The 113,524-nt window shown below is 70.4% G+C and carries 99 protein-coding genes, 2 tRNA genes, 1 other RNA gene, 1 pseudogene and 1 riboswitch (1 of these 104 cut by a window edge); of the genes and pseudogenes, 62 read left to right on the forward strand and 41 right to left on the reverse strand.

Going from position 1 to position 113,524, the window contains the following annotated elements:
• Positions 1-167 precede the first annotated feature (167 nt).
• A tRNA-Ala gene (locus ME121_RS11855) sits at positions 168-243 on the reverse strand.
• A gap of 123 nt (positions 244-366) precedes the next feature.
• Here ME121_RS11855 and ME121_RS11860 point away from each other — a divergent pair.
• Together ME121_RS11860 and ME121_RS11865 are read left to right on the forward strand one after the other, a co-directional pair.
• Positions 367-669: a YggT family protein gene (locus tag ME121_RS11860; RefSeq protein WP_010684838.1), complete on the forward strand. Its 303-nt coding sequence runs from the start codon at positions 367-369 to the stop codon at positions 667-669.
• Positions 670-681: 12 nt separating this feature from the next.
• Positions 682-1,725, forward strand: coding sequence for a MaoC family dehydratase (locus tag ME121_RS11865; protein WP_012321384.1), 1,044 nt, complete (start codon positions 682-684; stop codon positions 1,723-1,725).
• A gap of 53 nt (positions 1,726-1,778) precedes the next feature.
• On the opposite strand, the gene ME121_RS11870 is transcribed toward ME121_RS11865, so the two are convergent.
• The 3 genes from ME121_RS11870 to ME121_RS11880 form a co-directional block, all read right to left on the reverse strand.
• On the reverse strand, positions 1,779-2,411 hold the full coding sequence (locus ME121_RS11870; RefSeq protein WP_012321385.1) for an outer membrane protein: 633 nt from the start codon (positions 2,409-2,411) through the stop codon (positions 1,779-1,781).
• 134 nt (positions 2,412-2,545) lie between these two features.
• A complete protein-coding gene (locus tag ME121_RS11875; protein WP_012321386.1) occupies positions 2,546-3,094 on the reverse strand; it encodes a formaldehyde-activating enzyme in 549 nt (182 codons plus the stop codon).
• A 104-nt stretch (positions 3,095-3,198) separates the two neighbouring features.
• The gene (locus ME121_RS11880; protein WP_059408894.1) at positions 3,199-3,570 is read right to left on the reverse strand and encodes a winged helix-turn-helix transcriptional regulator; all 372 of its coding nucleotides are present in this window, start codon (positions 3,568-3,570) and stop codon (positions 3,199-3,201) included.
• An 88-nt stretch (positions 3,571-3,658) separates the two neighbouring features.
• Between ME121_RS11880 and ME121_RS11885 the strand changes: the two genes are divergently transcribed.
• Positions 3,659-4,273, forward strand: a complete 615-nt coding sequence (locus ME121_RS11885; protein ID WP_059408895.1) for an FMN-dependent NADH-azoreductase — start codon at positions 3,659-3,661, stop codon at positions 4,271-4,273.
• Positions 4,274-4,337: 64 nt separating this feature from the next.
• On the opposite strand, the gene ME121_RS11890 is transcribed toward ME121_RS11885, so the two are convergent.
• A complete protein-coding gene (locus ME121_RS11890) occupies positions 4,338-4,901 on the reverse strand; it encodes a L,D-transpeptidase (protein ID WP_012321389.1) in 564 nt (187 codons plus the stop codon).
• Positions 4,902-5,151: 250 nt separating this feature from the next.
• Here ME121_RS11890 and ME121_RS11895 point away from each other — a divergent pair, with 250 nt between their 5' ends.
• The 9 genes from ME121_RS11895 (at position 5,152) to crcB (ending at position 16,704) form a co-directional block, all read left to right on the forward strand.
• A complete protein-coding gene (locus ME121_RS11895; RefSeq protein ID WP_059408896.1) occupies positions 5,152-5,565 on the forward strand; it encodes a hypothetical protein in 414 nt (137 codons plus the stop codon).
• Positions 5,566-5,721: 156 nt separating this feature from the next.
• The gene (locus ME121_RS11900) at positions 5,722-7,002 is read left to right on the forward strand and encodes an efflux RND transporter periplasmic adaptor subunit (protein WP_024828774.1); all 1,281 of its coding nucleotides are present in this window, start codon (positions 5,722-5,724) and stop codon (positions 7,000-7,002) included.
• 18 nt (positions 7,003-7,020) lie between these two features.
• Positions 7,021-10,179, forward strand: a complete 3,159-nt coding sequence (locus tag ME121_RS11905; RefSeq protein WP_012321392.1) for a multidrug efflux RND transporter permease subunit — start codon at positions 7,021-7,023, stop codon at positions 10,177-10,179.
• A gap of 344 nt (positions 10,180-10,523) precedes the next feature.
• Entirely contained in the window at positions 10,524-12,140 is a 1,617-nt protein-coding gene (locus ME121_RS11910; RefSeq protein WP_012321393.1) for an ABC transporter substrate-binding protein, read from the forward strand.
• Positions 12,141-12,149: 9 nt separating this feature from the next.
• Positions 12,150-13,130, forward strand: a complete 981-nt coding sequence (locus tag ME121_RS11915) for an ABC transporter permease (protein WP_024828772.1) — start codon at positions 12,150-12,152, stop codon at positions 13,128-13,130.
• Between the two features lie 10 nt (positions 13,131-13,140).
• Positions 13,141-14,112, forward strand: a complete 972-nt coding sequence (locus ME121_RS11920) for an ABC transporter permease (RefSeq protein ID WP_029358723.1) — start codon at positions 13,141-13,143, stop codon at positions 14,110-14,112.
• A complete protein-coding gene (locus ME121_RS11925; protein WP_059408897.1) occupies positions 14,109-15,089 on the forward strand; it encodes an ABC transporter ATP-binding protein in 981 nt (326 codons plus the stop codon). Before ME121_RS11920 ends, ME121_RS11925 begins: the two co-directional genes overlap by 4 nt.
• Positions 15,086-16,066 (forward strand): ABC transporter ATP-binding protein, encoded by a 981-nt coding sequence (locus ME121_RS11930; protein ID WP_012321397.1) that lies wholly within the window; start codon positions 15,086-15,088, stop codon positions 16,064-16,066. Before ME121_RS11925 ends, ME121_RS11930 begins: the two co-directional genes overlap by 4 nt.
• Before the next feature lie 65 nt (positions 16,067-16,131).
• Positions 16,132-16,193, forward strand: a riboswitch (Fluoride riboswitch).
• A 79-nt stretch (positions 16,194-16,272) separates the two neighbouring features.
• On the forward strand, positions 16,273-16,704 hold the full coding sequence (gene crcB, locus ME121_RS11935) for a fluoride efflux transporter CrcB (protein ID WP_012321398.1): 432 nt from the start codon (positions 16,273-16,275) through the stop codon (positions 16,702-16,704).
• A 69-nt stretch (positions 16,705-16,773) separates the two neighbouring features.
• Here the strand turns inward: crcB and ME121_RS11940 are convergent, their stop codons facing one another.
• Complete coding sequence (locus ME121_RS11940; RefSeq protein ID WP_012321399.1) at positions 16,774-17,217, reverse strand: MEKHLA domain-containing protein; 444 nt, start codon at positions 17,215-17,217, stop codon at positions 16,774-16,776.
• A gap of 6 nt (positions 17,218-17,223) precedes the next feature.
• The gene (locus tag ME121_RS11945; RefSeq protein ID WP_089231046.1) at positions 17,224-18,384 is read right to left on the reverse strand and encodes an SMP-30/gluconolactonase/LRE family protein; all 1,161 of its coding nucleotides are present in this window, start codon (positions 18,382-18,384) and stop codon (positions 17,224-17,226) included.
• A 297-nt stretch (positions 18,385-18,681) separates the two neighbouring features.
• On the opposite strand from ME121_RS11945, the gene ME121_RS11950 reads away from it, so the two are divergent.
• Positions 18,682-19,404: a nucleotide-binding protein gene (locus ME121_RS11950; protein ID WP_012321401.1), complete on the forward strand. Its 723-nt coding sequence runs from the start codon at positions 18,682-18,684 to the stop codon at positions 19,402-19,404.
• Positions 19,405-19,423: 19 nt separating this feature from the next.
• Here the strand turns inward: ME121_RS11950 and ME121_RS11955 are convergent, their stop codons facing one another.
• Positions 19,424-20,809, reverse strand: a complete 1,386-nt coding sequence (locus ME121_RS11955; RefSeq protein WP_058606267.1) for a M20/M25/M40 family metallo-hydrolase — start codon at positions 20,807-20,809, stop codon at positions 19,424-19,426.
• A gap of 293 nt (positions 20,810-21,102) precedes the next feature.
• On the opposite strand from ME121_RS11955, the gene ME121_RS11960 reads away from it, so the two are divergent.
• From ME121_RS11960 to ME121_RS33575, 5 genes are all read left to right on the forward strand, one after another.
• Entirely contained in the window at positions 21,103-21,627 is a 525-nt protein-coding gene (locus ME121_RS11960; RefSeq protein WP_024828767.1) for a (2Fe-2S)-binding protein, read from the forward strand.
• Positions 21,624-22,631 carry an FAD binding domain-containing protein gene (locus ME121_RS11965; protein ID WP_012321404.1) on the forward strand — a complete coding sequence of 336 codons (1,008 nt, stop codon included), beginning with the start codon at positions 21,624-21,626 and terminating at the stop codon, positions 22,629-22,631. The genes ME121_RS11960 and ME121_RS11965 overlap by 4 nt, the downstream gene beginning before the upstream one ends.
• 8 nt (positions 22,632-22,639) lie before the next feature.
• A complete protein-coding gene (locus tag ME121_RS11970) occupies positions 22,640-24,907 on the forward strand; it encodes a xanthine dehydrogenase family protein molybdopterin-binding subunit (RefSeq protein ID WP_012321405.1) in 2,268 nt (755 codons plus the stop codon).
• A gap of 135 nt (positions 24,908-25,042) precedes the next feature.
• Entirely contained in the window at positions 25,043-25,480 is a 438-nt protein-coding gene (locus tag ME121_RS11975; RefSeq protein WP_059408899.1) for an EamA family transporter, read from the forward strand.
• Positions 25,481-25,555: 75 nt separating this feature from the next.
• The gene (locus tag ME121_RS33575) at positions 25,556-25,723 is read left to right on the forward strand and encodes a hypothetical protein (RefSeq protein WP_012321407.1); all 168 of its coding nucleotides are present in this window, start codon (positions 25,556-25,558) and stop codon (positions 25,721-25,723) included.
• 25 nt (positions 25,724-25,748) lie between these two features.
• Here the strand turns inward: ME121_RS33575 and ME121_RS11980 are convergent, their stop codons facing one another.
• From ME121_RS11980 to ME121_RS11990, 3 genes are all read right to left on the reverse strand, one after another.
• Complete coding sequence (locus tag ME121_RS11980; RefSeq protein WP_043074613.1) at positions 25,749-26,429, reverse strand: glutathione S-transferase family protein; 681 nt, start codon at positions 26,427-26,429, stop codon at positions 25,749-25,751.
• A gap of 73 nt (positions 26,430-26,502) precedes the next feature.
• Positions 26,503-27,987, reverse strand: a complete 1,485-nt coding sequence (locus ME121_RS11985) for a M48 family metalloprotease (protein WP_059408900.1) — start codon at positions 27,985-27,987, stop codon at positions 26,503-26,505.
• A 5-nt stretch (positions 27,988-27,992) separates the two neighbouring features.
• Positions 27,993-28,817 (reverse strand): thermonuclease family protein, encoded by an 825-nt coding sequence (locus ME121_RS11990; RefSeq protein ID WP_089231049.1) that lies wholly within the window; start codon positions 28,815-28,817, stop codon positions 27,993-27,995.
• Between the two features lie 595 nt (positions 28,818-29,412).
• Here ME121_RS11990 and ME121_RS11995 point away from each other — a divergent pair.
• The 4 genes from ME121_RS11995 (at position 29,413) to ME121_RS12010 (ending at position 34,100) form a co-directional block, all read left to right on the forward strand.
• Positions 29,413-29,820 (forward strand): helix-turn-helix domain-containing protein, encoded by a 408-nt coding sequence (locus ME121_RS11995; RefSeq protein ID WP_012321411.1) that lies wholly within the window; start codon positions 29,413-29,415, stop codon positions 29,818-29,820.
• Positions 29,821-29,996: 176 nt separating this feature from the next.
• The gene (gene metK, locus ME121_RS12000) at positions 29,997-31,175 is read left to right on the forward strand and encodes a methionine adenosyltransferase (RefSeq protein WP_012321412.1); all 1,179 of its coding nucleotides are present in this window, start codon (positions 29,997-29,999) and stop codon (positions 31,173-31,175) included.
• 300 nt (positions 31,176-31,475) lie between these two features.
• Positions 31,476-32,213, forward strand: coding sequence for a tRNA (guanine(46)-N(7))-methyltransferase TrmB (gene trmB / locus ME121_RS12005; protein ID WP_024828763.1), 738 nt, complete (start codon positions 31,476-31,478; stop codon positions 32,211-32,213).
• Positions 32,214-32,384: 171 nt separating this feature from the next.
• Positions 32,385-34,100, forward strand: a complete 1,716-nt coding sequence (locus tag ME121_RS12010; RefSeq protein ID WP_059408902.1) for an HWE histidine kinase domain-containing protein — start codon at positions 32,385-32,387, stop codon at positions 34,098-34,100.
• A 25-nt stretch (positions 34,101-34,125) separates the two neighbouring features.
• Here ME121_RS12010 and ME121_RS12015 read toward each other — a convergent pair whose 3' ends face one another.
• Positions 34,126-34,974 carry a hypothetical protein gene (locus tag ME121_RS12015; RefSeq protein WP_024828762.1) on the reverse strand — a complete coding sequence of 283 codons (849 nt, stop codon included), beginning with the start codon at positions 34,972-34,974 and terminating at the stop codon, positions 34,126-34,128.
• Between the two features lie 309 nt (positions 34,975-35,283).
• On the opposite strand from ME121_RS12015, the gene ME121_RS12020 reads away from it, so the two are divergent.
• The 4 genes from ME121_RS12020 to ME121_RS12035 all read left to right on the forward strand — a co-directional run bounded on the left by ME121_RS12020 (position 35,284) and on the right by ME121_RS12035 (position 38,899).
• Positions 35,284-35,883, forward strand: a complete 600-nt coding sequence (locus tag ME121_RS12020; RefSeq protein ID WP_012321416.1) for a superoxide dismutase — start codon at positions 35,284-35,286, stop codon at positions 35,881-35,883.
• 200 nt (positions 35,884-36,083) lie between these two features.
• Positions 36,084-37,610, forward strand: a complete 1,527-nt coding sequence (gene murJ, locus ME121_RS12025; protein WP_012321417.1) for a murein biosynthesis integral membrane protein MurJ — start codon at positions 36,084-36,086, stop codon at positions 37,608-37,610.
• Between the two features lie 71 nt (positions 37,611-37,681).
• Positions 37,682-38,359: a haloacid dehalogenase type II gene (locus ME121_RS12030; protein ID WP_053621375.1), complete on the forward strand. Its 678-nt coding sequence runs from the start codon at positions 37,682-37,684 to the stop codon at positions 38,357-38,359.
• A 180-nt stretch (positions 38,360-38,539) separates the two neighbouring features.
• On the forward strand, positions 38,540-38,899 hold the full coding sequence (locus ME121_RS12035; protein WP_046154864.1) for a hypothetical protein: 360 nt from the start codon (positions 38,540-38,542) through the stop codon (positions 38,897-38,899).
• A gap of 54 nt (positions 38,900-38,953) precedes the next feature.
• On the opposite strand, the gene ME121_RS12040 is transcribed toward ME121_RS12035, so the two are convergent.
• The 3 genes from ME121_RS12040 to tlpA form a co-directional block, all read right to left on the reverse strand.
• Positions 38,954-40,711, reverse strand: coding sequence for a carbamoyltransferase family protein (locus ME121_RS12040; protein WP_029358702.1), 1,758 nt, complete (start codon positions 40,709-40,711; stop codon positions 38,954-38,956).
• Between the two features lie 71 nt (positions 40,712-40,782).
• Positions 40,783-41,985 carry a Na+/H+ antiporter NhaA gene (gene nhaA, locus ME121_RS12045; protein ID WP_059408903.1) on the reverse strand — a complete coding sequence of 401 codons (1,203 nt, stop codon included), beginning with the start codon at positions 41,983-41,985 and terminating at the stop codon, positions 40,783-40,785.
• 65 nt (positions 41,986-42,050) lie between these two features.
• Entirely contained in the window at positions 42,051-42,692 is a 642-nt protein-coding gene (gene tlpA, locus ME121_RS12050) for a thiol:disulfide interchange protein TlpA (protein ID WP_012321422.1), read from the reverse strand.
• Positions 42,693-42,734: 42 nt separating this feature from the next.
• Between tlpA and argH the strand changes: the two genes are divergently transcribed.
• The 4 genes from argH (at position 42,735) to ME121_RS12070 (ending at position 45,797) form a co-directional block, all read left to right on the forward strand.
• Positions 42,735-44,114, forward strand: a complete 1,380-nt coding sequence (gene argH / locus ME121_RS12055; RefSeq protein ID WP_012321423.1) for an argininosuccinate lyase — start codon at positions 42,735-42,737, stop codon at positions 44,112-44,114.
• Positions 44,115-44,252: 138 nt separating this feature from the next.
• Complete coding sequence (locus ME121_RS12060) at positions 44,253-44,447, forward strand: P-loop nucleotide/nucleoside kinase family protein (RefSeq protein WP_029358698.1); 195 nt, start codon at positions 44,253-44,255, stop codon at positions 44,445-44,447.
• 234 nt (positions 44,448-44,681) lie between these two features.
• On the forward strand, positions 44,682-44,963 hold the full coding sequence (locus ME121_RS12065) for a hypothetical protein (RefSeq protein WP_024828759.1): 282 nt from the start codon (positions 44,682-44,684) through the stop codon (positions 44,961-44,963).
• A 108-nt stretch (positions 44,964-45,071) separates the two neighbouring features.
• A complete protein-coding gene (locus ME121_RS12070) occupies positions 45,072-45,797 on the forward strand; it encodes a hypothetical protein (RefSeq protein ID WP_053621371.1) in 726 nt (241 codons plus the stop codon).
• 8 nt (positions 45,798-45,805) lie between these two features.
• Here ME121_RS12070 and ME121_RS12075 read toward each other — a convergent pair whose 3' ends face one another.
• Positions 45,806-46,093 carry a hypothetical protein gene (locus ME121_RS12075; RefSeq protein WP_029358695.1) on the reverse strand — a complete coding sequence of 96 codons (288 nt, stop codon included), beginning with the start codon at positions 46,091-46,093 and terminating at the stop codon, positions 45,806-45,808.
• A 408-nt stretch (positions 46,094-46,501) separates the two neighbouring features.
• A complete protein-coding gene (locus ME121_RS12080; RefSeq protein WP_024828757.1) occupies positions 46,502-47,179 on the reverse strand; it encodes an HAD family hydrolase in 678 nt (225 codons plus the stop codon).
• A 187-nt stretch (positions 47,180-47,366) separates the two neighbouring features.
• Here ME121_RS12080 and ME121_RS12085 point away from each other — a divergent pair, with 187 nt between their 5' ends.
• Positions 47,367-47,687 carry a hypothetical protein gene (locus tag ME121_RS12085; RefSeq protein WP_012321429.1) on the forward strand — a complete coding sequence of 107 codons (321 nt, stop codon included), beginning with the start codon at positions 47,367-47,369 and terminating at the stop codon, positions 47,685-47,687.
• Positions 47,688-47,700: 13 nt separating this feature from the next.
• Here the strand turns inward: ME121_RS12085 and ME121_RS12090 are convergent, their stop codons facing one another.
• Positions 47,701-48,195: a PAS domain-containing protein gene (locus tag ME121_RS12090; RefSeq protein WP_012321430.1), complete on the reverse strand. Its 495-nt coding sequence runs from the start codon at positions 48,193-48,195 to the stop codon at positions 47,701-47,703.
• Positions 48,196-48,383: 188 nt separating this feature from the next.
• On the opposite strand from ME121_RS12090, the gene msrA reads away from it, so the two are divergent.
• On the forward strand, positions 48,384-49,040 hold the full coding sequence (gene msrA, locus ME121_RS12095) for a peptide-methionine (S)-S-oxide reductase MsrA (RefSeq protein WP_024828755.1): 657 nt from the start codon (positions 48,384-48,386) through the stop codon (positions 49,038-49,040).
• Positions 49,041-49,043: 3 nt separating this feature from the next.
• Here msrA and ME121_RS33580 read toward each other — a convergent pair whose 3' ends face one another.
• Complete coding sequence (locus ME121_RS33580) at positions 49,044-49,211, reverse strand: hypothetical protein (RefSeq protein ID WP_164891351.1); 168 nt, start codon at positions 49,209-49,211, stop codon at positions 49,044-49,046.
• Positions 49,212-49,220: 9 nt separating this feature from the next.
• A complete protein-coding gene (locus ME121_RS12100; protein ID WP_059408904.1) occupies positions 49,221-50,747 on the reverse strand; it encodes an FAD-dependent monooxygenase in 1,527 nt (508 codons plus the stop codon).
• A gap of 55 nt (positions 50,748-50,802) precedes the next feature.
• Between ME121_RS12100 and ME121_RS12105 the strand changes: the two genes are divergently transcribed.
• Positions 50,803-51,456, forward strand: a complete 654-nt coding sequence (locus ME121_RS12105) for a TetR/AcrR family transcriptional regulator (protein ID WP_029358692.1) — start codon at positions 50,803-50,805, stop codon at positions 51,454-51,456.
• A 24-nt stretch (positions 51,457-51,480) separates the two neighbouring features.
• Here the strand turns inward: ME121_RS12105 and mepA are convergent, their stop codons facing one another.
• Entirely contained in the window at positions 51,481-52,401 is a 921-nt protein-coding gene (gene mepA / locus ME121_RS12110; protein WP_012321435.1) for a penicillin-insensitive murein endopeptidase, read from the reverse strand.
• Positions 52,402-52,521: 120 nt separating this feature from the next.
• Here mepA and ME121_RS12115 point away from each other — a divergent pair, with 120 nt between their 5' ends.
• Positions 52,522-52,950, forward strand: coding sequence for a PRC-barrel domain-containing protein (locus ME121_RS12115; RefSeq protein ID WP_012321436.1), 429 nt, complete (start codon positions 52,522-52,524; stop codon positions 52,948-52,950).
• A gap of 33 nt (positions 52,951-52,983) precedes the next feature.
• Here ME121_RS12115 and ME121_RS12120 read toward each other — a convergent pair whose 3' ends face one another.
• The 4 genes from ME121_RS12120 to fumC all read right to left on the reverse strand — a co-directional run bounded on the left by ME121_RS12120 (position 52,984) and on the right by fumC (position 55,722).
• Positions 52,984-53,610 carry a ParB-like protein gene (locus ME121_RS12120; RefSeq protein ID WP_012321437.1) on the reverse strand — a complete coding sequence of 209 codons (627 nt, stop codon included), beginning with the start codon at positions 53,608-53,610 and terminating at the stop codon, positions 52,984-52,986.
• 81 nt (positions 53,611-53,691) lie between these two features.
• Positions 53,692-53,916: a ribbon-helix-helix domain-containing protein gene (locus ME121_RS12125; protein ID WP_012321438.1), complete on the reverse strand. Its 225-nt coding sequence runs from the start codon at positions 53,914-53,916 to the stop codon at positions 53,692-53,694.
• A gap of 130 nt (positions 53,917-54,046) precedes the next feature.
• The gene (locus ME121_RS12130; protein ID WP_012321439.1) at positions 54,047-54,250 is read right to left on the reverse strand and encodes a DUF4169 family protein; all 204 of its coding nucleotides are present in this window, start codon (positions 54,248-54,250) and stop codon (positions 54,047-54,049) included.
• A 62-nt stretch (positions 54,251-54,312) separates the two neighbouring features.
• Positions 54,313-55,722 (reverse strand): class II fumarate hydratase, encoded by a 1,410-nt coding sequence (gene fumC / locus ME121_RS12135; protein ID WP_012321440.1) that lies wholly within the window; start codon positions 55,720-55,722, stop codon positions 54,313-54,315.
• A gap of 133 nt (positions 55,723-55,855) precedes the next feature.
• Between fumC and ME121_RS12140 the strand changes: the two genes are divergently transcribed.
• Positions 55,856-57,244 carry a cytochrome P450 gene (locus ME121_RS12140; RefSeq protein ID WP_059408905.1) on the forward strand — a complete coding sequence of 463 codons (1,389 nt, stop codon included), beginning with the start codon at positions 55,856-55,858 and terminating at the stop codon, positions 57,242-57,244.
• 435 nt (positions 57,245-57,679) lie between these two features.
• Here the strand turns inward: ME121_RS12140 and ME121_RS12145 are convergent, their stop codons facing one another.
• Both ME121_RS12145 and ssrA read right to left on the reverse strand, forming a co-directional pair.
• Positions 57,680-58,306 carry an SspB family protein gene (locus ME121_RS12145; protein WP_012321442.1) on the reverse strand — a complete coding sequence of 209 codons (627 nt, stop codon included), beginning with the start codon at positions 58,304-58,306 and terminating at the stop codon, positions 57,680-57,682.
• A 65-nt stretch (positions 58,307-58,371) separates the two neighbouring features.
• Positions 58,372-58,753, reverse strand: a transfer-messenger RNA (tmRNA) gene (ssrA, locus tag ME121_RS12150).
• Between ssrA and ME121_RS12155 the strand changes: the two genes are divergently transcribed.
• The 7 genes from ME121_RS12155 (at position 58,745) to ME121_RS12185 (ending at position 65,767) form a co-directional block, all read left to right on the forward strand.
• Positions 58,745-59,602: a CPBP family intramembrane glutamic endopeptidase gene (locus ME121_RS12155; RefSeq protein WP_059408906.1), complete on the forward strand. Its 858-nt coding sequence runs from the start codon at positions 58,745-58,747 to the stop codon at positions 59,600-59,602. The two genes, ssrA and ME121_RS12155, sit on opposite strands and share 9 nt — an antisense overlap.
• 119 nt (positions 59,603-59,721) lie before the next feature.
• A complete protein-coding gene (locus ME121_RS12160; protein WP_059408907.1) occupies positions 59,722-60,516 on the forward strand; it encodes a thymidylate synthase in 795 nt (264 codons plus the stop codon).
• Positions 60,513-61,013: a dihydrofolate reductase gene (locus ME121_RS12165; protein ID WP_012321445.1), complete on the forward strand. Its 501-nt coding sequence runs from the start codon at positions 60,513-60,515 to the stop codon at positions 61,011-61,013. Before ME121_RS12160 ends, ME121_RS12165 begins: the two co-directional genes overlap by 4 nt.
• A gap of 282 nt (positions 61,014-61,295) precedes the next feature.
• Positions 61,296-62,480 carry an FtsH protease activity modulator HflK gene (gene hflK, locus ME121_RS12170; RefSeq protein ID WP_059408908.1) on the forward strand — a complete coding sequence of 395 codons (1,185 nt, stop codon included), beginning with the start codon at positions 61,296-61,298 and terminating at the stop codon, positions 62,478-62,480.
• Positions 62,477-63,454 carry a protease modulator HflC gene (gene hflC / locus ME121_RS12175; RefSeq protein ID WP_012321447.1) on the forward strand — a complete coding sequence of 326 codons (978 nt, stop codon included), beginning with the start codon at positions 62,477-62,479 and terminating at the stop codon, positions 63,452-63,454. Before hflK ends, hflC begins: the two co-directional genes overlap by 4 nt.
• A 113-nt stretch (positions 63,455-63,567) precedes the next feature.
• On the forward strand, positions 63,568-65,118 hold the full coding sequence (locus ME121_RS12180) for a DegQ family serine endoprotease (protein WP_012321448.1): 1,551 nt from the start codon (positions 63,568-63,570) through the stop codon (positions 65,116-65,118).
• Positions 65,119-65,260: 142 nt separating this feature from the next.
• Complete coding sequence (locus ME121_RS12185; RefSeq protein WP_012321449.1) at positions 65,261-65,767, forward strand: coiled-coil domain-containing protein; 507 nt, start codon at positions 65,261-65,263, stop codon at positions 65,765-65,767.
• Positions 65,768-65,770: 3 nt separating this feature from the next.
• Here ME121_RS12185 and serB read toward each other — a convergent pair whose 3' ends face one another.
• Positions 65,771-66,664 (reverse strand): phosphoserine phosphatase SerB, encoded by an 894-nt coding sequence (gene serB / locus ME121_RS12190; protein WP_059408909.1) that lies wholly within the window; start codon positions 66,662-66,664, stop codon positions 65,771-65,773.
• A 14-nt stretch (positions 66,665-66,678) separates the two neighbouring features.
• Between serB and miaA the strand changes: the two genes are divergently transcribed.
• Positions 66,679-67,605, forward strand: a complete 927-nt coding sequence (miaA, locus tag ME121_RS12195; protein ID WP_059408910.1) for a tRNA (adenosine(37)-N6)-dimethylallyltransferase MiaA — start codon at positions 66,679-66,681, stop codon at positions 67,603-67,605.
• A gap of 133 nt (positions 67,606-67,738) precedes the next feature.
• Here miaA and ME121_RS12200 read toward each other — a convergent pair whose 3' ends face one another.
• Complete coding sequence (locus ME121_RS12200) at positions 67,739-68,608, reverse strand: NAD(P)-dependent oxidoreductase (RefSeq protein ID WP_024828742.1); 870 nt, start codon at positions 68,606-68,608, stop codon at positions 67,739-67,741.
• A 286-nt stretch (positions 68,609-68,894) separates the two neighbouring features.
• Between ME121_RS12200 and ME121_RS12205 the strand changes: the two genes are divergently transcribed.
• The 5 genes and pseudogenes from ME121_RS12205 (at position 68,895) to ME121_RS12225 (ending at position 75,653) form a co-directional block, all read left to right on the forward strand.
• Positions 68,895-70,955 (forward strand): carbon starvation CstA family protein, encoded by a 2,061-nt coding sequence (locus ME121_RS12205; protein ID WP_012321453.1) that lies wholly within the window; start codon positions 68,895-68,897, stop codon positions 70,953-70,955.
• Positions 70,956-70,963: 8 nt separating this feature from the next.
• Positions 70,964-71,185: a YbdD/YjiX family protein gene (locus ME121_RS12210; RefSeq protein ID WP_012321454.1), complete on the forward strand. Its 222-nt coding sequence runs from the start codon at positions 70,964-70,966 to the stop codon at positions 71,183-71,185.
• Positions 71,186-71,338: 153 nt separating this feature from the next.
• Positions 71,339-71,539, forward strand: a complete 201-nt coding sequence (locus ME121_RS12215; RefSeq protein WP_012321455.1) for a DUF3606 domain-containing protein — start codon at positions 71,339-71,341, stop codon at positions 71,537-71,539.
• Between the two features lie 117 nt (positions 71,540-71,656).
• Complete coding sequence (locus ME121_RS12220; protein ID WP_012321456.1) at positions 71,657-72,091, forward strand: tellurite resistance TerB family protein; 435 nt, start codon at positions 71,657-71,659, stop codon at positions 72,089-72,091.
• 288 nt (positions 72,092-72,379) lie between these two features.
• Positions 72,380-75,653 (forward strand): annotated as a pseudogene (locus tag ME121_RS12225) (efflux RND transporter permease subunit).
• A 58-nt stretch (positions 75,654-75,711) separates the two neighbouring features.
• On the opposite strand, the gene cynS reads toward ME121_RS12225, so the two are convergent.
• Positions 75,712-76,200 (reverse strand): cyanase, encoded by a 489-nt coding sequence (gene cynS / locus ME121_RS12230; RefSeq protein ID WP_029358676.1) that lies wholly within the window; start codon positions 76,198-76,200, stop codon positions 75,712-75,714.
• Positions 76,201-76,506: 306 nt separating this feature from the next.
• On the opposite strand from cynS, the gene ME121_RS12235 reads away from it, so the two are divergent.
• From ME121_RS12235 to ME121_RS12255, 5 genes are all read left to right on the forward strand, one after another.
• Entirely contained in the window at positions 76,507-78,399 is a 1,893-nt protein-coding gene (locus ME121_RS12235; RefSeq protein ID WP_083374407.1) for a sigma 54-interacting transcriptional regulator, read from the forward strand.
• 86 nt (positions 78,400-78,485) lie between these two features.
• Positions 78,486-79,766, forward strand: coding sequence for an EAL domain-containing protein (locus ME121_RS12240; RefSeq protein ID WP_012321460.1), 1,281 nt, complete (start codon positions 78,486-78,488; stop codon positions 79,764-79,766).
• A 178-nt stretch (positions 79,767-79,944) separates the two neighbouring features.
• A complete protein-coding gene (gene tsaE, locus ME121_RS12245; protein WP_059408911.1) occupies positions 79,945-81,507 on the forward strand; it encodes a tRNA (adenosine(37)-N6)-threonylcarbamoyltransferase complex ATPase subunit type 1 TsaE in 1,563 nt (520 codons plus the stop codon).
• Between the two features lie 19 nt (positions 81,508-81,526).
• Positions 81,527-82,279 carry a nucleotidyltransferase family protein gene (locus ME121_RS12250; protein ID WP_012321462.1) on the forward strand — a complete coding sequence of 251 codons (753 nt, stop codon included), beginning with the start codon at positions 81,527-81,529 and terminating at the stop codon, positions 82,277-82,279.
• Between the two features lie 126 nt (positions 82,280-82,405).
• Positions 82,406-82,482 (forward strand) — tRNA-Arg (locus ME121_RS12255).
• A gap of 326 nt (positions 82,483-82,808) precedes the next feature.
• Here the strand turns inward: ME121_RS12255 and ME121_RS33585 are convergent.
• From ME121_RS33585 to ME121_RS12290, 8 genes are all read right to left on the reverse strand, one after another.
• On the reverse strand, positions 82,809-83,903 hold the full coding sequence (locus ME121_RS33585; RefSeq protein ID WP_206406841.1) for a glycosyltransferase family 2 protein: 1,095 nt from the start codon (positions 83,901-83,903) through the stop codon (positions 82,809-82,811).
• Positions 83,904-84,341: 438 nt separating this feature from the next.
• Positions 84,342-85,286 carry a glycoside hydrolase family 16 protein gene (locus tag ME121_RS12260; protein WP_059408912.1) on the reverse strand — a complete coding sequence of 315 codons (945 nt, stop codon included), beginning with the start codon at positions 85,284-85,286 and terminating at the stop codon, positions 84,342-84,344.
• 133 nt (positions 85,287-85,419) lie between these two features.
• Positions 85,420-88,050, reverse strand: a complete 2,631-nt coding sequence (locus ME121_RS12265) for an FAD-dependent oxidoreductase (protein WP_012321465.1) — start codon at positions 88,048-88,050, stop codon at positions 85,420-85,422.
• Positions 88,051-88,401: 351 nt separating this feature from the next.
• Complete coding sequence (locus ME121_RS12270; RefSeq protein ID WP_029360253.1) at positions 88,402-89,514, reverse strand: glycosyltransferase; 1,113 nt, start codon at positions 89,512-89,514, stop codon at positions 88,402-88,404.
• Positions 89,515-89,585: 71 nt separating this feature from the next.
• Entirely contained in the window at positions 89,586-91,250 is a 1,665-nt protein-coding gene (locus ME121_RS12275) for a Wzz/FepE/Etk N-terminal domain-containing protein (RefSeq protein WP_012321467.1), read from the reverse strand.
• A gap of 1 nt (position 91,251) precedes the next feature.
• A complete protein-coding gene (locus ME121_RS12280; RefSeq protein WP_059408913.1) occupies positions 91,252-93,270 on the reverse strand; it encodes a glycosyltransferase in 2,019 nt (672 codons plus the stop codon).
• Between the two features lie 270 nt (positions 93,271-93,540).
• Positions 93,541-94,848: a glycosyltransferase gene (locus tag ME121_RS12285; protein ID WP_059408914.1), complete on the reverse strand. Its 1,308-nt coding sequence runs from the start codon at positions 94,846-94,848 to the stop codon at positions 93,541-93,543.
• Positions 94,845-95,609 (reverse strand): HAD family hydrolase, encoded by a 765-nt coding sequence (locus ME121_RS12290; RefSeq protein ID WP_029360248.1) that lies wholly within the window; start codon positions 95,607-95,609, stop codon positions 94,845-94,847. The genes ME121_RS12285 and ME121_RS12290 overlap by 4 nt, the downstream gene beginning before the upstream one ends.
• A gap of 666 nt (positions 95,610-96,275) precedes the next feature.
• On the opposite strand from ME121_RS12290, the gene ME121_RS12295 reads away from it, so the two are divergent.
• The 6 genes from ME121_RS12295 to ME121_RS12320 all read left to right on the forward strand — a co-directional run bounded on the left by ME121_RS12295 (position 96,276) and on the right by ME121_RS12320 (position 105,346).
• On the forward strand, positions 96,276-97,298 hold the full coding sequence (locus tag ME121_RS12295) for a glycosyltransferase family 2 protein (RefSeq protein WP_179240040.1): 1,023 nt from the start codon (positions 96,276-96,278) through the stop codon (positions 97,296-97,298).
• 181 nt (positions 97,299-97,479) lie between these two features.
• On the forward strand, positions 97,480-98,541 hold the full coding sequence (locus ME121_RS12300) for a glycosyltransferase family 4 protein (protein WP_029360247.1): 1,062 nt from the start codon (positions 97,480-97,482) through the stop codon (positions 98,539-98,541).
• Between the two features lie 243 nt (positions 98,542-98,784).
• Positions 98,785-100,200, forward strand: coding sequence for a lipopolysaccharide biosynthesis protein (locus ME121_RS12305; RefSeq protein ID WP_012321473.1), 1,416 nt, complete (start codon positions 98,785-98,787; stop codon positions 100,198-100,200).
• 279 nt (positions 100,201-100,479) lie between these two features.
• On the forward strand, positions 100,480-101,838 hold the full coding sequence (locus tag ME121_RS12310; RefSeq protein WP_012321474.1) for a polysaccharide biosynthesis/export family protein: 1,359 nt from the start codon (positions 100,480-100,482) through the stop codon (positions 101,836-101,838).
• 150 nt (positions 101,839-101,988) lie between these two features.
• The gene (locus ME121_RS12315; RefSeq protein ID WP_012321475.1) at positions 101,989-103,476 is read left to right on the forward strand and encodes a hypothetical protein; all 1,488 of its coding nucleotides are present in this window, start codon (positions 101,989-101,991) and stop codon (positions 103,474-103,476) included.
• Between the two features lie 526 nt (positions 103,477-104,002).
• Entirely contained in the window at positions 104,003-105,346 is a 1,344-nt protein-coding gene (locus tag ME121_RS12320) for an FAD-dependent oxidoreductase (RefSeq protein ID WP_059408915.1), read from the forward strand.
• A gap of 125 nt (positions 105,347-105,471) precedes the next feature.
• Here the strand turns inward: ME121_RS12320 and ME121_RS12325 are convergent, their stop codons facing one another.
• Entirely contained in the window at positions 105,472-106,617 is a 1,146-nt protein-coding gene (locus ME121_RS12325) for a glycosyltransferase (protein WP_024828730.1), read from the reverse strand.
• A gap of 1,183 nt (positions 106,618-107,800) precedes the next feature.
• On the opposite strand from ME121_RS12325, the gene ME121_RS12330 reads away from it, so the two are divergent.
• The 3 genes from ME121_RS12330 (at position 107,801) to ME121_RS12340 (ending at position 111,080) form a co-directional block, all read left to right on the forward strand.
• Positions 107,801-108,559 (forward strand): sugar transferase, encoded by a 759-nt coding sequence (locus ME121_RS12330; protein ID WP_012321478.1) that lies wholly within the window; start codon positions 107,801-107,803, stop codon positions 108,557-108,559.
• 351 nt (positions 108,560-108,910) lie between these two features.
• Positions 108,911-109,135 carry a hypothetical protein gene (locus tag ME121_RS12335; protein WP_012321479.1) on the forward strand — a complete coding sequence of 75 codons (225 nt, stop codon included), beginning with the start codon at positions 108,911-108,913 and terminating at the stop codon, positions 109,133-109,135.
• Positions 109,136-110,567: 1,432 nt separating this feature from the next.
• Positions 110,568-111,080, forward strand: coding sequence for a hypothetical protein (locus ME121_RS12340; protein ID WP_012321480.1), 513 nt, complete (start codon positions 110,568-110,570; stop codon positions 111,078-111,080).
• A gap of 274 nt (positions 111,081-111,354) precedes the next feature.
• Here the strand turns inward: ME121_RS12340 and ME121_RS12345 are convergent, their stop codons facing one another.
• Together ME121_RS12345 and ME121_RS12350 are read right to left on the reverse strand one after the other, a co-directional pair.
• Positions 111,355-111,882, reverse strand: a complete 528-nt coding sequence (locus ME121_RS12345; protein ID WP_043343165.1) for a hypothetical protein — start codon at positions 111,880-111,882, stop codon at positions 111,355-111,357.
• Between the two features lie 845 nt (positions 111,883-112,727).
• On the reverse strand, positions 112,728-113,524 hold part of the coding region annotated (locus ME121_RS12350) for an acyltransferase family protein (RefSeq protein ID WP_491892834.1) (this coding region is incomplete at its 5' end). 294 nt of the annotated region lie beyond the right edge of the window; 797 of 1,091 annotated nt are visible.

Here is a 113,524-nt window from a genome sequence, read left to right on the forward strand (position 1 = left end):
GATCCGGGCGTGGCGGCGGGCGCGGTCACGGGCCGGAAGCGGCTCGGAATTCGAGATCGGGTGGGTGGCGCGGGGCGCGGGAAGATCTCCGCCGACCGCCGCTAAGTCCCGGCCGCGACAGCGGTATCGCCGCGGCGCCGGGGTGCTGACTTGTCACCAGGAAAGCCTGGTGGAGCTGAGGGGATTCGAACCCCTGACCTCCGCAGTGCGATTGCGGCGCTCTCCCATCTGAGCTACAGCCCCGTCGAGGCGCCGGCCTTGTAGGCGCGGGCGGCTCGGCCTGTCAATTCCCTGTTTCAACGTCGCCCGCCGCGCGCCGCTCCGGCGCCCGGGTGCGGGCGCCCCGAAGGACACGCGCGGACCCGCATGAACGCCCTGATCTGGCTCTTCGACACGGTCGTCCAGCTTTTCATCTACGTCCTCATCGCGAGCGCGGTTCTCAGCTGGCTGGTGGCGTTCAACGTGGTGAACGTGCGCAACCCGATCGTCGCGCAGATCGGCGAGGTGCTCTACCGGCTGACCGAGCCGGTGCTGCGGCCGATCCGCAACCTGCTGCCCAATCTCGGCGGCGTCGACATCTCGCCGATCATCCTGATCCTGCTGCTGCTGTTCATCAGCCGCCTGCTGCACGAGTACGCCGTGCCCGCCACCTACGTTTACGCGCAGTAGGACTGCCCGCCCGTGAAGACGAATCCCGGCCGCTTCTTCGAGGATTTCCGCCTCGGCGAGACCATCCGCCACGCCACCCCGCGCACCGTGACGGTGGGCGACGTGGCGCTCTACACCGGCCTCTACGGTCCGCGCTTCGCCGTGCAGTCGTCGGACGCCTTCGCCCGGGCCATCGGCTACCCGAAGAGCCCGCTCGACGACCTGCTCACCTTCCACATGGTGTTCGGCAAGACCGTCCCGGACGTCTCCCTCAACGCGCTGGCCAATCTCGGCTACGCAGAGGGCGGGTTCCGGCGGCCGGTCTATCCGGGCGAGACGCTCTCCACGGTGTCGGAGGTGATCGGCCTCAAGGAGAGCTCGAACCGGCAGACCGGCGTGGTCTATGTCCGCTCGGTGGGGTCCGACGAGCGCGGCGAGACCGTGCTGAGCTATTGCCGCTGGGTGCTCGTGCGCAAGCGCGACCCCGAGGCGGCGATCGCCGAGGAGCACGTGCCGAGCCTCGCCAAGGTGGTCGACCCGCAGGACCTCGCGGGCGCCCTGCCGAAGCTCTCGGCCGCCGCCTACGACACCGACCTCGCCGGCAGCCCGCACCGCTTCGCGGATTACGCGGTGGGTGAGAAGATCGACCACGTCGACGGCATGACCGTCGAGGAGGCCGAGCACCAGATCGCCACGCGCCTGTTCCAGAACACCGCCAAGGTGCATTTCGACGGGCTCGCCGCCAAGGACACCCGCTTCGGCCGGCGCCTGATCTACGGCGGCCACGTGATCTCGCTGGCGCGGGCGCTGAGCTTCAACGGGCTCGGCAACGCCTTCGCCCTCGCGGGCATCAACGCCGGCCGCCACGTGGCGCCGCTGTTTTCCGGCGACACGGTCTATGCCTGGAGCGAGGTGCTGGCGACCGCCGATGTCGGCCGCGACGATGTCGGGCTCCTGCGCCTGCGCACGGTCGCCACCAAGAACCAACCCTGCGGTGCCTTCCCGGACCGCGCCGGCGACGGCTACGACCCGGCGGTGATCCTCGACCTCGACTACTGGGCGTTCGTGCCGAAGTAGGCGGCCGCGGCGCCTCGGTCGCCGCGCCGCAAGGCGGGACCGGCGGGGGCGCCTCAGCGGATCCCGCCGCCGACCACGCCCGCCTCGACCGCCAGCGAGAGGCGGTCCGTGACCGCCCACTCGACGCCCACGCCGGCGACCGGCCGCACCGCGATGTCCTGGCGCGTGAACGGCAGCGACCCCGGGGTCGGCCCGACGCGCAGCGTCTGGTGCAGGGCCAGGGCGCCGGTCTTGGCGTAGACCAGGACGTCCGGCGCGACGAGGGTGCCGACCTTCACCTCCAGCGATCCGGCGAAGTCGTTGGAATAGGCGAGCCGCCCGTAGCCCGGCGTGAGGTTGCCGCCGAGGCCGGCCAGGTAATCGAACCCGCCGCTGATGCCGTAGAGGATCGGGCCCTCCTGCCACATCCGGCCGCCCTCGAACCCGACGGTCGGTCCCGAATAGCTGCCGAAATGCCGGGACGTGCTGACCGCGTAGCCGGTCGAGAGGCGGGCGTAAGAGCCGGTCCAGCGGCCGTACGCGTCCTCGGGCATCTGCGGCCACGCGAAGGAGGGCAGCGGCGCGAAGCCGATGGACGGCCAGAACAGCGCCTGGGCGGCGGCGGGGCCTGCCGGGAGCCAGCAGGCCCCGAGCACGAGGCCGGCCGCGAGGCGGCGGAACGGACGGGAATCGGCGCGTCTGCTCATGCCGCCATCCTACCCGAAGGCGTCGGGTCGCGACAGGCTTGGCCGTGCCCTCCCGCGGAATCGTGCGCGTCCCGCCCGCCCGTCGCCGGCCGGGGCCGCGGCGGCGGGCGGGCGATCGCCGCGGGGCCGGGCGCTCAGATTTTTCCGTCGAGGCCCATCTGGTAGTACTTGTGGGTGATCTTGTCCTGGTTCTCGAGGAGCCAGTCGATCGAGGGCTCGTTGGTCATGGCCTTGCGGATGGCCTCGGTCATGCCCCTGCGCTGGATGTCGAACAGGGCCTTGTGGTCGACGTGCTGGGCCTCGATGACGCCGGGGCTGAGCCAGACCGAGCAGATGATGCCGAGGTCGTTGGCCTTGTGCTTGGGGATGTAGCCGGCGCGCACGGCATCCAGGACGCCGTTGGCGATGGCGAACTGGACGGTGCCCATCAGGATCGAGGTGTACTTGCTCTCGGTGACGCTGACCTTGGACACGCACAGGGTGACCGGGCGGACCATGATGTCGGTGTTGAGCAGGGCGAAGACGCGGCTGTGCCCGACGACCTGATCGCCGGTGAGCGTGGCCAGGGCGGTGCCGACCGGCCCGTCGAGCTCGCCGATGATGACCTCGGGCTCGGAGGCGGTGTTGGGCGGTCCGCCCGCCACCAGGGCCTCCCCGGCCCGCAGGATGATGCGCTCGTTCATGCTGTCCCTCGTCAAGGTCGGGCGATCCCGCTCTGCCCGACGGCGCGGCACCTAACACCGGCCCGCCGGGCCTGTCGACGCGGGCGCGGCTCCCGCCCGACGCCTCACGCGCCGTCGCGCGCCTCGCGGCGGAGCTGCGCCGCGTCGATGTGGTCGGGGTGCCGGAAGGCCCGGGTGCCCAGCACCCGAACCGGCCCCGCCAGCGCGTGGCCGAGTTCCGTCAGCGCGTCGTCGACCCGCGGCGGGATCGCGGGCGTCACGGTCCGGGTCACCAGCCCGTCGCGCTCCCGGTTCCGCAAGGTCAGTGTCGATCTCCGCTGGGAGATGGTGCCGATGCCCCGCCTCAGTTCGTCGAAGCGCTGCGCGCGCAGGAGCATGATGACGGGCAGGCTCCACGTGGCGCCGATACGCGACTGGACGCGCGAGACCTTCTCGGATTCGGGCCCGTGCCCGGCACCCGGCTCAGTCACATCCATGTAACCTCGGTATCAACCCTGTGCGTTCTTGCGCGGTCGACGCGCGGCCGTATCCTGATCCGGTCACAAAGAGGAACCGGGTTACGCTATGAAACTCCTCCATCTCGACGCCAGCATCCTGGGCACCGGCTCGGTCTCGCGGGAGCTGTCCGCGCTGATCGTCCGGCGCCTCGCCGGGGATGCGCCGGACGCCGTGACCTACCGGGATCTCGTCGCCGAGAATCCGCCGCACCTGACGGTCGCGACCCTGCCGGGTGCCCACCCGGTCTCGGCCATGGCCGGCCCCCTCGACGCGGCCGGACAGGCCGTCCGGGACGCCAGCGACCGGATGCTGTCGGAGTTCGTCGCCGCCGACACGGTCGTCATCGGCGTGCCGATGTACAATTTCACGATCCCGTCGCAGCTCAAGGCCTGGATCGACCGCCTGCTCGTGCCGGGCACGACCTTCCGCTACGGCGCCGCCGGGCCGGAGGGGCTGATGGGCGGCAAGCGCGTGATCCTGGCCCTCGCCCGCGGCGGCTTCTACGGGCCGGGCCCGGCCTCCGTCCCGGCGGAGCATGCCGAGCACTACCTGCGCACGGTGTTCGGCTTCATGGGCATCGTGCCCGAGCTGGTGCTGGCCGAGGGGCTGGCGGCCGGCGAGCACAACAAGGCGCAGGCCCTGGCCTCGGCGCGCGACGCGGTCGGGCAGCTCGCCGCCTGAGGCCGAGCGACCGGCCGCGGGGCGGCCGGCGGGGCGGCGGCGGCCGACGCCGCCGCCCGCCCGATCAGTCGCGCACGACGACCTTGGTACCGACGCGAACCCGGTCGTAGAGGTCGACCACGTCCTTGTTGGTCATGCGGATGCAGCCGGAGGAGACCGCCGCGCCCATCGTCTCGGGCTCGTTCGACCCGTGGATGCGGTAGAGCGAGGAGCCGAGATAGAGGGCGCGGGCGCCCAGCGGGTTGTCCTGGCCGCCGGCCATGTAGCGCGGCAGGTCGGGGCGGCGGGCCAGCATCTGCTGCGGCGGGCGCCAGTCCGGCCATTCCTTCTTCATGGTGACGGTCTTGGTGCCGGACCACGAGAAGCCCTGCCGCCCGACGCCCACGCCGTAGCGGACCGCCGCGCCGCCGCCGAGCACGTAGTAGAGCCGGCGCTGGCGGGTCGAGACCACGATGGTGCCGGGCTTCTCCTTGCCGGTCCACGCCACCGTCTCGCGCGGGATCGCCTGGCTGCGGAAGATGTTGAGGAAGTCCGCGATCGGACCCCTGTCCAGCGGGTTGGCGGCCGCCGCCGGGGCGCTCCCGAGCAGCAGGCCCGCGAGCCCGAGTAGCGCGATCCGTCTCGACATCGTCTTCCGTCCTCCGTTCGTCGCGGCGCGGGTTCTCGCGGACCTTTGCAGACCTCGGCAGACATGGCCCGGGCCCGCGCGAGAACCCTGCGCGCATCGGGCGAGCCGGCCCGGACTTCACGGCAAGGTTGAGGCCGGGTCGCCGGCATGGACACTTCCGGGCGTAGATGTGTGCTGCGCGCAACACTGGGCGGGTGGCGCGACGCCGTGGGTGATTGCGCGCGGCGACAGCCATGCTTATCTCAGATCCGTGATCCGATCCGCCGCCCTTCTGGCCCGCCGCGTCGCGGACCTGCCGGACCGCCTCGCCAGGGGCCTCGCCGCGCTGGCGCTGCTCGTCCTCGCGACGGCCACGCTGGCGGCTGTGCCCGCGCGGGCCGAGACCGCACGGGCGGAGGGCCCGGCCTGCGCCGTCGCGAGCCCGCGCCTGACGGTCCTGTCCGGCGCGCCGGACGCGCAGCCCGAGGCCAAGCGGTCGGTCTTCGGCCGCACCGATCTCTGCGCCGCCGACAGCGAGATCCTCACCGAACTGGGGCTGCCGCGCCCGCCGGTCGACGCGCCGCGCCCGCGTCACACTGTCTCCGCATCGTTCGATTACAGGTCCGACAGCGTGCCGGCCTCCGCGCCGGACGGTTCGCCGCACCGGCCTCCACGCCGGGCCTGACGCGCGCCCCGGTCTCGCGGCCGGCATGAAGGCGCGCCCGTCCTGATCTTCGTCTGACCGGCCCCGTGACCGGTCCCGGGATCTGACTCGACGATGCGCGGGCCCATGCTCCGCGCCAGCCTCAGCAGACGCATGCTTTCAGGAGCGTCGGTAATCGTGACCCGCACTTTGTCCGCCAGAATCCCGTCGTCGTTCCGCGCCTCGGCCCGCGCGACCGCCCTCCTGCCCGCGGCCCTGCTCCTGCTGGGCGTCGCCGCCTGCAACCCGAAGCAGGTCGCCGCGCCGACCCCGCCGGTGCCGGAAGTCGGGTTCGTCAAGGTGGAGCCCCAGGCGATCCCCTACCTGCGCGACCTGCCGGGCCGCGTCGCGCCGATGCGCATCGCCGAGGTCCGCTCCCGGGTCTCCGGGCTCGTGGTCAAGCGGCTCTTCGAGCAGGGCAGCCAGGTCAAGGAGGGCGACATCCTCTACAAGATCGACCCGGCGCCCTACGAGGTCGAGCTCGCCAGCGCCGAGGCGGCCCTCGCCCGCCAGGAGGCCGCCCTGGTGCTCGCCCGCCAGCAGGCGGACCGGCTCGAGCAGCTGCTCTCCCGCGCCACCGCGAGCCAGGCGCAGTACGACGCCGCCTTCGCGGCCAAGAAGCAGGCGGAGGCCGAGGTGGCCGGCGCCAAGGCGACCCGCGACCGGGCGCAGCTCAACCTCGGCTGGACCGACGTGCGCGCGCCGATCACCGGCCGCATCGGCCGGGCGCTGCTCACCGAGGGTACCCTGATCGAGCCGGGCTCCACCGGCGCGCTCGCCACGATCCAGCAGCTCGACCCGATCTACGTCGACATCACCCAGTCGGTTGGCGAACTGAACCGCCTGCGCCGGGACCTCGCCAGCGGCGAGCTGGCGCGGCTCGAGGACAACACCGCCAACGTCCACCTGATCATGGACGACGGCTCGCTCTACCCGCTGGCCGGTCGGCTGCTGTTCTCGGACGTCACCGCCGATCCGAGCACCGGCCAGGTGACCCTGCGGGTCCAGTTCCCGAACCCGCACGACGAGCTGTTCCCCGGCATGTACGTGCGGGCGCGGATCAAGCAGGGCATCGATTCCGACGCGATCGCGGTGCCGCAGCAGGCGATCCAGCGCACCGACGACGGCCGCGCCGAGGTCTGGATCGTGCGCGCCGACGAGACCGTGATGCGCCAGCCCGTCGAGGTCGGGCCGGTGGTCGGGCAGAACTGGCTGATCCGTTCGGGCCTCAAGGCCGGCGAGCGCGTCATCATCGACGGCTTCCAGAAGATCACCGTCGGCGCCAAGGTGAAGCCCCTCGACCAGACCCCGGTCCACGGCGAGACCGGACCGAAGCACGACACCGACGAGGCCCCCGACGTGCCGGGCGACAAGGCGGAGGTCGCCCCGCGGGCCGCCGCCGTCCAGCAGCGCCGCTGAGTCCGGGAGAGCCCGATCATGGCACGCTTCTTCATCGACCGCCCGGTCTTCGCCTGGGTGGTGGCGCTGTTCATCTGCCTGGGCGGCGCCCTCGCGATCCCGAACCTGCCGGTGGCGCAGTACCCGGTGATCGCGCCCCCCTCCATCGCCCTGTCCACGGCCTATCCGGGGGCCTCGGTGGAGAGCCTCTACATCGGCACGACCCGGCTCATCGAGGATGAGCTCAACGGCGCCGCCAACATCATGAGCTTCGAGTCGACCACCGACTCGTTCGGCTCGGTCAACATCACCGCCACCTTCCAGCCGGGCACCGACCCGTCGCTCGCCTCGGTCGAGGTGCAGAACCGGCTGAAGCGCGTCGAGGCGCGCCTGCCCGCGGAAGTGCGCCAGCAGGGCATCCTGGTGGAGGAGGCCTCGGCCGCGACCCTCAACATCATCACCCTCGTCTCCACCGACGGGTCGATGGACGAGGTCGGCCTCGGCGACTTCCTGATCCGCAACGTCATCAACGAGATCCGGCGCATCCCCGGGGTCGGGCGCGCGACGCTCTACTCCACCGAGCGGTCGCTGCGCGTCTGGGTCGATCCCGACAAGCTGCGCGGCCTCTCGCTCAGCGCCTCGGACGTCACCGACGCGATCCGCAACCAGAACGTCCAGGTCGCCTCCGGCTCGGTCGGCGCGCAGCCGAGCCCGACCCGGCAGGCGCTCACCGTGCCGATCATCGTGAAGGGCCAGCTCGGCACGATCGAGGAGTTCGGCGCCATCGTGCTGCGGGCCAATCCCGACGGCTCGAACGTGCGCCTGCGCGACGTCGCCCGGATCGAGCTCGGCGGTGACGCCTACCAGTTCTCGACCCGCCTCAACGGCGGCCCCGCCGCCGGCATCTCGGTGACGCTCGCCCCCGACGGCAACGCGCTCGAGACCGCCAAGGCGATCCGCGCCAAGATGGTGGAGCTGTCCCAGTTCTTCCCGCCGGACCTGAAGTGGGACATCCCCTACGACATCACCCCGGCGGTGGAGGCCTCCATCGAGAAGGTGCTGCACACGCTCGTCGAGGCGGTGGTGCTGGTCTTCCTCGTGATGTTCCTGTTCCTGCAGAACATCCGCTACACCCTGATCCCCACCATCGTGGTGCCGATCGCCCTCATGGGCACCGTCACGGTGATGTGGATCTCGGGCTTCTCGGTGAACGTGCTCACCATGTTCGGCATGGTGCTGGCCATCGGCATCCTGGTCGACGACGCCATCGTGGTGGTCGAGAACGTCGAGCGGATCATGAACGAGGAGGGGCTGCCACCCAAGGAGGCCACCAAGAAGGCCATGGGGCAGATCACCGGCGCGATCATCGGCATCACCCTGGTGCTGGTGGCGGTGTTCATCCCGATGGCGTTCTTCCCCGGCTCGGTGGGCATCATCTACCGGCAGTTCTCGATCGCGATGGTGACCTCCATCGCCTTCTCGGCGCTGCTCGCCCTGTCGCTGACGCCGGCGCTCTGCGCGACCTTCCTGAAGCCGATCGAGAAGGGCCACGGCCACGCCAAGGGCGGCGTGTTCGGGATGTTCAACCGGTTCGTCGACCGGGAGACCGCCCGCTACGGCCGCGGCACCGCGGCGTTCATCCGGAAGTCCGGTCGGGTGATGCTGGTCTACGTCGCGCTCGTGGCGGGGACCGCTTACGCCTTCGTCAACCTGCCGGAGGGCTTCCTGCCGGTGGAGGACCAGGGCTTCTTCACGGTCGACGTCCAGACGCCCCCGGGCGCCTCCTACAACCGCACCCAGGAGGCGGTGCGCAAGGTCGAGGAGCACCTGCTGGCGCAGCCCGGCGTCGCCACCGTGACGATGCTGAACGGCTTCTCGTTCTCCGGCCAGGCCCCGAGCACCAGCCAGGCCTTCGTGACCCTCAAGCCCTGGTCCGAGCGCGACGCCAAGAACTCGGCCGCCGCCCTCGTGGCCGGCACCAACGCGGCGCTCGCCAGCTACCGCGACGCCACGGTGGACGCCCAGGAGCCGCCGCCGGTCGACAACCTCGGCAACGCGGCGGGCTTCTCGTTCCGCCTCCAGGACCGGGCCAACCGCGGCTACGCGGCCCTGCTGTCAGCCCAGGAGCAGTTGCTGAAGCTCGCGCAGCAGAGCCCGATCCTCCAGAAGGTGAAGATCGAGGGCCTGCCGCCGACCCCGCAGGCGGAGCTGGTCATCGACCGCGAGAAGGCGGCGGCGCTCGGCGTGAAGTTCGAGGACATCAACAACACGATCCAGCTCAACCTCGGCTCGGTCTACCCGAACGACTTCCCCAACCGCGGCAAGATGCAGCGCGTCTACGTCCAGGCCGAGCAGCTCCAGCGCATGAACGCGGCGGACATCCTCAACTACGCGGTGAAGAACGCCACCAACACGATGGTGCCGATGTCGTCCTTCGCGGAGCTGAAATGGAGCATGGGGCCGAGCCAGATCGTCGGCTTCAACGGCTACCAGTCGGTGCGCTTCACCGGCGAGCCGAACCCCGGCTACACGTCGGGCGACGCGATCGCCGAGATGGAGCGGCTGATGCTGCAGCTGCCCAAGGGCTTCGGCTACGCCTGGACGGGCCAGTCCTACCAGGAGAAGCAGGCGGGCAGCCAGGCGAGCCTGCTGCTCGCCCTGTCGGTGCTGATCGTGTTCCTGTGCCTCGCCGCGCTCTACGAGAGCTGGGCGATCCCGGTCTCGGTGATGCTGGTGATCCCGCTCGGCGTCATCGGCGCGGTGGCGGCCGTGTACCTGCGCGGCATGCCCAACGACGTGTACTTCAAGATCGGGCTGATCACGATCATCGGCCTCTCGGCCAAGAACGCGATCCTGATCGTGGAGTTCGCCCGCGACCTCTGGAAGCCCGGCACCTCCGTGGTGCGGGCGGCGATCGAGGCCGCGACGCTCCGGTTCCGGCCGATCGTGATGACTTCGCTCGCCTTCATCTTCGGCGTGGTGCCGCTGGCCATCGCCACCGGCGCCGCCTCGAAGAGCCAGCAGGCGATCGGCACCGGCGTGATGGGCGGCATGATCACCGCGACCGTGCTGGCGGTGTTCTTCGTGCCGGTGTTCTTCGTCGTCGTCATGCGCCTGTTCCGGCGCAAGGCGGTAGCGGAGGGCGAGCGGGCCGAGGCGGAGACGCGGCACGAGCCGGCGCGCGTGGCGGCCGAGTAGGCCGGCCTCGGCCGCGCGCTCTGGCGTCCGGTCGACGTCTTCGTTGGGTGCCGGCCGCTCCGTCATCACGGGCGGAGCGAAGTGACCCAGGGTCGCACGACGCCGCGAGGCGTGGCGCCGCCCTGGCTCGCCTCGCTGCGCTCGCAAAGACGGGGCGCGTCACAGCCATCGATCGGACATGGCGATGAAGCGGGGAAAACGCGCTTTGCAAGGCGACTCATGTCGCGCAGCCGCGACAGGCTCGGCCATCGTCTTGTATACAGCTGGTCCGAAGCTTGCTGTCGCCGCGGTGGACACCGCCGGGGCTGCCGGCCGGTGGCGCATTCACGGTCTCGGAGATCCGCTTGTCCCGTTCAGCCCTGAAGATTCTCGCCCGCGGCGTGTCCGCGGTCGCGGTCGCGACGTTCGCGTTCGCCGCGCTGCCCGCGCAGGCCGCCAACGTCTTCCGCTTCGCCTTCCAGGGTGACCTGAAATCCCTCGATCCCTACTCCCTCAAGGAGAGCTTCACGGAAGGAATGCAGGAGGCGGCCTACGAGCCCCTCGTCACCCTCGACAAGAACCTGAAATTCGCGCCCGCCCTCGCGGAATCCTGGGAGACGCCCGAGCCGACCCGCTGGCGCTTCCACCTGCGCAAGAACGTCAAGTTCCACGACGGCTCGCCGTTCACCGCCGACGACGTGATCTTCTCCGCCCAGCGCGTCCGCGCGCCGGGCTCGAACTTCACGACCAACGTGCCCGCCGACGCCGAGTTCGTGAAGGTCGACGACTACACCGTCGACATGGTGCTGAAGAAGCCGAACCCCATCGCCATCGCCCAGTTCCCGACCTGGGTGATCATGTCGAAGGCGTGGTCCGAGAAGAACGGCGTCGTCCAGCCGACGCCGCCCAGCGCCACCAGCCCGAGCTACGCGACGCTCCACGAGAACGGCACCGGCCCGTTCGTGATCGCCGAGCACCAGCCCGGCGTGAAGACCGTCTTCAAGAAGTTCGACGGCTACTGGGGCAAGGTCGAGTCGAACCTCGACGAGGCGGTGCTGACCACCATCGCCAACCCGGCGACCCGCGTCGCGGCGCTGCTCTCCGGCGAGGTCGACTGGATCGACCCCGTGCCGCTGCAGGACCAGCAGCGGGTCAATGCCAGCGGCACCGCCACCGTGATGGCCGGGCCTGAGTTGCGCACGATCTTCCTCGGCATGGATCAGGACCGGGACGAGCTGAAGGATTCGAGCGTCAAGGGCAAGAACCCGTTCAAGGACATCAAGGTCCGCGAGGCCTTCTACCTCGCCATCGACGAGGACACGATCGCCAAGCGCGTGATGCGCGGGCAGGCGGTGCCCTCCGCGCTGATGATCGCCCCGGCCCTCTACGACCGCGGCGCCGAGTTCAAGCGCCCGGCCACCGACCTGAAGAAGGCCAAGGAGCTGATGGCCCAGGCGGGCTACCCGGACGGGTTCTCGCTCACCATGGACTGCCCCAACGACCGCTACGTCAACGACGAGGCGATCTGCCAGGCGGTGGTCTCAATGCTGGCGCGTATCAACGTCAAGGTGAACCTGAACGCCCAGCCGAAGGCCAAGTACTTCGCCAAGGTTCTGGCGCCGAACTACGACACCTCGTTCTACCTGCTCGGCTGGACCCCGTCCTCGCTCGACAGCCACAACATCCTCTACGAGATCGTCGGCTGCCGGAAGCCCGGCGACAAGTCGGGCCGCGGCGGCTGGAACCTCGCGGGCTACTGCGATCCGAAGATCGACGAGATCGCCGACAAGGTCGAGGGCGAGACCGACAAGACCAAGCGCGACGCCCTGATCAAGGAGGGCTTCGACGTCCTCAACGCCGACTGGGGTTACATCCCGCTGCACCAGCAGGCTCTCGCCTGGGGCGTCTCCAAGAAGGTCCACCTGACCCAGCGCGCCGACAACCTGCTCCTGCTCTACTGGGTGTCGAAGGACCCGCAGTAGGAGCGCGGCGTGCTCGCCTTCCTGCTGCGCCGGGTGATCCAGGCGGCCGCGGTCCTCGCGGTCGTCGGGCTCATCGCCTTCGCGATGTTCCGGTTCGCGGGCGATCCCGTGAACCAGATCGTCGGCCCCGACACCACCGTGGCCGAGCGGGCCCAGATCCGGACGGATCTGGGCCTCGACGATCCGGTGCTGGTCCAGTTCGTCCGCTATGCCGGCAACGTGGTGCGGGGCCAGTTCGGCATCTCGTACCAGTTCCGGCAGCCGGTCTCGCAGCTCTTGGCCGAGCGCATGCCGGCGACGCTGGAGCTCGCCTTCTGCGCCACGGTCTTCGCCCTGGTGGTGGGGATCCTGATGGGCGTGTACTGCGCGCTCTTCCGCGAGTCCTGGCTCGCCGGGCTGTTCCAGGCGGTCTCGCTGATCGGGATCAGCCTGCCGACCTTCCTGATCGGCATCCTCCTGATCTACCTGTTCTCGGTGACGCTCGGCTGGCTGCCCTCCTACGGGCGGGGCGACACGGTCCGGCTCGGCTGGTGGACCACCGGCTTCCTCACCGCCTCCGGGCTCAAGGCGCTGATCCTGCCCTCGGTGACGCTCGGCCTGTTCCAGATGACGCTGATCATGCGGCTCGTGCGCGCCGAGATGCTGGAGGTCCTGCGCACCGACTACATCCGCTTCGCCCGGGCGCGGGGGCTCACCACCCGGGCCGTCCACCTGCGGCACGCCCTGAAGAACACCCTGGTGCCGGTGATCACCATCGCGGGCCTCCAGCTCGGCTCGGTGATCGCCTTCTCGATCATCACCGAGACGGTGTTCCAGTGGCCCGGCATGGGCCTGCTCTTCGTCCAGGCCGTGCAGAACGTCGATATCCCGATCATGTCCGCGTACCTGCTGCTCGTCGCGCTGATCTTCGTGACCATCAATCTCGTGGTCGACATCCTCTACACGGTGGTGGACCCGCGCCTGCGGCTGCCCGCCGGGCGGACGGCGTGAGGAGCGACCGATGAGCGGACGTGACATCGACGCGGGCGACGCCCCGCCGGTCCCACTGCCGGAGGCGAAGCCCTCCCGCCTCGCGCGCTGGCGCGATTCCGACCTGCTGGCGAACTTTCTGCGCTCGAAAACCGCTGTGGCGGCGCTGGTCGCCACCGTGCTGATGGTCGGGCTCGCCTTCGCGTCGCCGTGGATCGCGCCGCAGAACCCCTACGACCCGGCCCAGCTCGACCTGATCAACTCCAACCTGCCGCCGATCTGGCAGGCGGACGGGCAGGCGCCCTACTATCTCGGCACCGACGACCAGGGCCGGGACGTGCTCTCGGCGGTGCTGTACGGCCTGCGCCTGTCGCTGATCGTCGGCGTGCTCGGGGTGGTCACCTCCGGCATCCTCGGCATCGCGCTCGGCCTGATCGCCGGCTACGCGGGCGGGTTCCTCGACACGCTGATCATGCGGGTTGCCGACGTGCAGCTCACCTTCCCGGCGATCCTGATCGCCCTGGTGGTGGACGGCGTCGCCAAGGCCAGTTTCGGCAGCGCGCTGGATGTCGGGCCGCTGATCGGGCTGATCGTGGTCTCGATCGGCCTGTCCTTCTGGGTGCAGTACGCCCGGACCGTGCGCTCCTCCGTGATGGTCGAGAAGGGCAAGGACTACGTCCAGGCGGCGCGGCTGATCGGCCTGTCGCCGCCGGTGATCATGGTCCGCCACGTCCTGCCGAACGTCACCGGCCCGGTCTTCGTGATCGCGACGATCAACCTCGCGCTCGCGATCATCACCGAGGCGACCCTGTCGTTCCTCGGCACCGGCCTGCCCGAGACCATGCCGTCGCTGGGTACCCTGATCCGCACCGGCAACCGGTTCCTGTTCTCCGGCGAGTGGTGGATCGTCGCCTTCCCGGGGCTGGCGCTCGCCGGGCTCGTCATCGCCATCAACCTCCTGGGGGATTGGCTGCGCGACGCGCTCAATCCGAAGCTGCAATGAGCGACACCGTCCTCTCCGTGCGCGACCTGACGGTCGCCTTCGACACCCGCCGCGGGCCGCTCACCGCCATCGACCGGGTCTCGTTCGACATCGGCCGCGGCGAGATCCTGGGCGTCGTCGGCGAATCCGGGGCCGGCAAGTCGGTGACCGGCTCGGCGGTGATCGGGCTCATCGACCGGCCCGGCCGGATCGCCGGCGGCGAGATCCGCCTGCGCGGCGAGCGCATCGACAACCTCTCCCCGGAGGCGATGCGGCGCGTGCGGGGCCGGCGCATCGGCATGATCTTCCAGGATCCGCTGACCTCGCTCGACCCGCTGTTCCGGGTGGGCGACCAGATCGTCGAGACCCTGCGCACCCACACCGACCTGTCGGCGAAGGCGGCCCGCACCCGCGCCATCGACCTGCTGGCCGAGGTCGGCATCCCGGCGCCCGAGCGGCGCATCGACGGCTACCCGCACGAATTCTCCGGCGGCATGCGCCAGCGGGTGGTGATCGCGCTCGCCCTCGCCGCCGAGCCGGAGCTGATCATCGCCGACGAGCCGACCACGGCGCTCGACGTCTCGGTCCAGGCCCAGATCATCACCCTGCTCAAGCGTCTCTGCCGCGAGCACGGCACCGCGGTGATGCTGGTGACACACGACATGGGCGTGATCGCCGAGGCCGCCGACCGGGTGGCGGTGATGTATGCCGGGCGGGTGGCCGAGATCGGCCCGGTCGCCTCGGTGATCGCCGAGCCGCACCACCCCTACGCGGTCGGCCTGATGGGAGCGATCCCGACCCTGTCGCAGGAGGCCGACCGGCTGAGCCAGATCCCCGGCTCGATGCCGCGGCTCACCGCCATCCCGAAGGGCTGCGCCTTCAACCCGCGCTGCCCGAAGGTCTTTGCCCGCTGCCGCGTCGAGCGGCCGGAGCCGATCCCGGTCGACGCGAGCCGGGTCGCCTGTCACCTGTACGATGCAGCGGAGCGTGCGGCGTGAGCGCCTACGTCGAAGTCACCGACCTGCGCCGCCGGTTCGACGTCTCGAAGCCCTGGCTCAACCGGGTGATCGAGCGCGAGCCCCGGAAATTCCTCACGGCGGTCGACCGCGTCGGCTTCGCGATCGAGAAGGGCGAGACCTTCGCGATCGTCGGCGAATCCGGTTCCGGCAAGTCGACGGTGGCCCGCATGGTGGTCGGCCTGCTGCCGCCGAGTGCGGGCGAGGTGACGATCACTGGCGTCTCGATGACCGACCCGCGCCAGGCCGCGGCCCGGCGGCGCCTGCGCGCGCGCATCCAGATGATCTTCCAGGACCCCTACGCGTCCATGAACCCGCGCTGGCGGGTGGGGAAGATCATCGCCGAGCCGATCCGGGCCTTCAACCTGATCCACGGCGAGGGGGCGATCCGCGCCCGGGTGAGCGAACTGTTGGGCCTCGTCGGGCTCCACGCCGACGACGCGCGGAAATACCCGCACGAATTCTCCGGCGGCCAGCGCCAGCGGGTGGCGATCGCCCGGGCGCTGGCGAGCCAGGCCGAGTTCCTGGTGGGCGACGAGCCGACCTCCGCGCTCGACGTCTCGGTCCAGGCGCAGATCCTCAACCTGATGCGCGACCTGCAGGACCGGCTCGGGCTGACCTACCTGTTCATCTCCCACAACCTCGCCGTGGTCCGCCACATGGCGACCCGGGTGGGGGTGATGTATCTCGGCCGCCTCGTGGAGGTCGCGTCCGCCAAGGACCTGTTCGCGACGCCCCGCCACCCCTACACGCGGATGCTCCTCGACGCGGTGCCCGACCTCGCCCATGTCGGCCGCGCCCGGGTGCCGGTCTCGGGCGAGATCCCGAACCCGATCGACCCGCCGCCCGGCTGCACCTTCCACCCGCGCTGTCCGCTGGCCAACGACCGCTGCCGGACCGAGGTGCCGGCGCTCCTCGACGGCGTCGCCTGCCACGCCGTGCAGGAGGGGCGCGCCTGAGGGACCGGCACTGAGCGGCCGCCCGCGGCCTGCCGTTGCGCTCGGCCCGGGCAGGCGCTATGGCCCGTCCCGATGGGGATGGAGTTCCCCGAAACCGCCCGTCAGGGCTGATGACTCCTACCGCGAAACCGGCGGTGGGAGTGCGTCTTGCAAGCACCCGCCGCGACGGCGGGTTTCTCATGCCCGCCCGACGAACTGGAGCGCGCATGTCCTTCACCACCTGCATCCTGGTCATGATCGGCGGAGCCCTCGGCACGCTGGCCCGCTACGTCGTCTCGGTGCTGTCGCTGCCCATCAGCCGCGACCTGCCCTGGGGCACGATCCTCATCAACGTGACCGGCTCGTTCATCATCGGCCTGTTCGGCACGCTGACCCTGGCGCAGGGGCGATTCCCGGTCTCCGAGAACGTGCGCCTGTTCGTGATGATCGGGCTCTGCGGCGGCTACACGACCTTCTCGTCGTTCAGCCTCCAGACCCTCGACCTCATGCGGAACGGCGCGGTGGTCCGCGCCATGGTGAACGTGTGCGCCTCGGTGGTGCTCTGCGTCCTCGCGGTCGCGCTGGGCCACGTCGTGGCGGCCCACTGGAACGGCGGCGCCGTGCAGATCGCCCAGGTGAGCATCGAGGAGGACGGCTGACCGGACGGCCACCCGCAACGGCGGGCATGGGCCGCCGCGGGGCTCACGGGCCCCGGCGCGGCCCGGCCCTCACGCGTCGCGCCACTGCGCGAAGGTCGCGGCCTGGCCCACCGTCGCGCCGTCGCGGTCGAGCTGCCAGACCACCGCCTGGTCGATCCAGAAGCGCCGTCCGTCCTTGGCGATCCGCAGGCCGCGATAGCCGCGGCTGAAGCCGTCCCGGGTGACCGCGTCGAGGAGCCGCTGCCGCTCGGCCCGCTCGGGAGCCTCGGCCGAGAGCCGCGAGGGCAGGCCGACGAGTTCGTCCCACGCGTAGCCGAAGCAGGCCTGCGCGGTCCGGTTGGCGTAGACGAAGCGCGGATCCGCGCCGCCGTCATGGGCGAGCACCGCGAAGGGGGCCTCCGCGTAGAGCCAGTCCGCGTCGGCTCCCGCCGGCACCAGGGACTCGCCGAGTCGCCGCGCGTAGCTGCCGGTGAGCAGGGCGAAGAAGTCCGGGTCGTGCGAGAGGTCCGTCATGATCCGCTACAGGACTGGGTCCGCGTCGATGCGCATGCGCAGGATCGCGTAGGGCGGCTGCTGCAGGTCCCGGCCGCGGTTGAATTCCGGCCGCCGGTTGACCTGGGCCGCCGAGATATAGAGCCAACGGTCCGGGGTGATCCAGAAGGTGTCGGCCCAGACCAGCCGGTCGTCGGCGGCCAGCACCTCCACGGTGCCGTCCGGCAGGCGCCGGCCGACCGCGTTGTGCTCCTGCAGGCTGAGATAGACCCGGTCCTCGGAATCGGTCGTCAGTCCCCCGGTCATGCCCTTCTCGCCGAGATCCCGGACCGCGGCGGCCACGGCCGCGTCCGGGACGTCCGGGTCGCGCAGGGCCGCGGTCTCGACCGCGTAGAGCCGCCGGCTCATCAGCGGCGCGTAGTAGAGGCGGCCGCCGTCCGGGCTGATCGCGATGCCGTTGGCGCCGCCCTTCGGGCTCTTCTCGGGCGCGTCGCCCTTCCGCTCCATCACGGGGCGGCGCTCCACGAACTTGACCAGGCCCTCCTCGGATCGCGTGCTGGCATGGTCCGCGAGGCGCCGCACCACCCGCCCGCTGTCGAGGTCGACCGCCAGGATCGCGCCCGCGCCGGTCTGGCCCTGGTCGGTGACGTAGGCCAGCGCGCGGCCGTCGCGCACGTCGACCCGCAGGTCGTTCAGGGAGGAATCCGGAACCACGCCCGCGTCGAGGGGGATCGTCCGGCGGATGCTGTTCCGGCCGATATCGATCGCCAGGATCTTCGCGCCGCCCGGCACCGGCCGGCCCTTGCCCTCCGGCAGACCGGCATCGAGCACCCAGAGGGTGTCGTGGCGGTCGAAGACGCCGTTGGGGACGTGGAACAGCGACGCCTGCGGCGCCCCCGGATCCGGGCGGTTGGTCGCCGCGTCCGGGTAGGGCTTCACCGACCCGTCGGGCAGCACCTCGCCGAGGGTGATCGGCTCGGCGCCGGTGAAGCGCGGCATCATCACGAAGATCCGGCCGCCCCGGGCGATGGCGAGCCCCGTGGGGGTCGAGGGCGCGTCCGCCGCGACGGCGAGCTCCAGCGTCCCCACCGGCCGGCTCGTCGGGGGCGACGGCGCCGCGGCGCGCGCCGCGGGGGCGGCGAGGGCCGCGAGACCCGTTCCGAGCAGGCGGCGGCGATTGAGGCGCATGGGGATCCTGTCGCGGAGCTTGTCGGGGCGAGGGCCTTGGCGCGCCGCTCAACCCGTGGGGGTGCCGGCCCAACGCGCGGGCCCGGTGCCCGATCCCCCGACGCCGCATCTGGACGGAAGCCCGGCGCAGACCCGCGCGCCCGGCGATCGGGAGCCGCCTGCGGGCGGTCCACAGGTGCCGGGGCGCGACGCTGGCCCCGGCCCGCGGCGGCACGCTAAGCACGGTCGGGCCGGGCGTTCGATTCGGCGCCGCGCGGGCCGCGGCCCGGGCAGGCGATGTGGAGAGGTGGGACACGCATGGATCCCGAAGGATCCGAACCGGCGCCGGAGACCGCGCCCCGGCCCGCCGCCGGGCCGCTGCGGGTCCTCGCCCTGGCCGTGCAGAAGGGTGGAACGGGCAAGACCACCCTGGCGGCCTCCCTGGCCGTCGCCGCCGCGGAGGCGGGCGAGCAGGTGACGGCGCTCGATCTCGACCCGCAGGGCTCGCTGGCCGGATGGGGAGCCCTGCGCAAGAATGACGGCAGGAGCGGGAGCGACGCCGTCGCGGTCGACCGGGTCCAGCCCTGGGAGATGGGCCAGCTCTCGGAGATCCTCGGCATCCTCGCCGAGCAGGGCACGACGCTCGCCGTCCTCGACACCGCCGGCAGCGCCTCCGGCCTCGCGCCCGCGCTGAAGGACGCCGATTTCGTCCTGATGCCGGTCCGCCCCTCGCGGCTCGACATCGTGGCCGCCCGGCCGACGCTCCAGGCGCTCGTCGGCCTCGGCCTGCGGGAGCGGCTGGCCCTGGTGCTGAACCAGTGCCCGCCGCCGCCCTCGCCGCGCACCAGCGCCTACGCGGCGCAGCTCCGCGCCCTGGGCGTCCTGGCCGAGCCCGGGATCATCCACCGGGTCGACCACCAGGACGCCCTGGCGACCGGGCTCGGCGTCACGGAATTCGCCCCCGGCAGCCAGGCCGCCGAGGAGGTCCGGGCGCTCTGGGCCTGGATCGACGGGAAGATGCGGGCGGCGCCCGCCCGCTGAGATCGGCCCTCCGCCGGGCTCAGCCCTGGCCCAGGGCCGCGAGGATCCGCGCCCAGGAGCGCGTGCCCTTGTGGAAGCTCGTCAGGTCGTACTTCTCGTTGGGCGAGTGGATCCGGTCGTCGTCGAGCCCGAAGCCGATCAGCAGGGTGTCGCGCCCCAGGATCCGCTTGAAGTCGCCGACGATCGGGATCGAGCCGCCCGCGCCGACGGTGACCGCGGGCACCCCCCACTCGTCCTGCAGCGCCGCCTTGGCGGCCCCGAGCTGCGGCATGTCGAAGGGCAGGCTGATCGCCCGCGAGCCCTTGTAGGTGATGACCTCGACCTGGCAGTCCGCCGGCACCCGCGCGCGCACGAAGGCCTCGAAGCTCTCGGCGAGCCGCTTCGGGTCCTGGTCGTCCACGAGGCGGAACGAGACCTTGGCGGAGGCGGTGGAGGCGATCACCGTCTTGGTGCCCTCGCCGGTATAGCCGCCGACGATGCCGTTGGCGTCGCAGGAGGGGCGCGACTGCACCAGTTCGATCGGCATCCGGCCGCGCTCTCCCGCGGGCTCCTTGAGGCCGATCGGCCCGAGCAGCGTCTCCGGCGTCAGGCCGAGGCCGCGCCACTGCTCCAGGACCTCGGGCGGGCGCTCGTGCACGCCCTCGTAGAAGCCCGGGATCGTCACCCGCCCGTCCGCGTCGTGCAGGTCGGCGATGATCTTCGACAGAACGTGGATCGGGTTGCGCGCCGCGCCGCCGAAGAAGCCCGAATGCAGGTCGCGGTCGGCGCAGGTGACCTTCACCTCGAAATAGGCGAGCCCGCGCAGCGACGAGGTGATGGCCGGGGTCTTCCGGTCCCACATGCCGGTGTCGCAGACGAGGACCACGTCGCAGCCGAGTCTCTCGCGGTTGGCCGCGACCCACTCGGGAAGTCCCTGCGAGCCGCTCTCCTCGGCGCCCTCGATCAATATCGTGACGCCGCAGGGCAGCTCGCCGGTCATGGCGATGGTGGCCCGGCAGGCCTCCACGAAGGTCATCACCTGACCCTTGTCGTCGGAGGCGCCGCGCCCGACGATCGTCTTGCCGCCCCGGCCGTCCTCGGCGATGCGCGGCTCGAAAGGCGGCGTCGTCCAGAGATCGAGCGGGTCGACGGGCTGCACGTCGTAATGGCCGTAGAACAGGACGTGGGGCGCCCCGGGCTTCGGCTTGTGCGCCAGCACGACCGGATGGAGCGAGGTCTCCTCCACGGAGGTCTCGAAGCCGAGCGCGGTCAGGTCCTGGGCGAGCCAGGCGGCGGCCTCGCGGCACGGGCCGGCATAGGCGGGATCGGTGGAGATCGACGGGATCCGCAGGAAGGCGAACAGCCGCTCCAGGGCGTTCTCCAGGTCCGTGTCGATGTCGTTGAGGATCGCGTCGAGCGCGGCCATCGGGGGGCTCCGGGGTACGGCGTGGACTCTGCGAGAACTCTGCGGGAATTCCGCGCGCACGAGGGTTAGCCGAGGCGGGGCCACGGCGGCAACGTCGGACGGTGCGGCGGACGGACTTCTGGCCGCCGGCGCGCCGCCATCGCTCACGGGTTGAGAGCGCGCGCCGGAACAGGCGCAGATTGGAATGGTTATCGACCGAAAGCTCAGGCCGACGCCCGCCCGTCTCTCCCGGCTGCCGCTTCGGCCGATCCGTTCCCGCCCGGCTCCGGCCGGCCCAGCCCGTGGACGACATCATGCGACTCGAGACCCAGCCGCCGGTGTCGGCGGACACGCCGATCGGCATCACGCTGACGATCAACGGGCAGCGGCGCGAACTCCGGGTCGCGCCGTGGACCACCCTCCTCGACCTGCTGCGCGAGCGGCTCGACCTCACCGGCACCAAGAAGGGCTGCGACCACGGCCAGTGCGGCGCCTGCACGGTGCTGGTGAACGGCACCCGGGTGAATTCCTGCCTGACGCTGGCGGTGATGAAGGACGGCGCCGAGATCACGACGGTCGAGGGTCTCGCCGCCCTCGGCGACCGGGCGGGCAGCAACGCCCTTCACCCGATCCAGGAGGCGTTCATCGAGCACGACGCCTTCCAGTGCGGCTACTGCACCCCGGGCCAGCTCTGCTCGTCGGTCGGCCTGATGAACGAGGGCCACGCCCGCACAAGGGACGAGATCCGCGAGGCGATGAGCGGCAACATCTGCCGCTGCGGCGCCTACACCAACATCGTCGACGCCATCGAGGACGTCATGCAGGGAGGCGCCCGATGAACCGCTTCGACTACGTCCGCGCCGGCACGGTGGCGGAGGCGGTGCAGGCCTTCGGGGCGGGCGCGCGCTTCATCGCCGGCGGCACCAACCTGATCGACCTGATGAAGTACGAGGTCGAGAAGCCGGGCCGGCTGATCGACATCACCCAGCTGCCCCTCGACCGGATCGAGGCGCACGGGGACGGTCTCCGGATCGGGGCGCTCGTGACCAACGCCAAGGTGGCGTACGACGATCAGGTCGCGGCCCGCTACCCGCTCCTGCGCAACGCCATCCTGGCCGGCGCCTCGGCGCAGCTGCGCAACGCCGCCTCCACGGGCGGCAACCTGCTTCAGCGGACCCGCTGCTACTATTTCTACGACGTGGCCACGCCCTGCAACAAGCGCGCGCCGGGCTCCGGCTGCCCGGCGATCGGCGGGATGAACCGCATCCACGCGATCTTCGGGACGAGCGAGCACTGCATCGCCACCCACCCCTCCGACATGTGCATCGCGCTGGCCGCCCTGGAGGCCACCGTGCGGGTGAGCGGGCCGCAGGGCGACCGGTCGATCCCGTTCTCCGAGTTCCACCGCCTGCCGGGGGACTCTCCTGAGACGGACACGAACCTCGCCCCCGGCGAGATCATCGTGTCGGTCGACCTGCCGGAGAGCCGCTTCCCGCAGCACTACACCTACCTGAAGCTGCGCGACCGGCTGTCCTACGCCTTCGCGCTGGTCTCGGTGGCGGCGGCCCTGGAGCTCGACGGCGACCGGGTGAAGACCGCCCGGCTGGCGCTCGGCGGCGTCGCCCACAAGCCCTGGCGCAACCGCGAGGCCGAGGCCCTGCTGGAGGGCAAGCCCGCGACCCGCGAGAGCTTCCAGGCCGCGGCCGACCTGATCGTCGCGGAGGCCAAGCCCCAGTCGGAGAACGGCTTCAAGATCGATCTCGCCCGGCGGGCCATCGTGCGCGGCCTCGAGCAGGCCGCCGCCGGCACGCCCCAGTCGCTCAGCGACAAGCGCATCCAGTAGGTCCCGCCATGACCCACACCTCCAGCCCCCAGACCTTCAGCTCCACCGGCCGCGACACCTTCGTCGGCAGCCCGCGCAGCCGCATCGACGGGCCCGCCAAGGTCACCGGCCTCGCCAAGTACGCGGGCGAGTTCGCCGCGCCCGACCTCGCCTACGGCTTCGTGGTGTCGAGTTCGATCGCCAAGGGCCGGATCACCGGCATCGACTCCGCCGAGGCCGAGGCGGTGCCGGGCGTCCTCACGGTGCTCACCCACGAGAACCGGCCGCGCACCGCGTGGCGGGACAAGAACTTCCAGGACCAGGTGGCGCCCCCCGGCTCGCCGTTCCGCGCCCTCTACGACGACCTGATCGTGTTCAGCGGTCAGCCGGTCGCCCTGGTGGTGGCGGAGGATTTCGAGACGGCGCGCTACGCCGCGTCCCTCGTCCGCGTGAGCTACGCGATGGAGGAGCCCGGGACCGACCTGGAGGCCCTGCGCGGCACCGCCTACGACCCGCCCTACAAGCGCACGGGCATCAAGCCGCCGCCGGAGCCCTGGGGCGACGCCGACACGGCGTTCGGCAGCGCGCCGGTCCGCGTGCAGGGCGCCTACAGCCTCGCCGACGAGCACCACAACCCGATGGAGCCGCACGCCTCCACCGTGGTGGTCGAGCAGGACGGCACCTACACGGTCTACGACAAGATCCAGGGCGTCTCGAACAGCCACCAGTACCTCACCAACGTCTTCGGCCTGAAGCCCGATCAGGTGCGGGTGCTCAACCCCTATCTCGGCGGCGGCTTCGGCTCGGGCCTGCGCCCGCAGTACCAGCTGTTCCTGGCGATGCTGGCCGCCCAGGAGCTGAAGCGCTCCGTGCGCGTGACCCTGACCCGCGACCAGTTGTGGAGCTTCACCTACCGGTCCGAGGCGCTGCAGACGATCGCGCTCGGTGCCGCGCCGGACGGGACGCTGACGGCCCTCCGCCACGACGCGGTCCAGGGCACCTCGCAGTACGAGGATTACCAGGAGGTCGTCGTCAACTGGTCGGGTGTCCTCTACCGGTGCGACAACGTCGCCCTCGGCTACCGGCTGGTGAAGCTCGACACGCCGACGCCCGGCGACATGCGCGCGCCCGGCGCGGTGACCGGCGTCTTCGCGATCGAGACCGCGATGGACGAACTCGCCTACGCGACCGGGCTCGACCCGATCGACCTGCGGCTGAAGAACTACGCCGAGTCCGACGCCACCGCCGAGGGCAAGCCGTTCGGCTCGAAGGAGCTGAAGAGCTGCTTCCGGCAGGGCGCCGAGCGGTTCGGCTGGGCGAGGCGCAGCCCCGAGCCCCGCTCCATGCGCGACGGCCGGGAACTCGTCGGCTGGGGGGTGGCCACCGGCATCTGGGAATCGATGATGATGCAGTCGAGCGCCATCGCGACCCTGACGCCGGACGGCCGCCTGACGGTCGGCAACTCCACCGGCGACATCGGCACCGGCACCTACACGATCCTGACGCAGATCGCGGCCGACACGCTCGGCCTGCCGATGGACGCGGTGACGACCAAGCTCGGCGACACCCGCCTGCCGGAGGCCCCGGTCGCCGGCGGCTCGTGGACCGCCGCCTCCTCGGGCACCGCCGTGATGAAGGCCTGCCGCAACGTCGGCGCGCAGGTGTTCAAGCTCGCCCGCGCCATGGAGAACTCGCCGCTCGCCAACGTCGACTTCGACCGGGCCGTGTTCGCGGACGGCCGCATCGCGGTCGCGGGCGACCCGGGCCGCAGCGTCGCGCTGGTGGATGTCCTGCAGGCGGCCGGCGTCGACAAGGTCGAGGCCGTCGAGGAGGCCGGGCCCGACAAGGACTTCAATCAGAAATACGAAGCCTACACCCACTCGGCGATCTTCGCCGAGGTGAAGGTCGACGAGGAGCTGGGCCAGGTCCGGGTCACCCGCATCGTCTCGGCGATCGCGGCCGGCAAGGTGCTGAACCCGAAGACGGCGCGCAGCCAGATCCTCGGCGGCGTGGTGATGGGGATCGGCTCGGCGCTCGAGGAGGAGTCGATGCTCGACCACCGCATCGGCCGGTTCATGAACCACAATCTCGGCGAGTACCACGTGCCCGTCCACGCCGACATCTACGACATCGACGTGATCTTCGTGGAGGAGGAGGACAAGGCGAACCCGCTGGGCGTGAAGGGGCTCGGCGAGATCGGCATCGTCGGCACCGCGGCGGCGATCGCCAACGCGGTCTTCCACGCCACCGGCAGGCGGGTGCGCGACCTGCCGATCACCGTCGACAAGCTCCTGTGAGCGGCGAATGTTTCACAGGAAACATTGACGGTTCGGCAAGGAGTCGGACGCGGGCGCTCCGCCGCGCTGAATCGCTCCGCGCGCGAGGACGGTGATGCGCCCGCGCGCTGCCCTGAGAACCGACACGGGATCGCGGTGAGCCCCCTGCTGGAATCCTGGCGCTTCTGGGCGCTCGCCGCCGCCGGCTTCGCGGCGCTGACCGCGATCCTCGCCAAGGTCGGGGTCGCGGGCGTGCCGTCGGACGTCGCGACCTTCGTGCGCACCGCGGTCATCCTGGCCTTCGCGGGCGCGATCGTGGTCGTCTCCGGGCAGGCGGGCGGCCTCGCGCAGGTCACCGGCCGGAGCCTCGCCTTCCTCATCCTGTCGGGGCTCGCCACCGGGGCGTCGTGGCTCTGCTACTTCCGCGCCCTGTCGCTGGGCGACGCCGCCCGCGTCGCGCCGCTCGACAAGCTCAGCGTCGTGCTGGTGGCGATCCTCGGCGCCACCCTGCTCGGCGAGACCCTCAGCCTCGCCGCCTGGGCCGGGGTCGCGCTGATCGCGGCGGGCGCGGCCCTCGTCGCCTCCGGACTGTGAGATCATGCGCGCTGGCGCACCGATCCCTTAACGCGATGCGCGCATCCTGCGGTTGCCTCGCGAAAGGGGACCGTCATGGAATGGGTTTATCGCGGCTTCGAGACCTCGCTTCTCGGTCTCGCCCTCTGTCTCGGGCTCGGCGCCTGCCTGACACTCGGCACCGGGCTCGGCACCGGACATGCACCGGCCGGAACGCTCTCCGTCACCCTGCCGATGCTCACGGTGACCGCCCCCGCGCCCTGAGGCGCGGGACCGGTCCGCGGCGGTGTCAGGCGGCGCCCTGCACGGCGCGGAACATGAAGCTCCGCGCCTCGGCGTCCATCTCCGCCTTGAAGGCGTGGCGGCCCTTCAGCGCCTCGGCGGCCTGGGCGGCCGGCCGCGCGTTGAGCGCGTCGAGGTGGCGCTTGACGTTGGGCAGGTCCTCGAAGGCGCCCTCGCCGAGGATGAAGGGCACCATCCGGGCCCAGCCCCAGACCGCCATGTCGACGATCGTGTAGGTGTCGCCCAGCACGTAGGTGCGGTTGGCGAGGCGCTGGTCGAGGATGCCCCAGTGCCGGCGCGCCTCGAAGGTGTAGCGCTCGGTGGCGTAGGCACCCCCGTCCTGCGCGAAGTGGCGGAAATGCACGCACTGGCCGGAGAACGGCCCGATGCCGGTCGCCACGAACATCAGCCAGGACAGCATCTCGCCGCGGACGGGCTCGCCCTCCGGCAGGAACCGGCCGGTCTTGCCCGCCAGGTACATCAGGATCGCGTTCGAATCGAACACGGTCACGTCGCCGTCGACGATCGCCGGCACCTTCCCGTTCGGATTGACGGCCGTGTAGGCCGGATCGAACTGCTCGCCCTTGCGGGTATCGACCGGCACCGGCTCGTAGGGCAGCCCCATCTCCTCGAGGCAGAGGGCGACCTTCATGGGGTTGGGGCTGAGATTGTAGAAGAATCGAATCACCGCGCTCTCCCTGAACGACGCGGGCAGGATGTCCGGGCCCCGCGCCGGCACAAGGCGCGGGCGCGCAGGGCGGCTATTCCACGACGATCTTGTAGCCGCGTCCCGGCACCAGCGCGGCGCCCCGCTCCAGCCCGTTGAGGACGAGGAACCGGTCGAGCGACCGGTCGGGCACCGCCATGCGGCGGGCGAGGTCCTCGGCGCTGGGCGAGGCGGCCTGGACCACCTGCAGCCGCAGGGGGCGCAGGACCGCCTCGTCGGGCGCGACCGCGACCAGGGTCGCGGTCCAGCGGCGGAAGGCCGGGTCGGGGTCGGTGGCGCCCTTGGCGGCCATGATCATCCGGTAGGTCGAGTCCCCGATCCGGATGGCCGCGAGGCGGAAGGTCCACTCCTTCCCCCGCGACAGCGCGAAGGCCGCCGGGTGGCCGGCGACGTCCCGGGTCTCGAAGCCGGCCGGGTCGAAGGCGTCGTTCCAGCTCGCCTTGAGCACCGCCTCCAGGGGCTGGCCGTCCTTCGCCTCGATCTGATCGAACAGCAGGCGCCGGCCGCCGTCCTGGGTGGTGCCGAGCACTGCCGAGCGGGTGTTCTCCAGGGTGAAGCCCTCCGGCACCTCGAAGGCGATGCCGAGGCCGGGATGGATGAAGCGGTGCCCGCGCACCGCGCCGTCGCGCGGGTTGTCGCCGTAGGCGAGCCCGTCCACCGCCGCGAGGTAGGCGGCGCGGTCGTCGGTGCCGATGCCCGGCGCGCCGATGCGGCGGGCCGCCCGGGTGACCTGATTGATGCGCTCGGCCGTGCCCGGGTGGGTCGCCAGCATGTCGGGCGCGCCGGCGCTGCCGGACTTCAGCCCCGTCGAGCGGTTGAGCGCGGCGAGGAAGCGCCCGGCCGCGAACGGATCGTAGCCGGCCTTGGCGAGGGTGCGCACGCCGGTGGCGTCGGCCTCCAGCTCCTGCTCGCGGGAGAACCGGGCGAGCGCGAAGCGCGACTGGCTCTGCAGCTGCGCGCCGGTATCGGGGTCGTTCAGCACGTCGGCCACGACGCGGCTGACGAGCGCCGAGCGCAGCTCGAGCTCGCTGCGGGCGGTGGCGTGGTTGAGGGTCACGTGGGCCATCTCGTGCGCCAGCACGGCCGCCACCTCGGAGGTGTCGCTCGCCAGGGCCACGAGGCCGCGGGTGACGTAGAGCCGCCCGTTCGGCAGCGCGAAGGCGTTGACCACCGGCGAGTCGAGGAGCGTCACCGTGTAGGCCTGGTCGGGCCGGTCGCTCGCCTTCACGAGACGGTCGGTCACCTCGGTCAGCATCCGCGTGACGTTGGGGGCCCGGGCCTCGCCCCCGAAGGAGGCCACGAGCTTGAGGTGGTCGGCATCCGCGGCGCGCTCGCGGCCGGTGGTGCGCGGCGCCTCCGCGGGCACCCGCACCACGGCCGGCCGCACGGTCGCCTCGGTCTGGTCGGCGACGCAGGCGCCGAGCAGCAGGGCGAGGCCGCCCAGAGCCGCCGCGCCGAGGGAGCGCCGGCCCGCCGCGCGGGTCCGCCCCGCGATGATGTGCCCCGTGATCCCGCCCATCGCGATCAGCGCCGCAATCCCCGTTCCCCGTCCGAATCGGCCTCCGGCCGGTCCGTCTCCCCGAGCGTCTCGAGCCCGTCGAGGGCGACCTCCAGGGTCGGGCCGCGCCGGACCTCCAGGAGGCCGCGCACCCGCACGCGCCGGCCTTCGAGCGAGGCCGCACTCAAACCACGGGCGCGCATCATTCGCCAAGTGCGTTTCGATACCGTCACCGTGAGGCCGTCCGTGCCGCGGGCCGCGAAATCGAGATAGGTGCGCGCGCCGCGCTCGCCGACGTGGCGGATCCGGCCCTCCGCGACGACGAAGCGCCCGGCCCGCGCCCGGAGCGCCGGACCGTCCCGCGCCGCCGGGAGCGCGACGCTCCAGAGACCGAGTCCGCGCGCCCGGGCGGCCGCCTCCACGAGGCGCAGGCCGGGCCGGCAGAGCGAATCGGCCTCGTTCGCGTCCGCGTAGGCGAGCCCGGCCGCGATGAGGCCGCCCGCGAAGTCCGCGTCGTCCTCCGCGGCCAGGAGATCGGCCCGCACGCGATCCCACCGGTCGGGCTGCCCGCGGGGAACCACCGTGACGCGGGCGCCCCGCCGGGCCTCGAGCCAGGCCAGCGCCGCGGCTTCGGCCTCCGGCGCGTCCGGCCAGCGCAGCGAGTCCAACACCGCGCGGAGGCCCGAGACCAGGCGGATCTCGCCCCGGGGCCCGATCCCGGCCACGACCTCGTCGCGCGCCGGCCCGGTCGCGCAGTCGGACGGGCCGGCCCCCGGCGCGGCGCGTGCCGGACGAATCGGCACCGCGGCGAGCGACGCCGCCATCAGGGCCGCCAGCGAGGCTGCCAGCATGACCGCCGCGCTCCCGCGCATCGATTCCCCCGAGATCGCAGGCCCCGACACCGCGCCTCTCCACCGGGCGCGGTTGGCCTCGGCCGGCGAGAATGCTATGGAGCGCGCGGTCGTCTCCGTAGCTCAGCTGGACAGAGCACAGGTTTCCTAGAAGCTTCAATTGGGCGTCGCGCCGGGAAACCGCGCGGCGGATCCGCTCAAAGTCGGGGAAAGCTTCCGGCATCGACGCGCCGCCGTCCGATGCTCTGCCGATCCCGAGCCAAGCCCGCGCGGCGCCCCGGCGTTCTGCGGGAAGGTGTAGAGACTAGACGGGCGGCACCTAACGGTCGGATGCAATCCGGCCCACGGTGAAGGGATAGTCCAGGCCACGAACGCGGACCTTCGGGACGCGGCGGCGAAAGCCGAAGTGGTATGAAACCTGGGGTCGCAGGTTCGAGCCCTGCCGGGGACACCAAGTTGTCTCATCTCGCAGATCTCGCGGTTGCAGAGCCGTGAGCAAATCGTCCACCACGTCGGGCGCCTGCCGGTGACAAGTACCGAGGGCCGCGCTAAGCTTTGCCGCCAGGATTCATGGCGGGGGGTGGACGAGCACTTCATGGCGGGCCAGAAGACCGATCAGCGCGACGTCTATGTCGGGCAACGCATCGCCGAGCAGCGCCGGAAGGCATCGCTCACACAGCGCCGCGTCGCGCAGAGCTTCGGTATGTCTGCAGCTCAGCTCCAGAAATACGAGAAGGGTACCAACCGGATCAGCGCCGTCCATCTCGATATCTTCTCGCGGATGACCGGCGTGCCGATGGATTACTTCTTCAAAGGAATGCCCCGGAACGATGACTTCATCGCGCCGGGCTTCAGCGAGCGCGAGCAGTCCACCCTGTCGGAAGCCGGGTTGAAGGGGTTGGCGGAAGTCGTGGGCCGCCACATCACCGAGAACTTCTCCGAGGAGGCGCGCCGCGACGTGGCCGACGCGATCCGGGCGCTCGAGAGCAAGCTCGGCGGCTGAGCCGGCGGCGATCCCCGCGGGCCGGTTCGATCGTTCTTCCGGTCGCTTCGTCCGTTATAGCGGATCCGTTCGTTCCTCCATCTTGACCGCCTCCCGGTCGGGTGCGAGAACCCCGGCCCCATGAAGGGTCAAACGCCGCGATCGCGACGGCGTACCTCTGCAGCCGAGGCCGTCCGATGCCGCGTTCCAACTACCTGTTCACCAGCGAGTCCGTGTCCGAGGGACACCCCGACAAGGTCTGCGACAGGATCTCGGACACCGTGGTCGACGCCTACCTCGCGGCGATGCCGGAGGCGCGGCTCGGCGTCGAGACGCTCGCCACGACCAACCGCATCGTCATCGCCGGCGAGGTGCGCGGACCCGATTCGGTGACCTTCAAGGACCTCGAGGCCCTGACCCGCGAGGCCGTGAAGGACATCGGCTACGAGCAGTCGGGCTTCCACTGGAAGAACAACGACGTCGCGATCCACCTGCACGCCCAGTCGGCCGACATCGCCCAGGGCGTGGACGCGGCCGGCAACAAGGACGAGGGCGCGGGCGACCAGGGCATCATGTTCGGCTACGCCGCCGACGAGACGCCCGAGCTGATGCCGGCGCCGATCTTCTACGCCCACAAGATCCTCAAGGACCTCGCCGACGCCCGCAAGGCGAGGCAGGGCGACGCCGCCAAGCTCGGCCCCGACGCCAAGAGCCAGGTCACGGTCCGCTACGAGAACGGCCGCCCGGTCGAGGTCACCCAGATCGTCCTGTCGACCCAGCACCTCGACGAGTCCCTCGACTCCGCGGACGTGCGCGCCATCGTCGAGCCCTACATCCTGAAGGCGCTGCCGCAGGGCTGGGTCAACGAGGGCACGGTCTGGCACGTGAACCCGACCGGCAAGTTCGTGATCGGCGGCCCGGACGGCGATGCCGGCCTCACCGGCCGCAAGATCATCGTCGACACCTACGGCGGCGCGGCCCCGCACGGCGGCGGCGCGTTCTCCGGCAAGGACCCGACGAAGGTCGACCGCTCGGCGGCCTACGCGGCGCGCTACCTCGCCAAGAACGTGGTGGCCGCGGGCCTCGCCAGCCGCGCCACGATCCAGCTCGCCTACGCGATCGGCGTCTCGAAGCCGCTCTCGATCTACGTGGACCTGCACGGCACCGGCACGGTCGACGAGGCCAAGCTCGAGGCCGTGCTGATGGACGCCATGGACCTGTCGCCCCGCGGCATCCGTACGGCGCTCAGCCTGAACAAGCCGATCTACGCGCGCACCTCGGCCTACGGCCATTTCGGCCGCGCCCCCGAGGCCGACGGCGGCTTCTCGTGGGAGCGCACCGACCTCGCCGGCAAGCTGAAGTCGGCGCTGGCCTGAGGGCGGCCTCCGCGCGGCCCCGGGCCGAGGCGCGGGCCGGAGATCGGCGGCGCGCCGGGGCGACGTGAACGCGGGGCGGGCGGTGCGCTGAGCGCCGCCCGGTTCCGTTCCGGAAACCAGCGGCGCCCGCGATCCGGCATCCGGCGCTGGGCGCCGCGGCGCGTCCGACGCGATGGCGCCCGCGCGCGGGTGCCGCGCGTGCGCATCAGGTCGTGGCACGTCGGGCGCGGCGTCCCGCCGACGCTCCGCGTGGCCCGCCGGGACGCGGGCCGCGTCGCATCTCCGAGGTAGACTGAGCCGGTGGACACCGACACCCCTGGACGCCCCGAGCACCCGGCCGAGGAGCCGGAGCGCGCCTTCTTCGGGCGGCGCAAGGGCAAGCGCCTGCGCGGCCAGCAGGAGCGCCGGCTCGCCGAATTGCTGCCGGCCCTGCGGGTCGACCTGCCGCCGGGCGAGGCGATCCTCGATCCGCGCGCGCTGTTCCCGGCCATGCCGGCGCCGCCCGAGGCGCTCTGGCTGGAGATCGGCTTCGGCGGCGGCGAGCACCTCGCCGCCCAGGCGGCCGCGCGGCCGGATATCGGCATCATCGGTGCCGAGCCCTTCGTCAACGGCGTGGTCAAGCTGCTGGCGGCCGTCGAGGCGCAGGGGCTGCGCAACGTCCGCATCCGCGACGAGGACGTGACCGCCCTGCTGGCGCGCCTGCCGGATGCCTGCCTCGACCGGGTCTACCTGCTCTATCCCGATCCCTGGCCCAAGCGGCGGCAGCGCAAGCGCCGGTTCGTCTCCGACGCCTCCCTCGCCGAGATCGGCCGGGTCCTGAAGGACGGGGGCCTGTTCCGCTTCGCCAGCGACATCGACGACTATGCCGGCTGGACGCTGGTCCGGGCCGCGCGGTGCCCGGTCCTCGCCTGGACGGCGCGGGACGCGCGGGACTGGACGCGGCCTTTCCCGGGCTGGCCCGGCACGCGCTACGAGGCCAAGGCGCTGGAAGCGGGCCGCCGGCCCACCTACCTGGAATTCGTCCGCCGCCCCCGGTGACGGCCCGCGCGGGCGGGTCGCGCGGGTGCCCGGTCGCCGCAGGCGGAGCGGAACGCCTTGCCACGGTCACGCTCGGGCGCCATCCTCAGGGCCCGCCGCGGTCCCGGATCGTGGCGGGAGGGGGCCATCTCCGGCGGGAGCGTGCCACGGCACGTTCGAGGATTCTTCCGAGTGAATGAGAGGGTGGGGCAGGACCCAGCGGCGGAGGACCCGTTTCGCGCCGGCTTCGACGAGGCCGCGATCGGCCTCGCCGTGCTGTCGGCGGACGGGGCGGGGATCGTCGCCGCCAACCGCGCCCTGCACGATCTCGTCGGCTGGCCGCCGGGCACGCTGTCCGGGCGCGCGGCCGCCGAACTCCTGAACGAGGGGCCCGACGGCCTCCGGGACGGTCTCCAGGTCTGGCGCCGGGCGGACGGGGCACCCCTCGACGTGCGGGTCCGGCGCGCGGGCCGGACCCTGGTGGTCGAGGCGGTCGACGTGGACGCGGCGGCCCATTCCGAGGCGAACCGCGAGGCCCTGGCGGCCGCCGGGCTCGGGGAATGGCGCTGGGACCGCGCGACCGGCCTCCTCACCCTGTCGCGCCGCGCCGCCCGCATCCTCGGGCGGCCGCCGGGCCGGTCCGTCTCGTGGGAGGAATTGAAGACGGGCCTGTCGCAGGCGGAACTCGCGCGCCTGCGCGCGCTGATCGCCGAGGCGGACGGGACCGACGAGCCCTATCAGTTCGACACGGCCACCACGGTGGCCGGGCGGACCGTGATCCTGCGGGTCCGGGGGCAGGCCGTGCCGGGCCCCGACGGCACGCCGGCCGGTATGGTCGGCATCCTCCAGGACATCACCACGCGGGTCGAGGCCCGGGACGAGATCCTGTCCCGCGACCAGCGCCTGCGGGTCGCCACCACGGTCGCCCGGCTCGGCATCTTCGAGTGGCACATGCTCGAGGACCAGGCGATCTGGGAGAACGAGCACATGTACGAGATCTTCGGGCACGCGCCCGAGGACGGCACGATCGGCAAGAACGAGTTCCTCAACGACATCCTCCACCCCGACGACCGCCCCGCCGTCCGCCGGGCGATCTCCCAGGCGCTGCGGGAGGACGGGGATCTGCACATCAGCGGCCGGATCCGCCGCAAGTCCGACGGCGTGTGGCGCACGATCGACATGGCCGGCCGGTTCGAGCGCGACGCCCCCGGCCGCCTGCCCCGCCGCCTGATCGGCGTCGTCGCGGACGTGACCGACCGCCGGGTCGCGGAGGAGCGCCAGAGCCTGCTGATCCGCGAGCTCCACCACCGGGTGAAGAACACGCTGGCCACGGTCCAGGCCATCGTGGGCTCCACCGCGCGGACGGCGTCGAGCATCGAGAGCTTCTACGAGGCGTTCGTCGGGCGCATCAAATCCCTGGCGCACACGCACTCGGTCCTCACCGAGGACACGTGGCAGACGGCGTCGCTGGCCAACCTCCTGCGCAACGAGCTGAAGCCCTACGCGGAGGTGGTGCCGGACGGCGGCGCCGAGGGCCGCATCAGCCTCGACGGGCCGGCGATCGACCTGCCGTCCGAGATCGCGGTGCCGATCGGCATGGCGATCCACGAACTCACCACCAACGCGGCGAAGTACGGGGCCCTGTCGAACCGCACCGGCCGGGTGGCGGTGGAATGGTCCCTGGAGCCCGGGGGGCCGGCCGGGATCCTGCGGTTCTCATGGCGCGAGACCGGCGGCCCTCCGGTCGCGCCGCCGAGCCGCCAGGGCTTCGGCTCGCGCCTGCTGCAGCGCGTCCTGATCACCCAGGTCCAGGCCGAGGTGACCACCGACTACGCCCCCGGGGGCTTCTCCCTGACTATGCGGGCCCCGATCCCGCCGCGCAACGACAGCCTCAACCCCCTGGTGTGAGGCCGCGGCCGCCCTCAGGGCGGGTTCAGGCCGCGCCGCGGGTCCCGGACTCGCCGCCGCCGTCCACGAAGGCCTTCAGCTCGTCGAGGGACGCGAAGGTGAAGCGGCCCTGCGGCGTCTCTGCCTCGATCGAGCCGTCCTCGAACATCACGTAGGTGTTGCCGCCCGAGGCGTAGCGCCCCACCACGGTGCGCGGGGCGGCCTGCGGGGCCGGCTCGGGCTCGGGGGGCGTGTCGAGGCTCGGGCGCAGGGCCGGCGGCTCCTCCGCGGCGGCCTTCCCGGGCTCCTCCAGCGGGGGCGGAGGCGGCTCGGGGGCGGCGAACAGGTCGTCCTCGGGCGTGATCGCGCGCTCGGTCGGCGCGTCCGGCTCGGGCCGGCGATCCGCCTCCGGAACGCGGACGGGCGGGGCTACGGGCGCCGGCTCGGCCGGGGCCGGCTTCGGGGACTCGACCGCGCCGAGTTCCGGGAAGGGGGCGCGGGCCTCGTCCGGGCGGAGTTCCAGGCTCGGCTCGATCCGGGGCCGCTCGGGATCGAAGGACGGCTCGACCACCGAGGGCACGATGAAGGCGGGCGCCGCCGGCAGGACCGGCGGCAGCCGGGTCCGGGCCTCGTCGACGGGGGCCGGGGCCGGCGCCGCGGCGGGGACCGGCCGCTCGCCGGCCGCCGGGGCGCGCCCGAACGCCCGCTCCACCCGCCGGAAACCGAGCGCCACGACGCCGAGGCCGAGCAGCACCGCGCCCGACGAGGCCGCGACCGAGCCCGCGATCACCATCGCGAGTCCGCTCTCCAGACGCACGTACGGGAAGCCCTGGATCACGGCGGCGCAGCCCCCGATGATCATGGCGGCGGCGAGCGCGAACAGCGCAGCGATCATGTTACTCTCTGACACGGGCCGGCTGACGGCCGGCGCTCAAGGCGTGCCGCACAGTAAGGCCTAGCCGTCATATTGCAAAACTCGGGGCCGAGATGTTCGGGAAACCGGAATAGTCCGGATCTGCGCCGGCTATGCCCGGACCGGCCGACCCGCGGATCCGCGCCCGGATCAGCGGGGCGGCGGAACTTCCCGCGCCGCCGTGGCGGAACGGCGTTGCCGTCCCGCGGCCACCGACTTACCTAGCGGGCTCTCGACTCGGGAGCCCCCGCCGGGGACGAGGCCGCCCCCTGCTAAGCGGAGATAGACGCGATGACCTTCACCCTGCCGGAACTGCCCTACGCCTACGACGCGCTGGGGCCGTACATGTCGAAGGAGACCCTCGAGTTCCACCACGACAAGCACCACAAGGCCTATGTCGACACGGGCAACAAGCTGCTTGAGGGCACGGATCTCCAGGGCAAGAGCGTCGAGGAGATCGTCAAGGCCGCCTACAACACGAATCAGCCGCTCTTCAACAACGCCGGCCAGCACTACAACCACATCCACTTCTGGCAGTGGATGAAGCCGAACGGCGGCGGCGCGATCCCCGGCGCCCTCGCCAAGAAGATCGACGAGGATCTCGGCGGCGCCGAGAAGTTCAAGGCGGACTTCATCCAGGCGGGCGTCGGCCAGTTCGGCTCGGGCTGGGCGTGGCTCGCCGTCAAGGACGGCAAGCTCGCGATCATGAAGACCCCGAACGGCGAGAACCCGCTGGTCCACGGCGCTCAGCCGATCCTCGGCGTCGACGTGTGGGAGCACTCCTACTACATCGACTACCGGAACCGCCGGCCCGACTACCTGAAGGCGTTCATCGAGAACCTCGTGAACTGGGAGCACGTGGAGAAGATGTACGCCGAGGCGACCCGCTGAGGCGTATCGCCGGTGCCGCGGTCCCTGTGTCCGCGGCACCCTTGAGGTGGCGCACGAAACCGGCTCTTGATGCGCCCGACGCCGGATGACCCGGTGCGGAAGGGTCCGGCCATTTCCTTTCGATCGACACGCGCGACGCTTCGACCGTGCTCCCGCCCGCCCCCGCCGAGGGGCGAGGGGCTGGGCGAGCGCCCCGCCCGATGATCCGCTCCATCCTGTCCGTCGGCGGCTGGACCCTGGTCTCGCGCGTCACCGGCTTCGCCCGCGACGTGGTGATGGCCGCCGTCATGGGCGCCGGGCCCCTGGCCGACGCCTTCGTGGTCGCCTTCCGGCTCCCGAACCATTTCCGCGCGATCTTCGGCGAGGGCGCGTTCAACACCGCCTTCGTGCCGGCCTATGCCGGGCTCGCGGAGGCCGGCGAGCCCGGGGCGGCGCACCGCTTCGCCGACCGGGTCTTCACCCTGATGCTGATCGTGCAGCTCGTGCTGCTCAACCTCGCCCTGCCGGCCATGCCCTGGGTGGTCCACGCCCTGGCGCCGGGCTTCGCGGAGGATGGCGAGCGCTTCCAGCTCGCCGTGGCGCTGACCCGCATCACCTTCCCGTACCTGCTGTTCATGACGCTGGTGACGCTGCTGTCGGGCATCCTGAACGCCCACCGGCACTTCGCCGTGGCGGCGGGCGCCCCGGTCCTGCTCAACCTCGCCATGCTGGCGGCCTTGAGCGTGAGTTTCCTGTTCCCGAACGCGGCCTACGCCGCCGCCTGGGGCGTCGCGGTCTCGGGCGTGCTCCAGTTCGGCCTGCTGTGGTGGGGCTGCCGCCGGGTCCGCGTGATGCCGGACCTCGCGGTGCCGCGCCTCGATCCCGCGCTCAAGCGCTTCTTCGTCGTGCTCGGGCCGGCGGTGGTCGGCTCGGCCGGCTTCCAGATCGCGGCCTTCGCCGACACGATCATCGCGAGCTGGCTGCCGACCGGGGCGGTCTCGGCGCTCTACTACGCCGACCGGCTCTACCAGCTGCCCTTCGGGGTCATCGCCATCGCGGCCGGCACGGTGCTGCTGCCGGAGATGAGCCGCCGGATCGCGGCCGGCGACGTGGCGGGCGCCCACGCGGCGCAGAACCGGGCCGCGGGCTTCTCCCTGGCCCTCTCGGCGCCGTTCACCGTCGCGTTCCTGACCATCCCGGGCCTGATCATGGCGGCGCTGTTCCAGCGCGGCGCCTTCAGCGCCGAGGACACGGCGCGGGCGGCCTCGGTGCTGGCGGCCTACGGCTTCGCCCTGCCGGCGGTCGTGCTGGTGCGCAGCGCCGTGGCGAGCTTCTACGCCCGCCAGGACACCAAGACGCCGCTCTGGGCCTCGCTGACCGCGATCGGCGTCAACGTCGCCCTGAAGCTGTGGCTCACCGGCCCCTACGGCGTGACCGGCCTCGCGCTCGCCACCGCGGTCGCCCAATGGGTGAACCTGCTGCTGCTGCTCGTCCTGGCCAAGCGCCGGGACTGGACGGCGCCGGGGCGCGCGCTCGGCCTCACCGTCGCCGGGGTGGCGCTGGCCTGCCTCGGGCTGGCGGCGGTCGCCGTCTACGGCCAGGGGCTCGTCCAGGCGCTGGTGCCGGCCCTCCCGCACGGGCGCGACCTCGTCGTCCTGGCGGTGCTGGGACTCGCCGGTGCCCTGGTCTACGGCGGCCTGCTGGCGGGCCTGCTGCACCTGTTCGGCCTGCGCCTGCGCCGGGCCTGAATGACCCGGCCGGACTCGCCGCCGCGCGGGTCCGGCCCCAGATCGGGCGAGAGCACCCAGTGAGGAACGCCATGACCGACGCAGCAAAACCCCTCGCGGGCGTGAAGGCCGCGGTGTTCGACGCCTACGGCACGCTGTTCGACGTGAATGCCGCGGTCCAGCGCTACGCCGAGGCGGTGGGGCCGGACGCCGCCCACCTCTCCGAGGTCTGGCGCAACAAGCAGCTCGAGTACAGCTGGACCCTGTCGCTGATGGGCCAGTACGCCGCCTTCTGGGACCTCACCGTGCGGGCCCTCGACTATGCCCTGGCGATCCACCCGAACGTCGATCCCGGCCTGCGCGAGCGGCTCCTCGACGCCTACCGCGACCTCGAGGCCTACCCGGAGGTCCCGGGCGTGCTGGCGGCCCTGCGCAAGCGCGGCATCCGCACCGCCGTCCTCACCAACGGCAACGCCGCCATGGTCGACCGGGCGGTCGCCTCGGCCGGGCTCGCCGACCACCTCGACGCGGTCCTCTCGGTGGACGACGCGCAGGTGTTCAAGACCCATCCCGACGCCTACCGGATCGCCCTGACCCGGCTGGCGGTGGGGCAGGGCGACGTGCTGTTCTGCTCGTCGAACCGCTGGGACGTGGCGGGGGCAGGGGCCTTCGGCTTCCGGACCGCCTGGGTCAACCGCAAGGGGCTGCCCGACGAGTATGCCGACCTCGCGCCGACGGTCGTGGTCGAGTCCCTCGACGGGCTGCTCTGACGGGCTGTCCGCTGAGCGTCCCCGATCCGAGACGCGGCCGGCGTCGGGACGTCGCCACGGCAGCGTCCCGCCTCAGGCTGGAGCGACCGCGGGCCGCCTTATCCGGCACACAATTCAATTGGCCCACTTCGCGGATTCTTAATCCTCCCGGTGTTGGATCATCCTCAACACGAACGGGAGATGTTTCGCGTGTCCTTGAACGGTTCCTTCACGACGATCCGCGCTGGGGCCGCAGCCCTCGCGGCGACCCTGGTGCTCGGGGCGGTCGCCCCGGCCGCCGCCCGCGACCAGACCGGTGCCATCGTCGGCGGCCTCGCGGCCGGCGTCGTCGGCGGCATGGTCGGCAGCGCCCTCGTCAACGGCGCGAACCCGCCGCCCCCGCCGCCGCCGCCGGAGTATCGCCCGCGCCGCGTCGTGGTCGAGGAGCCCGAGACGATCGTGGTGCGCGAGCGCCGCGGCCCGATCTGCCACTACGAGCGCCGCAAGGAGTGGCTCGGCGACGGCGAGTTCACCTACCGCCGCGTCGAGGTCTGCGAGTAAGTCGCTACCGCGGGTATCGAATCGGCGCCGCGTCCCCCGGGGGCGCGGCGCGTCTCATTTCACGACCAGCCAATCCTCGACCACGAGGGCGTCGAGGCCGGTGGTGTAGAACATCAGGATCGCGTCCTCCGCGCCGTGGAGGATCGGCTTGCCCATCACGTTGAAGCTCGTGTTGAGCAGGATCGGCACGCCGGTGATCTCCGCGAAGGCGCCGATCAGGGCCGCGTAGGCCGGATTCCGCTCCGCCGTGACGCTCTGGAGCCGGCCGGTGCCGTCCGCGTGGACCACCGCCGGGACGCGGCCGCGGACCGCCGCGCGCCAGACCAGGGTGCGCTCCATGTAGGGGCTGTCGGCGTAATCCTCGAACCAGTCCGGCCCGGCCTCCGCCAGGATCGACGGCGCGAACGGCCGGAACGCCTCCCGGTACTTCACCTTGGCGTTGAGCGCGTCCTTGGCGCCCTCCGGCCGCGGATCGGCCAGGATCGACCGGTTGCCGAGCGCCCGGGGCCCGAACTCCGCGCGGCCCTGCACCCAGCCGACGAGGCCGCCCTCGGCCAGGATCCGCGCCGCCGCGCGCGTCGCCTCCGCGTGGCCGACGCGCTTGGCCCGCGGCTCCTGCTCGGCGAGCCGCTCCATCGCGCCGGTCGGGACCCGGGAGCCCAGATAGGGGGAGAGCGGGCGCTGCGCCGGCGGCGGCCCGGCCCAGTCCGGATGGTCCTCCGCGTAGGCGAGCCACGCCGCGCCGACCGCGTTGCCGTCGTCCGCCGGGGCCGAGGGCACGTGCAGCCGGGTGAAGCCGGACCGGCCGAGCACCCGGCCGTTGTAGGAGGAGTTGAGCCCGCAGCCGCCCGCGATCACGAGGTTCTCGGACGGCGCCAGCGCGCGGGCCTCCGCCACCAGCGCGTCCATCAGCGTCGCGAACAGGTCCTGGCCGCAGCGGGCGAGGTCGGCCCACCCCGCCTCCAGGGCATCCGCGGGGCGGCGGGCGCGGATCTCCGCGGCGACCGCCCGGATCGTCTCCGCGTCGGCGTAGCGCAGGCGGTGGCCCTCGACCGTGCAGAGCCGGCCGAGCAGGGCGGCGAGGTCCGGGTCGGGACGGCCGTAGGGGGCGAGCCCCATGATCTTCCACTCCTCGCCCTTCACCTGGTCGAAGCCGGCGAGGTCGGTGATCAGCCCGTACAGGAAGCCCAGCGAGCCGCGCCCGCGGTGACGGCGCAGCTCCGTGATCCGGCCGCCCTCCAGGCGGTAGATCGCGGCCGCGCCGGTCTCGCCCATGCCGTCGACCACCAGGGCGGTGGCCGTCTCGAACGGGCTGCCCCACAGGCCGTAGGCGGCGTGGCACAGGTGGTGCGGGTAGCGCCGCTGCCCGGCGACGGTCGCCCGGGGCGCCGCGCCGGCGATCCGCGCCTCCTGGTTCAGGGCCAGCAGGGTGCCGTGGCCGGCCCGCTCCTGCGCGCCGTGGAGGTCGGCGATGAACACCCGCTCGGCCTGCTCGGGCACGTAGGAGCGGTTGAGCGCCGTGGTGTGGGCCGAGAGCGCCATGAGGTCGAAGGCCCCGGCGCCGGCCTGGCCTCGCAGGAAGTCGGTGAATTGCGGGCCCCAGGTGGAGGCGACGACGAGCTCGGAGCCCGGCGGGACGTGCGCCTTCAGCAACGCCGCCATCACGGCCGGGGGGTCCGGCTCGCAGTTCGGCGCGCGCTTGTACTGCAGGGCGCGCTCCGCCGCCTCGGCGAAGAGCAGGGTGCCGTCGGGCCCGACCAGGGCGACGGCCGGGTCGTGGAAGGTGGTGGCGAGGCCGAGATAGAAGCGCATGTCGACGCGGCCTAGCGCATTTTCGCGCCGGACGGAGCCCGGCACGTGTGAGAGGTGCCGACAGCCGCCCGCTAGTGCGGGGTGGCGCGGCGCTTCGTGACGAGAAGGATCGCCGCGCCGGCGAGTCCCGACAGGGCCGAGCCCGCGAGCACGCCGAGCTTCACGGCGGTCTCGTGCTGCGGGTCCGGGAAGGCGAGGCCGCCGATGAACAGGCTCATGGTGAAGCCGATGCCGCACAGCACCGCGACCCCGTAGACCTGGCCCCAGCCGGCCCCGGCCGGGCGCTTGGCCCATCCCAGCGCCACCGCCAGCCGCAGGCTCGCGAACACGCCGGCCTGCTTGCCCAGGAACAGGCCCGCCGCGATGCCGAGCGTCACCGGCTGGAGCAGGGCCTCGGGGGTGAGGCCGGAGAGGTCCACGCCCGCATTGGCGAAGCCGAAGACCGGCACCACCCCGTAGGTGATCCAGGGCGCGAGGGCGTGCTCCAGCCGGTGCAGGGGCGAGTGCGCGTCCTCCGGCCGGCCCGGGCTGACCCGGATCGGGACGGTGAGCGCGAGCAGCACGCCCGCGATCGTCGCGTGGATTCCGGAGCGCAGCACGAGGACCCAGAGCACGAGGCCGAGGAGCCCGTAGGCCGGAAGCCACCCGATCCCCGCCCGGTTGAGGCCGTAGAGGCCGGCCAGCACCAGGGCGGCGAGCCCCAGCGCGGCGAGGTCGAGGCCGGAGCTGTAGAACAGCGCGATCACCACGACGGCGCCGAGGTCGTCGACGATGGCGACCGCGCTGAGGAAGATCTTGAGGGAGACCGGCACCCGCGACCCGAGGAGCGCCAGGACACCCAGCGCGAAGGCGATGTCGGTGGCCGCGGGAATAGCCCAGCCCCGCAGGGTGCCGGCGCCGAGGTTGGCGAGCGCGTAGAACGCGGCCGGAACCGCCATGCCGCCGAGCGCCGCGAAGCCGGGCAGGACCCGGTCGGGCCAGGTGCGCAGCCGCCCGTCCAGCGCCTCGCGCTTGATCTCCAGCCCGACCAGCAGGAAGAAGCCGGCCATCAGGCCGTCGTTGATCCAGTGCTGGACGCTCAACGGGCCGAGTTCGGCGTGGAGGGCGTGCGCGTAGGTCCCGGCCAGCGGGCCGTTGGCGACCACCAGCGCCAGGGCCGCCGCCGCCATCAGGATCAGCCCGCCCGCCGCCTCGCCGGCGAGCAGCGTGCGGATGATCGAGAGGGGGCGCGGGCCGCGCCGCGGCGGGGGGCTGTGGGGGGTGGGCGACGTCATCGCGGCAGGCCTTGCCGCGCATCGCGGGGACGCGCAAGGGACCGGCCGAAGTCCCGCTCGAAGCCCTACGACGTCCGTCCCAGGGCCGCGCGGATCAGCGCCAGCCCGTCCGGGCTCGACCACGCGGCCGGCCCCTTCATCACCCCGATCGTGCAGCCCTGCGCGTCGACCAGCATCGTGGTCGGCAGGCCGGGCGACTGCGTGTCGCGCTGGAGGATCGGCAGCACGCGGCCGCCGGGATCGGCGTAGTAGGCGAGGTCGTGGATGCCCGCCTGCTTCAGCCATTCCGGCGGCTTCTCGAGGTTGCGCGTGTCGACGTTGATGGCGACGACCTGGAAGTCGGGTCCGCCGAGCTGCGCCTGGAGCCGGTCGAGGGCGGGCATCTCGGCCTTGCAGGGCGCGCACCACGTCGCCCAGAGATTGACGAGGAGCAGCCGGCCCTTGAGGTCGGCGAGGCCGGTCTCGGCGCCGTCCGGGCCCTTGAACCGGATTTCGGGGGCGGGCCGGGCCTGGGGCAGCGCCTGCATGGCGGCGACCTCGCCCTTGGACGCCGCATCGACCCGGGCCAAAGCCGGCTTGGCGGCGGCGCAGGGCTGGAGGGCGCCGCCCGTGTTGCCGGGCAGGAGACCGCTCCCGTATAGGGCGAGCCCGAGGACGGCGAGCGCGGCGACGCCCGCGCCGGCCAGGATGGGTGTGCGGCCGGGCATCAGCTTTGCCTGCCGGGGCGTTCAGGGCGCGGAAGGATCGACATGAGCAACCGGATGTGGGGCGGCCGCTTCGCGAGCGGCCCGGCGGAGATCATGGAGGAGATCAACGCCTCCATCGGATTCGACAAGCGCCTCGCGCCCCAGGACATCCGCGGCTCGCTGGCGCATGTGGCGATGCTGGGCAAAGCCGGCATCCTGCCGGCGGAGGATGTGGCCGCAATCGAGGCCGGGCTCAAGTCCGTGCGCGACGAGATCGAGGCCGGGACCTTCGCGTTCAAGCGCGAGCTCGAGGACATTCACATGTCGGTGGAGAGCCGGCTGACCGAGATCGTCGGCCCGGCCGCCGGCCGCCTGCACACGGCGCGCTCGCGCAACGACCAGGTCGCCACCGACATGAAGCTCTGGGTGCGCGACACCCTCGATTCCCTCGACCAGCAGGCCGCCGACCTGCAGCGGGCACTCGCCGACAAGGCGCTGAAGCATGCCGACACGGTGATGCCGGGCTTCACCCATCTGCAATCGGCCCAGCCGGTGACCTTCGGCCACCATTGCCTCGCCTATGTCGAGATGCTGGCCCGCGACCGCGGCCGGTTCCGCGACGCCCGGGCGCGGCTCAACGAATCGCCGCTCGGCGCCGCGGCGCTGGCCGGCACCTCCTTCCCGATCGACCGGCACGCCACCGCAGCGGCCCTCGGCTTCGACCGGCCGACCGCCAACTCGCTCGATTCGGTCGCCGACCGCGACTTCGCCCTGGAGGCGCTGGCGGCGGCCTCGATCTGCGCCGTGCACCTGTCGCGCTTCGCCGAGGAGCTGGTGGTCTGGACCTCGGCCCAGTTCAACTTCGTGCGGCTGTCCGACGGGTTCACCACCGGCTCGTCGATCATGCCGCAGAAGCGCAATCCCGACGCCGCCGAGCTGGTGCGGGCCAAGAGCGGCCGGATCATCGGCGCGCTCACCGGCCTGCTCATCGTCATGAAGGGCCTGCCGCTCGCCTATTCGAAGGACATGCAGGAGGACAAGGAGGGCACGTTCGACGCCCTCCAGGCCCTGTCCCTGTGCCTCGCCGCCATGACCGGCATGGTGAAGGACCTCGAGCCCAACGCCGAGGTGCTCGCCCGGGCCGCCGGCTCCGGCTACGCCACCGCCACCGACCTCGCCGACTGGCTGGTGCGCGAGCTCGGCCTGCCGTTCCGGCAGGCGCACCACGTCACCGGTCGCCTCGTCGGCGTCGCCTCGGCCAAGGGGGTCGGGCTCGAGGCGCTGTCGCTGCCCGAGATGCAGGAGGCGGAGCCGCGGATCACCGAGGCGGTCTACGCGGTGCTGGGGGTCGAGAACTCGGTGGCGAGCCGCACCAGCTACGGCGGCACCGCGCCCGACAACGTCCGGCGCCAGGCGCAGGCCTGGATCGAGCGGCTGGGCTGAGCCGCGCCCTCGGCGACCGGCGCCCTCGGTGACCGGTGCCCTTGGCGGCGGCGCCCGGCGGATGGCAGGGTGGGACCATGACCCTGCCGGTTCACGGCGCAGGGGCCGCGAGGCGCGGCCGAATTCGGAACCCGGCTCGTGGCGCTGCTGCGCCTCGGCCTCTCGGTCGTGCTGGACTTCCCGGCCAACACCGTCGCCAGCCGGGCCCGGATGCGGACCCTGTTCGAGGCGGCCGGCGTCGCCCATCGGCTCCACGTCCCGACGTGCCCGACGCGGTCTGCCAGGCCCGCCTCCGCCTCCGGAACCCCGCGGGTGCCCATCCCTTCACGGTGACGGACGCGGAGTTCGACCTGTTCAGCCGCTACTTCGTGCCGCCGGCCCCGGCGGAGGGCTTCACCCGCGTCGTTCACCGGGCGTGAGGCGGGCCGCTCCGCCCGCATCGCGGCGCCCGCTCATCCACAGGGCCCTTCAAAATTGTGCATTGCAACCCTCGACCGGCCCGCGCGTTCACCGTCTGGCTAAGTCCGCTCAGCTACAAGCTTCGCCGTCTGGATCGGAGTTCGCAGGATGCCTGTCGAGAGTTGGCTGAACACGGAGGATGTGCCGGATTTCGCGGCGCACGCCACGGCGATGATCGACGCCGCTCTGACCGGTTCGGGCCTGACGCGCGAGGCCTACTGGGCCGCCGTGCGCAAGGGCTACAACACCCCCTACAACGATCCGCCCCGCAAGCGCGCCGCGCCGGCCCAGCCGAACGCGATCGCGGTGCCCGCCGGCCCGGCGGCCGAGCCGCTGCCGGTTCCGGCCGGCGTCATCGCGGCCCGGGCGACGGAAGCGCGCGCCGTCTGATTGTCGACGGATCCCGCCTCGCCATCTTGCCGACGTTTTACGCAAGCTTCACTAATCCCGAACCCCGGTCCGGCTCCTGACGGAGCCGCCCGTCGTCAGGAAGTGAAGATGGTCCGCGTCCCCCGCTCGCTCCCGGTCGGAGCTCTCGCCCTGCTCGCCTCCGGGCTGGTTACCGGCCTCGTTGGGGGCGTTCTCGGCGGGACCTGCCTGGTCGCGACGGCGGCCCACGCCCAGGACGCGGCGGCCCAGGACGCGGGGGGCGGCGACGCGGCCCCGACGCGGCGCGGGCGGCGGCACGGCCGCGAGCGGAGCAAGCGCGCCGAGAAGAAGACGGCGACCCCGCCCGGGATGCAGCAGGCCACGCCGGTGGCGATCTTCGGCGACTGGAACGTGTTCGTGAACGGCGACGGCCGCAACAAGCTCTGCTACGCGATCGCGCAGCCGCAGACGCGCTCGCCCAAGACCCTGAAGCGCGACACCGCCTACCTGTTCGTGAGCGTGCGCAGGGGCGAGAACATCCAGAACGAGGTGGCGGTGATGCTGGGCTTCCCGTCGAAGCCCGCGGCCTCCCAGATCAAGCCCGGCTCCGCGGCCGCGCCGACCGACCCGAGCCTCAACCTCGGCGCCAGCCGCTACGGCCTCGTGGTGAAGGACGGCAATGCCTGGCTGCAGAATCCCGCCGAGGAGGCGCGGGTCGTCTCCGAGATGAGCGCCCGCAACCCGAAGCTGATCATCAAGACCACCTCGCTGCGCGGGAACCCGACGAGCGACGAGTACGCGCTCGGCGGGTTCGCGGAGGCCATGAAGCGCACCCGCGACGAGTGCAGCAAGTAGCGGGCGGGTCAGGCCCGCCGCAGCGCGGGCCGGTGCGCCCGGGCGGGTGATCGCGTCCGGGCGCTCATGCGCGCGCGGGCCGCGCGTGTCGCCTGCTCGGCCGTGCGGAACACGGCGCCGTCGAGCCCGTCGAAATCGCGCGCGGACGAGAAGAACCGGACGCCGCGCCCCTCCGGGACGGCGATCCCGGCGGTGACCTCACCGATCTCGATCACCCGGGCGGGCTCGGTCGGGCCGAGGACCGGGTCTGCGAGGTCGGGACGGTTCTCGGGCTTGTACTCTGCGAGACTGTGCATCGGATTGGGAACTCCCTGGGCCGGCTTCTCGCCGTTCCGGATCGCGTTGGCTGCTGCGGAGATTCGACGGGGCTCAGCGTCGACAGCGCCGGCGGGCGGCGGAGCAGCAGGGGGCGATCGGGGGCAGGGATCGAAGGGACGATGTGCGAGTGACCATCGGACGTCCTCCAGACTGAAGGACCGCGCGGCGCGGGGCCGGCGCAGTGCTTTAGCGTTTGATCACGCGGCGCAAGCTACGCTTCTCAAATGACCGCGGCCGGCCCCGTCGAGCGCCCGAAGGGGCTCGGCCGGACCGGCACCCCTGAAAATGGGCGCGGCGCCGCGCACCGTCAACGGAACGGACTTCCGATTTTCGGAGCCCGCCTGGCAGGAAGCCGGCTCCGGGCGCGCGTCCGGGAGGCGGATCGTTCAGGCCGCGGCGATCACCGCGGCGAGGTCGGAGAAGTCGGAGAAGATCCGGGCCGCGCCGGCCTCCGCGAGCCCGGTGCCCGCCGGGTCGTGTCCCCAGTGGCCGCCGCCGGTGAAGCCGGCGACCCGCATGCCGGCACTCCGGGCCGCCGTGACCCCGGGGACGCTGTCCTCGATCACGAGGCAGGCCGCCGGGGCGACGCCCATCCGCTCGGCGGCGAACAGGAACAGGTCTGGGAAGGGCTTGCCCCGCGCCACCTGCGCCGAGGAGAAGACGTGGTCGCCGAACAGGGGCAGGAGCCCGGTCAGCGTCAGGGAGTGGCGCAGCCGAACCGGGTCGCTGCTCGACGCGACGCAGACCGGCAGGCCCACGGCGGCGACCGCCTCGGCGACGCCGCGCATCGCCCGCAGGTCCGCGTCGAACAGCGCCAGGGTCTCGGCCTTCACCGCCTCGACGAAGCCGTCGGGGGCGGTGACGCCGTAATCGCGGGCGACGTGCGCCATGATCGAGGGCATCGCGGTGCCGGTGAAGCGCGCCCGCACGGTGGCGAAGTCGATGTCCACGCCGATCCGGTTGAGCCCGGCCGTCAGGCAGGCGAGGCTCAGGGGCTCGCTGTCCACCAGGACGCCGTCGCAATCGAAGATCACGAGGCCGAGATTCGTCGCGCGCGCGTCCAAAGTCGACCGTTCCCGCACGGCCCGCCGCCGCCGGGCGACCCTGTGGCACGGGCCCGAGGGCCCGGCAACCGCGCGGATCGACGCTCGCCCCGGGCGCTTGCACCTTGCGGCGCGGCCCCATACTCCCGGGGCGGGCGCGCCGCTCCGGCCCCCACGGCCCGTAAGGCAAGGCTCAGAAGGCCCCGCGATGTTCCGCTTCCTGGCCCGCGTCCTGGGCTTCCTGCTGATGGCCGGCGGCTTCGTCGCGCTGGTCTACGACGGCGCCCGCTCCATCGCCAACAACGGGCTGCGGGTGACGCCGCTCTCCGACGTGATCGCCATCCTGTTCAAGGACAAGGCCAGCGCCCTGCAGGGCAGCGTGGAGGGGGCGGCGCCCTGGCTCTGGCACATCCTGGGCCTGCCGCTCACCCTGGCGCCGGCCTCCCTGATCGGCCTCGGGCTCGGCGCGGTCCTGCTCTGGCTCGGCCAGCCGGGCCGCGAGCCGATCGGGTTCCTGACGAAGCCCTGATCCTCCGGGCGGCCTAGCGGGCCGCGAGCTTGGCCTCGGCCTCGGCCAGGGCGGCCTTCAGCCGCTCGATCTCGGCGGTCAGCGCGTAGTGCTCGCTGACGTCGAGCTGCGAGGCGAAGAAGTAGACCACCCGGCCCGCCTCGTCCCGCACCGGCCCGACATAGAGGGCGTTCTGGAAGGTCGAGCCGTCCTTGCGGTAGTTGAGGAGGTCGACCCGGATATCCTCCTCCCGCCGGATGGCCGCGCGGAGGCGGTCCACGGCCGCCGCCTCGGTGTCGGGCCCCTGCAGAAAGCGGCAGTTGCGGCCGACCACCTCCATCCGGGTGTAGCCGGTCAGCTTCAGGAACGCGTCGTTCACGAAGACGATCGGATTGTCGTGCTGGGCCGGATCGGTGATGATCATCGGCATCCGGGTCGCCCGCACGGCGGCCGCGAAGGGGTCGCCCCGGTGCGACTCCGCCTTCAGCTCGTCCGGCACGTGGCTCGTGGCGGTCCCGCCCGTCTCCATCCGGATCAGCCCCTCATAACGCCGCGCAGGGCGGCCATCCGACCAGTATCTCTCCGGGCAACAAGCCGGAATTTGCCCGCGAGATCCAGTCTCGCGGCTCGATTTAGGGCGGCCGGAGCGCCGAACGCTTTCCCGGCGGTCCCGGCCGTTCCATATCGGGCCGGAGCCCGAGACCGGAAGGCGAGCCGATGTTCCTGTTTCGCAAGCGTCCCGCGATGCCGGCCCCGGCCGACGCCCTGCCCGGACGCCCGACCCCGATCCCGACCGCCGAGACGCATGTCGTCAACGGCAACCCGCTCAAGGGTCCCTATCCGCCGGGCACCGGGACGATCGTGCTCGGGCTCGGCTGCTTCTGGGGCGCCGAGCGTCGGTTCTGGCAGCTGCCCGAGGGGGTGTTCGTGACGGCCGTCGGCTACGCCGGCGGCTACACCCCGAACCCGACCTACGAGGAGGTCTGCACCGGCCGGACCGGCCACAACGAGGTGGTGCTGGTCGCCTTCGATCCGGCGGTTCTGCCCCTGGAGGCTGTGGTGCGGACCTTCTTCGAGAGTCACGACCCGACGCAGGGGATGCGCCAGGGCAACGATGTCGGCACGCAGTACCGCTCGGGCATCTACACCGTCGGCCCCGACCAGGACGCCGCGGCCCGGTCCGTGCGCGCCGCCTACGCGGAGGCGCTCCGGGCGCGCGGCTTTCCCGACGTCACCACGGAGATCCGGCCGCTGGAGCAGTTCTACTTCGCGGAGGCCTACCACCAGCAGTACCTGGCGAAGAACCCGGCCGGCTATTGCGGCCTGGGCGGCACCGGCGTCAGCTGCCCGGTGGGAGCCGGCGTCGCCGCCTGAGCCTCACGGGCTCCGGCTGTCGGGCCGCGTCTGCGGGCCCGGCACCGGGGCGCCGGCGGCGCTGCCCCGCAGGGGCGGGGTGCTGTTCGGGCTGCGCAGCACGATCAGCACGCTGCCGAGGACCGAGAGCGCGAGGGCGGTCGCGAGGAGGATGAAGAGCCAGCGGGGCATCCGGGGCCGTTAGCACATCGGGGCCGGCGCGCCGAGCGGCGCACCCGGCGACGGGCCGAACCAGCGGCTTACCGCCTCCCGCAGGCCGCCGAGGGCGTGCGCCGCGCCCGTCCAGGCGATGCAGCCGTCGGGACGGACCAGCATCGAGGGCCCCTCCGGGACCGCGACGCAGGTCACCCGCCCCGTGGCCGCGGCGACCATCCGGGAGGCCGCGCCGTCGGCGCTGCCGTCGACGAGAAGGCCCCGTCCGTCCTGCATCGCCCCGTAGAGCGTCGCGCCGCCGGGGCCGAGCGGCCCGTCGCCGGCCATCCGGCCGACCGCGTCCTCGGCCGAGCCGAGATCGTACCAGGCGCTCAGGCCGCGCATCAGGCTGCCGAGGATCCGGCTGACCTCGTCGCTCTCCAGGAGCCGCGCCATCAGGTCGCGCAGCGCGCCCGATTGCGGATCGGGCCGCAGGATCGCCGCCTGGGCGCGGGTGTTGGCCGTGACGGCCTCGACCACCGGGCGCCGCTCGGCCGTGTAGGTGTCGAGCAGGCTCTCGGGCATCTCCCCGCGCAGCACGGCGGCGAGCTTCCAGCCGAGATTGGCGGCGTCGCCCAGGCCGAGGCTCAGGCCCTGGCCGCCGAAGGGCGCGTGGACATGCGCCGCGTCGCCGGCCAGCAGCACGCGGCCCCGGCGGTAGGTGTCGACGAGGCGCGTGTTGTCGGCCCACCGGTTCGCGGCCTCGACTCCCGCGACGCGGACATCCGTGCCGCTGACCCGGCGCAGCACGGTCTCGATCTCGTCGCGCGTGACGGGCGCCTGCCGGTCGGCCGGCGGGCCGCTGAAATCCAGCATGAACAGCCGGCGCGGGAACGGCCCGTGGCCGAAGACGCCCCCCGGCCCGCGGTGCCAGCCGACCGGCAGCGCGCCGGCGGGATCGTCGAGATCGGCGATCGCCTGGTACATGGTGAGCGTCGGCGGCGTGCCGGGAAACGCGAAGCCGGCCATCTTGCGGACCGCGCTGCGGCCGCCGTCGCAGCCGACGAGATAGGCGCAGCGGACCCGCCCGTCGCCCGCCGGCGCGGTCCAGGTGACCTCGACACCGTCGGCCGCCTCCGTGAAGCCCGTGAGCGTGCAGCCGCGGCGCAGGTCGACCCCGAGCGCCGCGGCGCGGTCGATCAGCATGGCTTCGAGGCCCTGCTGATCGACCGCGCGCATGCGCCGGTCCGGCTCCGCCTGCGGGTCGCGGCGGATGAACAGGAAGCCGAAATGGCCGCTGAACTTCGCGCCGCGCAGGCCGCCGCCGGCCTGCCCCGGCACCCGGTCCATCGCCGCCAGGCTCCGCGCCTCCGCGGCCTCGATCGCCGCGCCCATGCCCCGCCGCTGCAGCGCCTCGACGCCCAGGGGGCCGACCCCGAGCGCCTTGAGGGTGGTGCTCGGCGCGGTGAGGCGCTCCAGCACCCGGACGCGCGCGCCCCCGAGGGTCAGCTCGATGGCGGTGAGGAGCCCGACCGGCCCGGCTCCGGCCACGACGACGTCGATCGCCCGATCCATGGACTCAATCCATTTATATACTCAGTCCATAAATCGATGTGGTATGTGGCGGCGCATGTCAACGTCCCCCGACCGCCGGTCCCGCAAGCGCCTCGCCACGCGGCAGGCCATCTCGGACGCCGCCACGCGGCTGTTCCTGGAGCGCGGCTTCGACGCCGTGACGGTGGACGAGATCGCGGCGGCGGCCGATGTCGGCCGGATGACCGTGTTCAACCATTTCCCCCGCAAGGAGGACATGTTCTACGACCGCGACGAGGAGGGCCGCGACCTCCTGCGCGAGACCCTGCGGCAGCGCGATCCCCGGGTCGCGCCGGTCGAGACGCTCCGCCAGCTGGCGCACCGGCTGGTGACGGGCCGGAACCCGGTCGTGGACTTCTCCGCGCGCAGCGGCGCCTTCGTGGCGACGGCGGCGGAGAGCGAGACGCTCAAGGCCCGGGCCCGGGCGATCCGGGACGAACTCGCGGCCGTGCTGCGGGTCGCGCTCGCCGAGTCCGTCGGGCGCGGGCCGGAGGATCCCGACGCCGATCTGGCGGCCGGCCTGCTCCTGGCGACCTGGAGCGTGGCCTTCCTCCGGGCGCACCGGACGTTCGGGGCGACGCGGCGGACGGAGGCGGCGAATGCCGCCTTCCTGGCAATCATCGATCGGGGGACGGCGGGCCTGCGGGCGGCGCTGGCCGGCACGCCCTACGCGGAGGCCGCCGCGCCCTGACGGCGACCGCCCCGGGGCGCCGGCCTACGGCGCCTTCAGCACCGCCCGGCAGGCGGCGGGCAGCGCCGCCATGGTCATGGCGGGCTTGGGCTTCGGCGGCGTCTTCGGGGGCTTCGGGTGGAGCACCGCGTCCGAGAACCAGTAGCTGAGGTCGTCGCAGCCGTCGCCCGGCGGCGGCGCGCCCTGCGGCTGGCAATCCTCCTGGCCGGCCGGGCAGGCGAGCCGGATATGGTAGTGGTAATTGTGCCCGTACATCGGGCGCACCTTGGACATCCAGCGGCTGCCCGCGGCGTCGCGGCAGAGGGCCTTCTTGATCGCCGCGTTGACGAAGATGCGCTCCACCTCCGGCTGCTCGGCGGTGATCTTGATCAGCTGCAGGTGCGTCGGCGTCCAGACCTCGGGATCGATGTCGAGGCGGTCGCGGCGGACCATGTCGGTCGCCGAGGTCTCCTCGCGCTCCGCCCGGCTCATGCGGTGGTCGGGCATCGGCGTCAGCCAGACGTCGGCGTCGATGCCGATCTGGTGCGAGGCGTGGCCGGTGATCATCGGGCCGCCCCGGGGCTGGGCCATGTCGCCCACGAGCAGGCCGGGCCAGCCGACCCGGGCGGCCTTCTGCGACAGCCGCTCGATGAAGTCGATGAGGTAGGGGGTGCCCCACATCCGGTTGCGGGACGGGCGCATGACCTGCCAGTTCGGCCCGTCCATCGGCAGCGCCTCGCCGCCGGAGAAGCAGCCCTTGGCGTAGAAGCCGTAGATGTGGGCCGGCCCTCCGGCCGGCCTGGTGACGCGCCCGAACAGGGCCTTGGCGGGCGTCGAGGGCGCGTCCGGATGCTCCAGGGGCGGCAGCGGCTTCGGGTTGATGCTGCCGCGATCCTGGGCCTGCGCGGCGGCGGGCAGGAGCAGGGCGGCGAGCGCGAGGCTCTGGGCGAAACGCGGCATCGGCATGCGGGGGCTGTTCGTCCGGCTGGAGAGGGCGGGCGCGGGTGCCCGCCGGAACGTGGCCCAGGGGCGGGGCGTTTTTCGGGCAGACGGCGCGCGCCGCGCGGAAACGGTCGGGAGGCGACGATGGCGGTCACGGGGACGGGCACGGGGACGGGCACGGCGAGCGGTCAGCCCGGCACGGCGAATCCCGCCGACAGGGCACCCCGCCGCCTGATCGCCAGCGATCGGGTCATCGGGACGGATGTCCGCCGGTCCGACGGGACCCGGGTCGGCCGGATCGAGCGGCTTATGCTCGACAAGGTCTCCGGCCGGGTCGCCTACGCGGTGATGAGCTTCGGCGGGTTCCTGGGTCTCGGCGAGGATTTCTACACGCTGCCCTGGTCGGTGCTCCGGTTCGAGCCGCAGCAGGACGCCTACGTGGTCGACATCAGCGAGGAGCAGCTGCGCGCCGCCCCGGCCCGCACCCCCGAGGGCACCGATCCGGCCGCGGACGGCGCCTGGGAGGAGCAGATCCACCGCTACTACGACGCGGCGCCCTACTGGGGGATCTAGGCGACGCCGGGCGTCGCCTGCTCGGAGCGGAACTCAGCGGACGTGGCGGGTCACCGGCCCGCACCAGCCGGGCAGGTAGTCGGCGTCCTTGGACTTGGCGAGCGACATCGCCCGCTCCAGGGCGGAGGAGAAGTCGTTCTCGATCCGCTTCTCCTTGATGTTCCGCCGCAGGAAGTCGGCCCAGAGGAACTCGCTGAACGGCGTCGTGTCCTTCGCGAAGCCGCCGGCCCGGCGCAGCTCGCCGGCGAGGCTGCGGTAGGGGTCGTCCACCAGGGCGTCGACCGATTTCGGGATGTCGCCGAAGTGCCGGCGCACGCCGTCCGCGTCGTAGGGATGGGTCCAGGACTTGTGGTCGCAGACCGTCCAGAACGCATCCTTGTCGAGGTAGTGCAGGTCGGCCACCACGGTGACGAGCACGCTCTCGACGCCCTCCTCGTGCAGGGCGCGGGACAGGTGGTGGTGGTCGATGATGTAGTGGCGCTTCTTCGGGCCCAGCAGGGTCGGGATCATGTGGGCGCCGAGGAATTCCTTCTTCTTCTCGCCGTCGTACTCCCGCCAGCGCCGCCGCTTCTCCGCCACTTCCCGATAGCCCACCGTCATCTGCGTCGGGCGCAGCTCCGCGATCGGGACGGGCTTGAGCAGCGGCTCTCGGTTGGCCATGAGGTCTCCTTCCTGCGTGGATTTGCCACGCGCTCGTCACAACCTATCCAGGATCGGAGGACCGGCCAGGGCGCGCGGCGCTCACGTTTCCGGCATCGCGCGGACGGCCTCCAGCACGAACACGCGGATCGCCGAGGACAGGTTCTGCCCGTCGCGGCCGGCGTCGATGTGCCCGATGAGGGCCTGGACCGACTGGCCCCGCGCCTCCGCGATCGCCCGCAGGGCCGCCCAGAACGGGTCCTCCAGCGACACGCTGGTGCGGTGGCCGGCGATCATCACGGAGCGCTTGGTGATGCCGGCGCTCACGCGGGATCGGCCGCGCGTCCCGTCCCCGCGCGCGGAACGAGACGGTCCAGGACGGCGCGACGCCCCTCAGCCCCGCGAGACGGGATCGCTCCGCCCCGCGCGCGAGGACGCCGGCCGGGGAGCGACGGGATCATTCCGCGGTATCGGGCTCGGAGGCGCCCCGCTCGAGGCGGTGGCCCTCGTGGCGCTCGGTCTCCAGGGCCTTGCGGCGCTGCTGGAGCGTCTTCGCCTTCTTGGGCTGCCCGAAGGCGATCCGGTTGGACTCGGCCTTCGTGTCGGCCTCGGCCCGGGCCTTCGCCTTGCGGACCTGACGCAGGTTGATGATCTCGGCCATGGATCGCCTCCCGGTGTCCCGCGGCCGGCGCGGGCGGACCGCGCCGGCGAGTCTCGGAAGAATCAGTCGGCGCTCGGCGCCAGCATGGTCTCCGGCCGGACCACGCGCGCGAACTCCTCCTCGGTGACGTAGCCGAGGCGCAGGGCCTCCTCCTTGAGGGTGGTGCCGTTCTTGTGCGCGGTCTTGGCGATCTCGGCGGCCTTGTCGTAGCCGATCGAGGGCGCGAGGGCGGTCACCAGCATGAGCGAGCGGCTCATCAGGTCGGCGATCTTGTCCTCGTTGGCCTTGATGCCGACGACGCAATTGTCGGTGAAGCTCACCGCCGCGTCGGCGAGCAGCCGCACCGACTGCAGCACCGCGTTGGCGATCACCGGCTTGAACACGTTGAGCTCGAAATTGCCCTGGGAGCCGGCGAAGCTCACCGTGGTGCCGTTGCCGATCACCTGGGCGCAGACCATCGTCAGGGCTTCGCACTGGGTCGGGTTGACCTTGCCGGGCATGATCGAGGAGCCGGGCTCGTTCTCGGGCAGCGACAGCTCGCCGAGGCCGGAGCGCGGCCCCGAGCCGAGGAAGCGGATGTCCTGGGCGATCTTGAACAGGCCGGCGGCGAGCGCCGACAGGGCGCCCTGCGTGAAGACGAGGGCGTCGTGGGTGGCGAGCGCCTCGAACTTGTTCTCGGCCGAGGTGAAGGGCAGGCCGGTCAGCTCGGCGACCTTGGCGGCGAACCGCTCGGCGAATTCCGGGTGGGCGTTGAGGCCGGTGCCGACCGCGGTCCCGCCTTGGGCGAGGGCCAGCACGCCCGGCAGGGTCGCGGCGACCCGCGAGCCGCCGAGCGCGACCTGCGCGACGTAGCCGGAGAATTCCTGGCCGAGGGAGACCGGGGTCGCATCCTGCAGATGGGTGCGGCCGATCTTGACGATCGACTCGAATTCCTTGGCCTTGGCGTCGAGCGCCCCGTGCAGGTGGGAGAGCGCCGGCAGCAGGCGCCCCTGGATCTCGCGGGCCACCGCGATGTGCATGGCGGTGGGGAAGGTGTCGTTCGAGGACTGGCCGCGGTTGCAATGGTCGTTCGGGTGGACCGGCGACTTGCCGCCGCGCTGGCCGCCGAGCCGCTCGTTGGCGAGGCTCGCGATCACCTCGTTGGCGTTCATGTTCGACTGGGTGCCCGAGCCGGTCTGATAGATGACGAGCGGAAACTCGTCGTCGTAGCGGCCCTCCACGACCTCGGCGGCCGAGGCCGCGATGGCGTCGGCGAGCTTCGGGTCGAGGGCGCCGAGATCCTTGTTCACCAGGGCGGCGGCCTGCTTCACCACACCGAGGGCGTGGACGAGCGGCGCCGGCATCCGGTCGGTGCCGATCTTGAAGTTCTGAATCGAGCGCTGCGTCTGCGCGCCCCAGTAGCGATGCGCCGGGACCTCGATCGGACCGAAGGTGTCGGACTCGGTGCGGGTGGCGGTCTCGGTGGGCGACATCGTGGCCTCTACGTCTGGTGCAGTGCGGTGCCTACTTAAATGAGGTGCGGGTGAATCGCGATGCCGGTTTTCCCGGCGCGCCGACAAGGGCGGGGCTCTGTTCCCGCCCGACGTGAAGCCGAACTGGGAGCCGATGAGCGCCACGATCGACCTGCCCGAGCCCGCCACCCGGTTCCGCCCGGCCGTGCCGCCTCCGCTGAAGGAGCCGCTCGGCCTGTTCGAATTCCTGCGGGCGGCGCGGAAGAATCCGATCACCACCTGGATGGACGCGCATTTCAAGCTGCCGGTCGTGGCGGCCGAGGGCGCGATGGGCCGGATCACCCTGGTGAGCGATCCGGCGCTGATCCGCCACCTGCTGATCGAGAACGCCGACGGCTACCGCAAGGACGACCTGCAGCGCCGGGTCCTGGCCCCGGGGCTCGGCAACGGCCTGCTGAGCGCCGAGGGCGACGAGTGGCGGCTCCAGCGCCGGACGCTCGCGCCGATCTTCAACGCCCGCACGGTCCAGGGCTTCTCCGACGCGATGAACGCCGCCGGGGCGCGGCTCGGCCGCCGCCTCGTCCGCCGCGACGGCAAGCCGGTCGACGTCGCCCTGGAGATGACCCGGGTCACCCTCGACGTGCTGGAGCGGACGATCTTCACGCAGGGGCTGCCGAGCGATCCCGACGCGCTGGGCCGCGCCATCACGCGCTTCCTCGAGGCCGTCGGGCCGATCGACCCCCTCGACGTGTTCGGCGTGCCCGACTTCGTGCCGCGGATCGGCCGCCTGCGGGCGCGCCCGGCGGGCCGCTTCTTCGCCGAGGTGGTCGACGAACTCATCGCCCGGCGCAAGGCGCTGATGGCGCGGGGCGAGGCGCCCCGGGACCTGCTGACGCTGCTGCTCGCCGCGCAGGATCCCGAGACCGGCAACGGGCTCACGGACCTCGCCGTGAAGGCCAACATCGTCACCTTCATCGCCGCCGGCCACGAGACCACGGCCAATTCCCTGACCTGGGCGCTCTACTGCCTGTCGCAGGATCCCGCCGCGCAGGCGCGGGTCGAGGCCGAAATCGACGCCGCCGGCCCGGGGGACTTCGCCGTCGAGCGCCTGCCCTTCACCCGGGCGGTGATGGAGGAGGCGATGCGGCTGTTCCCGCCGGTCCCGTTCCTCAGCCGGCAGGCGATCCGGGACGACCGGCTCGGCCGGATCAAGGTGCCGCGGGGCTCGCTGGTGATGGTGGCGCCCTGGGTGCTCCACCGCCACCGGCTGCTCTGGGAGGACCCGGAGGCCTTCGTGCCGGAGCGGTTCCTGCCGGGGAATCGGGACGCGATCCCGCGCTTCGCCTACCTGCCGTTCGGGGCGGGGCCGCGGGTCTGCATCGGCCAGAGCTTCTCGATCCAGGAGGCGGTGATCCTGCTGGCGCACGTGGTCCGGGCGGTGCGCTTCCGGCTGCCGGCCGATCACCCGCCGGTCACGCCGCTCCACCGGGTGACGCTCCGGCCGGAGCACGGCCTGCGCATGGAGGCGACGGCGCGGGGCTAGGGCCCGGCGCGCTTCGAGCCTGCGCGCTACGGTCGTAGATCCGCGCGGCGACGAGCGAGCTTCCGAGGCCCGGCGCCAACATGGCCACCGCCATGGCCGGGATCTGGAGAGCGGAGGCCGTGGCATGTCGCGCGTCCTCCGCCCGCAGGAACAGACGAAGCGCGATCTGGCCGGTCAGGAGGAGGAGGGGGGCTGACAGCGGGCAATCCCATCCGCTGCTCGTCAGCACATCCGTCGGGTGCTGAACCAGCGGCGCGATGAAGGCCGTCCCGCGTGTCGGACTCGCCGTGGCGGTGAAGAACGACGCGGTGAGCGTCTCGCCCGCGTCGAAGCGCTCGGCGCGATGGTTTCCGCGCACGCGCCGACAGCGTCGGCTGCGCGACCGTGTCGTCCACCGCCCGAACGCCCCGGCCGTCGAGTCGGCCAGGGGCGGTCTCAGCTCTTCTTGCGGAACGCGTCCAGGCTCACGACCTCGGCGCTGCCCTCCTCGCCCTCCTTCTTGGCGGCGGGGCGGGGGGCCTTGTCGTCGGCCTTGCCGGCGGCCTTCTCGCCCTGGGCGGCGGGCGCGGGAAGCCCCTTCGGCGCGCTCGCGCCGATCGTGGCGAGCCCGGCGCTCTTGGGCCGCACCTCGCCGGGTTCCGAGCCGGCGCCGCGGGGACCGGGCTTGGCCGGGGCGGCGTTCGCCTCCTCGGGGGTCTCGCCGGCCTCGCTGAGGTCGAACTTCAGGCCGAACTGGACCGAGGGGTCGAAGAAGCCCGACAGGGCGTCGAACGGCACCAGCAGGCGCTCCGGCACGCCCGAGAAGGACAGGCCGACCTCGAAGGCGTGCTCGGTGACGTTGAGGTCCCAGAACTGGTGCTGCAGGACGATCGTCATGTCCTGCGGGTACTTCTCGCGCAGGGCCTGCGACATCCGCACGCCGGGCGCTTCCGTCCGGAACGAGACGTAGAAATGGTGCTCGCCCATCAGCCCCTCGCGGGCCGCGTCGGTCAGCACCTTGCGCACCACGCCGCGCAGGGCGTCCTGTACCAGGAGGTCGTAGCGGATCAGGTCGTCTGCCATCTGCGGTCGCGCTCTAGCCCGGTCTGCCCGGCGCCCCGCCGCGGATGGCCGGACCGAGGACTTGAAGTGGAGGCTTCTGTTGCCAGGTGCCTCCGAACCCCGCCTATGCGGTGCTACCCGCTAGGACTTGAGGTCGGTTTTGGGGACCGCTTACGCGGCCACCGCCACCGGAGCAAAGTTGTCGTTGGCAACTATTGCAAAGGCCCGATAACGGCGGAACCATGCCGAGCGAAAGTCCAACCTTTACGCCCTCGTCGATCCTATGTCGCCCCCGCCGAAGCCCAGGCTCCGAGCACGCGCCTTGCGGCAGCATGTCCTGGGCTCGGGTGGAGGCGCCGGGTACCGCCCCCGGGTCCGATAGGTTTATTGCGAAGAACGTTTATCGCCATAGCCGGCCTCGCGACCGGCTCCCAAGATATAGAGGGGATCGGTCCGGTTTTGAAGCCCGATCGTGTCGCGCCGCTGTCTCATTTGGAGCCTCAGGGCGAGGCTGTTGCCGGAAGTGCGCAGTCGCGCGCCACCGCCCCCGATGCGCGGGGCCGCCTCGAGCGCGTCTGGGCCGCGACGTGGCGGCTCGGCGCCCTGGTCGCCCTCGTGGTCGTCTATCTGGGCGCGGCGAGCCTGCTGTCGCTGGCCACGGTGCGCGTCGGTTTCGACCTGTGGAGCGGGATCGACCCGTTCCTGCCCCCCGAGCGGCGCCCGTTCCTGGGCGCGGTGGAGCTCGCCCACCGGGCCTTCGCGGTCGACGCCCTGCGCCAGGTCTTCCTCGCCGCCCTGGTGCTCGGCGGCGCGTGGTGGCGTGACCGGACCGGCTGGCGGCGTCGCCTCGCCCTCGACCGCGAGCGGCCGAACGGGATGCGGCCGGTCGCCCTGCTGGGCCTCCTGCTGATCTGGCCGGTGCTGCACATCGCCTGGGTCACCGGCACGGCGGAGCTGTTCGGCGCGAGCTTCGGCCAGCACGTGCGGCTGTCGCCGTTCATGAGCCAGGCCGCCGTCGCGGCCTGGCTGGCCTATCTCGCGATCCTGGCGCCCGTGGCCGAGGAGCTGCTGCTGCGCGGCGAGGCCTTCGCCCGCGCCAGCGCGGCGGTGGGGCCGGCAGGCGCGATCCTGGTCACGGCGCTCATCTTCGCCGCCGCCCACGTCTCGTCCTGGGGGCTCGCCCGGCCGGTCTCGCTGCTGCCGCTCGCCCTGGCGCTGGGCTGGCTGCGCTGGCGCACCGGCCGGCTCTGGCCCGGCATCGCCCTGCACGGATGGTCGAACCTCGCCCTGGTGACCTACCTGCTCTGGCCGGCGTGAGGGCGTGTCCGAGGGGCGCCGGCCGGACGCCGCCCGCGGACAGGCTCCCGGCGCGACGGCGGTGGACATATCGCGGCGGCGCGCTTGCCCGGCGGCGCGCCGGCGCGCAGGAATGGGCGATGGACGCATATCACGACCTGCTCCGGCGCATCCTCGACGCGGGCGTCGCCAAGGACGACCGCACCGGGACCGGCACGCTCTCGGTCTTCGGCCACCAGATGCGCTTCGACCTGTCGGCGGGCTTCCCGCTGGTCACCACGAAGCGGCTGCACCTGCGCTCGATCATCCACGAGCTGCTCTGGTTCCTGGCCGGCGACACCAACGTCGCGGCGTTGCGGGCGAACGGCGTGACGATCTGGGACGAGTGGGCCGACGCGAACGGCGACCTCGGCCCGGTCTACGGCCGGCAGTGGCGCTCCTGGGAGAAGCCCGGGGGCGGCACGGTCGACCAGATCGCCTGGGTGCTCGACGAGATCCGGCGCAACCCCGATTCCCGCCGCCTGATCGTCTCGGCCTGGAACCCGGCCGACCTCGACCGGATGGCGCTCGCCCCCTGCCACTGCCTGTTCCAGTTCTACGTCAGCGAGGGGCGGCTCTCCTGCCAGCTCTACCAGCGCTCGGCGGACGCCTTCCTGGGCGTGCCCTTCAACATCGCGAGCTACGCCCTCCTGACCCACATGATCGCCCAGGTGACCGGCCTCGGGGTCGGCGCCTTCGTCCACACCTTCGGCGACGCCCACCTCTACCGGAACCACCTGGAGCAGACCCGCACCCTGCTGGGCCGGTCCCCGCGCCCGCTGCCGCAGCTGCGGCTCAACCCGGAGGTCCGCGACCTCTTCGCCTTCCGGTTCGAGGACATCGCCATCGAGAACTACGACCCGCACCCCGCCATCGCGGCCCCGGTGGCGGTATGAGCGCGACCGTCGCCCCGCTCGTCTCCCTGGTCGCCGCCGTCGCCCGCAACGGCGTGATCGGCCGCGACAACGGGCTCGCCTGGCATCTCTCCAGCGACCTCAAGCGCTTCAAGGCCCTGACCATGGGCAAGCCGATGCTGATGGGCCGGCGCACCTGGGATTCGATCGGCCGGCCCCTGCCGGGGCGCCGCACCCTGGTGCTCACCCGGGATACGGGCTTCCGCGCCGAGGGCGTCGAGACCGTCCACGACTGGGACTCCGCGCTGGCCGCCGCCGGGGCGGAGCTGATGGTGGTCGGCGGTGCCGAGATCTACGCGCTCGCGCTCCCGCACGCCGACCGGCTCCATCTCACCGAGGTCGAGGCCGAGCCCGCCGGCGACGTGCGATTCCCCGCCTTCGACCGCGCCCGCTTCCGGGAGACGTTCCGCGAGGCGCACCCCGCGGGCCCGCGGGACGAGCACGCCTTCGCCTTCGTCGACTGGGAGCGCGCACGCTGAGGCGCGCCGCCGCATTTGCGTTCCGCGCCGCGCATGCCCACCTGCCAGCCTTGACAGCACGGGGCGTGCGCCCGCAGGTGCCTGTCGGGTGCGCGCGCTCACGCCGGGCCTGCACATCCTGCGGGAAGATGCGCGTGCGGGCTCTCGTGGCCTCCAACCGGGCGCGGTCGCCGTGCGATCGGTCCGGAGGGTCGGGACTAGGCGGGCGAGCGTGGCCGTTCAGGCAGGGGGCGCCGGCCGGGATATGGGCCGGGCGCGGACAGGCAGGAGACGACGGCTAGGATGCCTTGGAGCAATCAGAGCGGCGGCGGGGGCCCGTGGGGCCGGCCCGGCGGCAACGGCGGCGGTCCCTGGGGCGGTGGCGGCGGCGGCGGCAAGACGCCGCCGAACCTCGAGGACCTGCTCCGGCGCGGGCAGGACCGCCTGCGCGGCCTGATCCCGGGCGGCGGCGGCTCGGGCGGCGGCTACGGCGGCGGCGGCTCGACCGGCGTCGGCGGCGGCCGCAGCGCGGCGGTCATCGCCGTCCTGGCCATCGCCATCTGGCTCGCCACCGGCTTCTACACCGTCTACCCGCGCCAGGTCGGCATCGAGACGATCTTCGGCCGCTATGTCGGCACCAAGGGCGAGGGCCTGCGCTACAACTTCCCCTATCCGATCGGCGGCGTGGTGAAGCCGGATGTCGGCTCCCAGAACTCGATCCAGATCGGCTTCCGCGCCGGCCCGAACGGCCAGGGCCGCACCCGCGACGTGCCGGACGAGAGCCTGATGCTCACCGGTGACGAGAACATCGTCGATCTCGACTTCGAGGTGCAGTGGCGCGTCAACCCGCTGAAGGCTTCCGACTTCGTGTTCAACCTCCAGAACCCGGAGGGCACCATCAAGGCGATCTCCGAGAGCGCGATGCGCGAGGTGATCGGCCGCCGCAACATCCAGGCGATCCTCACCAACGAGCAGTCGAGCATCGCCCAGGAGGTGAAGGAGATGGTCCAGAAGGCGCTCGACGAGTACGGCGCCGGCGTGCGCATCGAGGTGGTGCAGCTCGTCTCGGTCAACCCGCCGCCGGAGGTGCGCCCCGCCTTCATCGACGTGAACGCGGCCCAGCAGGACGCCGACACGGCGCAGAACGAGGCCAAGACCTACGCCAGCCGCGAAGTGCCGCAGGCCCGCGGTAAGGCGTCCCAGATCGTCCAGCAGGCCGAGGCCTACCGGACGAAGGCGACCGCCGACGCCACCGGTCAGGCCGCGCGCTTCAGCGAGGTCTATGCCTCCTACAAGGCCGCCCCGGCGATCAGCCGCGAGCGGATCTTCCTGGAGACGATGGAGAAGGTCCTGGGCTCCGTGAACAAGGTGATCATCGACCAGAACGGGACGCAGCCCGGCGGCGCGACCGCGGCCGGCGTGCTGCCGGTGCTGCCGCTCTCCGAGTTCGGCGCCCGCGCCCAGACCCAGACGGGAGCCGCCCGATGAAGCAGGCTCTCCGCACCGGCCTGATCGTGGTCGCGGCGATCGTCGCGATCGGCCTCTACGCCTCGATCTTCACCGTCGGCCAGATGCAGCAGGCGCTCGTCCTGCAGTTCGGCCGCGTCCGCGCCGTCCTCAACGCCACCGGCGAGGACAAGCCCGGCCTCTACTTCAAGATCCCGTTCATGGAGAACGTGGTCATCTTCGACAAGCGCGTCCTCGACCTCGACCTGCCGGTGCAGACGGTGCTCACCGCCGACCGCCAGAACCTGGAGGTGGACGCCTTCGCCCGCTACCGGATCGTCGATCCGCTGCGCTTCTACCAGGCGGTGGGCAATATCGCGCTGGCCAACCAGCGGCTCGCGAGCTTCACCAATTCCGGCCTGCGCAACGTGCTCGCCCGCTCGACCCGCGACGCGATCGTGAAGACCGATCGCGGGCAGCTGATGCACCAGATCCAGGAGGACGTGAACCGGCAGGCCAAGGCGCTCGGCATCGAGATCGTCGACCTGCGCATGACCCGCGTCGACCTGCCCGCGCAGAACTCGGCCGCCGTCTACCGGCGGATGAAGACCGAGCGCGAGCGCGAGGCCGCCGACATCCGCGCCAACGGCGACCAGATCGCCGCCACGATCCGCGCCAAGGCCGACCGCGAGGTCACGGTGATCCTCGCCGAGGCGACGCAGAAGTCCGAGCAGCTGCGCGGACAGGGTGACGCGGACAAGAACCGCATCCTCGCCGACGCGTTCGGCAAGGACGCGGACTTCTTCAGCTTCTACCGCTCGATGCAGGCCTACGAGAGCGGGCTGAAGGGATCCGACACCCGCCTGGTGATCAGCCCGAACACGGACTTCTTCCGCTTCTTCAGCGATCCGCAGGGCCGGGCACCCGCCCCGGCAGCCCGCGGACCGCGCGGACCGGCCGATCCGAGCGCCACCACCGGGTCGACGACCGGCTCCACGGCCGGGACGGCGCGCTGAGGGAGCCCGTTGGCGCCCCGGCGCCCGGGGATTACCGTGCAGGACAACCCGCGGGCGATCGACCGTCGGTCGAGGCCCGCGGGACCGGAAACGCGTTCTTGAAGAGGTCGACCATGCACCCCGTCGCGAGCGCCCCCGAGGCGCTGTTCGGCCGCGCCCCGGCGCAGCCCCGCTCCCGCGCCCGCGCGCTGATGGCCTCGATCCTGATCGGCGCCTCCGTCAGCGTCTCCGTGGCCGCGGCCGCCTTGCCGGTCCCGGCCTTCGCCAAGGGGCCGGCCTCCCTCGCCGACCTCGCCGAGCAGGTCACCGACGCGGTGGTGAACATCTCCGCGTCCACCACGGTCGAGGCCCGGGCCGGCCGCGCCGGGCCGCAGGTGCCCCCGGGCACCCCGTTCGAGGACCTGTTCGAGGAGTTCTTCAACCGGCGCGGCGGCCGCGGCGGCGGTGGCGGCGACAGCGACGGGCCGCGCCAGCAGCGCAAGTCGAACTCGCTGGGCTCCGGCTTCATCATCGATTCCGCCGGCCTCGTGGTGACGAACAACCACGTCATCGGCGACGCCAACGACATCCAGGTCATCCTGCACGACGGCACCAAGCTGAAGGCCGAGATCGTCGGCAAGGATTCGAAGATCGACCTCGCGGTCCTGCGGGTGAAGCCCCCGGCCGACCGCACGCTGAAGGCGGTGCCGTTCGGCGATTCCGACAAGATGCGGCCGGGCGACTGGGTCATCGCCATCGGCAACCCGTTCGGGCTCGGCGGCTCGGTGTCGGCCGGCATCGTCTCGGCGCGGGGCCGGAACATCGAGTCAGGCCCCTACGACAACTACATCCAGACGGACGCGGCCATCAACAAGGGCAATTCCGGCGGCCCGCTGTTCAACATGGACGGCGAGGTGATCGGCATCAACACGGCGATCCTGTCGCCGACCGGCGGCTCCGTGGGCATCGGCTTCGCGGTTCCCTCGGGCACGGCCAAGCCCGTGATCGACCAGCTGCGCGACTTCGGCGAGGTCCGCCGCGGCTGGCTCGGCGTGCGCATCCAGAACGTCGACGACACCACCGCCGAGGCGCTCAACCTCAAGGGCGGCGCGCGGGGCGCCCTGGTGGCCGGCGTCGACGAGAAGGGACCGGCCAAGACCGCCGGGATCGAGGTCGGCGACGTGATCCTGAAGTTCAACGGCGCGCCGGTGAAGGCCTCGGGCGACCTGCCGCGCATCGTCGCCTCGACCCCGGTCGGCCAGAAGGTCGACGTGGTCGTCATGCGCAAGGGCGAGGAGGTGACGAAGCCCGTCACCCTCGGCCGCCTGGAGGACAGCGACAAGCCGCAGCTCGCCAACCTGCGCCAGCCGGAGCCCGAGAGCGCGACCCGGCAGGCGCTCGGCCTCAACCTCTCCGGCATGACCGACGAGCTGCGCAAGAAGTACTCCATCAAGGACACCGTGAAGGGCGTGGTCGTCACCCGCGTCGACCCGAACTCGACCGCCGCCGACAAGCGGATCCAGCCCGGCGAGGTGATCGTCGAGGTCGGCCAGGAGGCGGTGAGCACCCCCGCGGAGGTGACCAAGCGGATCGACGCCCTGAAGAAGGACGGGCGCAAGTCGGTGCTGCTGCTGGTGGCGGGCGCCACCGGCGACGTGCGCTTCGTGGCCGTCGGCCTCGACTGAGCCGCCTCATCCGCGTTGCCGAGGGCCGTCGCTCCGCGGGGAGCGGCGGCCCTCGCGCGTTCAGGGGGCCCCACATTGACGCTGCGCCGCGGCACGGCACACTGGGGCAGCGAGTCGGTGCGGCTCGGGCGAGTTCGGACCCATGACGGCCGTCGCGTTCGACACCCTGAAGTTCGCCCGCGCCCTGCGGGAGAAGGCGAAGCTGTCGCCCGAGCAGGCGGAGGGCGTGGCCGACGCGCTGGTGGACGTCTTCGACGGGAATCTGGCGACGAAGGCCGATATCTACGAGCTGCGAGCCGATGTTCAGAGAGTCCGTGGTGACATCGAGGCCCTGAAAATCCAGAGCCGTGCCGACACCGAAGCGCTTCGGCTCGCCACCCAGGGGGATATCGAAAGCCTTCGCGTGACGACCGAGGCCGACAGCGACAATCTTCGCCTCTCCACGACGGCTGGCCTCGAAGGCCTACGTATGGAGATCAAAGCAGGGCTGGACGGTCTGCGCCTCGAAACGAAGGCCGACATCGAGGCCGTGAAGGGCGCGATCGCCTCCGCGAAGGTCGAGACGGTACGCTGGCTCGTCGGCGCGATCGGCTTTCAGACCCTGGCGGTGCTCGGCGCGGTCATCGCCCTGACCCGCACCCTGCACTGAGCCTCACCCGACGAACTCCGCCGCCGCGTAGCCTTGCAGGTACAGGAGCGCGGTGAGGTCGCCGTGCTCGACCCGGACCCGCGCCGCGGCCGCGACCGCGGGCTTCGCCCGGAACGCCACCCCGAGGCCGGCCTCGCCCAGCATGTCGAGGTCGTTGGCGCCGTCGCCGACCGCGAGGGTCTCGGCGGCGCCGAGGCCCAGCTGCCCGCGCAGCGCGAGCAGCGTCGCGCGCTTCTCGGCCTTCCCGACGATCGGGTCCTCGACGCGGCCGGTGAGCCGCCCGTCCGCCACGCCCAGCACGTTGGACCGGTGCTCGTCGAAGCCGATCATCGCGGCGATCGGGCCGGTGAACAGCGTGAAGCCCCCCGAGACCAGGCAGGTATGGGCGCCGTGCGCCCGCATCGTCCGCACCAGCGTGCGGCCGCCCGGGGTCAGGGTCAGGTGCTCGGCGATCAGCCCGTCGACGGCGCCGACCGGGATGTCCTTCAGCAGCGCGACGCGCTCGCGCAGGGCCGGCTCGAAGGCGATCTCGCCCCGCATCGCCCGCTCGGTGATCGCCGCCACGCGGTCCTTGAGGCCGAGCGTCCCGGCGAGCTCGTCGATGCATTCCTGCTCGATCATGGTGGAGTCCATGTCGGCCAGGAACAGGCGCTTGCGCCGGTGCGCGTCGGCGGGCAGCACCGCGAGGTCGATCGGCTCGCCGGCGAGCGCCGTCCGAAGCCTGTCGGTGAGGGACGCCGCGGCCGCCGGCTCGCCCGGCACCAGCAGCTCGGCCGCCACCTCCCGGTGCAGGATCCGCGGCTGGTGCTCCGTCCGCAGCACGGCGCGCGTCTCGGCCAGCACCGCGTCGGTGATGGACGGCCGATCCGGGTTTGCTATCAGGACCGCGACCAGCATCGTGGAGTTTCGCCTTGCCGCCAGACCGGGAGGAAGCCGGGCGGCGCCCGGCCGCGATCCTCATCGCAGGGCCCACCGCCTCGGGCAAGTCGGCGCTGGCCGCCCGGCTGGCGGAGCGTCACGGCGGCGTGGTGATCAACACCGACTCCATGCAGGTCTACGCGGACCTGCGCCGCCTGACCGCCCGGCCCGACCCGGACGAGGAGGCGCGGGTGGCCCACCGGCTCTACGGCCACGTCGACGGCGCGGTGAACTACTCCGCGGGGCACTTCTCCCGCGACGGGGCGGCGCTGCTGGCGACGCTCGGCGGGCGCCTGCCGGTCTTCGTCGGCGGCACCGGCCTGTACTTCCGGGCGCTGGAGCAGGGCTTCTCGGAGCTGCCGCCGGTGCCCGACACCGTGCGCGCGCGGGTGCGGGACGCGGCCGAGGGCCGCCCGACCGAGGCGCTGCACGCCGACCTCGCCCGGCACGATCCCGAGGGGGCCGCCCGGCTGCGGCCGAGCGACCGGATGCGGGTGATGCGCGCCCTGGAGATCTTTCTCGCGACGGGCCGACCGATCGCCAGCTTCTACGGCAATCCCGTTCCCGGCCCGCTGGCCGGGCGGGACCTCCGAAGAATCTTCCTGGCGCCCGACCGCGCGGCGCTGCGGGAGCGGATCGACGCCCGCTTCCGGACCATGATCGCCGAGGGGGCCCTGGACGAGGTCGCCCGCCTGCGTGCGCGACGGCTCGACCCGATGCTGCCGGTGATGCGGGCCCACGGCGTGCCGGGCCTGATCGCCCATCTCGACGGGGCGCTCAGCCTCGACGACGCGATCGCGCGCGGGCAGGCGGATACGCGCGCCTACGCCAAGCGCCAGTTCACGTGGTTCCGCCACCAGATGGGGGAGGCCTGGCGCTGGGTGGATCCGGAGGGGGCGACGGTCGAAGACCTGCTCTGACGCGATCGTCCCCTCCGCCGGGCGAAGGAGGCTCGCCCGGCGCCGCGATCGGCCCGCGCCGCTCTCCCGCACGGGGGCGGGAGCCCGTCGGGTCTCACCCTGGCCTCGAGGTCCAGGAGAACGGCCGGAGGTGTCAGCGCTCCAGCCGCGCCACGAGGCTCGACGTGTCCCAGCGGTTGCCGCCCATCGCCTGCACCTCGGCGTAGAACTGGTCGACGAGGGCCGAGACCGGCAGCTTGGCGCCGTTGCGGCGGGCCTCGTCCAGCAGGATGCCCAGGTCCTTGCGCATCCAGTCGACCGCGAAGCCGAAGTCGAACTTGCCCTGGTTCATCGTCTTGCCGCGGTTCTCCATCTGCCAGGAGCCGGCGGCCCCCTTGGAGATCACGTCGAGCACCGCCTCGACGTCGAGGCCGGCCCGCTTGGCGAAGTGGACGCCCTCCGACAGGCCCTGGACGAGGCCGGCGATGCAGATCTGGTTGACCATCTTGGTGAGCTGGCCGGCCCCGGCCGGGCCCATCAGCCGGCAGGCCCGCGCGAAGGACCCGATCGCGCCCTCGACCTTGGCGTAGGTCGCCGCGTCGCCGCCGCACATCACGGTGAGCACGCCGTTCTCGGCGCCCGCCTGACCGCCGGAGACCGGGGCGTCGATGAAGCCGAGCCCCTTGGCCTCGGCCGCCGCGGCGAGCTCCCGGGCGACCTCGGCCGAGGCGGTGGTGTGGTCGACGAACACCGCGCCGGGCTTCATGCCGGCGAGCGCCCCGTCGTCGCCCAGCACGACGCTGCGCAGATCGTCGTCGTTGCCCACGCAGGCGAACACGATCTCGGCGCCCTCGGCGGCCTGCCGGGGCGTGGGCGCGAAGGCGCCGCCGTAGGTCTTCACCCAGGCCTCGGCCTTCGGGGTGGTGCGGTTGTAGACGGTGACGTCGTGGCCACCCTTCTTGGCGAGGTGTCCGGCCATCGGGCCGCCCATCACGCCGAGACCCAGGAATGCGACCTTCGCCATTGTCGTGCGCTCCTCGCGGGCCCGGACCGCGCCGGCGCCCTTCCTTCTCCGACGGCGGGCGGCCCCGGAGCGCGGCGGCCGGGCCGTGAAGGGGGCGGGGCCGTGCCGGGGACCCGATGTGACAGATTGGGCGTCGTGCCGCCGCCGACGCTGCATCACAGCTCGGATCGCTTGCGTCAACGGCGGACCAATAGGATAACCCGCCCGTGTAGCCCGGGACCACGAAGTCCCAGCCGGAGCCCCCCGCGTGGCCCCGCGCGCGAGGCGGTCGGTCAGGGAGTGGGACATGGGTTCGGCGATCGGCAGGCACGGGCCCTGGGCCCTCGTGGGGGCGCTCGGCGCCGCGGCGCTGGCGATCGTGGCGAGCGAGCGCGGCGAGACGATCAACGCCCTCTGGATCGTGGTCGCGGCGGTCTGCGTCTACCTCATCGCCTACCGCTACTATTCCCAGTTCATCGCCGACAAGGTGATGCGGCTCGACCCGAAGCGCGCGACCCCCGCGGTGCGCCACAACGACGGGCTCGACTACGTACCCACCAACCGCGGCGTCCTGTTCGGCCACCACTTCGCGGCGATCGCGGGCGCGGGCCCGCTGGTCGGCCCGGTGCTCGCCGCCCAGATGGGCTACCTGCCCGGCATGCTGTGGATCCTGGCCGGCGTGGTCCTCGCCGGCGCCGTGCAGGACTTCATGGTCCTGTTCGTGTCGATGCGCCGGGACGGCCGGTCGCTCGGCGAGCTGATCCGGGCCGAGCTCGGCACCGTGCCGGGCATCATCGCCCTGTTCGGCACCTTCCTGATCATGGTGATCCTGCTCGCCGTGCTGGCGCTGATCGTCGTCAAGGCGCTCGCCGAGAGCCCCTGGGGCACCTTCACGGTGATGTCGACGATCCCGATCGCCATGCTGATGGGCGTCTATTCCCGCTACATCCGGCCGGGCAAGATCGGCGAGGTCTCGATCCTCGGCTTCGTCCTGCTGATGCTGGCGATCGTCGCCGGCGGCTCCGTGGCGTCGAGCCCGGTCTGGGGCCCGGCCTTCACCTTCACGGGGCCGCAGCTCTGCTGGATGCTGATCGGCTACGGCTTCGTGGCGTCGATCCTGCCGGTCTGGCTGCTCCTCGCCCCGCGCGACTACCTGTCGACCTTCCTCAAGATCGGCACCATCGTGGGCCTCGCGCTCGGCATCGCCTTCGTGGCGCCGCACATGCAGATGCCGGCGGTCACCAAGTTCGTGGACGGCACCGGCCCGGTCTGGGCGGGCAGCCTGTTCCCGTTCCTGTTCATCACCATCGCGTGCGGCGCGGTCTCGGGCTTCCACGCCCTGATCTCGTCGGGCACCACCCCGAAGCTGATCGCCAGCGAGGCCGATGCCCGCTTCATCGGCTACGGCGGCATGCTGATGGAATCGTTCGTGGCGATCATGGCGCTGGTCTCGGCCTGCGTGATCGACCCGGGCGTCTACTTCACCATGAACTCGCCCGCGGCCCTGATCGGCACGACGCCCGAGACCGCGGCCGCCGCCGTGACCAAGCTCGGCTTCGCCACGACGCCGGAGGTGATCACCCAGACCGCCGCCGACGTCGGCGAGCACACGATCATCTCGCGGGCCGGCGGCGCGCCGACCCTCGCGGTCGGCATGGCCCACATCATCTCGTCGGCCATCGGCGGCAAGGCGATGATGGCCTTCTGGTACCACTTCGCGATCCTGTTCGAGGCCCTGTTCATCCTCACGGCCGTGGACGCGGGCACCCGCGCCTGCCGGTTCATGGTGCAGGATCTCGTCGCGCTCGCGATCCCGTCGTTCAAGAACACCACGTCGTGGGGGCCGAGCATCGCGGCGACCGCCATCTCGGTCGGCGCCTGGGGCTACTTCCTCTACCAGGGCGTGACCGACCCGCTCGGCGGCATCAACACCCTGTGGCCGCTCTTCGGCATCTCGAACCAGATGCTGGCCGCGGTGGCGCTGACCCTCTGCACGGTGGTGATCTTCAAGATGAAGCGCGAGCGCTACGCGTTCGTGACCATCATCCCGACCGCGTGGCTGTGCATCTGCACCCTCACGGCCGGCTGGCAGAAGATCTTCTCGGCCGACCCGAAGATCGGCTTCCTGGCCCACGCCCAGCGCTACGCGGCCGCCGCCGCGGAGGGCAAGGTCCTGGCCCCGGCCAAGAACGCCGACCAGATGAGCCAGATCATCCTCAACGACCGCATCGACGCGGTGCTGGCGGCCCTGTTCATCGGCCTCGTCGTCGCCATCGCGGGCTTCGGCATCGCCGCCTGCCTGAAGGCGTGGCGCGCGGATCGCTGGACCGCGCTGGAGACCGAGCCGCACATGGTCGCGGCGGAGTAGGAGGTCCCATGCTGCCGTCGTCGAACCTGCGGGACCGGATCCGGACGCTGTCCAAGTGCGTCTGCGACGGCGCCCGGCTGATGGTGGGGCAGGGGGACTACGCGGCCTATGCCGAGCATGTCCGCCGCACCCATCCCGATCGGGCGCCGATGACCGAGGTGGAGTTCTTCCGCAACCGGGAGAACGCCCGCTTCGGGGTCGGCAACACCGCGGGGTTCCGCTGCTGCTGAGCGGCGGCCGGTGAGCCTGGTCGTCTCCGCCCGCAGGGACGGCGGCGCGTCTTCGCGGCGGACCGAGTCCCGCTCGCTGCGCGGACCCGATCCGGCCCGGCCGGCGTTCTCCACGCCGGGGGGCCGCGGGCCCTCGCCGGATGCGGAGGGCCGATGACCGACGACAGCGCGCAGGACGCGAAGGAACCCCGGGCCGTCAACACCACCCATGCCTGGGAGCGGGCCTACTGGGCGCGCCGGTTCATGGTCCCGGTGGAGCAGGTGGAGGCCGCCGTGGCGGCGGTCGGCGACGATCCGGCCCGCGTGGCCGCCCATCTCGGACGGGACTGGCCGGGCCACGAGCCCGCCACCTGAAGCTGGACCCCGGCCCCCGCGCGAGGACTAGTCCTCCGCGATCCCGGGCATAAGCTCGGCCGCATCTTGACTCGGCCGCCACAATATCCGCCATCTCAGGCCCGACGGGAGGTCGGCATGAGCATTTTCCAGGACGCCATCCTTCGGTTCGGCCGCACGATCATGTCGTACGCGGGCGACGCGGTCTTCCTGCAGGCCGCGGTCTCGTCCGCCGCCAACGTCATCGTGGCGGACGGGGACGTGGGCGAGGAGGAGATCGAGTCGGCGATCAGCGGCATCCGCGCCAACCCGATCCTCGAGAAGTCCTACGACACGCTGCGCGTCGAGCAGGAGCTCTACGAGGCGATCGCCCGTGCCAAGACCCGGGCCGGCCGGCTGGAGAACCTGCGCCATATCGGCGCCATCGCGGAGCGGCCGATCGAGCAGCGCCAGGACGTGTTCCTGATCGGCGCGGACGTGGCCGATATCGACGGCATCAGCGAGGTCGAGCACAGGGCGCTCGACGAGATCGCCGGGGCGCTGCAGGTCGACAAGTCCGCCCTGCTGCGCTGATCCCGCCGCCTCGGGGACGGTGCGCGCGGATCCCTCTCCGGCCCCGCGCCCTCATTCCGAGGTGCCGGAGCGCGGCGGAGGCCGCGACGGGACCCGCCTGCGAGGACCGCTGACGCGTGCGCCCCTGGGTGCGGGGGCGACGAGGTATGACGGGCCGCGATCACAACCCTGCGGCGACGCGGCCCGTCCTTTGCCTATCCGGACGTGATAGCGAAACATTCCGGTTCTAGCCGGTGAGCCGGTACGCAACGCGGAGCGGCCGGCCCGGGGCCGGACGGCGGAGACCGCATGGGCCTCGTCCTCTACGCGCTCAAGTTCCGGATCACGACCTACGTGCTCGCGGTCCTGATGATGCTCGGCGGCGTCGGGGCGATCGTCGTCGCGCCGAAGGACGTTCTCCCGGTCGTCGACATCCCGGTCGTCGTGGTGGTCTGGACCTATACCGGCCTCTCGGCGCCGGAGATGGAACAGCGCATCACGACCTACGCCGAGTACGGCATCTCCAACAACGTCAACAGCATCCGCCGCATGGAGTCGACGACGCTCCAGGGCACGGCCGTGCAGCGGATCTACTTCGAGCCCACCGTCAGCCTCGATCTCGCCATCGCCCAGGTGGTCTCATCGACCAACTCGATCCGCGCCGTGATGCCCCCCCGGCACGCAGCCGCCGGTGATCGTGCGCTACTCCGCCTCCTCGGTGCCGGTGATCCAGCTGGCCCTGACCTCGGCCAAGGACAGCCTCAACCAGGTCTACGACTACGCCCAGTACCGGATCCGCCAGACCCTGGCGCAGGTCCCGGGCTCGACCCTGCCGTCGCCCTTCGGCGGCGCGCCCCGGCAGATCATGGTCGACCTCGACCTCAACGCCCTCCAGGCGCTCGGCCTGACGCCGCTCGACGTCACCAACGCCATGACGGCCCAGAACCTGACCGTGCCGTCCGGCCTCGCCAAGATCGGCGAGCAGCAGTACCCGGTCCAGCTCAACGGCACCCCGCCGTCGATCGAGACCCTGAACCTCGCGCCGATCAAGGTGGTGGCCGGCCAGCCCGTGCTGGTGCGCGACGTCGCCTATGTCCGTGACGGCGGCCCGCCGCAGGTCAACGTGGTCAGCGCCGACGGCCAGCAGGCCGTGCTGATGCAGATCATCAAGAACGGCAACGCCTCGACCCTCGGCGTGGTCAACAACGTCAAGAAGGCGATGCCGACGATCCGCGCGGCGGCGCCCGAGGGGCTGTCGATCAAGCAGCTCTTCGACCAGTCGGTCTTCGTCTCGAACGCCATCGAGGGCGTGCTGCACGAGGCGCTGACCGCGGCGGCCCTGACGGGGCTCGCGATCCTGCTGTTCCTCGGCTCCTGGCGCTCGACGATCATCGTGCTGATCTCGATCCCGCTCTGCGTCATGACCTCGCTCGCCGTGCTGGCGGCGCTCGGCGAGACCATCAACGTGATGACGCTGGGCGGCCTCGCGCTCGCGGTCGGCATCCTCGTGGACGACGCCACGGTGGCGATCGAGAACACCTACCGGCTGTTCGAGGAGGGCGAGGAGTTCCGCGAGAGCGTGGTCCACGGCGCCGCCGGCATCGCCAAGCCGGCGCTCATCTCGACGCTGGCGATCTGCGCGGCCTTCACGGCGGTGTTCGCGCTCACCGACACGCCGAAGTACCTGTTCACCCCGCAGGCGCTCGCGGTCGTGTTCGCGATGCTGACCTCCTACCTGCTGTCGCGCACCCTGGTGCCGCTGCTGATCGACGTGATCGTGGCGCCGGAATACCGGCAGAAGCACGCCAAGGATCGGGACACGCGTGAGCCGCCCCGGCGGGGCCGGATCGCCCGCGCCGCCGGCCTCGTCGGCGCCCCGCTGATGCGGCTCGCCGGCCGGATCCACGCCGCCTTCGAGCGCGGCTTCGCGCGGTTCCACCGCGGCTATGTCGGCCTGCTCCACGCGGTGCTGCGCCACCGCGTCGCCACCCTGGGCGCCGTCGGCGGCGTCCTCGGCATGACCGGCGCGCTGTTCGTCTTCGTCGGCCAGGACTACTTCCCGCAGATCGAGGCGAGCCAGATGACCATGCATCTGCGCACCCGCGTCGGCATGCGCATCGAGACCGCCCGGCAGGTCTTCGCCGAGATCGAGGACACCGTCCGCGAGGTGATCCCGGCGGGTGAGGTCGACCAGATCCTCCAGAACATCGGCCTGCCGTCGAACAACTACAACTTCGCGTTCTCGGACGGCTCGTTCGTCTCCTACAATGACGGGCAGATGCTCATCAGCCTGAAGGAGGGGCACGGCTCGGTGGCGGGCTACACGAAGCGCCTGCGCGACGTGCTGATGAAGCGCTTCCCCGACGTGATCGTGTATTTCCAGCCCGCCGACATGATCACCCAGATCCTGAACTTCGGCGTCCTCACGCCGATCGACGTGCAGGTCTCCGGCCGGCACAAGGAGAAGGACCTGGAGGTCGCCCAGCGCATCGTGCAGCGGCTGAAGCACACGAAGGGCCTCGTCGACGTCCACCTGCAGCAGATCGTCAACGAGCCGCAATTCTACGTCGACGTCGACCGGCGCCTCGCCTCCGAACTCGGGCTGACCGAGCAGCAGGTGGCGCAGAACATGAACATCTCGCTGTCCGGCAGCTACCAGGTCACGCCGAACTTCTGGCCGGACCCGAAGACCGGCATCCCCTACCAGCTCTGGGTGCAGACGCCCGAGTACCGCAACAGCTCGCTGACCGACCTGCGCAACACGCCGATGTTCGTGCGCGCCGCCGCGACCGCCGGCTCCGGCCCCGGGGTGCTGACCCTGCTGTCGAGCCTCGCCGACATCCGCCGGACGCCGACGCAGACCATGATCAGCCACATCAACATCCAGCCGACCTTCGACATCTTCGCCTCGGTGCAGGACCGGGACCTCGGCTCGGTCGCCCGCGAGATCGACGCGATCGTCGAGGACGAGCAGAAGAACCTCGAGGCACCCGACAAGATCGTCGTCCGCGGCCAGATCGAGAACATGCGCTCGGCCTTCCTCCGCCTGGAGATCGGCCTCGGCATCGCGCTGATCGCCGTCTACCTGCTGATGGCGGTGAACTACCAGAGCTGGGGCGACCCGTTCGTGGTGATCGCCGCCCTGCCGATGGCGTTCTGCGGCATCACCTTCGCGCTGTTCGTGACCGGGACGCCGTTCTCGATCCCGTCGATCTTCGGGGCGATCATGTCGGTGGGCATCGCCTCGGCGAACTCGATCCTGCTCGTGACCTTCGCCAAGGAGCACCGGGAGGCGACGGGCTGCGGCGCCCTGGAGGCGGCGATCACCGCGGGCGAGACCCGGTTGCGGCCGGTGCTGATGACCGCCTCGGCGATGTTTCTGGGCCTCATCCCGATGGCCTTGGGCACCGGCGAGGGCGGCGAGCAGAACGCCGCGCTCGCCCGCGCGGTCATGGGCGGCATCGCCTTCGCGACGCCCGCGACGTTGCTGCTGGTGCCGTTCCTCTACGTGCTGATGCGCGGCGGCCCGGCGCAGCCGGTGCAGGATTACCTGGAGCCGGAGGGGCGGCCGGCGACCGCATAGGGGACCGCGGCGTCCGCTGCGGCTCCCTCCCCGGGGGGAGGGGCGCACTCCGGATCCCTTACCCCTCCTTGAACCCGTATTCCGGGGTGTCGTCGTCGTTGCCGTAGTACTTGTACGGCAGGAACTTGCCCGACATGGTGAGCTTCACGCGGTCGCCCTTGTTGTTGGCCTCGCGGGCCATGTCCATGTTGAAGTCGATCGCCGACATGATGCCGTCGCCGAACTCCTCCTGGATCAGCTCCTTGAAGGTCGTGCCGTACACCATCACCAGTTCGTAGAACCGGTAGATCAGCGGGTCGGTGGGCGGCATGGACGGGATCGAGCCGCGATAGGGCGGCTCGTTCAGCATCCGCTCCTCCGCGGCTGTGAGGCCGAAGAGCTCGGCCGCCCGCTTGGCCTGGGCCTTCGGCAGCTTCATCTGGCCCATGCAGGCCGCGGTGATCAGGAACGGCGACAGGCCGCCGATCTCCGCGTGGATGTGCTTCCAGCTCCACCCCTTCTCGCGCTTGATGTCGAGAAGCTTCTCGGTGAGGTCTTCGCGCTTCATCGTCGGCTCCCGGAGTTCGATCTGCGATGGGTCCGGTGAGGCCGCGCGCTCCGCGGCCCCACCCACCCGATGCGGGTGCACGTCCGGATCGCGACCGGTGAGGGGGAACGGTCGCGTCCGGACGCGGACATCCGCCGGGCATCGTCGCGGCGTGGCTTCGGGAGCCGCGCCGGCCGACGGGCGGACAGGCTCTGTCGGCAAACGGTATGCCAGTCTGTTTCCCGGGGAAATCGCGCGAGATGACAACGCGTTGGCGCGGCAGACGTCGCTCACGACATCTCGTCGAAAACGAGATATCGTGAGCGGATGACGACATTTCGTGAGCCCGGCGCCGCGGGAACCTTCGGGCCGGTCTTCGAGGCGAGTCCCGATCCCATGCTGGTCCTCGCGCCCGAGGAGGACCGGGTCGCGGACGCCAACCCGGCGGCGGCGCGCCTCCTCGGCTACGGCCGGCCGGCGCTGCGCGGCGCGCGGGCCAGCGCCCTGTTCCCGGGCCAGCGCCCGGCCCTCACGGTCTTCACCGAGGCCGTCCTGGCCAAGGGGCACTGGTGGACCCGGACGCTGGCGCCGCGCGACGCGGCCGGCCGCGACCTGCGGGTCGAGACGGCGGCCTACCCGCTCCCCGGCGACGCGATGCGCCTCCTCGTGACCCTGGCGGACCCGGACACGCTCCACCGCCGCCAGGTCGACGGCGAGGCCGAGGCCCACATGCGCGCCGGCCTCTCCGAGTGGCAGCGCGTGGAGCGCATCTTCCGCGACATCGAGCGCGGCAACCAGCTGATCCTGCGCGCGGCCGGGGAGGGGATCTACGGCGTCAACGCGGAGGGCGTGACCACCTTCGTCAACCCGGCCGCCGCGCGCATGCTCGGCTGCGAGGCCGGCGACCTCGTCGGCCGGGACATGCACGCCGCCGTGCACCACACCCGCCCGGACGGCAGCCACTACCCCCACCGCGACTGCCCGATCTACGCGGCCTTCCGGGACGGGATCGTCCACCAAGTCGATCACGAGGTCTTCTGGCGCGCCGACGGGACCTCCTTCCCGGTCGAGTACACCTCGACGCCGATCCGCGACCGGGGGCGCCTGCTCGGCGCCGTCATCGTGTTTCGCGACATCAGCCAGCGCCGGGAGGCCGAGGCCCGCCTGACGAGCGCGCTCGCGGAGGTCGACTCGCTCCGGGAGCGCCTCGAGCTGGAGAACGCGTACCTGAAGGAGGAGATCCGGGCCGAGCGCCAGCACCAGGGCATCATCGGCCGCTCGCCCGCCATCGCGGCGACGCTCCGGCAGGTCGACCGCGTCGCCGCCACCGACGCCACCGTGCTGATCACCGGCGAATCCGGCACCGGCAAGGAGCTGATCGCCCGGGCGATCCACGAGGCCAGCCGCCGCAGCGCCCGCCCGATGATCCGCGTCAACTGCGCGGCCATCCCCCGCGAGCTGTTCGAGAGCGAGTTCTTCGGCCACGCCAAGGGCAGCTTCACCGGGGCGCTGCGCGACCGTGTCGGCCGGTTCGAACTCGCCGACGGCGGCACGCTGTTCCTCGACGAGGTCGGCGAGATCCCCCTCGATCTCCAGGGCAAGCTGCTGCGCGTCCTGCAGGAGCGCTCGTTCGAGCGGGTCGGCGAGGCGCGCACCCGGGCGGTGGACGTGCGCGTGGTCGCGGCCACCAACCGGGACCTGCGCGCCGAGATCCGGGCGGGCCGCTTCCGGGAGGACCTCTACTTCCGCCTCAACGTCTTCCCGATCCAGGCGCGGCCCCTGCGCGAGCGGCCCGAGGACATCCCGCCCATCGCCCAGCACCTGCTCCGGGTCGCCGCGCGCCGCCTCACCGTCCCGGAGCCGCGCCTCACGGAGGGGGATGTCCGCCGTCTCTGCCGCTATCCCTGGCCCGGCAATGTCCGGGAACTGGAGAACGTGATCGAGCGGGCGGTGATCCTCTCCGCCCGGGGCCGCCTCCGCCTCGACCTGCCCGACGGGGAGGCGGCCGGGCCCGCCGACGCGGCCGCCCCGGCCGCTCCGCCGGATGGCCGGCCCGCCACCGAGGCCGAGCGCCGGGCGCGCGACCGCGCCGAGATCGTCGCGGCCCTGGCGCTGGCGGGCGGACGGATCTCCGGGCCGGGCGGCGCGGCCGCGCTCCTCGGCCTGCGGCCGACGACGCTGGCCTCGCGCATCAAGGCCCACGGGATCCCGCGCGGCTGATCCGGCCACCCCTTGATCCGATCTTAAGGTCGCTGTGCCAACGATCGCGCCGGGCCTTCCCCGCGGAGGCGCAGCGTCTCCGACCGATGCAGGACCTCTCCGATCCCGTCACCCTCCCGGCCGGCGCCGTCCTGTTCGACGAGGGGTCGATCGGGCACTGCGCCTACCTGATCCTGAGCGGCCGCATCGCGATCTTCCGGCGGCGCGACGGCGGAGAGACCGTGCTCGCCCGGCGCGGGGCCGGCGAGATCTTCGGCGAGATGGCGATCCTCGACGCCCTCCCGCGCTCCGCGGGCGCGCGTGCCGAGGCGGATTGCGTGCTCGTCCCCGTGAGCGCGGCGCAGATTCAACAGCGGCTCGCCGGCGCCGACCCGATCCTGCGCCTCTGCCTCGAGGGGCTCATCGCCCGGTTCCGCGAGACCCTGCCGCGCCTCGGGCCGGCCGTGGCGGAGGGGCCTCCGGCGCCGCTGTCGCCCTCCGCCCGCGCCGATTTCGACGCGACGGTCGCGTCCCTCGCGCAGGAGCGCGCCCTGCGGCGGGCCCTGGCCCGGGACGAGTTCGCGCTGTTCCTGCAGCCGATCGTGCGGCTCGCCACCGGGCGGCTCGCCGGCTTCGAGGCCCTGATCCGCTGGCACGATCCCGAGCGCGGGCTCGTGGCGCCCGCGTCCTTCATCCCGGCCGCCGAGGCGAACGGCCTGATCCTCGCGATCACCGCCTGGGTGATCGACGCGATCGGCCGGATCGTGCCCCGGATCCTGCAGGCCGGCCTCCAAGCCCCCGCCGCCGTCGAGCCGTCCCTGTTCGTGAGCTTCAACGTCACGGCCCAGGACCTCGCCCGGTCGGACATCCCCACCCTGATCGACGCGATGCTGCGCCGGACCGGCATCGCGCCCGACGCCCTCAAGCTCGAGATCACCGAGAGCGCGCTCATGCAGGATCCGGCCGGGGCAGCGGCCGCCCTCGCGCGCTGCCGCGCCGCCGGCCTCGGCATCGCGGTGGACGATTTCGGCACCGGCTACTCCTCGCTCAGCCATCTCAGCACCCTGCCGATCACCACGCTGAAGGTGGACCGGGCCTTCGTCCGGGCGATGCTGGCGGAGCCGCGCGATCGCCGGATCGTCCAGACCATCCTGCGGCTCGCCGAGGAGATCGGCGTGGTGGCGGTCGCGGAGGGCATCGAGGGCCGCGCCGAGGCGGAGGCCCTCGCCGCCCTGGGCTGCGCCCTGGGCCAGGGCTACCATTTCGGCCGCCCGATGCCGGTGGCCGACGCCCTCGCGGCGGCGGCGGCCTGGAACGCCGAGGCGTGGCGCGTCGGGCTGCCCCGAGGGACCGGCCAGGGCCGGCCGAGGGTCCGCGCCCAGGGCTGAGGGATTTGGGGGGCCCGGCGCGGTCTTTCGCCGCCTCCGCGAGCGTGCTTTCGATGCACCGGGCGGGCGGGAAGCGCGCGGTTCCGGGCGGAAACGCTTGCATCCGGTGCGTGTTTTCGGACCATGCGTCTTCGGGTCTCGGAGGCGGGCTTTGGGCGGAGACGAGCGGGACGGGCAGATGACCGAAGAGGCGGCGGGGACATCCGCGCGGCCGGCGCCCTGGGAATTCGTGCTGCCGGAGGAGACGGCCACCGAGGATCTCGGCCTGTTCCTCTCCGAGTTCCTGATGCCCGGGGACGTGGTGGCTTTGTCCGGAGGGCTGGGCGGCGGCAAGACCACGCTCGCCCGCGCCATCATCCGCGAGCTCGCCGGCGACGCGCGCCTGGAGGTGCCGAGCCCGACCTTCACGCTGATCCAGCCCTACGCGGCCCGCGACGGCCGGCCGATCGTCCACGCCGACCTGTACCGGCTGCGCGATCCCGACGAGCTGGTGGAACTCGGCTTCGACGAGATGGCCGAGGGCGCGATCACCCTGGTCGAGTGGCCCGACCGGATGCCGCCCCGCGACGGCCCGGTGCTGACCGTGGACCTGTCCCTGCGGGCGGAGTTCGGCCCCGAGGCGCGTCTCGCCCGGATCGACGGCGCCGGCGGCATGCGCGCCCGCCTCGACCGGGCCCGCGCGGTGCGCCGCCTCCTCGACCGCAGCGGCTGGGACATCGCCGAGCGGACCCTGATGCAGGGGGACGCCTCCTCTCGCGCTTACGAGCGCCTGACCAAGCCCGACGGCACCAGCGCCGTGCTGATGATCGCGCCGCCGCGGCCCGACGGGCCGCCGGTGCGGGACGGCAAGCCCTACAGCGCGATCGTGCACCTCGCCGAGAGCGTCCACGCCTTCGTGGCCCTCGACCGGGGTCTGCGGGCGCTCGGCTTCTCGGCCCCGAAGATCTACGGCGAGGACCTGACCGAGGGCCTGCTGATCCTGGAGGATCTCGGCAGCGAGCCGGTGATCGAGGGGGGCGCTCCGCGGCCCGAGCGCTACGCCGAGGCCGTGCGCGTGCTGGCCAAGCTCCACGCCAACCCGCTTCCCCCGGTCCTGCCCGTGGCCGAGGGGACCGAGCACAGGCTGCCGCCCTACGACATGGAGGCGCTGCTGTTCGAGGCGGAGCTGATGCCCGAATGGTACGCCCCGGCGATCCGGAACGTCAGCCTGTCGGCGGAGGCGCGGGCGGCCTTCGTCGACCTGTGGCGGGCGGCGCTCCAGGGCGCGATCCCGGACCGGCCGACCTGGACCCTGCGCGACTACCATTCCCCGAACCTGATCTGGCTGCCCGAGCGCGACGGTCTGGAGCGGGTCGGGCTGATCGACTTCCAGGACGCCGTCATGGGCCATCCGGCCTACGACGTCGCCTCGCTGCTGCAGGATGCCCGGGTCGATTCCAGCGCGGAGTTCGAGCTGCGGCTGCTCGGCCTCTACGCCCGCGAGCGCCGCGGCCGGGACCCGGCCTTCGACGTCGGCGCCTTCGCCACCGCCTACGCGCTGCTGGCGGCCCAGCGCGCCACCAAGATCCTCGGCATCTTCGCGCGCCTCGACCGGCGCGACGGCAAGCCCGGCTACCTCGCGCACCTGCCGCGGATCGAGGGCTACCTCGCCCGCAACCTCGCCCATCCGGCGCTCGCCGGGCTGCGGGCCTGGCACGCGGACCACCTGCCGGGCCTCGTCGCCCCGGCGCCCGACCCCTGACCTCCGGATTCCCGACCGCATGAGCGATCCCAGCCCCGCCGTCAGCCGCGCCTTCGTCCTGGCCGCGGGCCTCGGCAAGCGCATGCGGCCGGTGACCGCCACCGTGCCGAAGCCCCTGGTGGAGGTGGCCGGCAAGGCCCTGCTCGACCACGCCCTCGACCGGGTCGCCGAGGCCGGGATCGGGACCGCGGTCGTCAACGTCCACTATCTCGCCGACCTGATCGAGGGGCACCTCGCGCGCCGGGCCGAGGGGGCGGCCCCGGGACCGGCCACGACCGTCTCCGACGAGCGCGCGGCGCTGCTGGAGACGGGCGGCGGCATCCGCAAGGCGCTGCCGCTCCTGGGGGACGCGCCGTTCGCGGTGCTGAACTCGGATTCGTTCTGGCTCGAGGGGCCGGCCTCCAACCTGCGGCGACTGATCGAGACCTGGGACGGCGACCGCATGGACGGCCTGCTGCTGGTGGCGCCGACCGCCACCAGCCTCGGCTACGAGGGGGCCGGGGATTTCGTGATGGATCCGGACGGCCGCCTGGAGCGCCGCGGCGAGCGCGCGGTGGCCCCGTTCATCTACGCGGGCGTGGCGATCCTCACGCCGGGCCTCTTCGCCGACACGCCGGAGGGCGCCTTCTCGCTCAACCTGCTGTTCGACCGGGCGATCGCGGCGGGACGGCTGTTCGGAATGCGGCTCGACGGCCAGTGGCTGCATGTCGGCACGCCGGAGGCGATCCGCGCCGCGGAGGAGCGCGTGCGCGCGAGCGCCCGGACGCCGTAGGCCCCGCGAAATCCGAGGCGCGCGCACGGCCCGCACAAGTCGTTGCCCGAAGTGTCTTGCCAAGCCGGATTTGAGCCTCTAGAAGCCCCTTCACACCGGCGGGCCGAGAGCCCGCCGCCGTGTCAGGCGCCCGTAGCTCAGCTGGATAGAGCACCAGACTACGAATCTGGGGGTCAGAGGTTCGAATCCTTTCGGGCGCGCCATTCCCTGCATTTTCCCGTGGTCGGGCAGGAAAGCCCACGTAGACGGGTGCATCAGCACCAGAGTCGAAGACCCACGGTGCTCGCTCGAGCGCATTCAGGTCGCCCGACCTCCGTCCTCGGATCCGATTGACCGTTATCTTCGGAACACGCCCTGACCGTTGCCCCGTTCGCGCGGTGCAGGTCACAGCGGCGCTCTGACCGCGCGGAAGCCGGCCGTCTCCGCGGAGCATCCGCTTCGATGATTGTCGAAGGCGGTACCGCGACCGCCCGCACGCCACTCATGCGCCGCGCTCCGCCGACGACGCGGGCGCTTGGGCGCAAGGCCGTCAGCGCGGGCTGCCGGGAAGAGGGCAGCGGGGATAGGAACGCGGCGCGACCGTCAGCGCCTGCACACGCGCAAAGGACGAGACGAGGCGTACAAGAACAAGGCGCCAAGAATTGATGAAGCGTACATTGATGGCGTTCGGTAGGACGGGGGCGGTCAGAAGTGCAGCAGCCGTGACGGCTCGCCTGAGAGGGCTGTACCAAGATGGCAGTTGCCTCACGGCGCCCAGCGCCTTCCTGGCCGAGACGCGACGTCCCGAGATCATGTCCTGATGGATCTCGTAAATATTGTAGAAATACATTGACTTCGGGTCTCTAATCGTGTCGCTCCAGTTGTTTTGCCGCAATATCGATTTGAGATGGATGACCCGGTCGTTGAAACGGCGCTTGTGCTTCTCGAGAAGCGCTTGGGATACCCCGTTCTGGACTCCCGACTTGTTTTGACCGTGTATTCTATAGCATCCGAGCGGCCGGTTCAGGCTGACAATATCGCCAAAAAACGGCGCCGCCGTGAGGATAACACCGTCGACGGCTGTGTCGTAGGACGCATTCCGCAGTAACTCGCAGACATCTCTCCGGAACACATTGCCGGACGTTGGTGGAGAGATGTACGTGCCGGATTTTTTCACATGCGCCTGAAATTTATCCCGATCCCGTCCCATCGGGAGCGCGGGAAAAGCGGGTGCGATCACCGCGCCGGTCTCATTGATCCGCACCAATTGAAACTGGAGCTTAGAAATGTCCGCATCGAGCGCGTCTATGATCGCATCCAGAGAGCCGGGTAGAAGTTGATCGTCGGCATCGAGAAATAAAACAAAGGGCGCTGTCGTTTTCTCAATCCCTAGAAGGCACGCGCTGACCTGCCCTCCATTCGTCTTGCGAAAGGCGCGAACGCCGCTGTTCTGTATTATTGTCCAAGACCCGTCTGTTGAGCCGTCGTCTATGACGACGATTTCACAGTCGGGGTTGTTCTGAGAGACGACGCTCTGGATCGCGCATTCAATATAGCGCTCGTAATTGAAGCAATTGATGACGACTGCCAGGGCTGGAGGCCTCGTGCCTGTCAGGACCTCGGCTGCGACCGCATCAGTGCTCATGTATGCTTCGCAGAACGAGAGCTGCAGCTCATCATCACGATTGACTCATCAGGCGCAGGGCTTCCCCGGCAATAAACTATATTTCGCGCATTTCAGATCGGATTTCAAGGACGTTATAGGCCGGCGGCGCGACGAAAATCTGATTAGAGCTCGAACGTTTCGCGAAGCCATTTATTCCGCGGCCGGGCCGGAAACAGGAACAGTATCGTCGCGTCCGCTCGCGGCCGCACACCCCTCCCGACGCGTGCGCGGCGGAGCATCTGCGGCCGCGCTACGGTTCGAGAGGTCTGGATCGAGCGGGCGGATCGGCGGCACCGAGCCCGATCGACAGGCGCCAGCGATCTCGGAGCGATGCGCTCCGCGTGTCGATCGCGAGGAATTCCGGTTGCGAGCGCGAGCCGCGGCGCCCTCACGGCTTCGTCTACACGGCGTGCTCGACTACGCGTACACGCGAAAGTAGTCGACGCGCATGTGGACGAGCTTCTGGGCCTCGGTCAGTTGAGGCGCCGGGACGTCCGTCCGCAGCGCCAGTGTGAGGAGCGGCCAGAAGACGTCGCCGGTCTGCTCCATCTCCGAGGCGCGGGTGAGTGTCCAGATATTTAGCTGACCCGTTTTTGGATTGATAATTGGCGCACGCTCGAAGTAGGGGATGCATTTTCCGTCCTGTATCAGCACGCCGTAGCGGCAGTACTGCTCGGTCATGTCGACGGGGGTGGGGACGCCCGTTCCTTCGTTGTGCTCACCCGGTTGTCCCCATTCATGCAAGTAGGCCCCGTAGAGCTTGGGCTCGAAACCTTTGTGCTCGACGATGTCGACCTCTATGCTCCGCTTGGCATTGGTGATGCCGTCCCGGTTGAGAAGCCAGAACGCCGGCCACGTGAGCGGATGCTGCGGGAATCGCATCCGCGCTTCGAAATAGCCTTGGCGCCAGCCGACCGATACGACGCCGCTCCGGCTGCCGGTCTGTAAGTTCCCGGAAATCCACTGAAAGTCAGGTATACTGTTTCCATAGTAATTCACGACGCCCATATTGCGCCCGATATACTTTGCGGAGATCTGAAGGGCCGTGCCGCCCGTGGCGTCCGCGTCCGCGACGATCGCGTAGGGTTTGAAGCCTTCCGCCCCGGCAAGGGGAGCGAAGGCGGAACGGCCGTAGAATCCGGAGGGGCCCGTCGTGGCCTTCGGTCCGCCATTCCAGATCCGCCCGTTGATCTCCGCGAAGGGCTCGTCGAAGACGAGCGTGCGGCCCTGCGTCGGATCCGAGGAGGCGTCCATCGCCGCGCTCGAGCGGCTGGTCGGCAACAGGGACGCCGCCGCGCAGATCGGTAGATCCCGGAAGCACGATTTCAGCAGATCGCGGCGGACCCAGCGAAGTTTCGTCATGGCTCAGGCTCCGAGTTGCGGCGTGGCAAGGGCGTAAGAGCTTCGCGGCAGCGACATCCCTCTCACCGTGACACCATGATCTGGGGTGTGCCGGTGCCCGAGGGCACGCCGATGGAAACGGTGCTGACGGCCTTCAGGCCCCTGTTCGCTCCCGTGTTTCCGCTCGCAGGACCTCCAGCGCCCTGGTGCGGGCTTCGGCCATGCCGTAGCGGTGTCGATACCCGGCCTGCCGCAGGCGATCGTTGGGGAAGCGCATGCGCCAGAGAGGATTGCGCAAGGGCAGCGTCCGGTTGCGTAGGAAATCGTGGAGCCAGTCGACGGCGGCGGGCATCGGGATGACCCGGAAGCGGCGATCGCGGCTGATCGCGTACGCCCGTCGCATGAAGTCGCCGATCCGCGCATCGCGCGTCTCGTGGTCGGAGAGATTGAAAATCTGCACCTGCCCGGCCGGCCAAGCCCCGCTCAGGGACTGGGTCATCGTCCAGATCGCCGCGTCCGTGACGTCCCGGACGTAGACGTGATGGGAGGGCCGGTGCGCGGCGAAGAGGCGCTTCGAGAGACCCCAGTCGCGCAAGCCGATGAGATTATGGAGGTCGACGACGACCGTGGGGCGCAAGATCACGTAGGGAAGGGTCGCGGCGACCCGCAGGATGGCTTCCTCGCCGGCGAGCTTCGTTCGACCGTAGGCGCGAACGTAGTCCAGGGCCCAGTATTCGGACTTGACGTCGACGCTGCTGGTGAGAACCGGTGCCGTCTCCGTCATGGTGCGCGTGCGGCCGCTGCCATACACGGAGACGGTGCTCATGTAGCAGAAGGCCTTGATGCCGTGCCGCTCCGCGGCTTCGGCCAGGCGCCGCGTCGCCTCAACATTGATGGCCGGCATCCGGTCCTGCTTCCCGAGCTCGGCGGCGAGATGCATGACGGCCTCGCAGCCGCGGACGAGGGCGGCGTAATCCTGATCCGCCGTGAAGTCGAAGGTCCGCCATTCGATCGGACCCGTGCGCGGCTGCGCCTCGGTCAGGGGCTGGGACGTGACGGCCCTGACCGCGTAGCCGCGTTCCAGCAGGTCCTCCACCAGGATCCGGCCGATCCGCCCCGTCGCCCCCGTCACGAGGACGCGGAGACCGGTCGGGACGGGCGGGGACGCTCGGAGGCCGGATACCGCGGTGTCGCGCTGCCCCCGGACCTTCAGCGCGTCGGCGAGACGTATCGCCAGGGCGACGATCATCTGCGTGGGATTGCAGTGGCCTGCCGTCGGGAACACGGAGCTTCCCGTGACGAACAGGCCGTCGATCCCGTGAACTTGGCCCTGGGCATCGACCACGCCCTTGGTGGCGTCGTCGGACATGCGGGTGGTGCCGGTCGGATGGGCGACATCGACGAAGCTCACCGGGATCGGCGCCTCGTCGCGCACCCAGTCTGCCAGCACGGGCGCGGGCAGGCCCAGGCGGGCGAACTCGGAGACGACGAGCCGCGCCGTCTCGCGCATGGTGCGGCCTTCATCTTCGTGACTGCGCCAGTCGATCAGGGGCAGCCGGCTGCCCAGGTGATCCCGCTGATCGGAGAGCATGACCCGGCTCTCGGGATCCGGCCGCTGCTCGACCATGCATTCGAGGCTCAGCTCGGAGAGCTTCCGCGGGAAGCCGTTGCGGGCGATGAAATGATCCCGGCAGCCGCGCAGGAGCAGCGGCAGGTTCGACGCCAGGGTCAGGACGTCCTTCGCCCGCGGCTTGCCGACCAGCATCCTCCGGATCGCGTCGCCCGGGTCGTCCGGAGCCAGCGTCTCTCCGAGCCACACCGCGCAGTTCAGGAGCTGGCGGCTTCGCTGGACGTCCGGGCTCAGGCGGAGCCCGCCCCGGAACAGCCGATCCGCGATGGTGTAGCGGCCGAACCGTCGCTGCAGGGCGCGCGACCGGCGAACGTCGAAATGCGCGACCGGCCCGCGCAGATGATCCATCAGGTAGCGACCCACGAGGTCAGACGCGTTCCCGAGGCCGCCCGGGATCTGATGGTCGGAGGCGAGGAGAAGCCGCGCGTTCTCGATCCCGCCGGCACACAGGACGACGCGGCGGGCCGGCAGCTTGACGATCGCGCCGTCGGGCGCCGCGACCTGAACGCCCTGTACCCTGTCACCCGCCTCATCCACGTCGATCGCGACGACGGTCGCGCCGCTGATCAACGTGACGTTGGCGCCCAGCTGCTCGTCCAGCTTCCGCCCGAAGCGCGTGTACTCGAACGGATAGGACTCCGCATCGTCGCGGCTGAACTGCCAGAAGAAGGGCAGGAGCAGCCGCGGATCCGGCTCGGACCAGGCCGGCCGCGAACCGAACAGCTCCCAGAAGCGCGCGTCGCTGAAATGGTTGCCGTAGGCGAGCCCGAGATACTTGGCCGTCCGCTCGAGATAGGGATCGAGCGCGTCGCGCTGGAACGGCCACCCGCTCTCCGGGACCCAGGCACGCTGCTCGAAGTCGATGGTGTCGAAGGGCGCGCACCGGCCCCCCCACGTGTGAGAGCTGCCGCCCACGATCCGGTTCCGGACGGCCCACTGCGTGGCGCGCGGCCGCCCGACATTCACGATGGCATCCAGCGCGTCCGCGCTCTCCATCCGGTCGAGGCCGCCGCTCTCCAGCAGCACGACCCTCAGGCCGCTGCCGGACAGCTCGCGGGCCAGGGTGCTCCCGGCCGGCCCCGTTCCAACAATGCAGACATCGCAAGCCGCATCCAGAAGACCCTCGATTTCACTTGCGGCACGCAGCTGGATCACGGTGAGCGGCTCCCGGGCTCATTCCATCGAGACTATCGGCGCGGACGCACGGTTGATGCGCGGCGATAATCGTTCAAACGATCGGCGAGTGGCCGATTTTCTCAGCCGGCTTCTGCCAAGATAGGGAAAAATATTCGGAGTTCGCGGTGCGAAGCGGATGTGTGCCATGGATAGATCCGCCCCCATCCCGACGCGATGGATGCGCGCGATCGTGCGGACCGTGGTCCATGACGCGCCGCGGCGCGGTCCGGGTGTTGAACGTCGCTGATGCGGTTCGCAGATGCGACGGCCGTCCAACGGCAGGGGCCGAGGGAGCATGGGGCCGCTGCTCGACCGACGGCTGACCGAGGTTCAGCATGCCGATTGCCGGATCGCGTCGGCGTGAATGTGCACGACCTTTTCGGCGCTGTACTGGTCAATGTAGTCCTTCCTGAAATCGGAAAACGACCGTTCTGGCTCGATATTGTCGCAATAATATTCCATGGCTCTGACGAGTCCGTCCTCGTCGTCGGGCGCGACCAGGCGCCCGAGGCGTTGATCGACCAAGATGTCGCTGGGACCGAACTCGCAATCGGTGGATATGACGGGCAGTCCGCACCGCAAGGCTTCACAGATGGCCAGCGACCAGCCCTCCCATCGGGACGTCGCGACGAAGACGTCGCTGACGAAGAGCGCTCGTTGCGGGTCGTCCGGGTAGTGGATCAGCCGGACGGCGTCGGACAGATCGAGCGCCCGAATCTGTTCCGCCAGCGCCGCTTTGTCGGATCCGTGGCCGACCAGGTTGAGGCGCACGTTCCTGCGCCGCTCGTACACTCTCGCGAACGCGCGAATGAGAAGGTCCTGGCCTTTCTGGAAGGCGTAACGTCCGACGTTCACGAAGGTGATGACGGCGGGGTCGGGCCTGATGTCCTCGCCCGGAGCCTCGAAGTGCCTGACCGGATTGGGAACCCAATACATCGGACGCCTGCATTTGAAATCGGCTTCGAACGCTCTCAGCTGCCGCGGCGACGTCCCGAAAACGGAAGTGATCCGCGGTAGAACGTAGTATTTCAGGAAAAAGAATTTGATCTTCGATTTCAGGCTGCCGGATTCGCGCCGCGGGTTGCCGTGCAGGTGCATCGTGATCCGCTGCGGGATGCCCACCCGGGCCAGCCAGAAGACGACTGTCGGCTCGATCTGCGGAACAATGATCAGATCGTAGCGACCTCCTTTGCTGACATCCCGAAAGATCCGCATCAGGTGCAGGCGCGACGTGACCGGCCTGAAGATGCTTCTGTAATGTCGCGGCTCCGCCGGATAGTTCTCGTGTTGGGTGACCCGCAGCACGTCGATGGCGAACTCGGTGCCGCACGTCGCCGCGAGCTCCGCGCCGATCGTGTCGACCACCCGCTCAATGCCGGCAAAGACGGAGGTCCCAGGTTGAAGATAGAGGATCTGGAACTTCTCACGATTTCCGGCCGGCATCCCAACCAACTCCTTCCGTTCAGAGCTCCGACGATCCGGGCGCGGACCCGTCGACGGTGCCGGGGCCCGACTCACGCGCGATTGAGAACGGCGCCGATCACGTTCGCGCCGGCACCGATCAGGCCGTTCACCGCGTCCGACAGCTCGTCGACGGTGGTCCGCCCGGCCTCGGCGACGATCACTACGACATCCGCCCGACGGGCCGCGACCCGGGACTCGGCCGAGACGGAGAGCGGCGGCAGGTCGAGGATGACGTAGCCGCCCCGGCGCATCTGGTCGATGACGCTCTGGAAGATCGAGGAACTGAGGGACACGCCGGTGCCGACCGCCGTGTACGGCGACCGCGACGGCAGCACGGAGACACCGCCGAAATCCACGAACTTGGCCAAGGCCAGATGGCTGGGATTGATGATCAGGTCGGCCAGACTCGCGCCGACGCCGGCCTTGGAGTCCGGGGTCAGGAAGAAGGTTCCGGCGCCGTGGATGTTGGTGTCGATCAGCCGAGCGGTCCGGCCCCCCTCCTGCAGCAGGCGCGCCAAGCTCAGGCCGATCAGGGTCGTGCCCGTGCGCGGGGTGCAGCCGATGAGGGCGATGACGCAGTCGGTATCGTGACCGCGCGCCGAGAGGGCCAGCTGGATCGACGTCCGCAGATCGCGGACACCCGTGGAGAATTTGACGTTGAGGAACCACGGCGCGTTGACGTTGCGCAGATCCACCGTCTCGCGGCGCCCGTCGGCGGTCTTGCGCAGGACCTCGGGCATCACGGCGAGGCAGGGAATGCCGGCCCGCTGGACGAGATCCTGCGGCGTCCGGATCCTGCGGTCGAACGCCTGCAGCAGCGCCACGGCCAGCAACCCGCCCACGAGGCCGATCATCGCCCCGAGGCCGAGGATCAGGGTCTTGCGCGGGGCCGAGGGCTTGAGGGGCTGCAGTGCCGCGCCGATCACCCGCGCATCGGCATCGGGGGTCGGCGCGTCCGGCAGCGTGCCCTCGGTGACGGCCGCCGCGGCGGACCGGGCCTGTGAGGCGAGGGCGTTGACGCGTCCCTGGAGGAACTCGGCGCCGTTCTTCGCCGCATCGGCTTTGGCAGCGATGGATTGGAGGAGATAGGCCGAGACGGCCGCGTTCGCGACGCGCCGCGCCAGGTTCGGATCTCTGGACGTGTACGAGACTTCGACGACGTACGATTGGCCGACGCGCCGGACGGTGAAGCGCTCGGCGAAGTTCTCGAACTTCCTCTGCTGCAGGATGGCCGCCGTCGACGGCGGGGCGGTCCGCAGCCCCGACAATTCCGAGGCGCTCGGAGCCGGCTCTCTCGGGCTCTCGGCTTCCGGAGGGCCGAATTCCGGATTGTTCGCGAGCTGGAGACTGTTGAACACGTTCGCCAGCAGCCGTTCCGAGCGGAGAACCTGGAGCTCGCTCTCGGCCCGGCCCACATCGAGGCTCGGCATCAGGGCGCCCTCGGAGGAGCCCGCGCCCACCGGGCGCCGCGGCTCGAGCAGCAGCACCGCGGTCGCCGTGTAGGAGGGGGTCGCCGTCACGGTGTAGAGCGCCGCGCAGCCGATGCAGAAGACCACCCAGACGGCCACCGCCAACTTGTGCCGGCGGGCCGCCTTGAGGGCCGCCGAGACGACGGCCAGCGGGCCGTCCTGCACGCCGACGGACGCCGCCTCCGGGAAATGGGTAACGGATTGGGAAGGGTCCGGCGCGATCCGGGTGGTGTTGTAGATGTTCATCTCACGCTTTCCGCCGGATCTGCAGGGCGCGCTCGGGTTCCAGCCGTCCCAGGAGCACGTCCGCGGCGCCGCGCAGGTTGCCGCGCAGCCGGCCGCGCCGGTCGATGAACGGCTCGGGGGCCGCGAAGCGCGTCACGTTGCTGAGAACGTTGCGGGTGATCTGGCCGAAGACTTGAGACAGGGTCATCGTGCCCTTCCGCAGCATGTATAACGGGTTGACAATCTGCGAATAGCCGAGCCGATCGCCCGAGATACGGCCGCCTTTCACGCCCATATGGACGCCGCGGGCCTCCAGGCATTTGACGAGCCGGCCGCCCTTGGCCGCCAGAGCGGCGCCGAAATCGCGGTCCTCGAGCCAGCCGTACAGGACGAGCCGCTCGTCGAATCGCAGCGTGCCGATGGCCGAGCGACGGAACGCCATGTTGCAGCCGTACGGGCTGAAGGCCTCGATGGGCGCCGCCGGCTCGACCGGACCCAGCGCGGCGAGCATCCGGTCGACCTCGGTGAAGCGCAGTCCGGGCCCCTTGATGCCGTCCGCGACGACGTCGCCCGTCAGGCCGACGATGTCCGGCTCGTCTTCGAAGCGCTGCGCGGCCGCTTCGAGCCAGCCGGCCTCGGGGACGAAGTCATCGTCGAAGAAGACCACGATATCGATCGCCTCGGGCAGCGCGGCGAGGGCGGCATTTCTCTGAGTGGCGAGGCCGGGACGCCCCGTGACCACCGTCACGCCGGGCCACGTGGCCGCCTCGCCGGCATCGTCCGGGGTGACGCAGGAGATCAGGATGGCGGCGGGCTTCAGGGTCTGCCGATCCAGGATCCGCCCGAGGGTGCCGGTCACCACCTCGGGGCGGCCCAGCGTCGCGATGGCGACGGCGATGCTCGGCGGCGGCGCCGGTGCCGCGTCGCGCGCCGCCGTCTGCGCGACCGGCCGCACCTTCGGCCCGCGCATGAGATCGAGGTAGCCCTGCGCCGAAGCCTCCCACGAGAAGAGGGCGGCCTGATCGCGACCGCGGCCGATCAGGTCCGATCGCAGGTCCGGGCTGGCGGCCAGGGCGCGGATCTGGGCGATCCAACGGTCCGGCCGGTCCGGCGGAGTGAGCAGGGCCGCCGACCCGCAGATCTCCGGCAGACTCGCGCGGTCGGTCGAGACGACGGGGCAGCCGCGCGCCATCGCCTCCAGTGCCGGGAGCCCGAACCCCTCCGTGAGGGAGGGGAAGGCCAGGCACAGGGCGCGTTCCATCAGGTAGGCGAGATCGTGGTCGGTGACGAAGCCGAGGTGGCGGACATTCTCGCCGCGCTTCAAGTCCTCGGCGGCGTAGATGGTCGCCTGGCCGCCCGCCACCACGAGGTCGAGCCCGAGTTCGCCCAAGGCCGGCGCCAGCTTGAAGAGCAGATCGAGGTTCTTGTGACGGGCGCGGGACCCGAGGGCCAGCACGAAGGGGCGTTCCAGGCCGTCGGAGTCCCTGTCCAGGCCCGCCGGGGCTCGGACGGCCTGTCGCGGATCCCAGGCGTGCACGTGCTCGTGCCCGTTCGGGAGGACGGCGATGTCGGAGGCCCTCACAGAGAGATGGTTCGCGATCTGCCCGGCGGAGAAGGTCGAGACGGTGGCGATCCGCGCGGCACGGCGGGCCAGAAGCGGCTGGAGTGTCCTGTAGAACGTCCGGAACGACGCGCTGTAGCTCTCCGGCGCATTGAACACGTTCGCATCGTGGATGCAGACGACCTGATCCGTCTTCAGCGCGGGTGCGGTGTTGCAGAGGTTGAGCAACCGGCCGGGCCACGCGCGCGGCAGGACGAATTGCTCCCAGGCATGCCCAGCCGCGGGTCCGACGGTGCGGAGCGGCGTGCCCGCGAGCCGGGGATCCTCCGCGTCCGGCACGGACAGCAAGGGGGCGCTCTCGCCCCGCGCGGCCAGGGCCGCGCTCATCGCCCGGGTGACGTTCATCGCGTAGCGCTGAACCCCGGTCATCGGCTGGGTGAGGAACCGACCGTTGATTCCAAACGATCCGACTGCCGTCATGCTGTCGCTCTACTCCCGTCGGAGGCCCGCTTCTTGGATCGAATGCGAGAACAAGAGTGTTTCACCTTTCGCGAGAGCGGCGTGGTCGGGCCCGCGATCTCGGAAGCCGGGATCGCGCACGACCCCGATCGCACGCAGAAATTCTATATCTAATATAGGCAAAAAATCGCGGCGCTAATTATTTTATAGCCAGCGCTTCGACTTTCTACAAGAAAATCCGAATGCAGAAGCGGCGGCCTGAGCGCTGCATTCAACGGCACCTGGAAATCCTCAGTTCGCGCCGGAGGCCTGCCGACGCCACAGGGGCGGGTCCGCGCGCGCCTCGAGCGCGGGCTCGCGGCTTCGCCGGAGACGGGACGTGGCCTCTCTGTGGACGGCGCGTCCCGCGTAGACCGCCTCGATGACGGGAAGCAGGAGCCGACCGGCCCGCGGGAAGCAGCGGAGAAGCGCGCCTTCGCGCCAGAGACTGTCGCGGATCTGCTGCACGGGCCGGGTCGGTCGTGGCGCGGCGTACTGCGCGCTCAACTCGACGCGTCCGAAATCGCGGGATCTGCCGCCGAGGCTCAAGGTCGAGACGGCCCGGTCATCCGGCCAGATGACTGCCTTCTTCAGGGCCGTCCAGGCCCGCGCCGCGTCGTCCGGGATCGCCGCGACGCTCTCGGAGCCTAGGCGGTCGATGTGGGCCAGGACGCCCGTGAAGAGGTCCGGCCGCGTCGATGCGATCCGCGCCTCCCAGCCGTCTTCCTGGAGATTGGCCCGCGGCGGCGATCCCGGGACGGGCTGCGCGAAGGTGCGGACGCTCGGCAGGTCCGGTTCCAGGCAGGCCTCGATCAGGTGCCAGAAGCGCAGCACCGATGTGCGCGCGTCCCAGGGCTTGTACCAATCGCTCTCGACGCTCAGGCCGAGCGTGCGGCGGAAATGCGGTGTGGCGAGACGCTTGTAGTTGCAGCGGGCGAACTGGAGCCCGGACCAAGTCCGCTCCGGCAGGCCCTCCTGAAGCATGCGGACCGTGCTGCCGTAGAGCCCGGTATCGACCAGAACGCAATGGCGCGCCGGGCCCGCGCAGGCATCGAGATGCGCGCGGAAACAGGCATCCTGCTGGGCGACCGCGGCGTGCAGTCGGGCCACGCCGGGCTCGTTGCCGGCCAGGAGCGCGGCGAATGTCGCGTCCTGAAAGGGCGCGTCCCAGGACGCCGGCAGGGCCAGATCGTCGCGTTGCGCCAGCGCCGCCGCGATCTCCGACATCGACCGGCCGCTGAACTCCCGGCCGAGCTCGGAGAGAACGCCCGGGCTCGGCGGATCGAAGGCGGTGCGGGCGGCCACGAGGCGCGACACCATCAGGGACGCGTGCGGGAGATTCTGCGGCAGACCGGTCTGTCGGAGGAATCGCGCGTAGACGAGCTGCAGGCGCAGGCCGCCCCGGGCGCAGAACAGGAGGACGGTCCTGTCCGGCGCGAGGAAGCGTTCCACGAGCCAGAGGCGTAGGCAGAACTCGGCGAGGATCGGACCCAGCACGCGCTGCCCGAACGCGACCGCGTCGTCGCCGGCGGCGCGGCGTGCGGCGTCGGCGGCGGTCACGGCCCGGTCCTCCTGGTCCCGTTCCGGGCGACACCGATCCAGTGCCGGTGCATCGCGCGGGCGCGGACGGCATCGAGGCGGCGACGCAGTACCACGTGGCGCGGCCGGAGCAGCTGTGCCGTCCGCAGGCCCGCGGCGGCGGCCATGGTCACGTCCGCCAGCGTGTCATCGCCGAGGTGGAGGATCTCGGCGGGCGCCACCTTCTCGTTCCGGAGAACGACGTCGAAGAGCGCCCGGGTCCGCTTGGTCGCGTCGTGATCGGCGCTGGTGTAGATGTGCGCGACGGGATGGCCTGGAGCAAGCGTGTCCAGCAGATGCGCGATCGTCGCGCCGCGGTGGTAGGTATCGCTCACCGCGATGATCCTGTCCCCGGCCTGCGCCCGCCGCTTCAGCCAGGTCATCAGCGGGGTATTCGCGCGCAACTGGGCAAGCTCGACCGTGATCTCGGCCCGGTACAGAATGTCCGCGGCACGATCGTCGAGGCTGAGGACGCGCGTCATGGCCGCGAGCATGTCGGCGAAGCGCACGTCGCCCGAGGGATTGGCCAAGTCGAGCGCGCGGTAGGCCGCGCGCTGCACCTGCAGGCGCGCGGCGTAGATCGCGCCGGGACGGGGCGCCGTGCCGTGCTCCGCCGCGAGCGCCCGCGACGCGACCGTCGCGATGTCGTGGAAGCGGCGGCGCTCGGATCGGTGGTCGCGATGGAGCAGCGTGTCGAAGACGTCGCAGGATACGATTCGGGCCGCCGTCTCGGGTAGGTGCATGGTGGCTTGATCTCTCCCGATCGGTTGCGACCGAACCCGATTTCCGGTTGCCGGACGGTGTCCGGCAGCCTCCTGCAATGACGGTGCCGTGTCGGCGCGAAGCCGCGCACGACAATCGTACTCTGAGCAGTATAACAAGAATTTGTCCCGTCCGACATGAATGAAGACGTGCTGCTACATCCATAAGCATTGACGAGACGGCAACGCTCCCCCGGAAAGGCGGGTTGATCGGCCCGGCCGCGGAGTTCGCCTCCCGGGATCGAGGGCCCATACGAGGCCTGGAAACGGCCAACAAGACCGCCGTTTGGTGGAGGCGCGGGGATCAAAGGTACAACCACCATCGTGAAGGCGGACGGGCTGACACCGCCGGCCGCGACGACCGACGTTCTTCGCGTCCTCGGACGGCGCTTCGATCTTCAGCGTCCCGGCTCGGCCGGGGATGATTATCGATCAATTCGCGATCACGGAGAATTGATCTTTGCCCCGGATCATCGTCAAGTGCCGAGATGGGCAGTGCCAAATTCAGCAATCAGAACTGAGTTTTTGCCGCTCTTTCAGGGTTTTGACTGTGGATTTCAGTGAGGTGCCGTGGTAGCCACCCTGTGTCGGGCGCTCGGGGCGGTGAGATACGGGAGCGCGAAGCGACGAGCGAGAAAGACATCTGTCGTGGCCACGGATCCTAAACTCGCAGTCATCATCACCTGCTTCAACTACGCGAGTTATGTCGGCCAAGCAATCCAGAGCGTCATCGCTCAGGGTAATGACGCTTGTGAGATCGTCGTGATTGACGATGGGTCGACGGATGACTCGTGGTCAATTATCCATCGGTCCGGCATCACCGCGTTCCGGATCCCGAACGGCGGTCAGAGGGCGGCCTGCCTCTATGGATTGGCCAAGACTCGGGCCCCGTTTCTGCTCTTTCTCGACGCGGACGACGAGCTCCTGCCTGGCGCGCTCGACCGCATCCTGCCGGCGCTGGACGCGAATGTCGCCAAACTTCAGTTTTGTCTGACGTGCGTCGATTCCGCGGGAGCAGTGCTGGCGGATCGTTATCCCGCTCTCGACGCGTTCCGCGGGCAGGACAGGACTGTCAACGACATCCTTAGATCCGGAGTCTACCAGACGCCGCCCACGTCCGGGAATGTGTTCCGTCGCGACGTTTGCGACCTGCTCCATCAATGTGACTACGACCAAGCTGTCGACGGCGTGATCCTGCTGGCCGCCCCGTTCATGGGCGAGATCGTCAGTCTCTCCGACAGTCTCGGGCTCTACCGCGTCCACGGCCGGAATGACTCGGGTCTGGGGCGCGTCCCGCAGGCGGCGACCTTCGAGCGGGACCTGCAGCGCTTCCAGTCGCGTTTGAAACATCTGCGAGATCTGCTCCGGAATTGGCGGCCCGGGGTCTCGCTCATCGAGCCGGAGAAGACGTACTATTTTCAGTTCCTCGAGTTCTGCATGGCGATCCTCCGGGGTGTCCGGTACGGTGGTCGGCCGTTCCTGTGCCTGCTCAGATCTGTCCTGACCGAGCCGCGTTCGCTGAAGTGGAAGGTCGCGAACGCGCTCTTCGTTGCCGCGACGTTTCTCGCGCCCGTTCGCTGCGCACAGGCGCTGCTCGCCTTCCGCTTCTCGATCAAGCGCCGGCCGGTCCGCCAGATCCTGCGCGCCAGGATAGGCGCGGGGCTTTGTTGAAAATCAGTAAATCGACGGATTTTTCTCTTGCGTCGGGTCGCGTTTTTACACCTAAATGCCTGAAATATGTAGCGGCTCTCCTGTTCGGCTGGAGTCGTATCGCGCGCCTTAATCAGCGCCGCAGCTTGCATGGGCCCCAGCGCAGGCCGAGGCTCGGATCTGACACGAGCGCTAGTGAATCATGCGTGTTCTCCATCTGCTGAACCATACGCGCCGGTTGAACGGCCATGTCCACGCGGCCGTCGATCTCGCGTGTCAGCAGGCGCAGTCCGGACACCAGGTCGCGATCGCCAGTCAGGGGGGGGATTTCGATGCTCTGCTCCAGTCCAATGGCGTCGAGTCGATCTTCGCGAGCCACGCGCGCGCGCCGGCCCAGATCCTGAAGTCATTCCTCGGATGTGGCGGCGTGCTCCGGCGTTGGCGTCCCGATGTCGTCCATGCCCATATGATGACCAGCGCCGTCCTGGCTTGGCCAACCTGCAAGCTGTTGCGCGTTCCCCTCGTGACGACCGTCCACAATGAGTTCGAGAAGGGCGCGATCCTCATGGGCCTTGGAAACAGGGTCATCGCGGTGAGCGGCGCGGTCGCCGCGTCGATGCGGAAGCGCGGCATCGCGGATTCCCGCATCGACGTCGTGCTCAACGGGACGATCGGCTCGGCCCGCATGCGCGGCCGCTCGGAGGAACCGCAGAGCCTGGATCATCCCGCCATCGTCTTCGTCGGAGGCCTGCATCCCCGGAAGGGACTGCCCGATCTGCTCAAGGCCTTCGACACGGCGTTCACCCACAATCGCGCCATGCGGCTCTACGTCGTCGGCGGTGGTCCTCACCGGGACGCCTACGTGCGGACCGCGCGCGCGCTCGCCTGCGCGGATGCCATCACCTTCACCGGTCCGCGGGATGATCCTTACCGCTGGATGCTGGGCGCCGACATCTTCGTCCTCCCGTCCCACGCCGATCCGGCTCCGCTCGTGCTGTCAGAAGCCCGGGAGGCGGGTTGCGCGATCGTCGGCACCGACGTCGACGGGATTCCCGAGCTGCTCGACGGGGGGAAGGCGGGCGTTCTTGTCCCGGCCGGCGATCCGGACAAGCTTGCGCAAGCGCTGATCGCACTCACGACCGACCCGGCGCAGCTGAGCGCGTGGAGGGCGAGGAGTCAGATCAACCTGGATAACCTGCGCATCGCCCGGGTGGCTGACGAGACCTTGACGGTCTATCGGCGCGCTGCCGGCCTCGCGGGGTGATGCGCATTCCAGTGCGCGGGACCCGGGCACCGGGCCGCGTCCGCGACGCACCGCGGCTCGATTGCAAGCTGACCGAAGTGACTAGATTGATGCCGCTGCCGGATGCTGGTCCAGGACTGCCTTGCAGAGCGGGTCAGGATCGGAGACGCCATGTTGCCCAGATCCGGATCGATGTCGTGAGGACGAGGCGCGGCGTCGTTTCGGGCGGGTGTGACGACGGTCATCGCTCCGTGGGACACGTTCATGCTCGCCTTTAAGACGCTGCGCGGCGCCGGATGGAGTGTCGCCGCACGGATCTCAGCGCGCGCGATCGACCTCGGCACGCTGCTCATTCTCGCGCGGGTCCTGTCACCGGCCGATTTCGGCCTGACGGCCATCGCCGCGTCCCTGGTCTCCATCGTCGAGATGATCCTCGAGATCCCGCTCGTTCAAGCCCTGTTGCGCCTGCCGAAGATCGAGAAGTCGCATCTGGATACGGCATTCACGCTGGGTCTTCTCCGGGGCGGGGTGATCGCCGTCCTGATGGTGGCTGCCGCATGGCCCGTCGCCCACATCTACGGCGATGCCCGCCTCATCCCCATCACGCTCGCGCTCTCGTCGGCCCCGATCGCGCGAAGCCTCTACAGCCCGGCCATGGTGCACCTGTTCCGCAACATCGACTTCCGGGCGTCGTTTCTGGCGGATTTTTCCGGCAAGGCGGTCGCGGCCCTGATCTCCATCGGAGCCCTCTATTTGGGGGCCGGCTATTGGGCCCTGGTCATCAATCCGGCCGCATCCGCAATCCTGCCGACCATCCTGTCCTACGTGCTGGCGCCTTACCGCCCCGGGCTCTCCCTGGAGCGATTGAGCGCCTTCTCGGCATTCACGGGCTGGTTCACATCCTCTCAGATCCTCGCGGCCTTCAGTTGGCAGTATGATCGCATGTTCCTCGGCTACCACGTCGACAAGGCCGTGCTCGGTCGCTACGGGGTCGCGAGCGACTTCTCCGTCCTTCCGACCCAGAGCGTCATCGGCCCTGCCATGCGGCCCGTCATGGCCGCGTTCGCGACGATCGCCGATGACCGCCTCCGCTTGCAATCTGCTTTCCTGAAGGCGGCCCGACTCACGATGATCATCGCGCTCCCGGCTGGAGTGGGAATTGCATTGACCGCCGACCAGATCGTGAGCGTCGTCCTCGGCTCGCAGTGGAGTTCCGCAGCACCCTATCTGCGCTGGCTGTCGCTGGCCATCATGTTCACCGCCTATTATCAGCCGGTTTCATCTCTCTGTCTGGCCATGGACGAGCCGAATGTGATGCTCAAGATCACGCTCTACGAGTCGATCGTGAAAGTTTTGAGCATGACAATAGGTTTCTACCTCGGCGGCGTGATGGTGATGATCTACGCGCGTCTTGCCACCGCCTTGTTTCACTTCTTGATCAGCGCCTTCTATGCGCGGCGTCTCGTCGGCGCGGGTGTGGCGAGACAGATCCGCAATCTGTGGCAGATCGGCCTCTCGTGCTTGGTGATGACGGCGGCGGTTCTCGCGCTGCGGGTCGTCTTGAGCCGCGTCGATATCGGGCTCACCGGTCTTCTGACAGCCATGATCTTCAGCGGCGTGGCGGCTTACAGCCTGACCATGCTTCTGCTCGGATTTCGCCTGCGGACCTTGCGTCCCTGAGGTCAATCTCGAGCGGGCCGGGGGCGAATATCGCTGGACTCATCGGGGTCATCGGTCTGACACACAGGGCCGCGCGCCATGAAATCTTAGTGGAACCTGCGCCGACCACTCGGAAAGGCGCCGGCCGCAAGACAGACCTGGGATCGATAAATCTTGGCTAATCTGGCCGCGTCTGCTACGATTCAATATGGCTCTCGGGACTCTGTGCTTCGGATACCGTAGGGCCGGCGCGGCGCACAGATTCATACTCAAGATCTGGGTCCGGTCGAGGAGAATTTGATGCGTCTGCGTGTAGGTGCGGCGGCTTGCATTTTGCTGTTCGGCGGCCCGCTCGCGAATGCGGCCGCCGACGAGGCGGGTCGATACGTGCTCGGCCCTCAGGATCATCTGACGATCCGCGTCTATGATCTGCGTCGCAACACCGGCGAAGCGTACTCGTGGACGGCACTGAACGGTCAATTCGTCGTCGCGGCGGATGGAACAGTGTCGATGCCGCTGATCGGACAGATCAAGGCGGCGGGCGGGACGCCGATCGATCTCGCGAACGCCATCGGTGTCGCGCTGAAGCAGGTGGCCGATCTCGCGGAGAAGCCTGCGGCCTCCGTCGAGGTCGCGACCTACCGTCCATTCTACATCATCGGCGCCGTCCAGCAGCCCGGCAAGTACGAGTACCAACCTGGCTTGACCGTACTGCAGGCCGTGAGCACGGCTCAGGGCCTGATGCGAGGCACCGATCCGCGCAGCATCCAGCGCGACGCGGTCACGTCGCGCGGCGAGCTGCGAAACTTGGCCGCGGAGCGCGTCGGCTTGGCCGCCAAGCTGGCCCGTCTCGAGGCGGAGATCGGGGGCGCGGAGACGATCGCGTTCGGAGGCGATCTGAGAGGCACAGTGGACAAGACGTATGCGGAGCAGGCCGTTCGCGGTGAACAGCTCCTGTTCGACACGCGTCGGAACGCGCTGAAGGCCGAGATCAAGGCGATTGAGCAGTCGATCGCCAGCTTCCAGAATGAGATGAGCACCCTTGATAATAAATCCAAAACCCTCGACCGCCAGATCGAGCTCAGCCGCGGTGAACTCGGTCTGATCAACGATCTGGTCTCGAAGGGGCTCACGATCGCCCCGCGAAAGCTCGCCGCAGAGCAGAGTCAGGCGTCGTTCGAGAGCAGCCGGCTCGACGTGCAGGTTGCCATGCTGCGCGCTCAGCAGAGCCTCACGCGCGCCGAGCGCGATATCATCGACCTCAAAGCCCGGTTCCGCCGCGAAGCTCTGTCGGAGGCCGCAGATGTCCGTCAGAAACTCGCCTCGATCGACGAGAAGACGCGCACGGCCGAGCGGCTCACGGCCGACGCCGAGTCGCAGATGGTCGGCAACACCGATGACGCGTCCGAAACCTTGAGCGCGCGCTACGAGATCACTCGAAAGCAGGGGGTGAAGGCGGGCACATGGCTCGCCTCGGAGGAGGCCGTCGTCGAACCCGGCGACGTCGTGCGCGTGACGCTCGTGCGTCAGCCGGCCGATAAACCCGGGGAGACGCGGTCATCCCCGACGCCGCGGCACGGATCGGCGGGCGCGCCGGTGAGTCGCGGTCCGGCCGCTTCGGACGCGCCACACCGGCCGACCGACAGCGCCAATCGCTGAGCTGGCCGGTGCGTGCGCGTCGCATCGATCGGCGGGGCGATCAGGCGACGCGATCGTCCGATACAGGCCCGGCCTCGATCGTCCGACCGGTGATGCGTCGCCCGAGCGCCGCTGCCGACCCGTCGTCGATCATGCCTGGACCGGCCTGACATGAGCTTCGAACCGATAGGTGCCATCACGGTCGTCGTCGGCCTGTTCTGTCTCCTGCTCGGCCGGGAATCGGTCGTGATCGCCTTCGTGGTCTTCTGTAATCTCGGATCGGCCGCGGCTCTTCTTCTGGGCGGCGCCAACGTGCAGCCGGCGCATCTCTTCCTCGTGTTTCTGATGATTGCGACACTGTTCTATCGCAACATCTCGACACTGGTCCTGAGCTCCTTCCGCCTGCCGGAAGCGGGCTTCTGGCTTCTCTGCCTCACGCTCTACGGGGTGGCGAGCAGCTACATCCTGCCCCGGCTCTTCGCCGGCCAGACCTATATCGTGCCGCTGGGAACCTCGTCACATCTGATCACGAGCGACGGCGTCGTTCCCCTGGGCCCGGTCTCCAGCAATTTCACGCAGCCGATCTATCTCATCGGCGATCTGGTCTGTTTCAGTGTCATCACCGCTTTCGGATCCACCAAGAACGGGATCGAGACGCTCGCGAGAGCGCTCATCATCTATGTGGCCGCTAATATCTGCTTCGGCATCATCGATGTGCTGACCGCCGCGACGGGCACTCAGGAGGTCCTGCAGTTCATTCGCAACGCTCAGTACACGTTCCACGACGAGGAGAGTGTCGGCAGTATGCGGCGGATCATCGGGGCTTGGCCGGAGGCGTCGGCCTTCGCGGGGATGACGCTGGGCGGTTGCGGTTTCACCGGCATGCTCTGGCTCTGTGGCCGCAAGCCCTCGGTGACGGGACCGCTCGCCTTGATCTCGCTGCTGTTCGTGATCCTATCGACATCCTCGACCGGCCTGGTCGGCGCCGCGGTCCTGATAGCGATCCTCTACACGATCGCGCTGATGCGTTGCAGCACGCATCGGCAGGACCGTTTCAGTGCCGGACTGGTGGTGGCCGGTCCGCTGGTCCTCTGCGTCCTCGTGCTCCTGGCCCTCTCCGTCAACGGTGTGGCCGAGCGCGTCTACGATTATGTCGATACGCTTGTTCTGAGCAAAGCCGAGACAAGTTCGGGTGTTCAGCGCTCGGCCTGGAACGCCTACGCGTGGCGGAACTTCGTCGACTCGAACGGCCTGGGCGTCGGCCTCGGAACCAACCGCACGTCGAGCTTTCCTCTCGCGGTGCTGTCGAATGTCGGGATACCCGGAGCCGTGTTCTACGTGCTGTTCCTGGCTTCTGTGTTCGGATTTCGGCGCGGAGCGCCGCGCACCTACGCGAGCGATATCCGCGCCGCTGGCCGCGTCGCCTGCCTGTGCCTGCTCTCCGGCAGCATCATCGCGGGTCCGACGGTCGATCAGGGCCTGATGTTCTATATCTTTGCCGCGACCGCGTGCGCCTATCCCGTACGCGGTCCGGTCGGGGGGCGCAGTGTTTCCGCGGCCTCGATCGCGCCGGCCGCAGCCGCGATACAGGCCCGGCTCGTTGAGCCAGCTCGGCAGCTGGCTCGGAGTGGATCACTCGGCACGTCGGAGCGGGCCTGAACGCCGATTCGGCGAGCCGATGATGGGCACCGGCAGCCGCCTGTCCGCGTGCCGCTCCGGGAGAAACACTGAGGTCCGCGCCGTCGCGCCGCGATGGCCGACACCGACATGGCTCGCGGTTCTGAGGAAACACCTGGGGCTGCTGGGCAGATTCGACTCTCTTGATCCGGTGGCTCCAGGGTATGTATCGGGCTTATCATCGATTTTACTCTGCTGCCGAGCGGTCGTTGCTGCCGCTGCCGCTGCCGGCCGCACGGCGGCGGGCGCCGCTCGGCCCGTTCGAAACGGGTGGCGAGGGTTGGCGTTGGACCATAGGCGGTGTTTCGGCCCGCGCCATGGCATGTTTACATATTCCGGATCGTTAATGCTGGTGACGACTGGGTTCCGGTCGGTTCTTATGGTGTCGATGCGAAAATTTCGGTATGATTCGAGCTCTCGGCGGTGGTAATCACGTTCTGCCCGGGCGATCACCATGCTCCGCCATCGTCCTATCTCGTCTGACGCCATCGCCGGTGCAAAGCGAAGCATGACCGACTCTTCGAATCTCGACGGCGACGGGCGATCCGAAGATGAGATGTTCGATGCGATCATCTTAGGGGCCGGGATTACCGGCATCGTCTCAGCCTCTATATTGCACGATCTCGGGTGTCGCAGAATTGCCGTCATCGATGAATTTCCCAATCTTGGGGGAAACCATATCGACCGGGCTATCAAGGGGTATACCTTCGATGTCGGAAGCCTGATCTTTCAAGACGATTCGCCTTTGCTGAAGTATTTTCCCGAGCTGCTGGAGCATTACGTTCCGATCAAGCCGACGTGGGGAAAGCTGACACCTCAGGCTTTCGTGACCTCATACCCGCTGTCGATCCGGGACGATGTTGTCCGGGCGGGCCCGTGGGGAATCGTGAGGATCGCGCTGTCGGCCGCGTTCTCGCGCGTGGCGCGGCGCAAGATCGGGAATGCGCGGGAGTTCGCCCGCTACTGGATCGGTGACTATCTGCTCAGACGGTCCGGCCTCGAGAGCTACATGAAGCGGTTCTTCGGCGTGCCGGCCGACTGGGTCGATCTGGAATTCGCCGAGAAGCGGATGCTCTGGATCAAGGAGCACGCCACGCCGCGCGTCTTGTTGCGCTATGTCCGCCGGCATCGCTCGCCGGGTCCGACCAACCGGCAGCTGGCGCGGCCCCGCGAAGGCTTCAACGCCCTCTACGAGGTGGCCGCGCGGACCCTCCGGCAGCGCGGCTCGGCCTTTCACATGGGTCAGCGGATCGTATCGATCACGCGGCGCGGGACACAATTCGATGTCCGCACCGAGAGCGGCCGCTTCACCGCCAATCGACTCATCTCGACGATTCCCATTGCTCGGGCGCTTGCGCTCTGCGGTATCCGGGAGGATCCCGGTCTCGCGTCGGTGACGCTGATCAGCTTGTATTTCAGCTTCAGCGGGACCCGCGGCTTCGATTGTTCGGTGCTCTACAACTTCGCGCACGACGGGGCGTGGAAGCGGCTCACGATGTATTCGGATTTCTACGGTCGGGTGGAAGGGCGGGAGTATTTCGGAGTCGAGGTCATTGCCGGACATGCCGGCGACTCCGCGACGATCGCCGAGCAGGATTTTCGGGCGCACGTCGCCAAGAACGGGCTCTTCGCCGGTGATCTGGTTTGCGAGGGCAGTCAGATGGTGCCCTGTGCCTATCCCGTCTACACGGGGAAGGCCCATCAGCGGGTGTCGCGCGCGCTCTCGCAGCTCAGCGATTTCGGGATCGAGTCGTTCGGTCGGCAGGGTGGCTTCGACTACCAGCCGACGGCCCGTGTTTCGACCCTCAACGCGGCGGCCCATCTGATGCCGGCCGGCACGGCCGACGCTTAGTCGAGGCGATCCGACCAGAGGACGCGTCGCCTCGCCCTCTGAGACCGGTGCCACCCGCTCGTCGGTCGTCGCCTCGGCGGTTCAGCGCAGCCCCCGGATCCGCCCGCCGCTGTCGCGGGACCGTGTCACTGGACCAGGTAGGCGCGGCTGGACTCGCGCGGCGGGCGCGGCGCCGCGAGGCGCTCGCGCGCCAGCACCCCGTCGACGAAATGCCTGATCTCGTCCGCGAAGCGGCCGACGCCGAAGTCGGCGGCGCGGCGGACGAGGCGCTCGGGTTCCACGCCGATCAACCGGCAGCGTCGGACGGCATCGATCAGCGCGTCGACGGATTGCTCGTGGAAGAAGGTCCCGGTCACGCCGTCGATGACCGTCTCTGTGACACCGCCTTTGCCAAACGCGACCACCGGCCGGCCGCTCGCCATGGCCTCGACGGGAACGATGCCGAAATCCTCCTCCCCGGGGAAGATCAGGGCCTGGCACCGTGCGTAGTGGTGCTTCAACACCTCGAAGGGCTGCGGACCGAGGATCTTGATGTGCGGGCCGGCCATGCTGCGCAGCTCGCGCAGCATCTCGCCGCCGCCGATCACCACGAGCGGCTGCTCCAACCGGTTGAAGGCCTGGATCGCCAGTTCCGGCCGCTTGTAGCGGACCATTTCGCCGACCATCAGATGGTAGTCACCGCGCTCGCTGTCCGGAACAGTCTCGAAAGCGGCGGTATCCACCGGCGGATGAATGACTTTGGCTTGGCGCCGATAGTAGGTCTCGATGCGCCGCGCGACCGTGTCCGAGTTGGCAATGAACTCGTGGACCCGGCCGGCCGAGACCGCGTCCCAGTTGCGCACGTAGTGGGCCACCGGCGGCATCAGCATGCGCGTGAGCAGCCCAGTCCGTTCGCGATAGTCATGGTACATGTTCCAGACGTACCGCATCGGCGAGTGACAGTAACAGATATGCAGCGCATCCGAGGGCGGGATGATCCCCTTCGCCGGACCCGATTCGCTGCTGATGATCAGATCGTATCCCCGCAGGTCGAGCTGCTCGAGGGCCATCGGCATCAGGGGCAGATAGGATTTGTAGCGGCTGGTCGCGAACGGCAATCTGCCGATGAACGAGGTTCTGACCCGGTGTGCCCTGATGGTCGGCGACATGGATTGCGGCGCGTAGGCGTGCGTGAAGATGTCGGCTTCCGGATAGAGATCGCAGAGCGCCTCGATGACCTTCTCGCCGCCTCGCATCCCGACGAGCCAGTAATGGACGATCGCGACCCTCATCGATCGGACCCTGCTTCCACGGTCATCGCGCAGGTCGGGCCGGCGGATGTCCGATCTGCCGCTGTCAGGCAGCTGCTCCATAGGCAAGGGACCATGATTGCGATGTTCTCAGCTTGATCGGATACGGGCGCCATCAGCTGGACCAGATTGAGCCGAGCCTCGGGTGCTGCCGGCGGTGGCGGAATTCAGAAGGTCGCGATGAGTCTCACGACATCCGCTGTGCGGCGGTGGTCCGGAGAGGGCGTGCCGACCGGGCGGGTACTCTCTGGATCCGCATCAGGCTCGGGTCTCCCGGCATTCGCCCGAACGGGCGGAGACCGCTCTGCGCGCCGCGCACCTCGGCACCCTGCTCTCTCTCTCGGCGCATGCGTCATAAGCCGCCCCAACCCGCACTGACTTCGGCATTGTCGCCGCTCCTGCACGTCGGATGCCGCTTAGCCATCCGCAGGATACTGAGTTCGTCCATCCGGGTCACGCCGAGGCTGCCGCCGCCATAGTGATTAGTCCGACGGCGTCGGACCACGGCCGCGCACGCGCGTCCTGCTGCGGCGCGGCAACCGATTTCCACGATCCGGTGCGCATCCCGCCCGTCGACGGCGTTCGACGTACTGTATCGTCAGCCCACCCATAGAGAGCGCCCTCTCCGTTGTCATGGCCGCGTTCGAGACGAAATTGATCTGGCGGAGCCATTCCGCGGCATCCTGGCGATCGCCGCCGCGGCCACCTTCCGGAATACCTGCGCCGGGGATTCCGGACATTGCACAGCGTTCCCCACGCGAGGACGCCCCGATCCGGATGAGGGCCGCTCGCGCGGAAAAAGCACAGAGCCGGGCGTGGCTCAGCTCTCGATCATCAACCGTTGGAATGCGCGGCATTCCTCGGCCCGGACGCACGCAGTGCACAATGATGGGTGAGCATCCGGCCGAGGTAGGTGTCTCGCGACATTGCGGGGATGGCGAAGCTGAACCCGATTCGTTGCGGCGTCGCGGGACAGAGTCACGGTGCCACTTCTCTTCAGCCTGCAAGATCGAAATCTATTCTTACAATTTACAGTGAAAAATGTACTGACATATAGGGCGCGGCTAAGCTTGATACAGACGCGATGATTTGATATCGGATCGTTAACAATTGATTAATCGTTGCTGCACCCGGCGGCCCCCTGCCGTCACGAGGAGCCAAAACCATGCTGCGCGACGTCGGCCCACCGCTTCAGCCTACCTTGCGTGCACCGCAGTACAGTGTTGAGCTGGCGGACCAAGTGGGCGAGGCGGCAGAGGCGGTCGCAGAGGCCGTTCTGCCAGCGGCGCCGTTCGTGGCGCGGGGTCTGCGGCTGGGCTGGGCCGCCAAGCGCGGTCTGGACATCACCGTGGCGGCCACGGCCTTGTTTCTGCTCCTGCCGCTGCTGCTCCTGATCGCCGCGCTGGTCTATGCCGGTGATCGCAAGGCACCGATCTTCCGCCATATGCGAGTGGGACGGGACGGGCGCCGTTTCGGCTGTCTCAAGTTCCGCTCCATGGTGACGAACGGCGACGCCGTTCTGACGGCGCACTTGGCCGCAAATCCGCAAGCCCGGGCCGAATGGGCGGCCACACACAAGCTCAGCGACGATCCGCGCGTCACCGCCATCGGGTACGTGCTGCGCAAGACGTCGCTGGACGAGCTGCCGCAGCTCTGGAACGTGCTGCGCGGTGAGATGAGCTTGGTCGGTCCGCGCCCGATCGTGCCGGCCGAAGTCGCCCGCTACGGGCGGGCCTTCCCCACATGTTTCGCCGTGCCGCCGGGGGTGACCGGGCTGTGGCAGGTCTCGGGCCGCTCCGACACGACCTATGCCGAGCGCGTGGCGCTGGATCTGGACTACGCCACCCGGTGGACCTTGCACCGGGATCTCGCCATCATGCTGCGCACCGTTCCCGCGGTTCTGGCGCAGCGCGGGAGCCGATGAGACACGGGCGGCCCGCGGCGCCGCACCGCGCCGGATTGCGGCGCGCCCCGGCGCAATCGGGGTTGGGACGGCTCCGACGCCGCTGGCCCTGGCCTCGGCTCCGGCGCGGTGCGACGGCGTGACCCGAACCACTTTCCGAGGTGCGGATCGACGGGACGAACGTCGCCGGGCGGCTATTCGCGCCGCGTCGCGACGTGGACGATATCACGGACATCGGGGTGCGCGAGACCATCACCCGGCAGCGCCGGAGACGGCCACGCGGCGCGCGGAGCCTGAGACTCGGGTCTTGGCCTCGACGAGACCGGTCGACAGCTTGCTCGTTCGTCGGATCGAGCCGCGGAGAATCCAGCGATGGTCAACCATGAACCGTGCCGGCACGAGGATCCGATCTGGTATGATCGGATCGAGGTGGACGAGCCGCCCGGCTTGATCCTCGATCTGTTGGCGCACGTGTTCGTGGCGATCATGGCCGGGATCGGTGCGGCAAGAACGCTGTACTGGCTGCCAACGCAGCTGTGGTGTCGGGCTTCGCGCTGGGTCCTGCACCGTCGGGCCGCCGCGGCGAAGCGTTTCTGAGGCGAGCGCAACATCGGCCCGGCCGAGCCTTCGCCGGGCTCAAGCGGCCCATCCCGGGATTTCACAAACCCGGGCCCGTCGCCGCGGCTGCCCACCGTCGAAGCACCGGATCGCGGCGGGGACAGATCGGCACTGCGTCGATGATCGCCGTTGACGAGCCAAACCTCAGCCGGAGGCGCGATCGCAACGGAGTCGCCGACGTTCGATCCCTTCGGCACCTCTGCTGTGCAGGCGGTGCCCTGCGGGCGTTCGGGCGCAGCGATGAGTCGTGGATCGCACGGATCGGAGCGCGCGATGACCCGCGGTGGCTGCGCGATTTTCGGCGGATTTGATCTGAGTGTTCGTTCGACCTTGGTCGCCAGAACGACTAAGCTTCCTGCGGACGGAAGATCTCTGAAATGTCCGGACTGAGGCTTCGGGTCTGGTGCGTCATCGTGCTGAAATTGACAATATTCACATTTTGATATATGTTTTGTTGGTATGTAAAGTCGGCGAAGCGTGGGGACTCATCGGTCGGGTCTAATGTATTCGCCTGTGTGGGATGGCGAGTGCTGGTATGAGGCTTTGGGAGACGGGAGTTGGCGTTCGACGCTGGCACTTTGGCCTGCCTCTGCGCACGCGCAGAATGACCGCCAGAGAGCGCTCTTCTTCGATCAGCGTTTGCCAAACGTGTGGTGCAAAGGTGGAGCATTCTGGAATTTATTGTGTTCCCTGTGCAATAAACTATGCCGACGACGATGTGGCGTATTTCGATCGCTGGGTGTTGATATTTATCTGGATCGCTGCGGGTGTGGTTCTGTCTGGTGCTGTTTATTATGTATTGAGATTTTTCAATGTGGGATTTTAGCGATGCATCACTGTCCGCTCCTGCCCAGCCTTCGCTTCATCGGCCCGGTCGGCTCTCAGCGGGCGCGAAGCGCGCACCGATCGACGCGGGACGTCGGCGACGCCATCCGTCCGAACGCGCGCGGATCACGGCGCCGCAGCCGGAAGGAGTGGGGGTAAAGCACCGTCGCGGCGAAGTCCGCGGGCGCCGCAGGTCCAGGCAAGTGCTTGCGGGGACGAATTTGGCGGCTGGAACTCGCGTCTCGGTCCGAGATCTAGAAGTGATCGAGACGGTGCCCGACTTCCAGTATGGCCAAGTGCGTTCGTTGATGCTCCGGGGCCCGTCCCGTATAGGCTCTCGTCGGGAATGGAGCGTGTTGGCACGCGATTAGGTACGGGCCGGCGCCCGTGCGTTGGATCTACGGACCATCCGGCCCGATATTCCGGTGAATGGCATGTCGATGTACCTCTATCGAGTGATGGGTACTGATCATCGCTAGGTAAAATGGCCGTGGGCTTCGTTGTTCAGAGTGCGGCCGCGGCTCGCGATATCTGCGATACGATCGCGTCGGGTCTGGTCAGGTGACGGGTTGAGGGTGAGGGCAGGATGCTCGGCTTGATTTCGACTGCGGCGCTCTCAGGAGCGCTGGCGCTTGTCTTCAGCATGTCCGCCTCGGCCGCCTCCGATATCACGGTCGCTGCCATCGCCACTGGCCGGCTCTATGTCGTCGGTACAACCGACCGCCCCCACACGGCGGTGGTCTTGGATGACCGGTTCCGAACCGAGTCCGACGCGAGCAGGAGGTTCCAGTACGAGTTGGTGTACCACCCCGCCAGTTGCGTGGTTTCCGCCGCGATCGATGGGACGATACACGAGGCGGTCGTCGGCAATTGTGGACAGCAGGTGATGCCCGGCACCTGGCTGGATCCGAAGCCCGCCATGACGAGGCCGGCTCCTCTGGACCGGGTCCTCTCGCCGAAGGCCGAGTTGCCCTCCACTCTGTTCTGCCCCTCGGTTCAGACCGAGCGATCGCAAGATCCCACGCGGATCGAGCTCGCTGACCGTACACCGCCGGTGTTCACCGTCGTGACAGGGATGGACTTCTCGCCGCGCTACTGACGCCTCGCCGCAGGTCGGAGAGAGGCGCAGAGGGCCGGGGCGATGGCTGCAGCGCAGGCGCCCTCGTCGCCGGTGAAGGCGCGATCGTCGGTGACGATCGCGGACCGGTTTCTGGGTGGCGTCGGCTGAGGGAGTTCTCTGCGAGAGGGATCGCCGCTTCGCGTAATGGGGGCGTTGACGGCAGGTCAAGGCGACGGGTGAGAGCGCGCCAGATGCTTCCTGATCGTGATCGAGACTTCGCCGTCCACCGCCCCGGCCGCGTCGGAGGGCGACGCTAGCATCCAGAGCATACGCTCTTCGAAGCGTCCCGGCCGCCCTTCAGGAGCGCTGCCATAGCCGCTTCGCGATTGTACTCCGACATGATCCGCTTCGTGGCGAGCTCTCGGTCGAAACCGGGGATGTTGTCTTTCCGTGTGGCTGAGGTCTCTCCGACGTCGACACCGTTCGCCATCCGGGACAGGCCGGAATAGATCGGCGGCTTCGTCAGATTCTCCGGATGGAGACTCTTCCAGCTCATGCGGTTGCGCATCGAGGAATCGAGCACCGCCAGAGGATTCACGCCGCGCTGGCCGATCTCCGCATCCCTGAGCTTCAGCGTGCCGGGAATGACGACGGGCGGTGGACCGATATCGGCATCAGCACGCGGCGCGGCGGCGTCCACGAGCGGTCCCGTCGACGCGGCTGCGGCGGGTGTCGCTGTGAGGGGCGGCAAGGCGCTGTAGGCGGTCGGCATCGGCGGCGCATGCGAGCACGCGCTCGATGTCAGCACCACCACGAGCGTTCCGATACGTCTGAAAGCCATGGCCGCCCTCGCGCTGCGCCCGGCCATTCTAGCCAAGCTCGGACCCGGCATACCAGTGTTGGCACGCCCGAGTCCAACCCTTATAAACTGCTCATGGCAGTACCCATGGTCTGAAATAGCCGAAAGTAGTACGAATTTCGGCAACCGTTCTTGGCGGAACCAGTCTTGAGGTGGGTCGGTTCGCGGCGACGGATTCTGGCGTAATTTCCCGCTGCGATTGTCATCGTTAAAGTCGTTGTAAAGTAATGCTATGAAAATTTCTCTCGCTTGAATTCTGAAATTGCGAGATCGTGTGGAAGTAATATCGAGTGACTTCGTTGTACCGAGCAGGCACGCCTGGGAGGCTCCGCGCGGACGATGTCATGCCCTGCCAGAACGGGCTCTCAGATGGTGGGCCGGTCCAGTTCTGGCCGGATCGGGCGGCTCGCCATCGAAACACATCCGCCCACTGGCCTCGCCGGACACGGGATCAGGACAGTCCGACGGTGCACAGGACATGGGCTAGGATACGAGATGCGGTCTGTTGAAACGGACGACGCGCCGCACACAGCGGGAGGACCCGGTCGGCGAGCGCATCATCGGGCGTTGTTCGTCCTGTCGAGATCTCGGAGCGAGCCGAGCCGTCTCGACCGAGGACCCCGAAGGTTCCTCGCGCGGGCGCATTGGCTGGCTGCCCGCCAGGCGCGAGCGATCGCCCGGGCGGCCCCTCTTGCGGGCCGGCCTTCACGCGAAAGCGCCGCGATCAGGACTGCCCTGTGCGGAGCGCCGCTGCCCCGTGCGGGAACACCCCGTTCGGATTCGCGCATCGTCGGTGACGAAGGGCCGGAGCCTGGAAAGGCCGGTTCCTAGCGGAGCCTGGGGAGCAGAGCGTCCGGGTCAGCGCAGACGAAGTTCGGGTTACCCGCGTTGCGCCGCCGCACGAAGTGCCGCTCGATCCCGTGCCAGCTCAGGATCCCGAAGCAGAACGCGATCGGTATCGTCAAAACGATCAACAGAAGTGGCGTGATCCCTGGAATCTTCTGAATGAGGAGATTCTGCGTCGGCCACGCGTAGAGGTACAGACCATAGCTCGGATCCGTGCGGTCGACCCACTGGCTCAGGCGATTGGCAGGCGTTGCCAGCGCATACCAGAAGATCAGGTAGCCGCCGAAGATCGCGAAGGCCGGCTCCGCCAGAGGGGGGACAAACAGGAGGCCCGTACAGGAAATCAGCGCCAGTAGAGCTCCGCGCCCCGTCAGAGGGATGACGTCCCGCCAGAGGTAGAACGCAGATCCGATGAGGAAGATGAAGGTCAACCGGATCGTTGCGCTCGAGCTGCCGAAGATGGGGCTTCCGTGCGGTATGTCTGGCACCGCGTGACGGAAGCCGTAGAGGATGCCGAGCCCGACGATGATCGCGAGGCAGTAACGCCGTCCGGCGAGCGTCGAGAGGGCGCCGATACCGATCGCGAGCACGTAACAGCGGAACTCGTACGAGATGGTCCACATCGACCCGTTGAGGTCCGGATGCGGCAGGCCGGCAAACGCGCCTGGGACGACAGGCAGACCGAGAATGAAGAGCTTCGTGACACTTTTGACGGCCGGAATGTCGCTCAGCGATCCGCCCGACAGGCTTCCAAAGAGCAGTATCGATACAATGAACG

It is taken from the genome of Methylobacterium sp. ME121, from assembly GCF_000974725.1.
In the GTDB taxonomy this organism is placed as follows: Bacteria; Pseudomonadota; Alphaproteobacteria; order Rhizobiales; family Beijerinckiaceae; genus Methylobacterium; species Methylobacterium radiotolerans.

Bases quoted from the DNA above. Each gene is read 5' to 3' on its own strand.
- ME121_RS12185 (WP_012321449.1), top strand. From the start codon at position 65,261: ATGACGGCCGTCGCGTTCGACACCCTGAAGTTCGCCCGCGCCCTGCGG.
- ME121_RS12075 (WP_029358695.1), bottom strand. From the start codon at position 46,093: ATGCACAGTCTCGCAGAGTACAAGCCCGAGAACCGTCCCGACCTCGCA.
- ME121_RS12105 (WP_029358692.1), top strand. From the start codon at position 50,803: ATGTCAACGTCCCCCGACCGCCGGTCCCGCAAGCGCCTCGCCACGCGG.
- ME121_RS12065 (WP_024828759.1), top strand. From the start codon at position 44,682: ATGCCTGTCGAGAGTTGGCTGAACACGGAGGATGTGCCGGATTTCGCG.
- ME121_RS11995 (WP_012321411.1), top strand. From the start codon at position 29,413: ATGGCGGGCCAGAAGACCGATCAGCGCGACGTCTATGTCGGGCAACGC.
- ME121_RS12345 (WP_043343165.1), bottom strand. From the start codon at position 111,882: ATGGCTTTCAGACGTATCGGAACGCTCGTGGTGGTGCTGACATCGAGC.
- ME121_RS11905 (WP_012321392.1), top strand. From the start codon at position 7,021: ATGGCACGCTTCTTCATCGACCGCCCGGTCTTCGCCTGGGTGGTGGCG.
- ME121_RS11885 (WP_059408895.1), top strand. From the start codon at position 3,659: ATGAAACTCCTCCATCTCGACGCCAGCATCCTGGGCACCGGCTCGGTC.
- ME121_RS12090 (WP_012321430.1), bottom strand. From the start codon at position 48,195: ATGGAGACGGGCGGGACCGCCACGAGCCACGTGCCGGACGAGCTGAAG.
- ME121_RS11875 (WP_012321386.1), bottom strand. From the start codon at position 3,094: ATGAACGAGCGCATCATCCTGCGGGCCGGGGAGGCCCTGGTGGCGGGC.
- ME121_RS12305 (WP_012321473.1), top strand. From the start codon at position 98,785: ATGCTCGCCTTTAAGACGCTGCGCGGCGCCGGATGGAGTGTCGCCGCA.
- ME121_RS12130 (WP_012321439.1), bottom strand. From the start codon at position 54,250: ATGGCCGAGATCATCAACCTGCGTCAGGTCCGCAAGGCGAAGGCCCGG.
- ME121_RS12040 (WP_029358702.1), bottom strand. From the start codon at position 40,711: ATGCGCTTCTATCTCGGCCTCGCCACCACCTTCCACGACCCGGCCGTC.
- ME121_RS12325 (WP_024828730.1), bottom strand. From the start codon at position 106,617: ATGAGGGTCGCGATCGTCCATTACTGGCTCGTCGGGATGCGAGGCGGC.
- hflK (WP_059408908.1), top strand. From the start codon at position 61,296: ATGCCTTGGAGCAATCAGAGCGGCGGCGGGGGCCCGTGGGGCCGGCCC.
- ME121_RS11970 (WP_012321405.1), top strand. From the start codon at position 22,640: ATGACCCACACCTCCAGCCCCCAGACCTTCAGCTCCACCGGCCGCGAC.
- murJ (WP_012321417.1), top strand. From the start codon at position 36,084: ATGATCCGCTCCATCCTGTCCGTCGGCGGCTGGACCCTGGTCTCGCGC.
- ME121_RS12140 (WP_059408905.1), top strand. From the start codon at position 55,856: ATGAGCGCCACGATCGACCTGCCCGAGCCCGCCACCCGGTTCCGCCCG.
- ME121_RS11960 (WP_024828767.1), top strand. From the start codon at position 21,103: ATGCGACTCGAGACCCAGCCGCCGGTGTCGGCGGACACGCCGATCGGC.
- ME121_RS11860 (WP_010684838.1), top strand. From the start codon at position 367: ATGAACGCCCTGATCTGGCTCTTCGACACGGTCGTCCAGCTTTTCATC.
- argH (WP_012321423.1), top strand. From the start codon at position 42,735: ATGAGCAACCGGATGTGGGGCGGCCGCTTCGCGAGCGGCCCGGCGGAG.
- ME121_RS12340 (WP_012321480.1), top strand. From the start codon at position 110,568: ATGCTCGGCTTGATTTCGACTGCGGCGCTCTCAGGAGCGCTGGCGCTT.
- ME121_RS12315 (WP_012321475.1), top strand. From the start codon at position 101,989: ATGAGCTTCGAACCGATAGGTGCCATCACGGTCGTCGTCGGCCTGTTC.
- ME121_RS11920 (WP_029358723.1), top strand. From the start codon at position 13,141: ATGAGCGGACGTGACATCGACGCGGGCGACGCCCCGCCGGTCCCACTG.
- hflC (WP_012321447.1), top strand. From the start codon at position 62,477: ATGAAGCAGGCTCTCCGCACCGGCCTGATCGTGGTCGCGGCGATCGTC.
- ME121_RS11925 (WP_059408897.1), top strand. From the start codon at position 14,109: ATGAGCGACACCGTCCTCTCCGTGCGCGACCTGACGGTCGCCTTCGAC.
- ME121_RS12250 (WP_012321462.1), top strand. From the start codon at position 81,527: ATGAGCGATCCCAGCCCCGCCGTCAGCCGCGCCTTCGTCCTGGCCGCG.
- mepA (WP_012321435.1), bottom strand. From the start codon at position 52,401: ATGCCGATGCCGCGTTTCGCCCAGAGCCTCGCGCTCGCCGCCCTGCTC.
- ME121_RS12320 (WP_059408915.1), top strand. From the start codon at position 104,003: ATGACCGACTCTTCGAATCTCGACGGCGACGGGCGATCCGAAGATGAG.
- nhaA (WP_059408903.1), bottom strand. From the start codon at position 41,985: ATGACGTCGCCCACCCCCCACAGCCCCCCGCCGCGGCGCGGCCCGCGC.
- ME121_RS12260 (WP_059408912.1), bottom strand. From the start codon at position 85,286: ATGACGAAACTTCGCTGGGTCCGCCGCGATCTGCTGAAATCGTGCTTC.
- ME121_RS11890 (WP_012321389.1), bottom strand. From the start codon at position 4,901: ATGTCGAGACGGATCGCGCTACTCGGGCTCGCGGGCCTGCTGCTCGGG.
- ME121_RS12210 (WP_012321454.1), top strand. From the start codon at position 70,964: ATGCTGCCGTCGTCGAACCTGCGGGACCGGATCCGGACGCTGTCCAAG.
- ME121_RS12220 (WP_012321456.1), top strand. From the start codon at position 71,657: ATGAGCATTTTCCAGGACGCCATCCTTCGGTTCGGCCGCACGATCATG.
- ME121_RS12300 (WP_029360247.1), top strand. From the start codon at position 97,480: ATGCGTGTTCTCCATCTGCTGAACCATACGCGCCGGTTGAACGGCCAT.
- ME121_RS12160 (WP_059408907.1), top strand. From the start codon at position 59,722: ATGGACGCATATCACGACCTGCTCCGGCGCATCCTCGACGCGGGCGTC.
- ME121_RS11955 (WP_058606267.1), bottom strand. From the start codon at position 20,809: ATGGCCGCGCTCGACGCGATCCTCAACGACATCGACACGGACCTGGAG.
- metK (WP_012321412.1), top strand. From the start codon at position 29,997: ATGCCGCGTTCCAACTACCTGTTCACCAGCGAGTCCGTGTCCGAGGGA.
- ME121_RS12165 (WP_012321445.1), top strand. From the start codon at position 60,513: ATGAGCGCGACCGTCGCCCCGCTCGTCTCCCTGGTCGCCGCCGTCGCC.
- ME121_RS12115 (WP_012321436.1), top strand. From the start codon at position 52,522: ATGGCGGTCACGGGGACGGGCACGGGGACGGGCACGGCGAGCGGTCAG.
- ME121_RS12020 (WP_012321416.1), top strand. From the start codon at position 35,284: ATGACCTTCACCCTGCCGGAACTGCCCTACGCCTACGACGCGCTGGGG.
- ME121_RS33585 (WP_206406841.1), bottom strand. From the start codon at position 83,903: ATGAGCACTGATGCGGTCGCAGCCGAGGTCCTGACAGGCACGAGGCCT.
- ME121_RS11870 (WP_012321385.1), bottom strand. From the start codon at position 2,411: ATGAGCAGACGCGCCGATTCCCGTCCGTTCCGCCGCCTCGCGGCCGGC.
- serB (WP_059408909.1), bottom strand. From the start codon at position 66,664: ATGCTGGTCGCGGTCCTGATAGCAAACCCGGATCGGCCGTCCATCACC.
- ME121_RS12070 (WP_053621371.1), top strand. From the start codon at position 45,072: ATGGTCCGCGTCCCCCGCTCGCTCCCGGTCGGAGCTCTCGCCCTGCTC.
- ME121_RS33580 (WP_164891351.1), bottom strand. From the start codon at position 49,211: ATGCCCCGCTGGCTCTTCATCCTCCTCGCGACCGCCCTCGCGCTCTCG.
- ME121_RS12205 (WP_012321453.1), top strand. From the start codon at position 68,895: ATGGGTTCGGCGATCGGCAGGCACGGGCCCTGGGCCCTCGTGGGGGCG.
- ME121_RS11950 (WP_012321401.1), top strand. From the start codon at position 18,682: ATGGATCCCGAAGGATCCGAACCGGCGCCGGAGACCGCGCCCCGGCCC.
- ME121_RS12290 (WP_029360248.1), bottom strand. From the start codon at position 95,609: ATGCACCTACCCGAGACGGCGGCCCGAATCGTATCCTGCGACGTCTTC.
- cynS (WP_029358676.1), bottom strand. From the start codon at position 76,200: ATGAAGCGCGAAGACCTCACCGAGAAGCTTCTCGACATCAAGCGCGAG.
- ME121_RS11880 (WP_059408894.1), bottom strand. From the start codon at position 3,570: ATGGATGTGACTGAGCCGGGTGCCGGGCACGGGCCCGAATCCGAGAAG.
- fumC (WP_012321440.1), bottom strand. From the start codon at position 55,722: ATGTCGCCCACCGAGACCGCCACCCGCACCGAGTCCGACACCTTCGGT.
- ME121_RS11985 (WP_059408900.1), bottom strand. From the start codon at position 27,987: ATGGGCGGGATCACGGGGCACATCATCGCGGGGCGGACCCGCGCGGCG.
- tsaE (WP_059408911.1), top strand. From the start codon at position 79,945: ATGACCGAAGAGGCGGCGGGGACATCCGCGCGGCCGGCGCCCTGGGAA.
- ME121_RS11990 (WP_089231049.1), bottom strand. From the start codon at position 28,817: ATGCTGGCAGCCTCGCTGGCGGCCCTGATGGCGGCGTCGCTCGCCGCG.
- ME121_RS12030 (WP_053621375.1), top strand. From the start codon at position 37,682: ATGACCGACGCAGCAAAACCCCTCGCGGGCGTGAAGGCCGCGGTGTTC.
- ME121_RS12235 (WP_083374407.1), top strand. From the start codon at position 76,507: ATGACGACATTTCGTGAGCCCGGCGCCGCGGGAACCTTCGGGCCGGTC.
- ME121_RS11945 (WP_089231046.1), bottom strand. From the start codon at position 18,384: ATGCGCCTCAATCGCCGCCGCCTGCTCGGAACGGGTCTCGCGGCCCTC.
- ME121_RS12330 (WP_012321478.1), top strand. From the start codon at position 107,801: ATGCTGCGCGACGTCGGCCCACCGCTTCAGCCTACCTTGCGTGCACCG.
- msrA (WP_024828755.1), top strand. From the start codon at position 48,384: ATGTTCCTGTTTCGCAAGCGTCCCGCGATGCCGGCCCCGGCCGACGCC.
- crcB (WP_012321398.1), top strand. From the start codon at position 16,273: ATGTCCTTCACCACCTGCATCCTGGTCATGATCGGCGGAGCCCTCGGC.
- ME121_RS12335 (WP_012321479.1), top strand. From the start codon at position 108,911: ATGGTCAACCATGAACCGTGCCGGCACGAGGATCCGATCTGGTATGAT.
- ME121_RS33575 (WP_012321407.1), top strand. From the start codon at position 25,556: ATGGAATGGGTTTATCGCGGCTTCGAGACCTCGCTTCTCGGTCTCGCC.
- ME121_RS12270 (WP_029360253.1), bottom strand. From the start codon at position 89,514: ATGCCGGCCGGAAATCGTGAGAAGTTCCAGATCCTCTATCTTCAACCT.
- ME121_RS12280 (WP_059408913.1), bottom strand. From the start codon at position 93,270: ATGACGGCAGTCGGATCGTTTGGAATCAACGGTCGGTTCCTCACCCAG.
- tlpA (WP_012321422.1), bottom strand. From the start codon at position 42,692: ATGCCCGGCCGCACACCCATCCTGGCCGGCGCGGGCGTCGCCGCGCTC.
- ME121_RS12240 (WP_012321460.1), top strand. From the start codon at position 78,486: ATGCAGGACCTCTCCGATCCCGTCACCCTCCCGGCCGGCGCCGTCCTG.
- ME121_RS12100 (WP_059408904.1), bottom strand. From the start codon at position 50,747: ATGGATCGGGCGATCGACGTCGTCGTGGCCGGAGCCGGGCCGGTCGGG.
- ME121_RS12015 (WP_024828762.1), bottom strand. From the start codon at position 34,974: ATGATCGCTGCGCTGTTCGCGCTCGCCGCCGCCATGATCATCGGGGGC.
- ME121_RS11965 (WP_012321404.1), top strand. From the start codon at position 21,624: ATGAACCGCTTCGACTACGTCCGCGCCGGCACGGTGGCGGAGGCGGTG.
- ME121_RS12035 (WP_046154864.1), top strand. From the start codon at position 38,540: ATGTTTCGCGTGTCCTTGAACGGTTCCTTCACGACGATCCGCGCTGGG.
- ME121_RS12120 (WP_012321437.1), bottom strand. From the start codon at position 53,610: ATGGCCAACCGAGAGCCGCTGCTCAAGCCCGTCCCGATCGCGGAGCTG.
- ME121_RS12200 (WP_024828742.1), bottom strand. From the start codon at position 68,608: ATGGCGAAGGTCGCATTCCTGGGTCTCGGCGTGATGGGCGGCCCGATG.
- ME121_RS12180 (WP_012321448.1), top strand. From the start codon at position 63,568: ATGCACCCCGTCGCGAGCGCCCCCGAGGCGCTGTTCGGCCGCGCCCCG.
- ME121_RS12145 (WP_012321442.1), bottom strand. From the start codon at position 58,306: ATGGCAGACGACCTGATCCGCTACGACCTCCTGGTACAGGACGCCCTG.
- ME121_RS12085 (WP_012321429.1), top strand. From the start codon at position 47,367: ATGTTCCGCTTCCTGGCCCGCGTCCTGGGCTTCCTGCTGATGGCCGGC.
- ME121_RS12215 (WP_012321455.1), top strand. From the start codon at position 71,339: ATGACCGACGACAGCGCGCAGGACGCGAAGGAACCCCGGGCCGTCAAC.
- ME121_RS12310 (WP_012321474.1), top strand. From the start codon at position 100,480: ATGCGTCTGCGTGTAGGTGCGGCGGCTTGCATTTTGCTGTTCGGCGGC.
- ME121_RS12275 (WP_012321467.1), bottom strand. From the start codon at position 91,250: ATGAACATCTACAACACCACCCGGATCGCGCCGGACCCTTCCCAATCC.
- ME121_RS11940 (WP_012321399.1), bottom strand. From the start codon at position 17,217: ATGACGGACCTCTCGCACGACCCGGACTTCTTCGCCCTGCTCACCGGC.